This is a genomic window from Kribbella sp. NBC_01484 (assembly GCF_036227145.1).
In the GTDB taxonomy this organism is placed as follows: Bacteria; Actinomycetota; Actinomycetes; order Propionibacteriales; family Kribbellaceae; genus Kribbella.
This window is the reverse complement of the sequence record NZ_CP109437.1, coordinates 3,058,626-3,169,425: the sequence shown is the minus strand read 5'-3', so window position 1 is coordinate 3,169,425 and position 110,800 is coordinate 3,058,626. Positions and strand designations below refer to the sequence as shown.

117 protein-coding genes, 3 tRNA genes, 1 other RNA gene and 2 pseudogenes (2 of these 123 only partly in view) are annotated in these 110,800 nt (G+C 68.5%); 48 read left to right on the top strand and 75 right to left on the bottom strand.

The annotated features are described in order from the left end of the window. The 9 genes from OG555_RS15705 to OG555_RS15665 all read left to right on the top strand — a co-directional run. Window positions 1-238 carry the end of a metallophosphoesterase gene (locus OG555_RS15705; protein ID WP_442914531.1) on the top strand. The gene continues 716 nt to the left of window position 1, outside the view, so 238 of the gene's 954 nt are visible here — the last part of the coding sequence; the start codon falls outside the window, past its left edge; its stop codon occupies window positions 236-238. 9 nt (window positions 239-247) lie between these two features. Continuing rightward, window positions 248-324, top strand: a tRNA-Pro gene (locus OG555_RS15700). Between the two features lie 51 nt (window positions 325-375). Continuing rightward, a complete protein-coding gene (lipB, locus tag OG555_RS15695) occupies window positions 376-1,005 on the top strand; it encodes a lipoyl(octanoyl) transferase LipB (protein WP_329483625.1) in 630 nt (209 codons plus the stop codon). Window positions 1,006-1,023: 18 nt separating this feature from the next. Next, window positions 1,024-1,500: a hypothetical protein gene (locus tag OG555_RS15690; RefSeq protein ID WP_329483624.1), complete on the top strand. Its 477-nt coding sequence runs from the start codon at window positions 1,024-1,026 to the stop codon at window positions 1,498-1,500. Beyond that, window positions 1,493-2,194: a carbohydrate-binding family 9-like protein gene (locus OG555_RS15685; protein ID WP_329483623.1), complete on the top strand. Its 702-nt coding sequence runs from the start codon at window positions 1,493-1,495 to the stop codon at window positions 2,192-2,194. Before OG555_RS15690 ends, OG555_RS15685 begins: the two co-directional genes overlap by 8 nt. A 43-nt stretch (window positions 2,195-2,237) precedes the next feature. Beyond that, window positions 2,238-3,170, top strand: a complete 933-nt coding sequence (locus OG555_RS15680; RefSeq protein ID WP_329483622.1) for a tetratricopeptide repeat protein — start codon at window positions 2,238-2,240, stop codon at window positions 3,168-3,170. 121 nt (window positions 3,171-3,291) lie between these two features. Further along, the gene (locus OG555_RS15675; protein WP_329483621.1) at window positions 3,292-4,050 is read left to right on the top strand and encodes a CoA transferase subunit A; all 759 of its coding nucleotides are present in this window, start codon (window positions 3,292-3,294) and stop codon (window positions 4,048-4,050) included. A gap of 2 nt (window positions 4,051-4,052) precedes the next feature. Continuing rightward, window positions 4,053-4,682 (top strand): 3-oxoacid CoA-transferase subunit B, encoded by a 630-nt coding sequence (locus OG555_RS15670; RefSeq protein WP_329483619.1) that lies wholly within the window; start codon window positions 4,053-4,055, stop codon window positions 4,680-4,682. A 369-nt stretch (window positions 4,683-5,051) separates the two neighbouring features. Further along, complete coding sequence (locus OG555_RS15665; protein ID WP_329483618.1) at window positions 5,052-5,945, top strand: carbohydrate kinase family protein; 894 nt, start codon at window positions 5,052-5,054, stop codon at window positions 5,943-5,945. Window positions 5,946-6,102: 157 nt separating this feature from the next. Here the strand turns inward: OG555_RS15665 and OG555_RS15660 are convergent, their stop codons facing one another. Both OG555_RS15660 and OG555_RS15655 read right to left on the bottom strand, forming a co-directional pair. Further along, the gene (locus OG555_RS15660) at window positions 6,103-6,618 is read right to left on the bottom strand and encodes a hypothetical protein (RefSeq protein ID WP_329483616.1); all 516 of its coding nucleotides are present in this window, start codon (window positions 6,616-6,618) and stop codon (window positions 6,103-6,105) included. 68 nt (window positions 6,619-6,686) lie between these two features. Then, window positions 6,687-7,013, bottom strand: a complete 327-nt coding sequence (locus tag OG555_RS15655) for an NUDIX hydrolase (RefSeq protein ID WP_329483615.1) — start codon at window positions 7,011-7,013, stop codon at window positions 6,687-6,689. Between the two features lie 20 nt (window positions 7,014-7,033). Here OG555_RS15655 and OG555_RS15650 point away from each other — a divergent pair, with 20 nt between their 5' ends. Continuing rightward, the gene (locus tag OG555_RS15650) at window positions 7,034-7,543 is read left to right on the top strand and encodes a hypothetical protein (RefSeq protein WP_329483614.1); all 510 of its coding nucleotides are present in this window, start codon (window positions 7,034-7,036) and stop codon (window positions 7,541-7,543) included. 5 nt (window positions 7,544-7,548) lie between these two features. On the opposite strand, the gene OG555_RS15645 is transcribed toward OG555_RS15650, so the two are convergent. After that, a complete protein-coding gene (locus OG555_RS15645) occupies window positions 7,549-8,295 on the bottom strand; it encodes an SDR family oxidoreductase (RefSeq protein WP_329483613.1) in 747 nt (248 codons plus the stop codon). Window positions 8,296-8,396: 101 nt separating this feature from the next. On the opposite strand from OG555_RS15645, the gene OG555_RS15640 reads away from it, so the two are divergent. Beyond that, the gene (locus tag OG555_RS15640) at window positions 8,397-9,248 is read left to right on the top strand and encodes a helix-turn-helix transcriptional regulator (RefSeq protein WP_329483612.1); all 852 of its coding nucleotides are present in this window, start codon (window positions 8,397-8,399) and stop codon (window positions 9,246-9,248) included. On the opposite strand, the gene OG555_RS15635 is transcribed toward OG555_RS15640, so the two are convergent. The 17 genes from OG555_RS15635 to OG555_RS15555 all read right to left on the bottom strand — a co-directional run bounded on the left by OG555_RS15635 (window position 9,203) and on the right by OG555_RS15555 (window position 28,052). Then, a complete protein-coding gene (locus tag OG555_RS15635; RefSeq protein WP_329483611.1) occupies window positions 9,203-9,928 on the bottom strand; it encodes a hypothetical protein in 726 nt (241 codons plus the stop codon). The two genes, OG555_RS15640 and OG555_RS15635, sit on opposite strands and share 46 nt — an antisense overlap. 210 nt (window positions 9,929-10,138) lie before the next feature. After that, the gene (locus OG555_RS15630) at window positions 10,139-11,119 is read right to left on the bottom strand and encodes a hypothetical protein (protein ID WP_329483610.1); all 981 of its coding nucleotides are present in this window, start codon (window positions 11,117-11,119) and stop codon (window positions 10,139-10,141) included. Between the two features lie 565 nt (window positions 11,120-11,684). Beyond that, on the bottom strand, window positions 11,685-11,852 hold the full coding sequence (locus tag OG555_RS15625) for a hypothetical protein (RefSeq protein WP_329483609.1): 168 nt from the start codon (window positions 11,850-11,852) through the stop codon (window positions 11,685-11,687). 79 nt (window positions 11,853-11,931) lie between these two features. Beyond that, window positions 11,932-13,095, bottom strand: coding sequence for a glycosyltransferase (locus OG555_RS15620; RefSeq protein WP_329483608.1), 1,164 nt, complete (start codon window positions 13,093-13,095; stop codon window positions 11,932-11,934). 11 nt (window positions 13,096-13,106) lie between these two features. Then, complete coding sequence (locus tag OG555_RS15615) at window positions 13,107-15,725, bottom strand: glycosyltransferase family 4 protein (RefSeq protein WP_329483607.1); 2,619 nt, start codon at window positions 15,723-15,725, stop codon at window positions 13,107-13,109. After that, window positions 15,722-17,023 carry a nucleotide sugar dehydrogenase gene (locus OG555_RS15610; RefSeq protein WP_329483606.1) on the bottom strand — a complete coding sequence of 434 codons (1,302 nt, stop codon included), beginning with the start codon at window positions 17,021-17,023 and terminating at the stop codon, window positions 15,722-15,724. The genes OG555_RS15615 and OG555_RS15610 overlap by 4 nt, the downstream gene beginning before the upstream one ends. A gap of 25 nt (window positions 17,024-17,048) precedes the next feature. Beyond that, window positions 17,049-18,248 (bottom strand): acyltransferase family protein, encoded by a 1,200-nt coding sequence (locus OG555_RS15605; protein WP_329483605.1) that lies wholly within the window; start codon window positions 18,246-18,248, stop codon window positions 17,049-17,051. A gap of 4 nt (window positions 18,249-18,252) precedes the next feature. After that, the gene (gene wecB / locus OG555_RS15600) at window positions 18,253-19,305 is read right to left on the bottom strand and encodes a non-hydrolyzing UDP-N-acetylglucosamine 2-epimerase (protein WP_329483604.1); all 1,053 of its coding nucleotides are present in this window, start codon (window positions 19,303-19,305) and stop codon (window positions 18,253-18,255) included. Continuing rightward, window positions 19,302-20,309 (bottom strand): Gfo/Idh/MocA family protein, encoded by a 1,008-nt coding sequence (locus OG555_RS15595; RefSeq protein WP_329483603.1) that lies wholly within the window; start codon window positions 20,307-20,309, stop codon window positions 19,302-19,304. The genes wecB and OG555_RS15595 overlap by 4 nt, the downstream gene beginning before the upstream one ends. A gap of 1 nt (window position 20,310) precedes the next feature. Then, window positions 20,311-21,402, bottom strand: a complete 1,092-nt coding sequence (locus tag OG555_RS15590; protein WP_329484826.1) for a DegT/DnrJ/EryC1/StrS family aminotransferase — start codon at window positions 21,400-21,402, stop codon at window positions 20,311-20,313. After that, on the bottom strand, window positions 21,399-22,010 hold the full coding sequence (locus OG555_RS15585) for an acyltransferase (protein ID WP_405070585.1): 612 nt from the start codon (window positions 22,008-22,010) through the stop codon (window positions 21,399-21,401). The genes OG555_RS15590 and OG555_RS15585 overlap by 4 nt, the downstream gene beginning before the upstream one ends. Next, on the bottom strand, window positions 22,007-23,194 hold the full coding sequence (locus OG555_RS15580; RefSeq protein WP_329483602.1) for a hypothetical protein: 1,188 nt from the start codon (window positions 23,192-23,194) through the stop codon (window positions 22,007-22,009). Before OG555_RS15580 ends, OG555_RS15585 begins: the two co-directional genes overlap by 4 nt. Before the next feature lie 4 nt (window positions 23,195-23,198). After that, on the bottom strand, window positions 23,199-23,951 hold the full coding sequence (locus tag OG555_RS15575) for a hypothetical protein (RefSeq protein ID WP_329483601.1): 753 nt from the start codon (window positions 23,949-23,951) through the stop codon (window positions 23,199-23,201). After that, the gene (locus tag OG555_RS15570; RefSeq protein ID WP_329483600.1) at window positions 23,948-25,270 is read right to left on the bottom strand and encodes a glycosyltransferase; all 1,323 of its coding nucleotides are present in this window, start codon (window positions 25,268-25,270) and stop codon (window positions 23,948-23,950) included. The genes OG555_RS15575 and OG555_RS15570 overlap by 4 nt, the downstream gene beginning before the upstream one ends. A gap of 19 nt (window positions 25,271-25,289) precedes the next feature. Then, window positions 25,290-26,378, bottom strand: a complete 1,089-nt coding sequence (locus OG555_RS15565; protein ID WP_329483598.1) for a glycosyltransferase — start codon at window positions 26,376-26,378, stop codon at window positions 25,290-25,292. A gap of 2 nt (window positions 26,379-26,380) precedes the next feature. Continuing rightward, window positions 26,381-27,199: an ABC transporter ATP-binding protein gene (locus tag OG555_RS15560; RefSeq protein ID WP_329483597.1), complete on the bottom strand. Its 819-nt coding sequence runs from the start codon at window positions 27,197-27,199 to the stop codon at window positions 26,381-26,383. Beyond that, complete coding sequence (locus OG555_RS15555) at window positions 27,186-28,052, bottom strand: ABC transporter permease (RefSeq protein ID WP_329483596.1); 867 nt, start codon at window positions 28,050-28,052, stop codon at window positions 27,186-27,188. The genes OG555_RS15560 and OG555_RS15555 overlap by 14 nt, the downstream gene beginning before the upstream one ends. 1,338 nt (window positions 28,053-29,390) lie before the next feature. Here OG555_RS15555 and OG555_RS15550 point away from each other — a divergent pair. Then, window positions 29,391-30,380, top strand: coding sequence for a helix-turn-helix domain-containing protein (locus OG555_RS15550; protein WP_329483595.1), 990 nt, complete (start codon window positions 29,391-29,393; stop codon window positions 30,378-30,380). Between the two features lie 46 nt (window positions 30,381-30,426). Here the strand turns inward: OG555_RS15550 and OG555_RS15545 are convergent, their stop codons facing one another. Together OG555_RS15545 and OG555_RS15540 are read right to left on the bottom strand one after the other, a co-directional pair. Next, window positions 30,427-31,524, bottom strand: coding sequence for an aspartate-semialdehyde dehydrogenase (locus tag OG555_RS15545; protein ID WP_329483593.1), 1,098 nt, complete (start codon window positions 31,522-31,524; stop codon window positions 30,427-30,429). A 5-nt stretch (window positions 31,525-31,529) separates the two neighbouring features. After that, window positions 31,530-32,798 (bottom strand): aspartate kinase, encoded by a 1,269-nt coding sequence (locus tag OG555_RS15540; RefSeq protein ID WP_329483592.1) that lies wholly within the window; start codon window positions 32,796-32,798, stop codon window positions 31,530-31,532. A gap of 277 nt (window positions 32,799-33,075) precedes the next feature. Between OG555_RS15540 and OG555_RS15535 the strand changes: the two genes are divergently transcribed. From OG555_RS15535 to OG555_RS15525, 3 genes are all read left to right on the top strand, one after another. Next, window positions 33,076-33,408, top strand: a complete 333-nt coding sequence (locus OG555_RS15535; RefSeq protein ID WP_328525290.1) for an ArsR/SmtB family transcription factor — start codon at window positions 33,076-33,078, stop codon at window positions 33,406-33,408. Window positions 33,409-33,474: 66 nt separating this feature from the next. After that, window positions 33,475-34,014 carry a dihydrofolate reductase family protein gene (locus OG555_RS15530; RefSeq protein ID WP_329483591.1) on the top strand — a complete coding sequence of 180 codons (540 nt, stop codon included), beginning with the start codon at window positions 33,475-33,477 and terminating at the stop codon, window positions 34,012-34,014. A gap of 57 nt (window positions 34,015-34,071) precedes the next feature. Beyond that, window positions 34,072-34,665 carry a dihydrofolate reductase family protein gene (locus tag OG555_RS15525; protein WP_329483590.1) on the top strand — a complete coding sequence of 198 codons (594 nt, stop codon included), beginning with the start codon at window positions 34,072-34,074 and terminating at the stop codon, window positions 34,663-34,665. Here the strand turns inward: OG555_RS15525 and OG555_RS15520 are convergent. Continuing rightward, the gene (locus tag OG555_RS15520) at window positions 34,548-35,759 is read right to left on the bottom strand and encodes an MFS transporter (protein ID WP_329483589.1); all 1,212 of its coding nucleotides are present in this window, start codon (window positions 35,757-35,759) and stop codon (window positions 34,548-34,550) included. The two genes, OG555_RS15525 and OG555_RS15520, sit on opposite strands and share 118 nt — an antisense overlap. An 86-nt stretch (window positions 35,760-35,845) precedes the next feature. Here OG555_RS15520 and dinB point away from each other — a divergent pair, with 86 nt between their 5' ends. Further along, window positions 35,846-37,042: a DNA polymerase IV gene (gene dinB / locus OG555_RS15515; RefSeq protein ID WP_329483588.1), complete on the top strand. Its 1,197-nt coding sequence runs from the start codon at window positions 35,846-35,848 to the stop codon at window positions 37,040-37,042. A 47-nt stretch (window positions 37,043-37,089) separates the two neighbouring features. Here dinB and OG555_RS15510 read toward each other — a convergent pair whose 3' ends face one another. The 7 genes and pseudogenes from OG555_RS15510 to OG555_RS15480 all read right to left on the bottom strand — a co-directional run. Continuing rightward, entirely contained in the window at window positions 37,090-37,566 is a 477-nt protein-coding gene (locus tag OG555_RS15510; protein ID WP_329483587.1) for a GNAT family N-acetyltransferase, read from the bottom strand. A 224-nt stretch (window positions 37,567-37,790) separates the two neighbouring features. Next, window positions 37,791-39,194, bottom strand: a complete 1,404-nt coding sequence (locus OG555_RS15505; protein ID WP_329483586.1) for a serine/threonine-protein kinase — start codon at window positions 39,192-39,194, stop codon at window positions 37,791-37,793. 21 nt (window positions 39,195-39,215) lie between these two features. After that, entirely contained in the window at window positions 39,216-39,866 is a 651-nt protein-coding gene (locus tag OG555_RS15500) for a hypothetical protein (protein ID WP_329483585.1), read from the bottom strand. 230 nt (window positions 39,867-40,096) lie between these two features. Beyond that, complete coding sequence (locus tag OG555_RS15495; protein ID WP_328525282.1) at window positions 40,097-40,741, bottom strand: DUF5063 domain-containing protein; 645 nt, start codon at window positions 40,739-40,741, stop codon at window positions 40,097-40,099. Then, entirely contained in the window at window positions 40,734-41,333 is a 600-nt protein-coding gene (recR, locus tag OG555_RS15490) for a recombination mediator RecR (RefSeq protein ID WP_329483584.1), read from the bottom strand. The genes OG555_RS15495 and recR overlap by 8 nt, the downstream gene beginning before the upstream one ends. A 229-nt stretch (window positions 41,334-41,562) precedes the next feature. Continuing rightward, window positions 41,563-41,802, bottom strand: a pseudogene (locus OG555_RS42840) (YbaB/EbfC family nucleoid-associated protein); the annotation flags it as partial. Window positions 41,803-43,077: 1,275 nt separating this feature from the next. Continuing rightward, window positions 43,078-45,489, bottom strand: a pseudogene (locus OG555_RS15480) (DNA polymerase III subunit gamma and tau); the annotation flags it as partial. 76 nt (window positions 45,490-45,565) lie between these two features. On the opposite strand from OG555_RS15480, the gene OG555_RS15475 reads away from it, so the two are divergent. Beyond that, window positions 45,566-46,381: an aminoglycoside 6-adenylyltransferase gene (locus tag OG555_RS15475; protein WP_329483582.1), complete on the top strand. Its 816-nt coding sequence runs from the start codon at window positions 45,566-45,568 to the stop codon at window positions 46,379-46,381. 45 nt (window positions 46,382-46,426) lie between these two features. Here the strand turns inward: OG555_RS15475 and OG555_RS15470 are convergent, their stop codons facing one another. Further along, window positions 46,427-48,052, bottom strand: a complete 1,626-nt coding sequence (locus tag OG555_RS15470; protein WP_329483581.1) for a long-chain fatty acid--CoA ligase — start codon at window positions 48,050-48,052, stop codon at window positions 46,427-46,429. A 140-nt stretch (window positions 48,053-48,192) separates the two neighbouring features. Between OG555_RS15470 and OG555_RS15465 the strand changes: the two genes are divergently transcribed. Together OG555_RS15465 and OG555_RS15460 are read left to right on the top strand one after the other, a co-directional pair. Then, the gene (locus OG555_RS15465) at window positions 48,193-48,678 is read left to right on the top strand and encodes a MarR family winged helix-turn-helix transcriptional regulator (protein ID WP_329483580.1); all 486 of its coding nucleotides are present in this window, start codon (window positions 48,193-48,195) and stop codon (window positions 48,676-48,678) included. Window positions 48,679-48,680: 2 nt separating this feature from the next. Then, on the top strand, window positions 48,681-49,079 hold the full coding sequence (locus tag OG555_RS15460) for a hypothetical protein (RefSeq protein ID WP_329483578.1): 399 nt from the start codon (window positions 48,681-48,683) through the stop codon (window positions 49,077-49,079). A gap of 3 nt (window positions 49,080-49,082) precedes the next feature. Here OG555_RS15460 and nadE read toward each other — a convergent pair whose 3' ends face one another. Then, window positions 49,083-49,898 carry an ammonia-dependent NAD(+) synthetase gene (nadE, locus tag OG555_RS15455; RefSeq protein ID WP_329483577.1) on the bottom strand — a complete coding sequence of 272 codons (816 nt, stop codon included), beginning with the start codon at window positions 49,896-49,898 and terminating at the stop codon, window positions 49,083-49,085. Window positions 49,899-49,950: 52 nt separating this feature from the next. Continuing rightward, window positions 49,951-50,047: signal recognition particle sRNA small type (ffs, locus tag OG555_RS15450), an RNA gene on the bottom strand. A gap of 62 nt (window positions 50,048-50,109) precedes the next feature. Between ffs and OG555_RS15445 the strand changes: the two genes are divergently transcribed. Next, window positions 50,110-50,925: a TIGR03620 family F420-dependent LLM class oxidoreductase gene (locus OG555_RS15445; RefSeq protein WP_329483575.1), complete on the top strand. Its 816-nt coding sequence runs from the start codon at window positions 50,110-50,112 to the stop codon at window positions 50,923-50,925. Here the strand turns inward: OG555_RS15445 and OG555_RS15440 are convergent. Together OG555_RS15440 and OG555_RS15435 are read right to left on the bottom strand one after the other, a co-directional pair. Continuing rightward, complete coding sequence (locus tag OG555_RS15440; protein WP_329483574.1) at window positions 50,902-51,888, bottom strand: GNAT family N-acetyltransferase; 987 nt, start codon at window positions 51,886-51,888, stop codon at window positions 50,902-50,904. The genes OG555_RS15445 and OG555_RS15440 overlap by 24 nt on opposite strands. After that, a complete protein-coding gene (locus tag OG555_RS15435; protein ID WP_329483573.1) occupies window positions 51,885-52,511 on the bottom strand; it encodes a CatB-related O-acetyltransferase in 627 nt (208 codons plus the stop codon). The genes OG555_RS15440 and OG555_RS15435 overlap by 4 nt, the downstream gene beginning before the upstream one ends. A gap of 80 nt (window positions 52,512-52,591) precedes the next feature. Here OG555_RS15435 and OG555_RS15430 point away from each other — a divergent pair. The 4 genes from OG555_RS15430 (at window position 52,592) to OG555_RS15415 (ending at window position 55,097) form a co-directional block, all read left to right on the top strand. Continuing rightward, window positions 52,592-52,679: transfer RNA gene (locus OG555_RS15430), tRNA-Ser, on the top strand. Window positions 52,680-52,908: 229 nt separating this feature from the next. Continuing rightward, window positions 52,909-53,394, top strand: coding sequence for a hypothetical protein (locus tag OG555_RS15425; protein ID WP_329483572.1), 486 nt, complete (start codon window positions 52,909-52,911; stop codon window positions 53,392-53,394). A gap of 71 nt (window positions 53,395-53,465) precedes the next feature. Continuing rightward, a complete protein-coding gene (locus OG555_RS15420; protein ID WP_329483571.1) occupies window positions 53,466-54,752 on the top strand; it encodes a low temperature requirement protein A in 1,287 nt (428 codons plus the stop codon). A gap of 3 nt (window positions 54,753-54,755) precedes the next feature. Then, window positions 54,756-55,097 (top strand): hypothetical protein, encoded by a 342-nt coding sequence (locus OG555_RS15415; RefSeq protein WP_329483569.1) that lies wholly within the window; start codon window positions 54,756-54,758, stop codon window positions 55,095-55,097. 99 nt (window positions 55,098-55,196) lie between these two features. On the opposite strand, the gene OG555_RS15410 is transcribed toward OG555_RS15415, so the two are convergent. Both OG555_RS15410 and OG555_RS15405 read right to left on the bottom strand, forming a co-directional pair. Beyond that, on the bottom strand, window positions 55,197-56,285 hold the full coding sequence (locus OG555_RS15410) for a CU044_5270 family protein (RefSeq protein ID WP_329483568.1): 1,089 nt from the start codon (window positions 56,283-56,285) through the stop codon (window positions 55,197-55,199). After that, window positions 56,282-56,908, bottom strand: a complete 627-nt coding sequence (locus OG555_RS15405) for an RNA polymerase sigma factor (RefSeq protein ID WP_329483566.1) — start codon at window positions 56,906-56,908, stop codon at window positions 56,282-56,284. Before OG555_RS15405 ends, OG555_RS15410 begins: the two co-directional genes overlap by 4 nt. A 179-nt stretch (window positions 56,909-57,087) precedes the next feature. On the opposite strand from OG555_RS15405, the gene OG555_RS15400 reads away from it, so the two are divergent. Together OG555_RS15400 and OG555_RS15395 are read left to right on the top strand one after the other, a co-directional pair. After that, the gene (locus OG555_RS15400; RefSeq protein WP_329483565.1) at window positions 57,088-58,263 is read left to right on the top strand and encodes an NAD(P)/FAD-dependent oxidoreductase; all 1,176 of its coding nucleotides are present in this window, start codon (window positions 57,088-57,090) and stop codon (window positions 58,261-58,263) included. Continuing rightward, window positions 58,260-59,156 carry an RNA polymerase sigma-70 factor gene (locus OG555_RS15395; RefSeq protein ID WP_329483563.1) on the top strand — a complete coding sequence of 299 codons (897 nt, stop codon included), beginning with the start codon at window positions 58,260-58,262 and terminating at the stop codon, window positions 59,154-59,156. Before OG555_RS15400 ends, OG555_RS15395 begins: the two co-directional genes overlap by 4 nt. A 79-nt stretch (window positions 59,157-59,235) precedes the next feature. On the opposite strand, the gene OG555_RS15390 is transcribed toward OG555_RS15395, so the two are convergent. Continuing rightward, on the bottom strand, window positions 59,236-59,553 hold the full coding sequence (locus tag OG555_RS15390; RefSeq protein ID WP_329483561.1) for an antibiotic biosynthesis monooxygenase: 318 nt from the start codon (window positions 59,551-59,553) through the stop codon (window positions 59,236-59,238). 125 nt (window positions 59,554-59,678) lie between these two features. On the opposite strand from OG555_RS15390, the gene OG555_RS15385 reads away from it, so the two are divergent. Further along, complete coding sequence (locus tag OG555_RS15385; RefSeq protein WP_329483560.1) at window positions 59,679-59,975, top strand: helix-turn-helix transcriptional regulator; 297 nt, start codon at window positions 59,679-59,681, stop codon at window positions 59,973-59,975. Window positions 59,976-60,047: 72 nt separating this feature from the next. Here OG555_RS15385 and OG555_RS15380 read toward each other — a convergent pair whose 3' ends face one another. The 3 genes from OG555_RS15380 to OG555_RS15370 form a co-directional block, all read right to left on the bottom strand. Continuing rightward, window positions 60,048-60,917, bottom strand: coding sequence for a class I SAM-dependent methyltransferase (locus tag OG555_RS15380; RefSeq protein ID WP_329483559.1), 870 nt, complete (start codon window positions 60,915-60,917; stop codon window positions 60,048-60,050). 79 nt (window positions 60,918-60,996) lie between these two features. Continuing rightward, complete coding sequence (locus tag OG555_RS15375; RefSeq protein WP_329484824.1) at window positions 60,997-61,608, bottom strand: response regulator transcription factor; 612 nt, start codon at window positions 61,606-61,608, stop codon at window positions 60,997-60,999. 59 nt (window positions 61,609-61,667) lie between these two features. Next, complete coding sequence (locus OG555_RS15370) at window positions 61,668-62,465, bottom strand: sensor histidine kinase (protein ID WP_329483558.1); 798 nt, start codon at window positions 62,463-62,465, stop codon at window positions 61,668-61,670. A 138-nt stretch (window positions 62,466-62,603) separates the two neighbouring features. Between OG555_RS15370 and OG555_RS15365 the strand changes: the two genes are divergently transcribed. The 4 genes from OG555_RS15365 to OG555_RS15350 are packed head-to-tail and all read left to right on the top strand — an operon-like array spanning window position 62,604 to window position 67,240. After that, a complete protein-coding gene (locus tag OG555_RS15365; protein ID WP_329483557.1) occupies window positions 62,604-63,311 on the top strand; it encodes an ABC transporter ATP-binding protein in 708 nt (235 codons plus the stop codon). Next, window positions 63,308-65,641, top strand: coding sequence for an ABC transporter permease (locus tag OG555_RS15360; protein WP_329483556.1), 2,334 nt, complete (start codon window positions 63,308-63,310; stop codon window positions 65,639-65,641). Before OG555_RS15365 ends, OG555_RS15360 begins: the two co-directional genes overlap by 4 nt. 30 nt (window positions 65,642-65,671) lie before the next feature. Next, entirely contained in the window at window positions 65,672-66,421 is a 750-nt protein-coding gene (locus OG555_RS15355) for a RibD family protein (protein WP_329483555.1), read from the top strand. Window positions 66,422-66,475: 54 nt separating this feature from the next. Further along, complete coding sequence (locus OG555_RS15350) at window positions 66,476-67,240, top strand: class I SAM-dependent methyltransferase (protein ID WP_329483554.1); 765 nt, start codon at window positions 66,476-66,478, stop codon at window positions 67,238-67,240. Between the two features lie 182 nt (window positions 67,241-67,422). On the opposite strand, the gene OG555_RS15345 is transcribed toward OG555_RS15350, so the two are convergent. Both OG555_RS15345 and OG555_RS15340 read right to left on the bottom strand, forming a co-directional pair. Beyond that, window positions 67,423-68,211 (bottom strand): nitroreductase/quinone reductase family protein, encoded by a 789-nt coding sequence (locus OG555_RS15345; protein ID WP_329484823.1) that lies wholly within the window; start codon window positions 68,209-68,211, stop codon window positions 67,423-67,425. A 223-nt stretch (window positions 68,212-68,434) separates the two neighbouring features. Then, window positions 68,435-69,259: a DUF6544 family protein gene (locus OG555_RS15340; RefSeq protein ID WP_329483553.1), complete on the bottom strand. Its 825-nt coding sequence runs from the start codon at window positions 69,257-69,259 to the stop codon at window positions 68,435-68,437. A gap of 143 nt (window positions 69,260-69,402) precedes the next feature. Between OG555_RS15340 and OG555_RS15335 the strand changes: the two genes are divergently transcribed. Then, a complete protein-coding gene (locus tag OG555_RS15335; RefSeq protein WP_329483552.1) occupies window positions 69,403-69,951 on the top strand; it encodes a TetR/AcrR family transcriptional regulator in 549 nt (182 codons plus the stop codon). Between the two features lie 440 nt (window positions 69,952-70,391). On the opposite strand, the gene OG555_RS15330 is transcribed toward OG555_RS15335, so the two are convergent. The 6 genes from OG555_RS15330 to OG555_RS15305 form a co-directional block, all read right to left on the bottom strand. Beyond that, the gene (locus OG555_RS15330) at window positions 70,392-71,270 is read right to left on the bottom strand and encodes a carbohydrate ABC transporter permease (protein WP_329483551.1); all 879 of its coding nucleotides are present in this window, start codon (window positions 71,268-71,270) and stop codon (window positions 70,392-70,394) included. Between the two features lie 16 nt (window positions 71,271-71,286). Continuing rightward, complete coding sequence (locus OG555_RS15325; RefSeq protein ID WP_329483550.1) at window positions 71,287-72,225, bottom strand: carbohydrate ABC transporter permease; 939 nt, start codon at window positions 72,223-72,225, stop codon at window positions 71,287-71,289. Next, window positions 72,222-73,496: an extracellular solute-binding protein gene (locus OG555_RS15320; RefSeq protein WP_329483549.1), complete on the bottom strand. Its 1,275-nt coding sequence runs from the start codon at window positions 73,494-73,496 to the stop codon at window positions 72,222-72,224. The genes OG555_RS15325 and OG555_RS15320 overlap by 4 nt, the downstream gene beginning before the upstream one ends. A gap of 214 nt (window positions 73,497-73,710) precedes the next feature. Then, window positions 73,711-74,865, bottom strand: coding sequence for a hypothetical protein (locus OG555_RS15315; RefSeq protein WP_329483548.1), 1,155 nt, complete (start codon window positions 74,863-74,865; stop codon window positions 73,711-73,713). Continuing rightward, a complete protein-coding gene (locus OG555_RS15310) occupies window positions 74,862-75,278 on the bottom strand; it encodes a hypothetical protein (RefSeq protein WP_329483547.1) in 417 nt (138 codons plus the stop codon). The genes OG555_RS15315 and OG555_RS15310 overlap by 4 nt, the downstream gene beginning before the upstream one ends. Before the next feature lie 34 nt (window positions 75,279-75,312). After that, entirely contained in the window at window positions 75,313-76,392 is a 1,080-nt protein-coding gene (locus OG555_RS15305; protein WP_329483546.1) for a substrate-binding domain-containing protein, read from the bottom strand. 77 nt (window positions 76,393-76,469) lie between these two features. On the opposite strand from OG555_RS15305, the gene OG555_RS15300 reads away from it, so the two are divergent. Then, window positions 76,470-77,105: a DUF624 domain-containing protein gene (locus OG555_RS15300; protein ID WP_329483545.1), complete on the top strand. Its 636-nt coding sequence runs from the start codon at window positions 76,470-76,472 to the stop codon at window positions 77,103-77,105. A gap of 61 nt (window positions 77,106-77,166) precedes the next feature. Continuing rightward, entirely contained in the window at window positions 77,167-78,654 is a 1,488-nt protein-coding gene (locus OG555_RS15295) for a DHA2 family efflux MFS transporter permease subunit (RefSeq protein WP_329483544.1), read from the top strand. Window positions 78,655-78,657: 3 nt separating this feature from the next. Here the strand turns inward: OG555_RS15295 and OG555_RS15290 are convergent, their stop codons facing one another. Together OG555_RS15290 and OG555_RS15285 are read right to left on the bottom strand one after the other, a co-directional pair. Next, window positions 78,658-79,041 (bottom strand): hypothetical protein, encoded by a 384-nt coding sequence (locus OG555_RS15290; protein WP_329483543.1) that lies wholly within the window; start codon window positions 79,039-79,041, stop codon window positions 78,658-78,660. 83 nt (window positions 79,042-79,124) lie between these two features. Further along, on the bottom strand, window positions 79,125-79,523 hold the full coding sequence (locus OG555_RS15285) for a hypothetical protein (RefSeq protein WP_329483542.1): 399 nt from the start codon (window positions 79,521-79,523) through the stop codon (window positions 79,125-79,127). A gap of 667 nt (window positions 79,524-80,190) precedes the next feature. On the opposite strand from OG555_RS15285, the gene OG555_RS15280 reads away from it, so the two are divergent. From OG555_RS15280 to OG555_RS15270, 3 genes are all read left to right on the top strand, one after another. Next, window positions 80,191-81,363, top strand: coding sequence for an IS110 family transposase (locus OG555_RS15280; protein WP_329484779.1), 1,173 nt, complete (start codon window positions 80,191-80,193; stop codon window positions 81,361-81,363). Between the two features lie 222 nt (window positions 81,364-81,585). Beyond that, window positions 81,586-84,102, top strand: coding sequence for a Tex family protein (locus tag OG555_RS15275; protein WP_329483541.1), 2,517 nt, complete (start codon window positions 81,586-81,588; stop codon window positions 84,100-84,102). A gap of 64 nt (window positions 84,103-84,166) precedes the next feature. Then, on the top strand, window positions 84,167-84,751 hold the full coding sequence (locus OG555_RS15270; protein ID WP_329483540.1) for a dihydrofolate reductase family protein: 585 nt from the start codon (window positions 84,167-84,169) through the stop codon (window positions 84,749-84,751). 7 nt (window positions 84,752-84,758) lie between these two features. Here the strand turns inward: OG555_RS15270 and OG555_RS15265 are convergent, their stop codons facing one another. Next, window positions 84,759-84,962 (bottom strand): heavy-metal-associated domain-containing protein, encoded by a 204-nt coding sequence (locus tag OG555_RS15265; RefSeq protein ID WP_329483539.1) that lies wholly within the window; start codon window positions 84,960-84,962, stop codon window positions 84,759-84,761. After that, complete coding sequence (locus OG555_RS15260) at window positions 84,959-85,336, bottom strand: nuclear transport factor 2 family protein (protein ID WP_329483538.1); 378 nt, start codon at window positions 85,334-85,336, stop codon at window positions 84,959-84,961. Before OG555_RS15260 ends, OG555_RS15265 begins: the two co-directional genes overlap by 4 nt. Before the next feature lie 37 nt (window positions 85,337-85,373). Between OG555_RS15260 and OG555_RS15255 the strand changes: the two genes are divergently transcribed. Beyond that, window positions 85,374-85,949 carry a TetR/AcrR family transcriptional regulator gene (locus OG555_RS15255; protein WP_329483537.1) on the top strand — a complete coding sequence of 192 codons (576 nt, stop codon included), beginning with the start codon at window positions 85,374-85,376 and terminating at the stop codon, window positions 85,947-85,949. A 9-nt stretch (window positions 85,950-85,958) separates the two neighbouring features. Here the strand turns inward: OG555_RS15255 and OG555_RS15250 are convergent, their stop codons facing one another. The 3 genes from OG555_RS15250 to OG555_RS15240 are packed head-to-tail and all read right to left on the bottom strand — an operon-like array spanning window position 85,959 to window position 87,967. After that, entirely contained in the window at window positions 85,959-86,969 is a 1,011-nt protein-coding gene (locus OG555_RS15250; protein WP_329483536.1) for a hypothetical protein, read from the bottom strand. Between the two features lie 11 nt (window positions 86,970-86,980). Continuing rightward, the gene (locus tag OG555_RS15245; protein WP_329483535.1) at window positions 86,981-87,493 is read right to left on the bottom strand and encodes a SigE family RNA polymerase sigma factor; all 513 of its coding nucleotides are present in this window, start codon (window positions 87,491-87,493) and stop codon (window positions 86,981-86,983) included. Window positions 87,494-87,550: 57 nt separating this feature from the next. Next, window positions 87,551-87,967 (bottom strand): helix-turn-helix domain-containing protein, encoded by a 417-nt coding sequence (locus tag OG555_RS15240; protein ID WP_329483534.1) that lies wholly within the window; start codon window positions 87,965-87,967, stop codon window positions 87,551-87,553. A gap of 67 nt (window positions 87,968-88,034) precedes the next feature. Here OG555_RS15240 and OG555_RS15235 point away from each other — a divergent pair, with 67 nt between their 5' ends. The 3 genes from OG555_RS15235 to OG555_RS15225 all read left to right on the top strand — a co-directional run bounded on the left by OG555_RS15235 (window position 88,035) and on the right by OG555_RS15225 (window position 90,039). Next, complete coding sequence (locus OG555_RS15235; protein ID WP_329483532.1) at window positions 88,035-89,234, top strand: MFS transporter; 1,200 nt, start codon at window positions 88,035-88,037, stop codon at window positions 89,232-89,234. A 299-nt stretch (window positions 89,235-89,533) separates the two neighbouring features. Continuing rightward, window positions 89,534-89,728 (top strand): hypothetical protein, encoded by a 195-nt coding sequence (locus OG555_RS15230; protein ID WP_328525240.1) that lies wholly within the window; start codon window positions 89,534-89,536, stop codon window positions 89,726-89,728. After that, window positions 89,725-90,039 carry a hypothetical protein gene (locus OG555_RS15225; RefSeq protein WP_329483531.1) on the top strand — a complete coding sequence of 105 codons (315 nt, stop codon included), beginning with the start codon at window positions 89,725-89,727 and terminating at the stop codon, window positions 90,037-90,039. Before OG555_RS15230 ends, OG555_RS15225 begins: the two co-directional genes overlap by 4 nt. 155 nt (window positions 90,040-90,194) lie before the next feature. Here OG555_RS15225 and OG555_RS15220 read toward each other — a convergent pair whose 3' ends face one another. After that, window positions 90,195-90,947, bottom strand: coding sequence for a hypothetical protein (locus OG555_RS15220; protein ID WP_329483530.1), 753 nt, complete (start codon window positions 90,945-90,947; stop codon window positions 90,195-90,197). 429 nt (window positions 90,948-91,376) lie between these two features. After that, entirely contained in the window at window positions 91,377-92,171 is a 795-nt protein-coding gene (locus OG555_RS15215) for a methyltransferase domain-containing protein (protein ID WP_329483529.1), read from the bottom strand. Window positions 92,172-92,258: 87 nt separating this feature from the next. Here OG555_RS15215 and OG555_RS15210 point away from each other — a divergent pair, with 87 nt between their 5' ends. Then, window positions 92,259-93,116, top strand: a complete 858-nt coding sequence (locus OG555_RS15210; RefSeq protein WP_329483528.1) for an aminoglycoside phosphotransferase family protein — start codon at window positions 92,259-92,261, stop codon at window positions 93,114-93,116. A 4-nt stretch (window positions 93,117-93,120) separates the two neighbouring features. Here the strand turns inward: OG555_RS15210 and OG555_RS15205 are convergent, their stop codons facing one another. Both OG555_RS15205 and OG555_RS15200 read right to left on the bottom strand, forming a co-directional pair. Then, window positions 93,121-93,870 carry a phytanoyl-CoA dioxygenase family protein gene (locus OG555_RS15205; protein WP_329483527.1) on the bottom strand — a complete coding sequence of 250 codons (750 nt, stop codon included), beginning with the start codon at window positions 93,868-93,870 and terminating at the stop codon, window positions 93,121-93,123. A gap of 81 nt (window positions 93,871-93,951) precedes the next feature. Further along, on the bottom strand, window positions 93,952-94,314 hold the full coding sequence (locus OG555_RS15200; protein WP_329483526.1) for a nuclear transport factor 2 family protein: 363 nt from the start codon (window positions 94,312-94,314) through the stop codon (window positions 93,952-93,954). Between the two features lie 112 nt (window positions 94,315-94,426). On the opposite strand from OG555_RS15200, the gene OG555_RS15195 reads away from it, so the two are divergent. Then, entirely contained in the window at window positions 94,427-95,218 is a 792-nt protein-coding gene (locus OG555_RS15195; protein ID WP_329483525.1) for a helix-turn-helix domain-containing protein, read from the top strand. Between the two features lie 136 nt (window positions 95,219-95,354). Further along, complete coding sequence (locus OG555_RS15190; RefSeq protein WP_329484822.1) at window positions 95,355-95,459, top strand: mycothiol transferase; 105 nt, start codon at window positions 95,355-95,357, stop codon at window positions 95,457-95,459. 40 nt (window positions 95,460-95,499) lie between these two features. On the opposite strand, the gene OG555_RS15185 is transcribed toward OG555_RS15190, so the two are convergent. Together OG555_RS15185 and OG555_RS15180 are read right to left on the bottom strand one after the other, a co-directional pair. Further along, complete coding sequence (locus tag OG555_RS15185) at window positions 95,500-96,465, bottom strand: hypothetical protein (RefSeq protein ID WP_329483524.1); 966 nt, start codon at window positions 96,463-96,465, stop codon at window positions 95,500-95,502. After that, complete coding sequence (locus OG555_RS15180) at window positions 96,465-96,980, bottom strand: SigE family RNA polymerase sigma factor (RefSeq protein WP_329483523.1); 516 nt, start codon at window positions 96,978-96,980, stop codon at window positions 96,465-96,467. Before OG555_RS15180 ends, OG555_RS15185 begins: the two co-directional genes overlap by 1 nt. A gap of 166 nt (window positions 96,981-97,146) precedes the next feature. Here OG555_RS15180 and OG555_RS15175 point away from each other — a divergent pair, with 166 nt between their 5' ends. Next, on the top strand, window positions 97,147-98,367 hold the full coding sequence (locus OG555_RS15175; RefSeq protein WP_329483522.1) for a hypothetical protein: 1,221 nt from the start codon (window positions 97,147-97,149) through the stop codon (window positions 98,365-98,367). A 67-nt stretch (window positions 98,368-98,434) separates the two neighbouring features. On the opposite strand, the gene OG555_RS15170 is transcribed toward OG555_RS15175, so the two are convergent. From OG555_RS15170 to OG555_RS15145, 6 genes are all read right to left on the bottom strand, one after another. Then, on the bottom strand, window positions 98,435-99,292 hold the full coding sequence (locus OG555_RS15170) for a hypothetical protein (RefSeq protein ID WP_329483521.1): 858 nt from the start codon (window positions 99,290-99,292) through the stop codon (window positions 98,435-98,437). Between the two features lie 72 nt (window positions 99,293-99,364). Continuing rightward, the gene (locus OG555_RS15165; RefSeq protein ID WP_329483520.1) at window positions 99,365-100,219 is read right to left on the bottom strand and encodes a hypothetical protein; all 855 of its coding nucleotides are present in this window, start codon (window positions 100,217-100,219) and stop codon (window positions 99,365-99,367) included. After that, on the bottom strand, window positions 100,216-100,767 hold the full coding sequence (locus OG555_RS15160; RefSeq protein WP_329483519.1) for a SigE family RNA polymerase sigma factor: 552 nt from the start codon (window positions 100,765-100,767) through the stop codon (window positions 100,216-100,218). Before OG555_RS15160 ends, OG555_RS15165 begins: the two co-directional genes overlap by 4 nt. A gap of 96 nt (window positions 100,768-100,863) precedes the next feature. Continuing rightward, window positions 100,864-102,240, bottom strand: coding sequence for a GGDEF domain-containing protein (locus OG555_RS15155; protein WP_329483518.1), 1,377 nt, complete (start codon window positions 102,238-102,240; stop codon window positions 100,864-100,866). A gap of 144 nt (window positions 102,241-102,384) precedes the next feature. Next, window positions 102,385-103,917, bottom strand: coding sequence for a helicase HerA-like domain-containing protein (locus OG555_RS15150; protein WP_329483517.1), 1,533 nt, complete (start codon window positions 103,915-103,917; stop codon window positions 102,385-102,387). 102 nt (window positions 103,918-104,019) lie between these two features. Beyond that, entirely contained in the window at window positions 104,020-104,724 is a 705-nt protein-coding gene (locus tag OG555_RS15145) for a L,D-transpeptidase family protein (protein ID WP_329483516.1), read from the bottom strand. 158 nt (window positions 104,725-104,882) lie between these two features. Between OG555_RS15145 and OG555_RS15140 the strand changes: the two genes are divergently transcribed. Next, window positions 104,883-105,176, top strand: a complete 294-nt coding sequence (locus OG555_RS15140; protein WP_328525222.1) for a type II toxin-antitoxin system VapB family antitoxin — start codon at window positions 104,883-104,885, stop codon at window positions 105,174-105,176. Between the two features lie 28 nt (window positions 105,177-105,204). Next, window positions 105,205-105,768: a LytR C-terminal domain-containing protein gene (locus OG555_RS15135; RefSeq protein ID WP_329483515.1), complete on the top strand. Its 564-nt coding sequence runs from the start codon at window positions 105,205-105,207 to the stop codon at window positions 105,766-105,768. On the opposite strand, the gene OG555_RS15130 is transcribed toward OG555_RS15135, so the two are convergent. From OG555_RS15130 to OG555_RS15105, 6 genes are all read right to left on the bottom strand, one after another. Continuing rightward, entirely contained in the window at window positions 105,769-106,053 is a 285-nt protein-coding gene (locus OG555_RS15130; RefSeq protein WP_329483514.1) for a hypothetical protein, read from the bottom strand. Between the two features lie 56 nt (window positions 106,054-106,109). Beyond that, window positions 106,110-106,592 carry a hypothetical protein gene (locus tag OG555_RS15125; protein ID WP_329483513.1) on the bottom strand — a complete coding sequence of 161 codons (483 nt, stop codon included), beginning with the start codon at window positions 106,590-106,592 and terminating at the stop codon, window positions 106,110-106,112. A gap of 46 nt (window positions 106,593-106,638) precedes the next feature. Then, on the bottom strand, window positions 106,639-108,150 hold the full coding sequence (locus OG555_RS15120; RefSeq protein WP_329483512.1) for a potassium/proton antiporter: 1,512 nt from the start codon (window positions 108,148-108,150) through the stop codon (window positions 106,639-106,641). Window positions 108,151-108,248: 98 nt separating this feature from the next. Next, window positions 108,249-108,339, bottom strand: a tRNA-Ser gene (locus OG555_RS15115). 13 nt (window positions 108,340-108,352) lie between these two features. Continuing rightward, complete coding sequence (locus OG555_RS15110; protein WP_329483511.1) at window positions 108,353-108,781, bottom strand: nucleoside deaminase; 429 nt, start codon at window positions 108,779-108,781, stop codon at window positions 108,353-108,355. A gap of 31 nt (window positions 108,782-108,812) precedes the next feature. Next, entirely contained in the window at window positions 108,813-109,310 is a 498-nt protein-coding gene (locus OG555_RS15105; protein WP_328525217.1) for a tRNA adenosine deaminase-associated protein, read from the bottom strand. 244 nt (window positions 109,311-109,554) lie between these two features. Between OG555_RS15105 and upp the strand changes: the two genes are divergently transcribed. Continuing rightward, entirely contained in the window at window positions 109,555-110,196 is a 642-nt protein-coding gene (gene upp, locus OG555_RS15100; RefSeq protein ID WP_329483510.1) for a uracil phosphoribosyltransferase, read from the top strand. Between the two features lie 3 nt (window positions 110,197-110,199). On the opposite strand, the gene OG555_RS15095 is transcribed toward upp, so the two are convergent. After that, window positions 110,200-110,800: the 3' portion of a phage baseplate protein gene (locus OG555_RS15095; RefSeq protein WP_329483509.1), read on the bottom strand. It continues 365 nt past the right edge of the window; only the last 601 of its 966 coding nucleotides appear in the window; its start codon lies off the right edge, out of view; the stop codon is at window positions 110,200-110,202.

Sequence of the window (110,800 nt, the reverse complement as noted above, 5' to 3'; positions counted from 1 at the left end):
GCTCGCCGTGCCGCTGTACGGCGCCCTCGTGACGAACTGCGACCTGGACACGTCGCGGGTGAAGGGCCTGTCCACGTGGGGCCACAACGGCCGCCAAGCGGCTCTGCACGTGTCCGCGGGTCTCGGCACTTCGCCGTACGCGCCGGTCCGGTTCGCCTGCCGGCCGGAGGCGACATTGCTCACTCTGGTGCCGCGGATAAACCCGATTTCGTCCCCACGGTCGGCGCATGTAAGCTAACGGCGACTTCGGGCTGTGGCGCAGCTTGGTAGCGCGCTTCGTTCGGGACGAAGAGGTCGCAGGTTCAAATCCTGTCAGCCCGACCAACACAAGGCGGTGACTCCGGTCACCGCCTTTGTGCTGTCTACGCTGGCGTCATGCAGCGGGTTGATCTGGGTGAGCTGGAGTACGAGGTCGCGGCCAAGGAGATGCGTGGCTGGGTCGAGGAGCGGGTGGCGGGGGCGGCCGAGGACCGGCTCTTCCTGCTGAGTCATCCGCCGGTGATCACGTACGGGCCGCGGACCGGGCTCGACGATCTGCCCGCGGAGACGGCCGGCATCCCGGCCGTCGCGGTCGATCGCGGTGGGTTCGCGACGTACCACGGGCCGGGACAGCTGGTCGGGTATCTGGTCGTCGACCTGAAGTCGCGCGGACCGGTGGACATCGTGCGGTGGGTCGAGAACGGGCTGATCGACGCGCTCGGCTCTCTCGGCTTCCCGCTGGTACGACGGGACACACCGAAGGGGGCGAGCAGTCTGGTCGGGGTGTGGACCGAGGACGGCCGGAAGCTGTGTTCGATCGGGATGCGAATCCGGCGTGGCGTGACCAGTCACGGGTTCTCGGTGAACGTGGATCCGGACATGACGGTGTTTCACACGTTCACGAGTTGCGGGCTGCACGACGTCACGATGGTCTCGCTCGCCGACCTCGCGGCCGAGCGCGGCATCGCCACCCCTACGGACGCGGAGGTCCGCGACGCGATCGCGGACTCCCTGGGAGCCGCGTAATCCCGATAGCCTGCGGCAATGAGTCAGGACGACGACAGCCGGATGCCCGAGGATCTCGAGGCAATTCTGGAGGCCGCCGACGAGGACGAGGCCGAGGAGGGCCGGTTCGACGCGCCGCCGTTGCCGCCGCTGCTGATCCTGGCCGTCGTGGGGTTGTTGTGCGGGTTCGCGACCATCGCGCTGGTGTGGCTGAGTGAGCGCAGTTGTGAGCGGTTCCGCGACACCACGAACTGCGGTGCCCTCGGGTTGCCGCTGCTGGTCCTGATCGTGGTCGTGACCATCGTCCTCGGCGGGCTCGCGCTGAGCCGGCTGGCGGTGCCGCACCCCCGGCTGATCGCGTTCCTCGGGGTCGCGTTCATGCTGGTCCTCGTCCTCGCCTTCCTGACCGGGAACCTCGACTCGCCGTGGACCCTGGCCGTCGTCCCGGTCCTGACCGCGATCACCTTCCTGCTCGCCAATCTCGTCGCCCGACTGCTGGAGCGTGCCGATGCCTGACCTGCCCGTCTACGAGTGCCCGCGGACCCCGGCCGCGCCGAACCTCGACGGCACCCTGACCGACCCCGCCTGGGGCGTCGCCCCCTGGACCACCGACTTCGTCCCGATCGCCGGCGAGGGCCCGGCGCCGCGGTTCGGGACCCGGGCGAAGCTGATGTACGACGACGAGTATCTGTACGTCGGCGGCGTCCTCGAGGAGCCGCACCTCTGGTCGACGATGACCGAGAAGAACAGCAAGCTCTTCCACGAGAACAACTTCGAGCTGTTCCTCGACCCGGACGGCGACGGCCAGAACTACTACGAGTTCGAGATCAACCCGCTCGGCACGATCTGGGAGCTCACGCTGCCCAAGCCGTACGTCGACGGCGGCGTACCGATCGACCCGACCAACCTGCCCGGGCTGCGGACCGCGATCCACCTCGACGGAACGGTCAACGACCCGTCCGACACCGACACCGCGTGGTCCGTGGAGCTCGCCGTACCGTGGGCGGACCTGGCGTCGTACAACGCGGGCCGGGCGACCCCGCCGAACCCGGGTGACGAGTGGCGGATGAACCTGATGCGGTGCGAGTGGCCGGTCGAGGTGGTCGACGGCGCGTACGTGAAGGGCGACGGCATCGAGTTCTGGGTGTGGTCGCCGCAGTACATCGAGGACATGCACCGGCCGGACCGGTGGGGGGTCCTCCGTTTCTGACCCGGTGGCATGGCGTTCACAGGCCCGAGTAACAATGAGTTACGTGACTTCCGGGGGCTCCGGCGAGCTGAACCACCTCGAGGGCGACCAGGTCGTCAGCGCGATCGAACGCGCGTGCGAGAGCGACCTGCGGACCGCCCTCCGGTTGGTGGCGCGGTACTCGGCGTACTGGTGGTCGCGCGGCCTGCAGGACGAGGCCGCCGCGGCCGCCGAGCGGGTGCTCAGCATGCTGGGCCGGACCGTGCCGGTCGGGCTCGACGAGGAGTACCTGCTGGCGGTCATCCACGGAGCCGCGTCGGCCGAGCAGGAGCAGGTGGAGCTGGCCCAGCAGATCGTGCTGACGGCGACCGGACCGTTCCGGTACTCCGTGACCGTGCTGCTGTGGTCGCTGGTGTTCGGACCGTTCGAGCCTGCCGCCGTGGTCGAGGACGTCCTGGAGCGCAACGAGTCCGGCGACGCCTGGGCCCGCGCCGCCGTCGAGCTCTGCCGAGGCTACCCGGGTCTCACGCGCGCAGCGCCGAGTGATGCCGCCCAGGCATTACGTACAGCGCTCGGACGCTTCCGGATGCTCGAGGACCGCTGGGGCATGTTCCTCGCCCTGACCGCACTCCGGCAGGTGGTCGACGAGCCGCTGGACCTGACGACCGACGCTCTGCGGCTGGCAGAGGAGCTGTGCCTGGGTGAGGAGACCGCGCGGCTGCTGTGTGAGCGCGGCGACCTCTACCGGGCCCTGGGCAAGCTGGAGGACGCTCACGAGGACTACAGCCGTGCTCTGGCCATCGGCGAGCACGCCGACTTCGCGGAAACCGTGGCGGCCGCCCGGCTCGGTCTGGCCCGCACCGCCCGGCACTCCGGCAACCTCCCCGCGGCCCGCGCCCACCTCTCCTCGGTCCTGGCCTTCCCCGAGCTGGAAGACGCCCACTCCGAAGCCCTGCACGAACTCGCAGTGCTGAACGCGTCCGAAGCCTCCGCATAGCACCCGACCACATATCCCAGTGGTACGCCGCTACATCTGTGGCGGCGGCCACATCGCGGGAGGGCAGCGGGCTGGTTAGAGTCGGGAGCGACCCAGCATTGTGACTGCAACGGAGCAGCTGATGGATAAGACGTACGACTCGCCGCAGGCCGCGGTGGACGACATCGGGGACGGCGCGAGCCTTGCGGTCGGCGGCTTCGGGCTGTGTGGCAACCCGATGGAGCTGATCACCGCTCTGCACGACAAGGGGGTGACCGGGCTCAGCGTGGTGTCGAACAACTGCGGCGTCGACGACTGGGGTCTCGGCATCCTGCTCGCGGACAAGCGGATCGCCAAGATGACCTCGTCGTACGTCGGGGAGAACAAGGAGTTCGCCCGTCAGTTCCTGTCCGGTGAGCTGGAGGTCGAGCTGACCCCACAGGGCACGCTGGCCGAGAAGCTGCGCGCGGGTGGTTGCGGAATCGCCGCGTTCTTCACGCTGGCCGGCGTCGGCACCCAGGTCGCCGACGGCGGGCTGCCGCAGAAGTACAACCCCGACGGCTCGGTCGCGAAGGCCTCGGAGCCGAAGGAGACCCGGGAGATCAGCGGCACGACCTACGTGCTGGAGGAGTCGATCACCACGGACTTCGGCCTGGTGCACGCGCTCAAGGGCGACACCCAGGGCAACCTGGTCTTCGACCGCAGCGCGCGCAACTTCAACCCGCTGGCCGCGATGGCCGGGCGGGTCACCATCGCGCAGGTGGAGGAGCTGGTCCAGCCTGGTGAGCTGGACCCCGACGAGATCCACCTGCCGGGTGTCTACGTCCAGCGAGTAGTTGCCGTTGGCAAAAACATCGAAAAGCGGATCGAGAAGCTCACCGTCCAGAAGAAGGAGGCCTGAGCATGCCACTCACCCGTGAGCAGATGGCCGCCCGGGCCGCCGCCGAGCTGGCCGACGGCGAGTACGTCAACCTCGGCATCGGCCTGCCGACCCTGGTCCCGAACTACATCCCCGACGGCGTCACCGTCGTCCTGCAGAGCGAGAACGGCATCCTCGGCGTCGGCCCGTACCCGGTCGAGGGGGACGAGGACCCGGACCTGATCAACGCCGGCAAGGAGACCGTCACGACGCTGCCGGGGGCGTCGTTCTTCGACTCCGCGCTGTCGTTCGGGATGATCCGCGGCGGCGCGATCGACGCGGCCATCCTGGGCGCCATGCAGGTCTCGGCCAAGGGCGATCTGTCCAACTGGATGATCCCCGGCAAGATGGTCAAGGGCATGGGCGGCGCGATGGACCTGGTGCACGGCGCCAAGAAGGTGATCGTGCTGATGGAGCACGTCGCCAAGGACGGTTCGCACAAGATCCTGGAGGAGTGCGACCTGCCGTACACCGGCCGTGGCGTGGTCAACCGGATCATCACCGACCTGGCCGTGCTGGACATCACCGATGACGGGCTGCAACTGGTCGAGCTCGCCGACGGCGTCAGCTTCGACGAACTGCAGGAGAAGACCGGAGCCCCGATCAAGCAATAGGCTCCGCCGCGTACGGCCAGGTCAGCCCAGTGCTGGCCTGGCGGTACGACGAGCTCGCCCGGCTCCGGTCCGCGTACTGACCGGTGGGTGTCTGGAGACCGGCGGTGCGGTCGCGGAGGTGTTGGTCGAAACAACCACGCTCCGGGACCGTGTACCCCAACCAGGGGGCTGCGACAGGCAATAACCTGTTCAAGCCAACGACGACCTGTTCAAGCCCCCGGCGCGTAGTCCACCGCGCCCACCGGCGCTACTGGCAGGGGTGAACAGAAGCGTCAGGTGGGCATGGAGCGAGCCTGCCGTACGGACAGGTTGTGTTCAGCTACCGAAAGACACCTGTCATCCCTGTCGAAAGTCGGGTATACGGGACGGGTGGAGCTGGATGTGCTGGTGATCGGTGGAGTGGGGATCGACACGATCGTGCGTGTGCCGAGCCTGCCGTTGGCGACGGTGGAGACGATCGGGGTCGAGCCGATCGAGTCGTACCTGGGCCACACCGGCCACGGCGTCACCCTCGGCTGCCACCTGCTCGGCCTGCGCACCGCCCTGGTCGACGTGATCGGCGCCGACGCCGAGGGCGATCGCATCCGCCGGGCGTACGACGAACTGCGCCTCCCCCTGCACGTCGCGCTCCACCCCAGCGGCACCCGCAGATCGGTCAACCTGGTCGCACCCGACGGCCAGCGCCTCTCCCTGTACGACGCCCGGCACCCACCCGGATTGCAGGTCGACCCCGACCTGTGGCGGCTGAACGTCGTCCACTCCCAGCACGTCCACGTCTCGATCATGGACTTCGCGCGCTACGCCCTGGGCGACGCGATCGCCGTCGGCTGCACGATCTCGACCGACCTGCACGACTGGGACGGGCGCAACGACTACCACAAGGACTTCGCGACAGCGGCCGACATCGTTTTCGTCTCGACCAGCGCGCTACCGCCGGACGCGGTCGACTGGATCTTCGCCAACGGCCGCGCCGAGGTCGTCGTCGCGATGGCCGGCGCCGACGGCAGCTACCTGTACGTCCGGAACCAGCCCGCACAGCACCTGCCGGCCATCCAGCTCCCCGACCGGCCGGTGATCGACACCAACGGCGCCGGCGACGCCTACGTCGCCGCGTTCCTGGCGCGGTACCTCGACGGCGTCACCTGGTACGACGCTGCCGTCGCCGGCTCGATCGCGGGCGCCTGGGCCTGCGGCTCCCCCGGCACCCACACCGACCTGATCACCGCCGAGGAACTAGCTGTTCGAAGTAGAAAGCACGGATAAAGCCGCGTCAGGCTCCGAGTGCCGCACGACCCTGGCCTCGACGAACGTGGCATGGGAACGCCAAGGGTGTGTACAGTTGTGTACAGCTCGGGGCAGTAGCCCTTGGGAAGTGAACCCGGCAGTCATCCGGACGGTTGGCGAGCCGGGTTTCGCGTGTCTAGACCCGGACCAGGGTCGAGTACGGCGCGACCAGCTCGCGCCACTCGCCACCCTTTACCCAGGACCAGGCCACTGCGTCCGGAATCCACAACAACGGATCCGCGTGGGCCGCGAGCAACTCGTACTGCAGGCTGTCGGAGCACCCGTGCTCACGCGCTGCATGGAACAGCACCTGCTTGTCGAAAGTGGTCGTAGTCTCGTCGCGCTCTATCACGAGGCGCTCGGCCGAGTCGGCAATGTCCCGGACCACCGCGATCAGGCAGGCCTTGCGACCCGCGGCGTTGTTCTTCTCCGCCTGATACAGGCGTACGGCCAGATCGAACTCGGCGATGACCCCGAGGATCTTTCGCCTCCTTGCCGGGGCTTCCTTGGTGAAGTGGATCCTCCGCTCGCGAGGCAGCAGCAGGCTGGCCATCGTGCGACGGTGCGCGTTGACTTCTGCGGCGCCGCACGCCGTTGCCGCCATGAGCAGACCTCTGGTCTTGCTCTCGTCGACGAACACGTGTGCCGGCATGTGGAGCACTTTAGGGGCCTGTTCGGACAGCGCAAATCCGCCGTCCACACCGGATCCTGGACCACGATTCAACCCCGGGTCATCGGTGGGTGGAGCCTGGTGGCGGTACCGCGGTGGAAGAGTTGGGCCGGGCGGCCGCCGTCGCGGGTGGTGGCGCCGACCGGTTCGACGAAATCGGGGGTCTTGGTGACCGTGCGATGGAAGTTGCGCGGGTCCAGCGGCGTACCCCAGACCGCTTCGTACTCGCCACGCAGCTCGGAGATGGTGAACTCGGGCGGGCAGAAGGCCGCCGCGAGCGGTGAGTACTCGAGCTTGGCCCGGGCGCGCTCGACACCGTCGGCGAGGATCCGGTGGTGGTCGAACGCGAGCCGGCCCGGATCGTCCGGCGCTTCCACGACCCCGACCCAGCTCGCCGATGCCGCGTCCGGCCGCGATCACCGGGCTGCTGGTCGCGCAACACGTCGTCGAACGCACGATGGTTGCCGCGAGCACCGATGACGGGCAGCAGCTGATCGCACTCAACGAGGTCTACGTCGGCCATCACTCGCATCAGTCGGCGCGGTATCGGCTGAGCTCGCCGGACGGGCTGCCGGCGCGGCAGTCGTCGTCCGGGATCCTCGTCGGAACCGGCACCGGTTCCACGGGCTGGTGCCGGTCAGCGTGGCAGGAGCGCCACAGTCCGTTGGCCCTGCCGGCACCGACCGACCCGGCCCTGTGCTGGTTCGTCCGTGAAGCCTGGCCGTCGCCGGCGACCGGAACCGACAGTACGGAAGGTCTGCTCAAAGCGCCGGACACCTTGGCCATCACCGCGGAGTCCGACCTGGTGGTCTTCGGCGACGGCATGGAGTCCGACACCCTGGCGGTCGGCTGGGGGCAGCGCATCGAGATCGGCGTCGCACCGATCAAGCTGCATCTCGTTGCCTAGAGCCCTCAGACCTCCCGCGACGGCTGGATGAGCAGGTCCGGCAGGTTGACCTCGCGCGGCCGGCCGACGACGTACGCGATCAGGTCCGCGACCTCCGCCGCGGGGACTGCCGGCAGGCTGGTGCGGAGGTCGTCGACCATCGACCGCAGTTCGGCCGGGAAGTCGTCGGCCAGCTCGGTGCCGTCGACCATGCCGGGTTCGAGGTTGGTCACCCGGATGCCCTCCCCGGCGAGCTCGGTCCGTAGCGCCCGCGTGAGGTAGCTGACTCCTGCCTTCGAGGCGCCGTACGCCGCCATCCCCGGCAGGAAGCGCTGCGCGGCGGCCGACGAGACGTTGATCAGATCGGTGGTCCTCGTTGCCGCCGACCGCTTCAACGCCGGCAGGAACGCATGCGTGACGGTGACGACGCCGGACAGGTTGACGTCGACGGTACGCCGCCAGTCCGCGGCGGGCGCGTCGCCGAACGGGACCACCTTCATCAGGCCGGCGTTGTTCACCAGCAGATCCAGGTCCCCGAAGCGCTCCTGCACTACGGCGGCCGCCTCAGCCACGGAGTCCGGGTCGGTGACGTCAGCCGGTACGACGAGCGCCGTACCGCCGGACTCGGCGATCTGGGCGGCGACCTTCTCGAGCCGGTCACGACGGCGAGCCAACAGGGCGACCGAGGCGCCGTCGGCGGCGAGGCGGGTTGCGATGGCGGCGCCGATCCCGCTGGCGGCGCCGGTGACAAGGGCGATGCGTGAAATGGTCATGGCTCCACGCTCCGCCGGGCAGCGAGGTCGGAGAAGATCCGCTTTCACCGTAGGTCTGGCAGTACTACCCAGGTCACTCGGGCGCTGGGGATACTGGTCAGGTGAGTGCGCGATCAGAGCTCGGAGAGTTCCTGCAGACCCGTCGCGCCCGGGTGCGGCCGGAGGATGTCGGGTTACAGCCCGGTAGCGATCGGCGTGTGTCCGGTCTGCGGCGGGAAGAGGTCGCACTGCTGGCGAACGTCAGTGTCGACTACTACATCCGCCTCGAGCAGGGGCGGGCCGACAATCCGTCCGTCGCGGTTCTGACCTCGGTGGCGGATGCGTTGCGGATGGATCAGGCTGAGCGGGATCACCTGCGTTCGCTGGCGTGCACGACCCCGCCGGCTCTCCCGCCGCGGACCGTCGTACGGCCGCAGTTGGAGGCGATGATCCAGGCGATGCGCGACGTACCGGCGCTCGTGGTCGATCGGTTGAGCAATGTGCTGGCGTGGAATCGGGGGGCGATCGCGGTGATCGCGGACTTCGACGATCCGCGGACGCGGAATCTCGCCCGGCAGTACTTCCTGGAGCCGGCGTCCCGGGAGTTCTACGCGGACTGGGAGATGGTGGCGCGGGACGCGGTCGCGTTGCTGCGGCGGACCTCGGCGGAGTACGGCGAGGAGGACGCGGAGCTGGCGGCACTCGTCGACGAACTCCGTGCCGCCAGCCCCGACTTCGACCGGTTCTGGACCTCCCAGGACGTCCAGAACCGCTCCCACTGCCCGAAGACCCTGAACCACCCGATCGCAGGTCGCCTGAGCTTCTCCCTCGAGTCCCTCCAACTCCCCGCCGACCCCGGCCAGTTCGTCCTCACCTACACCCCCGCCGACCCCACCACCCAGGCCGCCCTGGAGACCCTGCTCGCGGCTCAGGCGCCGTTGAGTGGGTCGTATGAGGGGGCGAAGCGGAAGTAGTTCCAGTCGGTGAAGGTGAGGGGGACCTTGCCGAGGCCCTTGATGACCGTCTTGGTGCCGGCCGCGTGGCCGACGGCGTACAGGTAGCCGGTGCGGGTGTCCCGGTCGATGCCGAGCACGATCGATCCGGTCTTGCCGCACGGGGCCGCGATGAGCTGCTCGAAGATCTGCCAGCTCGAGGTGCGGACCGGCGTGATGATCGGCTTCAGCGGGGTGGTGGCCGGGATCTTGACCGTGTACAGCCGGCCGGCGCGGTTGTTGGCCAGGAACGTGTCATACGTCGGGGTCGTGGCGATCAGCGCGAACGACTTCATCGCGCTCATCCCGGTGACGTACCCGGTGTTGCGGATCCCCTGACCGGCATCGGTCCAGCGCCCGAACTTTCCGTACTGGTCCTGCTGGTACAGCATCGTCCGCGTCGGCTTGCTCGACGCCGAAGCCTTGTACTGCGACTGGATCAGGAACCGCCCGCCCCAGCCGTTGCCGATCCGGCGGAACACCGGGGTGCCGACCAGCTTGCCGCCCACGCCGATGGTGTACGAGCTCTCCATCAGGTAGCCGGAGCCCCACACGACCTTGCCGGTCCGGGTCGTCTTGCCCGCGCCCGCGGGAACAGCGGTGAACGTGGTCGGCTGGCCGACGTCGTACGGCGGTGTGTAGATGTTGGGCGTGGAGATCACCGGACTCACCGTCGGCGGCGCCGTGGCGGTGACGACCCGGCTGTTGTGACCCCAGTCCTGGGTGATCGAGCCGAGCCCGAGCGCACAGGCCGCCGCAACCGCCGTCGGTGCGGCCGGGGCGGCGGTCGCCGGCTGGAGCGTGGGCCCCAGGGTCAGTACCAGCCCGGCCGCGCCGGCGCCCCGATGGTCTTGCGAAGCATCGTGGTGTCCTTACTCGCCGTTGGCGGTGTCGTAGAGCGAAATCGGGACCCAGCGGAAGTCGACCGGGGCGTCGAACGTGCCCGGCGCCTCGCCGCGGGACTGGACCACCGTCGACAGGCCGTTCGCGTGCCCGACGGCGTACAGGTAACCCTTCTTGGTGTCCTTGTCGATGCCGAGCAGGAGCGTGCCGTACTGGCCGCAATCCATCGCCGACAGCGTCTCGAAGCCCTGCCAGGTGCGGGTCCGGACCTGCTTGATGATCGGCTTCATCGGCGAGGTCAACGGGATCCGGATCGTGTAGAGGGCGCCGCCGCGGGTATTCGCCAGGAACGTGTCGTACGTGCGGGTCTTCGCGATCAGCGTCATCGTCTTGACCGACGCGAATCCGGGGTACGAGCCGGTGGCCTTCCAGCCGCTACCGGTCACATTCCAGCGGTACAGCACGCCGTCGTTGCGCAGCGCGTAGGCGTTCGAGTGGTAGACCTTCGGCGTCTGGCCGTCCGGGCTCTCGTACTCCGAGTTCTCCAGGAAGGTGAACCTTCTCCAGCCTGCGCCGATCCGCTGCAGCGCAGGCGGGCCGGCCGGGTCGATCTCGCCGGTGCCGTCGACGGAGTAGAAACTCCAGTAGAGCGTGTCGCCGCTGACGACGTACCCGGACCGGTCGGTGCCGGCGATATTCGGTTCGATCGTCTGGCGGGCGCTGAGCCGGATCTGCCCGGGCTTGTACACCCCGTCGGTGGCCCACTTGTCCGGCACCGTCGGCGGCGTGGTCGCGGTCGGATCCGCGAAGCCGTGCTGCCCCGTCGCCGTCACCGAGCCCTGCCAGACGAAGCACGCACTGGCTGCCGCCGCGGTGATCTTCTTGCTCGTCCCCGGCACCGTCGCCTCCGCGCCCGTCGGGTCCGGTCCCTGTGCATGGGCCGCCGCAGGAGCCAGCGCTGCCACCGCCAGCACCGCACTCCCCGTCCAGACCAGCATCTGTCGCTTCATCTGTCCCCAGTTCCCCTCGAGTTGTGGATCGTCTCCACAGACCTTGATACGAGGCGAACACAGAAAGTTGCGGGCGAAGTCTTTCCCGTGATGTGCACAAGAAGTGACCGAGCGGATCGGATCTGTCCACAGAATAGGCCCTGGCCGGGATACACGCGCCTGGGATCCGGTCAGTTTCACCGGCACGGGCAAGGAGTCGGAGAACACGTCGCTACTAGATCCGACTACAGGCACGACCGGATCGGGCGGTTACCCCAGGTCGAGGCTTCCCGCTGACCGCGCCCGATCACTCGATGGGATAACCCATCGCGGTGGCGGTTCTCTCCTCGCGTTACGGGAGGAGAACCGACAACTCCATGGGATATCCGGCGCTCCGGTCGGTTCCGCGGGTGTTCGCCCGTGCCGTCGACCGGATCGCCAGGCCATCACAACGAGGCCAAGACGACGGCCTCCCACGGGCGGTCGCAGCGTCTGGGTGACTGTGATGGCCTGGAAGTCCGCCCACCTCCGCCCGGGCGGGGGTGGCGGGTGTGGGGTGCCGCGCCGCTGACCGGACCTGCACCACTCACAGCGGCGCGATGTCAGCGATGCCCCGCTCGGCCGCGAGTACTCGGTGGCTGAGGGACCGGGTTGGTGAGTGCGCCACGTCCGCCCAGGCCGAGACCCGCGGGCCGGCCGCCCGGCCCAGGCTGGGGACGATCTTCCACCCGATCCGGGACGAGATCCTCCCCATCCCAGCGGCAACCGCTAGAACACGGCCGACTGCCCGGACGCGCTGGAGGCGAACGATCCACCCACGGATACGTCAGAAGTCAGCGCTGGGGCTGGTTGTTGTAGGTGAGGTCGGCGTAAGCGGTGACGAGGGCCGCCGAATCCTTTTCCCAGTTGAGTTCTGCGGCGGCGGAGCGGACTCCGTCGGCGTAGGTGGTGTAGTTCTCGATCAGGGCCCGGACGGACGCGGTCAACGACGGCGCGTTGCCGGGCTCGTACAAGGTGCCGAGCTTGTACTGGGTCACCACGGCGCGCATCTCGGGGAGGTCGGCGGCGACGACCGGGACGCCGGCGCGGACGGCGTGGAAGAGTTTGTTGGGGAGCGCAAGCCGGTGGTTCTCGCAGGTGTTGGTGAGCGTGACCAGCGAGATGCCGTACGAGCGGAGGGTGTCGTCGACCTCGTCGATCGAGCGTTCCGCCACCGTCTCCACCGGGCCCAGATCCAAGCGGTAGTTGGGATCCACCGACCCCATCAGGACCGTGCGGAACGGCGCGAGCTCACGCGCGGCCGCGACCACGGTCGGCAGATCCCGGCCGGCACCGACGCGACCGGCGTACAAGAGACCCTCCGGCCGATCCAGCGGCGGTGGCACCTCGTCCGGCTTCGGGAACGTGTTGCGTACGACGCGGACGTCCGGCAATCCCCGGGAACGCAGCCGAGCCGCGATCCCATCGGACACAGTGATGACGAGCCGAGCCTTCGAGGCCAGCGAAACCTCGAAGCGACGCCCACGCGCACGCCAGAGCGGCGTCGGCCGTCCCGGCAGCGCGCGGTCGAACCACAGCTCGTGGGTGTCGTAGACCAACTTCGCCGACCACTTCTCGGCGTACTCCGCCGCGAGCTCGAGCGTGTTGAAGTCATGCGCGTGCACGACGTCGAACGGTCCCGCGGCGGCCACTCGAGGAGCGGCCGCGACGCGCCACTGCTTCTCGGTCCGGTTCCGGTGCTCGGGCAGCAGCAGCCACCGGCCGAACCGCTGCACCAGCACCTTCGGCCCGCTCCGGCCGTGGCCGACCGCAAGACCGCCGTTGCCGGTCCGCAGCCCGGCCGAGCGGGACACGGACTCGACCGTGATGCCCGGACCGACCTCGAAGCCTTCCGGGACATCCCGGCCGATCACGTGCAGCACGTGACCGGCCGCGGCCAGCGCCGTCGCCTCCCGCAGGATGCGCGAGTCCCCGGCGATCGGGGACTGCGCGATCATCAGAATCCGCACTACTTGCCGCCGGCCTCGAGGTCGTTGTTGACGAACGGCAGCAGAACCTCCACCGACCGGTGCCCGTCATGCAGCTCACGGACGTATTCCGGCCCGGCGTCGGCGATCTTGCGGGCCGTGTCGCGCTCGGCGACCAGCCGCTCGATCACCTCCGACAGGTCGTCCGGAGTCGCCTCCGCGATCGGCAGGCCGGTCGGCAGCAGGTCGCGGACCGGGTCCGCGATGTGCCCGACGGTGACCCGCCCGGCCGCCATTGCCTCGCACGCGAAGACGCCGTACGAGCCGAGCAGCAGCTGGTCGACCACGATGTCGGCGCTCTTCACCATCTCGGCCAACTCGGAGTGCGGGACACCCTGCACACGCTGGTACTCGATCAGCCCCCGCGCATCCAGGTCCGTCAGCACGGGGTCGACGTACGCCGAGCCCTTCAGAGCCGACGCCGACGGCGCGTGCAGCACCACCGGCACCTCACGCTCGAGCACCGGCTGGGTCGACGCGAACTCCCCGACGTCCACGGTCAGCGGCAGCCAGATGCCGTCCTCGACGAACTCCAGCAGGTCCGGCGTGGTGACGAAGATCGGGCCTTCGTACCCGTCCAGGTGCTTGCGCATCAGGTCGTTCGCCGACTGCAGTCGAGAGGTCAGCTCGTCATCCGGGTTGCGGAACGGCGACCACCGGTACCGCGCCCGGTGCTGCGCTGGATCGCGGATCTCCGACCCGTGGAAGACGAGGCCGTGCTTGATCCCCGCCTGGTCCAGCATCGGTACGTCGTTCGTCCACATCTGCCCGCGCTGCTGGCCGAACATCGGCCGGCCGGCCTCGAACAGCACGTGGGTGACCTCGCGCAACGCGTACGCCGTCAGCTCCAGCTGCCAGCGCAGGTCGGACCGGTACTGCCGGTAGGTCCCGGTGCGGTGCACGCGGAAGTCGAACGCGCCGCTGCCCGTGGTCAGCGACTCGGCCTTGAGATCCGGCACCTCACGTTCGAGCGCGGTCGCCCACAGCCACGCCTGACCGGCACTGTTGACCGGGCCGAGCAACAGCCGCCGCTGCTTCTTGATCACGCGGCCGCCCGGCTGGACGACCTCCAGCGACCGGCCGACCAACTCGCCGTACACGCCGCGCAGCTTGGCCGCCTGCCCGGCCCAGGACACTTCCTGCTGGTAGCCGGGGTCGGCCACCCGCTCGCGGTAGGTGTCGATGTCGCCGAGGACCGTGCGGACCTTCGACGCGAGATCGTGCGCGTCCGCCGCGACGAACACCTCGCCGATCCGGACCCGGTCGACGAACTCCTTCATGCTCGGCATGTCGCTGACCACCACCGGGAGCCCGGCGAAGGCGTACTCGAACAGCTTGTTCGGCAGCGACATCTCGTGGCTCGGGTAGCGCAGAATCGGGATCAGCCCGACGTCCGCGGTCCGCAGGAACGCGACCACCTCGTCCGGCTTCACCGGGTCGATGCAATGCAACCGGTCCTGAACCTCGAGCGCCACGGCCTGTGCCTGCAGGTCGCGTACGGCGTCGGTCGCGACACCGGGCACGCACACGACGGCCAGGTGCACGTTCGGCAGGTCGACCAACGCCTGTACGGCGGTCTGGATGCCCCGCGCCTTCGTGACGCCACCGCTGTAGACCAGCAGCGGTACTTCGGAGGCCAGACCGAGCCGGGTGCGGATGTCCGGTACCTCGACCGACACGTCCGCCGGATTCGGCGTGTTCATGATCACGGTGGGCTCGTGGTCGAGCTTGTGCTCGCGCTGCAACCGCTGCGCGATCGCCGGGCTGACGGTGATCACCCGGTCCGCGTTGTTGATGTACTCACGCTCGTGGTTGGCCCAGGCCGCGATCGAGCGCCGGGTGCGAGCGCCGTACCGGGACAGGCCGGCGACGTACTCGTGCGCGTCGTACACGACCTTGAGGTCCTTGCCGCGCAGCTTCGCGCGGCCGGCGGCGCGGGTGGCGACACCGATCACGTGCATGTCGTGCGCGTGCACCACATCGGGCTCGAGGCGGTCGATCAGATCGCCGAACGCGATCTCCAGGTCCAGCGCCTCGGGGTGCAGCTTGCGCCACGGCGCCGGCCAGCCCAGCCGGTGGATCACCCCGTCATACGCGCGCCATCCGAACTTGAACGGGCCGTCGGCTGTGTTGCCGACGCCCTTGCGCACCCAGGTCGCCTTCTTCGCGCCCTGCCAGCGCGATCGTCGCAGCAGCCGGGTGGCCACGCCGAGCTTGAACTTGACCGGATTGCCCTTGCCCGCCTTGGCGCGCGCGATCGCGTGCCCGGAGTCGGCCTTCAGCTCTTTCAGCTCGGCCTGGATCCGCTGGCTGCGGGCGACGTACGTCGATCGGTACCTGTACCCCACCAACGGCGGCCGCCAGTCCCGGCGCGCGGTGCGGCTGCGTTTCCGCTCCTCCCGCAGGGAGAACGGCACCGCCACCCGGACGATCAGCGCACCGTCGAGCAGCTCCCTCGACGGCAGGCCACTGTCCGAGACCCCGAGCACAGTCACCTCTGCTCCGGTCTCGGCCAGTGCTGCGGCCTCTTTGCGGACCCTACTGTCGTTGGTGACGTCGTTGGCGACCATCATCACGACCCGCAGGTCGGCAGTTGTCACTGGCTGACCGACCTTCCGATCACAATCCGGCGGACGCCCGCCCAGCGGGCCGGGTCGGTCCGGTCACGGCCGTCGACGAGCACCTGCACGCCCGGCAGCTCGGCCGGGGTCAGCTGCGCGTACTCGGCGTGGTCCGCCTGCAGCACCGCAGCGTCCACCGGCGTCCCCAGCGCGTACGGCGTGAAGCCGAGCTGCTGGAGTTCCTCGTCGGCGTACAGCGGGTCGTGCACGGACACCTCCGCGCCTCGGGCCTTCAGCGCCTCCACAGCCGGGAAGACCCCGGAGAACGCGGTCTCCTTGACACCACCACGGTACGCCGCACCGAGCACGACCACCTTGGCTCCGGTCAGATCGCCGTACGCGCCCTCGAGCAGGCCGACGGTGTACTCCGGCATGCCGAGGTTCGCCTCGCGGGCGGCGCGGACAACGGTTGCCTCCGGGTCGGTCCACAGGTACAGCCGCGGGTAGACCGGGATGCAGTGGCCGCCGACCGCGATACCGGGCCGGTGGATGTGGCTGTAGGGCTGCGAGTTCGACGCCTCGATCACCTGGTGCACGTCGATGCCGTTCTGGCCGGCGAACCGGGCGAACTGGTTCGCCAAGCCGATGTTGACGTCGCGATAGGTGGTCTCGGCCAGCTTCGCCAGCTCGGCCGCCTCGGCCGAACCCAGGTCCCAGACGCCGTTGGCGCGCTCCAGGTCCGGACGCTCGTCGAAGTCCAGCACGGCCTCGTAGAACGCGGTGGCGCGCTTGGCGCCCTCCTCGGACAGACCGCCGACCAGCTTCGGGTACTTGCGCAGGTCCGCGAAGACGCGGCCGGTCAGTACGCGCTCCGGCGAGAACACCAGGTGGAAGTCCTGGCCCTCGGTCAGGCCGGAGACCTCCTCCAGCAGCGGCTTCCACCGGTTCCGGGTGGTGCCGACCGGCAGGGTGGTCTCGTAGCTGACCAGGGTGCCCGGGCTGAGGTGCTCGGCCAGCGAGCGGGTCGCGCTCTCCATCCAGCCGAACTCCGGCTCACCGGTGTTCTCGTCGACGAACAGCGGCACGACCAGCACCACCGCGTCACTGCCGGGGATGGCGTCCGCGTAGTCCGTGGTCGCCCGCAGGCGGCCGTCGGCCACGGTCTCGGCGAGCAACTCGGCCAGGTGGGCCTCACCCGGGAAGGGCTCCTGCCCGGCGTTCACCTGCTCGACCGTCTTCGGGTTGATGTCGACACCGACGACCTGATGACCCTTGGCCGCGAACTGGACCGCCAGCGGCAGTCCGATCTTGCCTAAGGCAACAACACTGACACGCACAGGAACTCCACTAGGTAGTGATTCTTCATCGGGGGCCTCGCAACTTCCGTTCCATCGGGCGCTCGACGAACTTGTAGAGCAGCCACGAGGCGAAGATCGAGATGATCAGGACACCGGCGTACCAGGTCAGGTTGGACCAGCCGATCGGCCCGGCCACACCGTGGTACTCCTTGATCGCGTAGAGGATGGTCGCGTGGATGAGGTAGAACGCGTACGACCACTGGCCGAGTGCGACCAGCGGCCTGCTGCGCAGCAGGGATCGGCCACCGCGCATGTCCCGGGACGCGACGGCCAGGATCAGGAATCCGTACAGCAGCGTGAGAATTTCCTTCTGGCACAGGCCCATGGTGATCGCGAACGGCACCTTGGCCGGGTGCGAGCCGGAGTACCACAGCAGGAGCAGCCCGCCGATGGTCACCCCGAACGCGAACCAGACCGGGATCCGCGGCTTCCAGCCGGACCGCAGCGCGATCGCCAGGCCGATACCGAACAGGAACGCGACCGAGTGCAGGACTGGTTGCGGTAGCACCGGGACGACGTCCTTGTAATGGAACAAGGCCAGTCGATAGGCCCCGCCGAGCCCGATCACCGCGACACACAGGATCAGGCCACCGGAGGTCTTCAGCCTCCGCGTCGCCCGCCAGACGAACGGGAAGTACGCGTAGAAGAACGCCTCCACCGACAACGTCCACCCGGCCGGGTTGCCGCCGTACAGAATGGCCGGGTTGTTCGACCAGCCGTGCAGCAGGAACGCCGACAGCACCAGCACGGTCATCGAGATCGGCTTGATCCAGGACATCCCCGCCGGCGGGTCGACCCGGTAGAAGACGAAGAACGCCAGGAGCAAGGTGAACAGGTACAGCGGGACGATCCGGGCGAACCGGCGCCGGTAGAACGTCCGGATCTTCGTCCCCGGCTGCGCCGACCAGGTCAGCACGAAACCCGACAGCACGAAGAAGAACGTCACCCCGGAGGTGCCGTACTTCAGGAAGTCGAAGATCGGCAGCGGCGCCAGGTTGGTCATGTGGTGGCAGAACACGAAGAACGCCGCCCACCAACGCAAACCGGTGAGCGACTCCACCCGCGGCAACCGTCCCCTGGGGGAGGTCGGCGGCGGGCCGGACTCCCCCGGGAAGGCACTGACAGGCGCGCCGGGTGGCGGGGTCGCCACGTCGGCCGCCAGTGTCGGCGGCTGCTGCTGGTCTTCTTCGGCGGCCTTCGTCATGTGGTTACTCCGCTAGGGCGGCGACAACCCGGCCGGCGGCCTGGCCATCGCCATAGGGCATTGGGCGATCCCCCGCGGGAGCCGGCCGGGCGGCCAGCTCGGGCAACTTGCTCACATCTGACGTGAGGACGTTCCAGCCGTCCTCCACCGTCTCCACCCACTCGGTCTCGGTGCGCAGCGTCGTGCACACCCGGCCGAGCAGGAAGGCTTCCTTCTGCAGACCCCCGGAGTCGGTCACCACACCGGCCGAGCCGAGCACGGCCGCGACCATCTCCGGGTAGGCCAGCGGCTCCCGGACGTGCAGCGAACCGTCCGGACGCTCCAGCTTGATCCCGTACTGCGCGCACTTGGCCACCAGCCGCGGGTGCGCGAGCAGCAGCACCGGTACGCCGGCCGCGGCGAGACCGTCGACGATCGCGGCCAGCCGGGCCGGGTCGTCGGTGTTCTCGGCCCGGTGGATCGTCGAGACGACGTACTCGCCACGCTTGAACGGCAGGTCCAGCGGCTTGTCCTGCACCGCGTCGCGGACCCGGAAGCACACATCCGTCATCACGTCGCCGACCAGCCGGGCCCTGTCCTTCAGGCCCTCGTTGGCCAGGTGGTCCATCGCCACCTGGGTCGGGGCGAGCAGCATGTCGGCGGCGTGATCGGTCAGGACCCGGTTGTGCTCCTCCGGCATCCGCCGGTTGAACGACCGCAGCCCGGCCTCCAGGTGCGCCACCGGCAGGTGCATCTTCACCGCCGACAGTGTCCCGGCCAGCGTCGAGTTGGTGTCGCCGTACACGAGCACCCAGTCCGGCTGGTGCTCGTCCAGTACGGCGTCCATCGCGGCCAGCATGGCACCGGTCTGGACCCCGTGGCTGCCGGACCCGACGCCCAGGTGGACGTCGGGGGCCGGGATGCGCAAGTCGGCGAAGAACACGTCGGACATGTTCTTGTCGTAGTGCTGCCCGGTGTGCACGATCACGTGCTGGTGGTCGGTGGCGGCGAACGCCTCCGCCACCGGGGCCAGCTTCACGAACTGTGGGCGAGCCCCGACGACACTCAGGACCTTCATGACTGGGCGGACTCCCCGGCGACCTGGATCGTGCGGTCCTCGGCGGCGGACTGGATCACGGCCTCGGCCACCTTGACGGTGGTCAGACCCTGCTGCAGCGTGACGATGTCGGCTTCCTTGCCGAGCACGGCGTCACGGAACGCCTCGTGCTCGGTGCGGAGCGGCTCCGGCTTGCTGATCGCGTACCGGATCATGTCACCCTCGCTGACACCGCGGAAGTGCGCGACGTCGTCCCAGGCGGTGGCGACGGTGCCGTTGGCGTGGAAGGACAGGTCGGCCGTCAGCGTGTCAGCGATGAACGCGCCCTTCTCACCGGTGACGACGGTGAGCCGCTCCTTCATCGGCGACAGCCAGTTGACCAGGTGGCTGGTCACGGTGCCGTCGGCCAGCTTGCCGGTGACCGCGATCAGATCCTCGTACTGCCGGCCGGACTTGTGCGCGCTCTGCGCGGACACGGTGACGAACGGCGACTGGGTCACCCACGCGGTCAGGTCGATGTCGTGGGTGGCCAGGTCGAGCACCACGCCGACGTCGGCGATCCGGGACGGGAACGGGCCCTGGCGACGGGTGGTGATCTGGTAGATGTCACCCAGCTCACCGTTCTCCAGCCGCACCCGCAGCGCCTGCAGCGCCGGGTTGTACCGCTCGATGTGACCGACCGCGCCGACCACGCCGGCGGCCTCGAACGCCTTGGCGATCTCGGTCGCCTCGGACGAGGAACCGGCCAGCGGCTTCTCGATCATCGCGTGCACGCCGGCCTCGGCCAGCGCCTTCGCGATCTCGGCGTGGTACTGGGTCGGCACCGCGACCATGCAGTAGTCGATGCCCTCGGCAATCAACTGCTCGATGGTCTCGTGCACCGGACGGCCGCCGGCCACGCCAAACTTGTCACCACCCGGGTCGGCGACGGCGACCAGGTCGACGCCGTCGAGGGAGGCCAGCACGCGGGCGTGGTGACGGCCCATCATGCCCAGGCCGATCAGGCCGGCTCGCAGGTTCGCCATCTCACGCACCAGCCTTCGCCACGGTGTTCACCGCGGCCACGATCCGGTTCAGGTCGTCCTCGGACAGCGAGGGGTGGACCGGCAGCGAGAGCACCTCGGCCGCGGCCTTCTCGGTCTCCGGCAGGTCCAGCTCACGCTTGAACGACGGCAGCCGGTGGTTCGGGATCGGGTAGTAGACGCCGCAGCCGACGCCGTACTCGGTGCGCAGCGCGTTCGCGAAGCCGTCGCGGTCCTCGGTCACCCGGATCGTGTACTGGTGGTACACGTGGGTCGCCTCGGCGGCGACCGCCGGGATGCCGACACCCTGCAGGTTCGCGTCCAGGAAGGCCGCGTTCTCCTGCCGCTGCTTGGTCCAGCCGGCCAGCTTGCCCAGCTGCACCCGGCCGATCGCGGCGTGCAGGTCGGTCATCCGGTTGTTCAGGCCGACGACCTCGTTCTCGTACTGCTTGAGCATGCCCTGGTTGCGGAAGAGCCGCATCCGGCGCTCGAGGTCGGCGTTCGCGACCGAGTTCATACCGCCCTCACCGGACGTCATGTTCTTGGTCGGGTAGAGGCTGAACATCGCGAACTCGCCGAAGGTGCCGACCTGCGCGCCGTTCCAGGTCGCTCCGTGAGCCTGCGCGGCGTCCTCGTAGATCTGGATGCCGTGCTTGTCGGCGATCGCCTGCAGGGCGGTCATGTTCGCCGGGTGACCGAACAGGTGCACCGGCATGACGGCCTTGGTCTTCTCGGTGATCGCGGCCTCGACCGCGGCCGGGTCCAGGCAGAAGTACGTCGGCTCGACGTCGGCGAACACCGGGGTGGCGCCGGTCAGCGCGACGCTGTTCGCGGTCGCGGCGAAGGTGAAGGACGGAACGATGACCTCGTCACCCGGTCCGACGCCCGCGGCCAGCAGGCCGAGGTGCAGGCCTGACGTGCCCGAGTTCGTCGCGACGCACGCACGGCCGGAGACCAGCGCTGCGCCGAACTCCTGCTCGAACGCCGCCACCTCGGGGCCCTGGGCCAGCATGCCGGACTGCATGACACGGTCCACGGCCTCGCGCTCCTCCTTCCCGATGATCGGCTTCGCGGCCGGAATCGGCTGCACCATCAGTTCTCCTCCATGTCTTCACCGGCCGGCCGCAGCCGTCCGTCGGTTTCGATGTATGTCTCGCCCGTGTTCGGGCACTTCCACTCGCCGTTCCCGACGTCGAGCAGCGGAACTCCGGCCTTGCCGACCCACTTGAGCCGGCGGGCCGGAACGCCTGCGACCAGCGCGAAGTCTGGCACGTCCTTGGTGACCACCGCACCCGCGGCGACGGTGGCCCAGCGACCGATGGTGACCGGCGCCACGCAGACGCTGCGCGCCCCCAGCGAGCAGCCTTCCTTCATGGTCACGCCGACCGGTTCCCAGTCGTGCCCGCTCTTCGGTGAACCGTCCGGGTTCACCGCGCGCGGGAAGTAGTCGTTGGTGAGCACCACGGCCGGTCCGATGAACACGCCGTCCTCGAGCGAGGCGGGCTCGTAGACCAGGGCGTAGTTCTGGATCTTGCAGTTGTCGCCCATCCGGACCCCGGTCCCGACATAGGCGCCGCGGCCGACGATGCAGTTCTTCCCCAGGACCGCGTTCTCGCGGATCTGGGCCAGGTGCCAGACCGACGAACCGTCGCCGATCTGGGCGCTGTCGTCGACGTCGGCCGAGGGCGCGATGCGGGACGTCACAAGATCTCCTTCGCAATGAGCCAGCTGGTGAGTGCCTGGGCCGAGCGGCGTCCGTCGTGCAGCTCCGCCACGAAGCCGGGGCCGGCGGCCGCCCGCTCGGCGGCGGCGTCACGATCGGCGATCAGGCCGGTCACGACGTCACCCAGGGTGTCGGGATCCGCCTCCACGATCGGCACCTCTCGCCCCGTCAGACTACGCACCCGGTGGCGCACCGCGTCACCGACGTACGAAACCACGATCCGCCCGGCGGCCAGGGCTTCGGCGGCCGCCACGCCGTACAGGCCGATCCGGAGTTGGTCGACAACGATGTCGGCGTCGCCGATGACGCTCGGCATCCGATCGTGGGCGACTCCGGTGATGCGCCGGTACTCGATCTGACCGCTCTGGTGCAGACCGGTTAGGACGGCGTCGATCTCCTCGGTGCCCTTGAGCTTCGCGTTCGACGGAACGTGCGCGATCACGGGCTTCTCGCCGGAGAACAGCGGGCGAGCGGCCTGCTGCCACGGCGCCGGGTCGATCGCGACCGGGAGCCACTGCGCGTCCGGTACGTCGTCCAGCAGGTCGACCGTGGACACGAAGACCGGCAAGCCGAGGCTGTCGATCAGCTCGGCATGCCGGCGGGCCTGCTTCTCCAGGCGCTCGGTCAGTTCGTCGCCCGGGGTGAACGGAGACCACTGCTCACGCTTCGCGTGCCGACTGGGCAGGCGGATGTCGGAGCCATGGAACAGCAGGGACACGTTGATGCCCTGGTCAAGCATCGTGGCGATGTCGGCCGCCGCGTCCGGGTAGCCGCGCGAGCCCAGGATCGGCCGCAGCGACTCGACCATCACGTGCGAGTACGACGCCAGGACGTGCTGCTGCTGTGCGCGCTGCCAACGAGGCTGGCCGAACCACGCGAGCGGTACGCCGTAGTCGTTCTGGAACTGGAACTGGCCCTTGCGGTGCAAGGAGAACGAGACGGCGTCGACGTCCGGCAGGGTCTTGGCGGCCTGTGCCCAGGCGTGCCCCTGCCCGGCGGAGTTGGTCGGTCCGACCAGCATCCGCACTCGCGTCGTCGCCACCGGCGGGAACGCCGGCAGTTGCGCGTACGAGTACCGCAAGCCCCGCAGGCGCCGCCGGACCGCTCCCGCGGTCCGGGCAAGTGGCGCCGGCAGGTGCTCGCGAATCGAACGCGTCACCGTCATCGTGTCACCCATTACCTGCCGGAGCCTTCAGCTTTTCCGGCGGAGCCTTCAGCTTTTCGGGCGCAGCGTTCAACTGATCCAGCTCCCGCCGGGCCGCCGGAATCCCCAGCACGACCGGCGCACTCGCCCGGCGCTGGCCCAGATTCCACCCGGCCCAGATCGCGCCCGCATCCAGCGCGACCACCACATCAGCCTTCTCGATCGTCGCCATCACGTCCCGGCGACTCAGCACCCGGCCCCAGTACGTCTTCCCCAGATCCTTGCTGGCCCGATTCCCCCGCAGGAACTTCACCGGCGCCGACGTCTTAATTGCCTTAGGCAACATCCGCCCAGCCACCTTCCGAGCCTTCCGCGCCCGCCAGGCCACAGCCTTCCGCACTCGCTTGATCCCAGTCGGTTTGGGTTTCGGGGCGGGTGCGGGCTGGGGTTCTGGTGCGGCTGCGGCTACTTCGGCGGCGGCAGGTGCGACCTCGGCCTCGTCGGAAACCACAGCTTCCGGCTCGGCGACCGCCTCCGGTGCGATGACCGCGTCGGGTGCGTCGTCGGTGGGGTCAGCGACAGGCTCCGGGGTGGGAGCAACTGGCATCCGGCCCGGCCCGATGAGAGTGAAGGTGTGGACCTTGTCGGCGACGGGGCCGGCAGGGGCTACCCAGCCGACGACGTCGAGGGTGATCTCGGCATTGCCGAGGTCCTCGCGGACGGTGTCGAAGTACGTGGGTGGCAACCGGCGCGTGCTGAGCAGGACGACGTTCTTCATGCCGCCACTCCCTTCACGGCCGCGGCCAGCGCTTCGATCCGCGGATCCAGCTGCAGATCACGCCGGTACGACGCACCGAACTCGCGCGCCTTCGCCCGGATCCCCTCGTCGGCCGTCCGGGCAGCGTGCGCGGCCTCGGTCAGCGCCGCCGCGATCGCCTCGGGCGTCACCTCCGACACCGGGAACCACAGTGGATGACCCCGCAGTACGTCGGACGCCGCGTTCTCCGGGTCGTGCACCGACACGACCGGCAACCCGGTCGCCAGGTACTCGAACACCTTGCCGCTCGTCACGTAGCGCCCCTTGCCGAGCATCAGCAGCTGGACGTCGAACTCGTCGTACGCCTTGGCGATCTCCGCCTTGCCGACCGGGCCCTCGTAGCTGACCCCGTCGTCGGACGCGCTGTTGATCGTGCCGAGCATGTCCGCGCGCGGCTGCGCGTAGTACCCGAGGTAGCCGTGGATCTTGGCCTTCGCGCCGGCCAGCTCCTCCGACGACGAGCGGGCGAGTTGCCAGCCCTCGACGAACTCGGCCAGCGGCACCTTCGGCGACACGGTCCCGACGTACCCGAAGACCAGCGGCCGGTCGGTCACCGGGCCACGGTCGTGGGTGTCCGGCACCAGGTCGGGGTCGAAGCCGTTGGCGACGGTGTGCATCTTCGCGGCCTGCGCCGGGTAGAGCTTCTCGTGCCACTCCTTGATCGGGTCGTTCACGAACCAGACCTCGCGCGCGGACTCGACCAGCTTCTTCTCCCACTTGGCGGCCCGGCTGTTCGGCTCGTGCAGCCGGTCACCGGTGAACACGTCCAACAGCCACGCGTCCCGGTAGTCCATCACGTACTGGACGCCGTGCTTCTTGTGCAGGTGGTACGCGGCGGTGAACGCGACGTGCGGGTTCGCGGTGGCGACCGTCAGGTCGACCTTGTGCGCCTGGTGGATGCGCTCCGCGGCCTTCTCGATGATCGAGCGCCACGGCCCGTACCCGGTCTCCGGGAACGGGATCTGGTCCTGCTTCGTGCGCCACTTGCTCCACAGCTTCGGGTTGGAGGCCCGGCGCTTGGACCACTTGCGCAGGTCGGCTTCCAGGATCGGCCACTCGAACGGGACCCGGACGACCTCGATGGACGGGTCGATCCGCTCCTCGAGGGTCAGGTCGGCGCCGGTGAACCGATGGAAGGTTTCGCGGTCGGCCGTCAGCACGGTCACCTTCCAGCCGAGCGCGGCGAACCGGTTGGCCGTGGCCAGGGCCCGGTAGACACCGCCACCTCGGCAGGGCGGATAGCCCCAGGCGACGTACAGCATGTGTGGGCGGTCGGTCATGCCCTTCCTCTCAGCAGGTTCAGGCTCTTAGCAGGTTGAGAATCGCGTCGGCCAGTTCGTCGTACGGCGTGGTCGCGGGCAGATGGTCAGCCGCCCACTGCAGCGCGTGGTCACGCAGCTTCTCCAGCTCGCCGGGATCCGCGGACCAGCGCCGCAGGGTCTCGGACGCCTCCGCCACCGACTCCACCAGGACTCCGCCACCGGACTCCTCGATCACCCTGGTCTGCCGGGGCAGGCGGGTGGACAGCACGGGAAGACCGCTGGCGAGGTACTCGTAGATCTTGGACGGCATCGCCTCCACGAACGCCGGCGTCGGCTGCAGCATCGCCAGGCTCGCCCAGGCTCCCTGGGTGAGCCGCCACGACTCGGCCGGTGGCTGGCGTCCGTGCAGCCGGACCCGGCCGGCCAGGTCGGACTGCCCGATCCGGGCTTCGAGCCGGTCCCGGTCCGACGGTGCGACCGGGCCGATCAGGTCGAGAGACCAGTCCGGGGCCGCGGCGACGGTCTCGACCATGTCGAACAATCCACGGCTGGCCCGCAGGTCCCCGACGTACACCGCGCGCGGCGAGCCGGACGGCGGCGTCGGGGCCAGGAACGGGATGTACGGCAGGTTCTGCACGACCAGCCGCTGCTTCGCCTCGTGCGGGGCGAGGTGCGAGTCGGCGACGACGGTGAGGTCGGCGCCGGCGGCCAGCTTGGAGCTGGCCCGGACGATCAGCCGGGCGGGCAGACCGGCCGGGCCCTTGGCCCAGGCGCGATCGGCGAGCAGCCGGGTGTAGTCCTCGTGCACGTCGGCGACCATCTTGCGCCGCCGGACGGTGGTGACGAACCGGGTGATCGGGATCATGTCCGGATCGACCGTCATCACCACCTTGGCGTTGGTCCGCCACGGCAGTACGGCGGTCCGCGCCAGCCGCTGGACCAGGTTGCCCCGCGGTCCGGCGTGGATCGTGGCGCCCGCGGGCCCACCGGCCGGCTCACCGAGACCCCAGAGCTCGACGCTGAGGTCCCGGTGCTGCAGCGCCGCGGTGATCTTGTGCAGGCGCGCGTCAGCGACGTCATGACCGGTCGTGATGATCCCCACGTCCGGCGCCGTGCTGCGTGACATCGTCAGAGGTCCTCGAGAGAAACGGCTTCTGCTTCGCCGACCTGCAGGAACTTCGTGTAGGCCTGGATCACCTCGTCCGGCTCGCCCCGCATCATCAGCTTGCCCTTGTGCAACCAGATGCAGTCGTTGCACATCTCGCGGACACTGCTCATCGCGTGGCTGACCAGGAACATGGTCCGGCTGTTCGTGACCAGTTCCGACATCTTGGCCGCGGCCTTGGTCTTGAACGACGCGTCACCGGCGGACAGCGCCTCGTCGATCAGCAGGATGTCCGGATCCATGTGGACGGCGACGGAGAACGCCAGCCGGCTGAACATGCCGGACGAGTACGTCCGCATCGGCATCTCCATGAAGTCGCCGAGCTCGGCGAACTCGGCGATCTCCTCGTACCGCGCCTCGATCTCCTTGCGGCTCAGACCGGCCGCGAGTCCACCCAGTACGACGTTCTCCTTGCCGGACAGCGCCGCGTTGAAGCCGACGCCCAGTGACAGCAGGGTGGAGACCCGGCCGTGCACCTCGATCCGGCCCGAGGTCGGCGGCAGGATGCCGGCGACCGCGCGCATCAGCGTCGACTTGCCGGCGCCGTTCGCGCCGATGATGCCGATGGTGGTGCCGTGGTTGACGTCGAAGGAGACGTTCTGGACGGCCTTGACCTCGCGGACCGCGCGCTCGCCGCGACCGAACCGGACGATCGCGCTCTTGAAGGTGGGTACCCGCTCGAACGTGGTCCGGTAGGTGATGGACACGTCCTGCACCTTGACCGCCGGCATACCCGACGTGCTCTTCTGCATCGGCTTCTTCTCGGTCTCAGAGACGGACAACGAACTCACGCTCCCTCGACATGAAGAACAACGAGCCCACCACGAAGGCAAGGATGGCCCAGAACCCGGCACCGGCCCACATCTGCCACTTCGGGATGTCACCGCGCACCAGGAGGTCGGTCCAGCCGCCGAGCAGCGGATACAGCGGGTTGTACTGAATGAAGCCCTTGAACTTGGGCGGGGCCTGCTCGGCGAACCAGAGCACCGGCGACATGTAGAGCCAGATCCGCACGAAGTACGGCAGGAAGCTCGTGGTGTCGCGGAAGTACACCTGCAGGGCGGCGAAGATCATGCCCATGCCGGCGGCGAAGATCGTCAGCATGATCAGGAAGGCCGGGGCCAGCAGCATCGGCCAGCGCAGCGGCTGACGCATCGCCAGGTGGATACCGAAGTACACGACCAGGGTCGGCAGGAACCGGTGGAATGCCGTCCGCACCGCGGACAGCGGCAGCAGCATCCGCGGGAACGACTGGTTCATCAGTAGCTTGCCGCCACCGACCACGCTGGCCGCACCGGCGGTCATCGCACCGGAGAAGTAGTAGAAGGCGAACAGGCCGCCACACATGTGGGCGAACCGCTCCGCGGCACCGACCTTGGAGGCACCGCCGGCGATGATGTCGGTCAGCAGGTAGTACACCAAGGCGAGCAGCAGCGGGTTCAGGACCAGCCACACCTGTCCGAAGAAGGTGTTGGTGTTGGCCGCCCGGATGTTCGTCCGGGACATCTCGGCCGCGAACTCCCGGCGCTGCCACAGTGCCTTGAAGTAAGGACGCAGCGCCGGTAGGCCGACCTTGTGCGGTTCGTACACGTGCACCGACGGGTTGAACTCCTCGTCGACGCTAGTCGCGTTCATTCAGGCGACGCCTCTCTCTGCCGGAAGTCGAGTCTCTGTGGCCGATCACCTGGGTTTCGGCGGTTGCCGCCCGGTACGACGGCGGGCCACGCAGACCGGGAAGCAGAGTAGCGGATCTGCTCACACGCCGACGACACAGTGGTCCTCCATAGTGAGCAACGACGTACAGACGGCTACCAAACGTCGCACGCCACTATGCCCACAACGCCAGAGTCGTCCTGCGCCGATCGTTACCCGGAATATACATTTGACAGCCATCGACGGCCAAAACGCCTTCCAGCGCAACGGAAACGGCGCAGCGACCATGCTCACCGTCCGCCGGGGCGAACGACAGTGCACAAGGTCAAATCGCGGTCAATTCACCAGTACGACGCTACCCGCGCCCGGGAAGTTGTCGTGACATGTCCCACCCAGCCCCACGACCCGGTCATGGGGCCGCCCGACCTGGACTGAGGAGCGTAGGGAGCGAAGCGACTGGAGCGACGAGGGAAGGGCGGGCGTAAAGCCCCATGACCGCGCCGAGCCGGAGGCGAGGCCAAAATGGCACTGTGGGACCCCAGGAGGTGCTTCCTGGCCGGGGCGAGCCGGGCGGCGGACCTGATGTCCCCGCTCCCCATGGACAGCCTCACCATCCACGGAGCTCCGCTCGGCACCTCCCGGGGCCTCACACGCGATCCAGGGACCCGTCCGCGGTGGGCGGAGGCGGAGCGGGCACGCGCCGGATCGACCGGCACGATGACCAGGGCGGCGGTCATCGCACCTTGGGCTCGTCCCCAGACGTGCTGCGATCGCCGACAGGTGCGCGCAGCAGATGTGGGGACGGGCCCGAGGCCGGCGGAAGGCAGCGCGCCCCGGCATCCCTGCAAAATTGCCAGGGCGGGTGCGCTGGGGACGGCAGCACCGATGCGAACCGCGGTACGGGGCGGAACCGGTCGCATCGGGCTCTCCTCCTCATCGGCCTCACGATGGAGATGCACAGTTTGTACACCCTCCGGCACAGCCGGTGATGGCACGGGAGTGCGAGGGCACCGATGCGCCGGGATCGAGACCCAACCGAAACGGGCTCCGCTGACGTAGCAGCGAACTCAGGCCAGAATTGGAACAGCAGCCCGGCGGCGCTCAGGTGGTCCGTCGCCGGGCTGCTGGACCTCAATTCTCGCTCACAACTGCGCGGAAATGGTGGCCAGATGGTGACACGGCACAAGAATGCTGACAGGACAACAAATATCGCTAGGCGCATTCACGACGACACGGACAGTGCGATCGGCGCTGGATCGGCCGTCTTATTCTGGAGGGACGGTTGCCGACGGTGACAGCATTCGGAAGGGAGGGGAAGTTGTGAGCACAACGGACACGGAGCGTGCCGACCATCTCAAGGTGCTCGGACTCACTGACGACGAGATCAAGGTCTACCAGCACCTGCTGCGGACCGGACCGTCGTCGATCACCGAACTGGACGAGGCGGTCCCCGATCGGTCGGCGAGCATCGATTCGACGCTCGGCGGGCTGGTCCAGGCGGGCCTGGCCCGACGGTCCGGATCGGACCGTTCCCGCTTCCTGCCGGTGCCCCCGGACGCCGGTCTGGAGGCGATGACGCTGCGGCGCGAGTCGGAGCTGAAGCAGGCCCGGATCGAGGTCCTGAACGCGTACGACGAGTTCCGCCGGACCGTGCACAACGAGTCGACCACGCACCTGATCGAAGTGGTCACCGGCAGCGCGATCATCGAGCGGATCCACCAGATCAAGGGCGGTGCGCAGCGGGAGATCCTGGCCATCGACTCCCCGCCGTACTACATCGGCGGCCCGAACCAGGAGGAGATCGAGCACCTCAAGCGCGGCATCTCGTACCGGGTCGTGTACTCGCCCGAATCGGTCGAGGTGCCCGGGTATCTGACCGAGAACATCCTCCCGTGTGTGGAGGCCGGTGAGCAGGCCCGGGTGCTGCCCGACGTACCGGCGAAGCTGACCATCATCGACGCGTCGATCGCGTTCGTGTCGATGTCGGTGCGCGACACCGATGTGAACCGGTCGCTGCTGATCATCCGGCCGAGCAGCCTGCTGACCGCGTTGATCGGCATGTTCGAGCTCTGCTGGCGCAACGCGCTGCCGCTGCATGCCTCGGTCGGCACCGAGGACGACCGGCTCGAACCGATCGAGCGCCGGCTGCTGGCCCTGCTCGCGACCGGCGCCGCGGACGACACCATCGCCCGCACGCTGGGCATCAGCCGGCGGACGTTCTTCCGCTATCTCGAGCGCCTGATGAACCGCACCGGCGCCAGCACCCGCTTCCAGCTGGCCCTGCACGCCGCCCGCGAGAACTGGTTGTAGACAAACAAAGGGCTCCCACCTGGGAGCCCTTTGTTTGTTGGGAGATTCAGGCCTTGGCGGCGGTGAACTCCTTGGCGACGACCTCGGCGATCTGGGCCGTGTTCAGGGCCGCACCCTTGCGCAGGTTGTCGCCACAGACGAACAGCTCGAGCGCGTTCGGGTCGTCCAGCGACTTGCGGATCCGGCCGACCCAGGTCGGGTCGGTGCCGACCACGTCGGCCGGGGTCGGGAACTCACCTTCGGCCGGGTTGTCGAACAGCAGCACGCCCGGGGCGTCCCGCAGTACCTCCCGGGCGCCGTCGGCGTCCACCTCCTGGACGAACCGCGCGTGCACCGACAGCGAGTGCGTGGTGATGACCGGGACGCGGACACAGGTCGCGGAGACCTTCAGATCCGGCAGCCCGAGGATCTTGCGCGACTCGTTGCGGACCTTCAGCTCCTCCGACGACCAGCCGCCGTCCTTCAGCGAGCCGGCCCACGGTACGACGTTCAGCGCCAGCGGGGCCGGGAACGGGCCGAGATCGTTGCCGATCACCCGGCGGACGTCGCCCGGCGTGGTGCCGAGGTCGCGATTGCCGGCCACCTTCGTCAGCTGGTCGTAGAGCGCGTCGATGCCGTCCTGGCCCGCCCCGGAGGCGGCCTGGTACGACGCGACCACGAGCTGCTCGAGCTCGTAGCGGTGGTGCAGCGCACCCATCGCGACGATCATCGACAGCGTCGTGCAGTTGGGGTTGGAGATGATCCCCTTCGGCCGGTTCCGGGCCGCTTCGGCGTTCACCTCGGGCACCACCAGCGGGACGTCCGGGTCCATCCGGAACGCGCCGGAGTTGTCCACCACGACGGCGCCCTTGGCGGCCGCGATCGGCGCCCAGTGCGCGGACACGTCGTCCGGTACGTCGAACATCGCCACGTCGACGCCGTCGAAGGCGTCCTCGCTGATCGCGACGACTTCGACCTCCTCGCCGCGGACCTTCAGCCGTTTGCCCGCGGAGCGCTCGGACGCGATCAGCCGGATCTCTCCCCAGACGTTCTCCCGGGTCGAGAGCAGGGCCAGCATCACCGACCCGACGGCGCCGGTCGCCCCGACCACCGCCAGCGAGGGCAGGCCCGCCCGGTCTTCGGTCTCGTGATCCAAAGCGCTCACAGGTGTCACCGTCCAGTTCCTCCGTACACGACAGCTTGGGTGTGCTCGTCGTCCAGGTCGAATGCAGTGTGCGCCGCTGTGACGGCTGCGTCTACAAGGTTCTCGTCGATCACCACCGAGATCCTGATCTCCGACGTCGAGATCATCTCGATGTTCACGCCTGCGTCGGCGAGCGCGGAGAAGAATTTCGCCGACACGCCCGGGTGCGAGCGCATGCCGACGCCGATCACCGACACCTTGCCGATCTGGTCGTCGTACAGCAACTGCTCGTAGCCCACTTCGTCCTTCATCCGGGCCAGCGCGGACATCGCCCGGGCGCCGTCGGCGCGGGGCAGCGTGAACGAGATGTCGGTGCGGTTGGTGGCCACGGCCGACACGTTCTGCACGATCATGTCGATGTTGGTCTCGGCGCCGGCGACCGTCTCGAAGATCCGGGCGGCCTCACCCGGCTTGTCGGGCACGCCGACCACGGTGATCTTGGCCTCGCCGCGGTCGTGGGCAACGCCGGAGATGATCGCCTGTTCCATCTGATCCAGTTCCTTCGCATCGACGACCCAGGTGCCTTCCTTCTGCGAGAAGGAGGAGCGCACATGGACAGGGACGTTGTAGCGCCGCGCGTACTCGACGCAACGCAGGTGCAGCACCTTGGCGCCGCAGGCAGCCATCTCGAGCATCTCTTCGTAGGAGATCTTCGGGATCTGCCTCGCGGCCGGCACGATCCGCGGGTCCGCGGTGAAGATGCCGTCCACGTCGGTGTAGATCTCGCAGTAGTCGGCCTCCAGCGCGGCGGCCAGCGCGACCGCGGTGGTGTCGGAGGCGCCGCGGCCCATCGTGGTGATGTCCTTGGTGTCCTGGGCGACGCCCTGGAAACCGGCCACGATCGCGATGTGGCCCTCGCCCAGCGCCCCCTCGATCCGGCCCGGCGTGATGTCGATGATGCGCGCGTTGCCGTGCGCGGACGTGGTGATCACGCCGGCCTGCGAGCCGGTGAAGCTTCGCGCCTCGTAGCCCAGGTTCGCGATCGCCATCGCCAGCAGCGCGGCGGAGATCCGCTCACCCGAGGTGAGCAGCATGTCCAGCTCGCGCGGCGGGGGCAGCGGAGAGACCTGCTGGGCCAGGTCCATCAATTCGTCGGTGGTGTCGCCCATGGCGGAGATGACCACCACCACGTCGTTCCCGGCCTTCTTCGTCGCGACGATCCGTTGGGCCACGCGCTTGATGCCATCGGCGTCGGCGACCGAAGAACCGCCGTACTTGTGTACGACGCGTCCCACAGCTGACTCTCCTCAAACCACTGGTTGCGGTACGCCGTGCGGCGTTGCACCAGGCGTAGTCGTTTCCGGGTCATTCTAGCCGTGACCTGCTCGTTGCCTACCGGCTGACCAGCACCTGGGCGCACAGCACTTGCTACCTTCCCCAACCCACCGCCCCGGTCGTCCGGCCGATCCGGACGCCGCCGGAAGGTTCCACGGCGACGCTCCGTACGGGCCGGAAACCGTCCGGCCGGACAAGGCTCTTGTTCATATAAGTCATCACTGAAATACTGTGGCCGTGCACGCGTTCGACATTCTCGGCGACCCGGTCCGGCGCCGGATCCTGGAGTTGCTGGCCGACGGCGAGTTGCCGGCCGGCAGTATCGCGGCGGCGATCGGCGACGAGTTCGGCATCAGCCAGCCGGCCGTCTCCCAGCATCTGCGGGTGCTGCGCGACAACGGGTTCGCGACCGTCACCGTGGACGGCACCCGGCGGCTGTACGCCGTCGACCCCGGCCCCCTGCGCGAGATCGACACCTGGCTGGACCGGTATCGCAAGTTCTGGATCAACCGCCTGGACGCCCTGGAGACCGAGATCCATCGCGGCCGCCGGAAGAATTCCGTCGACTGACGTGTCGATCCGGCCACCGGCCGGTCGACGCCTCGGTGAAAGGCAACCCATCACCGAGGAGTCACCATGCGCAACATCATCGCCGGACTGTTCATCTCGCTCGACGGAGTCGCCGAGGCGCCGGGCACCTGGCATTTCCCGTACTTCAACGACGAGATGGGCGGCGCGGTCGAGGCGATCTGGTCGCGGTCCGACACCATGCTGCTGGGACGCAAGTCGTGGCAGGAGTTCGCGTCGTACTGGCCTGAGCACCCGGAGGCCGACGGCGCCGACGTGATGAACGGCACACCGAAGCTGGTCGTCTCGAACACACTTGACCAGGTCGACGCCTGGCAGAACTCGTCACTCCTGAAGGGCGACCCGATCGAGGCCCTGACCGAGCTGAAGCAGGGACCGGGCCGCGACATCAGCATCAGCGGCAGCCTGACGCTGACCCGCTCGCTGCTGCGCGCCAAGCTGATCGACGAACTGCACCTGCTGATCCATCCGATCGCGCTCGGTTCCGGCGCCCGCCTGTTCGACGGCGGCGACCACATCCCGCTCGAACTGGTTTCCTGTACGCCGTTTTCCACCGGCGTGCTGCACACCGTGTACCGATCGGCCTAAACATTCGGCGCCGCCGCTGCATCTGAGTTGGTAAGGAGACTCAGAGGAGCGGTAGAGATGCGCAACATCGTGGCCCGACTGTGCATGTCGGAGGACGGCATCGTCGACCGGCCGGAGCAATGGCTCCCCGACGCCGGCCAGGCGCTCGACCAATTGGTGACCGGTGCGGAAACGGTCCTGCTCGGCCGGAAGACGTTCGAGCAGTACGCCGGTTCCGTCACCGGGCTGGATCTCGCGCGCAAGCTCGTCATCGCGTCCCGGCCGGTGCTTGCGCGGCGGGACACCGAAGTACTGCAAGGTGATCCGCGCCGGGTGCTGACGGCACTGAAGGGGGTGCCCGGCGACGACCTTCATGTCGTCGGCAGTCTGGCGCTGGTCCGTTCGCTGCTGCGATGGAGGTTGATCGACGAGGTGTCGCTCCTGATCCACCCGGTGGCCGCGGGCCGCGGCACGTTGCTGGATCGCCGTACCCTGCGGCTGATCTCGATGTGCGCGCGCGATGGCGGCGTACTGGAGGCCAGCTACCGCGTGCTCTACGCGGCGACCGCGGCGCCTTCGAGGTCGGCGGACTCGGCCGGGCGATGGGGCGGCACGCGCAGCACGGACAGCGTCGCGACGAGCGCGATGCCGGCCATCAGGACCCACGCGTAGCGAACCCCGAACGACTCGACCAACGCGCCGGCGATCGCGGAGCCGGCCGCCGAGCCGATCATCCCGCCACTCAGCATCCAGCCGAAGATCTCCGTCCGGGCGGAGGCCGGCGTCAACCCGCCGAGCCGCTCGTAGATCGCGCCGACCGTCGGCGCGATCAGAGCGCCGGCCGCGAACATCATCACCGACAGCGCCACGACGGACGAGGTGGCGAAGACGCAGCCGACGACCAGGACCGTCATCGCGAGCATCCGTCGCCAGACGTGCGACTCGCGCCGCCCGGGCAGCGCGCCGCCGACGAGACCGCCGGTCAGACTGCCGAGCGCGGCCACCATCTCGAGTACGCCGGCGATCAGCCGGTTGCCGTGCTCGTCGGCGAACGCGACGATGCCGAGCGACATCGCCGCGAAACCCGTGACCATGCAGGCGAAAGCGAACAGAAGCGCGAACCGATGCCGATGGATGAGCAACTCGCGCACGGTCGGCCGGACACTGCCGTCCTCCTCGTGGATCGCCCGCGGCTGCTGCTTGAGACCGAACCACCAGATCGCCCCGGCCGCGGTCGCGGCACAGCCGAGCAGACCTGCCCGCGGGCTGGCGAAGCTGACCACCAGCGCGCCGAGCATCGGACCGATGACGAAGAGGAGTTCTTGGGCGGTCGCGTCCAGCGCATAGATCGCCCGCAACCGCGCACCGTGTACAAGACGCGGCCAGCTCGCCCGCAGCGCCGACGTCACCGGCGCGACGAACATTCCGGCCAGCGCGGCCGCCAGGGGCAGCACCCGATACCAGCTGTCCGGCAGCATGGCGACGACCGCCATCAACACGCCCCACGTCATCCCGGTGGCGATCAGGACCCTACGTGCGCCTCGACGATCCGCGCGCCGCGACCACACCACGCTTGCGACCGCCATACCGACCGAATAGCCACCGGCCACCACACCGGCCCAGCCGAAGTTGCCGGCCGCATCCTTCGCCAGGAACGACAGCGGCACCATCGTCGCCATCACCGGCAGCCGCGCGATCAGAGCCGAAGCCAACAGCGCCATCACACCGTGGGTCTTCCAGAGATCGCGGTACGACGTCAGGTCCATGGGCTGCATTCTGTCCTGACAGCGCCGGCCGCTGCCTCGGGATTTCTCCCTATCTTGTTGTCGGCGACGTATGCGAACATGTGTTCGTGTCCGAATCCCGCGGGGCGACCATCCTGCATGCCGACCTGGACGCGTTCTACGCCTCGGTCGAGCAGCGGGACGACCCACGCCTGCGCGGCCGCCCGGTCATCGTCGGCGCCGGCGTCGTCCTCGCCTGCAGCTACGAGGCCAAGGCGTACGGCGTCCGCACCGCGATGAACGGTGGACAGGCATTGCGCCGCTGCCCCGGCGCGATCGTGGTGGACCCGCGGATGTCGGCGTACTCGGAGGCCAGCAAAGCCGTGTTCAAGGTCTTCGAGGAGACCACGCCGCTGGTCGAGGGATTGTCGATCGACGAGGCGTTCCTCGACGTCGGCGGGTTGCGGAAGATCTCCGGGACGCCATTGGAGATCGCCCAGCGGTTGCGCACCGACGTGCTGTCGAAGGTCGGGCTGCCGATCACGGTCGGGGTGGCGCGGACGAAGTTCCTGGCCAAGGTCGCCAGCGGGGTCGCGAAGCCGGACGGGTTGCTCGAGGTGCAGCCCGAGCGGGAGCTGGAGTTCCTGCATCCGCTGAATGTCGAGCGTCTGTGGGGCGTGGGCGAGGTGACCGCGGAGAAGCTGCGCAGCCGGGGGCTCACCAAGGTCGGTGATGTCGCGATGCTGCCCGAGGCCGCGCTGGTCGCGATGCTCGGGCGGGCTTCCGGGCGGCACCTGCACGCGCTGGCACACAACCGGGATCCCCGGCCGATCGAGGTCGGCCGTCGTCGGCGGTCGATCGGTTCGCAACGAGCCCTCGGCCGTTCACCCAAGTCGCCGGCCACCCTCGACGCCGTACTGGCCGGCCTGGTCGATCGGGTGACGCGCCGGATGCGCACGGCGGGGCGGTCCGGTCGGACCGTCACGTTGCGGCTGCGCTTCGACGACTTCAGCCGGGCGACCCGGTCCCATACGTTGCCGCAGGCAACAGATCAGACGCGGGCGATCCTGATCACCGCGCGGGCGCTGCTGACCACCGCCGGGCCACTCATCGCGGCACAGGGGATCACGATGATCGGCATCTCCGTCGGCAACCTGGAGAACGAGGCGGCACAGCAGCTCGCGCTGCCCTTCGACAAGGCGGCGAACGACGAGCTGGACACGGCCATGGATCGGGTGAAGGACAAGTTCGGCACGAATGCGATCACCCGTGGGATCCTGCTCGGCCGCGACCAGGGACTGATGGTGCCGATGCTGCCCGACTAGGTTCCTCGTCCGAGTAGGTTCTTTGTGCGGCTAGGTTGCTTGCCCGGCTAGTCGAGCCGCAGCTCCAGGGTCAGCTCGTCGCGCAACGGGATGTCGTACGCACCCGTCAGCGGGATGGACGGTTTGAGCTTGCGCGATGCGTCCATCGCGTCCGGAGTGACGCCGACGATCCGCAGCCCACGTCGCTGGTAGAACCGCAGCGCGTCGAGGTTGTCGTTCGTGGTGATCAGCCACAGCCGGCGGGCGCCCGCTTCCCGGGCAACTTCCGTCGCGGCCGCCAGCAAGGCGCTGCCCGCACCCAGGTGTCGCACTGGGGCGTCGATGGTGACGACCTCCAGCTCGCCGTCCGCCAGCGTGTAGGTGAGCAGACCCACGATCCGGTCGTCCTGCTCGGCCACCAACGCCGGCAGCGTCGCGGCGTCATACGCGACTCCGTGGGCGACAGCGATCGTGCCGCCCCACGCGGCGGTCAGGATGTCGACGATGGCCGCGCGATCCGCGCCCGTGGCAGCTCGTACCTTCATGTCGGTCAACGCTAGCGCCTCGCCAAGAAACGTCGAGGTCGTCACCGCACGCGCCTTCCGCCCCGGGCAATGTCAGGGGAGAACCTCGCAGCTGCACCCTTCTACGTGCCGCATTCGCGGGGTGAAGGGACCAGATCAGGGGTGAACCCCGCACCTGGCCGCCGGGGCGGGCTTCGGGGTGATGGTCGCTCCGAATTACCTCGCCAACCTTGCTTGACGCGGCATTAGTACGAGTTGTCGTGCAGGCGGCCGGCGTACCAGTTGAGGGCGGCGCGGAGTTCGTCGACCTGGCGGATGCGGCGGTTGACGGTGGCGCCGTGGGCGATCGGGTAGATCCTGATGCCGCCGTGGTGCCGTCGCTTCGGCGCCGGCAGCGTGGATTGGTACGGCGCTTCGAGCCACGCGATCAGCCAGGGATGTCGGACGTCACCGCCGACGCGGAGCCGGGTGACGCCGTCCCAGGGGATCATCCCTTGCTTGTAGCCGCGTTCGACCCTCAATCCCTGTGGGGACAGGCGAAGGACGACGCGACGGCGCAGGACGAGGCGCCAACTGCGGATGGCGAAGTACAGGAAGATCAGGTCGACGATTCCGAAGAATGCGGTGGTTGCCGGGTGCTGGGCTTGCATCTGCGGGTCGCGCTGGATGAAGGCGAGGAAGAGGACGGTGGTGATGCCTGCGATGATCGCCGGCCGCGTCCGGCTGGTAGTGAAGGCAGCGCCCGTCGGTGGTGCCGGCCGCGGTTGCAGGGGTTGCGGTTGTGCGAGGAGGAGTTTGGTCGGCGGCAGCGGGTAGGGGATCGTCTCGGCGGGTGGGCTGAGGAGAGCTGTGCTCGCGGATGATCCGAGCACCTGGAGTAGTTCTTCTGGCGTCGGCCGATGCGAGGGATCGCGTGCGAGACATCGGCGTACGACGTCCTGCAGTGGATTGGGGAGCGGCGGGATGTGTGGTTGCTCGTGGACGACTCGATGCAGCAGGGATGCGGGATTCCCGTGCGCGAATGGACCACGTCCGCTGGCGGCGAACACCAGCACAGCCCCGAGCGCGAACACGTCGCTTGGCGGGCCGATCGCCGTACCGGTGATCTGCTCCGGCGACAGGTAGCCTGGCGTACCGACCACCACGCCGGTCGCGGTCAGGCTCGCTTCCTCCAGTGCGCGGGCGATGCCGAAGTCGATCACCCGCGGACCGTTGTCGGTCAGGACGATGTTCGACGGCTTGAGATCGCGGTGGATGAGGCCGCTGGCATGGATCGCCATCAGCGCCTCGGCGAGGCCGCCCGCAAGCGATTGCACCCCACCGGGCGTCAACGGGCCGGACGTGTCGATCGCCTTCTGCAGCGTCGGTCCGGGCAGGTACTCCGTGGCCAGCCAGGGATGCTCCGCGTCCGGATCGGCGTCGACGACCGCGGCCGTGAATGCACCACCGACCTTCCGCGGCGCCTCGATCTCGCGGGCGAACCGGGCCCGGAAGGCCGCGTCACCGGCCAGTTCGTCACGGACCACCTTCACCGCGACCAGCCGCCCACCGGGCGAGCGCGCGAGGTAGACCGCACCCATCGCACCACGACCGAGCCGGCCCTGGATCGTGAACGACCCGATCACCGCCGGATCCTCTACGTGCGTCATCGGGCGACACGCTAACGCGCTTCAGGACCGCGGGTAACCGATCTCGGCGATCCCCTCGGTGAGATCGGCCAACCGGCGCCTCGGGTTGAGCGAGGTCACGACGAACTCGGTCAGCGGCATCAAGGCGTACGCGTGCCGGATCGACTCGAGGTCGAGGGCAACCTCGTAGTAGTCCTCCGCGAACGTCAGGTACGCCTCCGGCCGGCCGTCGGCGATCACCTCGAACAGCCAGTCGGCACCGTCCTTGTCGGCGTTCTCTACCGGACCGCAGCGCCACGCGGAGTCGTCCGTCGTACGCCAGAAACACACCGTCGCCCTCGGCACATCGTCACGGAACGCGGGCTCGTCGCGCGCTGCCTGAAAGACCTCCGGGACGCCGTCGAGCAGTCCGGGCCAGGTCCGCATGCCGTTCACCCACGGCGACATCGGCGACTCGTGGTCGAACCCGTACGCGAACACGCCGGCGGGCGAGAACACGATCGAGTACTCGTTGCCGGACCCGTCCCGCATCAGCGCGGCTTCCTCGGTCTCCGACCAGCGCGCGTCGAACGAGAAGAAGTTCAGCAGGTCGTCGTCGTCATTGAGGATCAGATCCAGAACCGCGAGCGCACGACTGATCCGCCGTACCGTCGGCGGATCGGGCAGCCGCCGGATCAGGTCATGGACAGCCATCGCCCTCCTCCGAGCGTTAGAACCCACTCGTACGGCACTGCCAGGACGAGCAGAACCAGCGTCGCGGTCACCGCGACCACGATCGGTCGGGTTGGCGTGGTTGTGAAGGTAGCGCCGACTTCTAGGTCCAACGGTTGCTGCACCCCAGACCTCCTGACCGGATCGGATCCTCACCGTAGTGGCTGAGGCACCCCTCGCGGGGTCCGGTCGGAGGCGGCCTGTGGATAACTTCAGCGGCGCTGGACGGCTTCCTCCGCGACCTCGACCAGCTCGCGATCGGTGGCCTCGGTCTCGGCGTCGTGGGCCGGCTCCAGCCGGTCGTGCGCGATCAGCGACTGGATCGCCCGCAGTACGGCGCTCGCCGCGGCACCCCACGTGGACACGTACGAGAACTGCCACCACCACAGCGCCTCGACGATCCGGCCTTCCTCGTAGTGCGCGAGGCCATGCACGAGGTCGGTCGCGATCGCGGTGAGGTCGTCGGACAGCCGGTTGACGGTGATCTCGGGCGGCGCAGCGTACGGGTCGAAGACCTCGGCGTACTCGTCCAGGCCCTCGAACAGCACCGCGAGCCGGTCCCGCATCGCGTCCAGATCCGGATCCGGTCCTGCGTCGCTCTCGAACCGCTCCTCCGGGACGAAGTCCTCGAACGCGCCGAGCCGGCCACCCGCGAGCAGCAGCTGGCTCACCTCGAGCAGCAGGTACGGCAGCGAGGCGAGGCCCTCGTCCACGCCGTCCTCGTCCGGCTGCGCGGCGATGTCGCGCACCGAGATCAGGAAGCTCTGCACCTGGTCGGCGATCTGTTCGGCGAACTCGGTGAGGTCCTCGGAGTCCGTGCGCAGTGCGCGCTCTGCAATATCGGTTGAATCAGTCATCTATCGATCGTCGCCCTTCAAACGCCCGTCCGAGTGTGACCTCATCCGCGTACTCGAGGTCACCGCCTACTGGAAGTCCACTAGCCAAACGGGTGACGCGCAACCCCATGGGCCGCAGCAGACGGCTCAGGTAGGTGGCCGTCGCCTCACCCTCGAGGTTCGGGTCGGTGGCCAGGATGATCTCGGTGACCTCACCGCTGGCCAGCCGCACCATCAGTTCCTTGATCCGCAGCTCGTCCGGTCCGATCCCCTCGATCGGCGAGATCGCCCCGCCGAGCACGTGGTACCGGCCGCGGAATTCGCGGGTCCGCTCGATCGCGACCACGTCCTTGGCCTCTTCGACCACGCAGATCAGGCTCAGGTCGCGGCGCGGGTCACGGCAGATCCGGCACTGCACTTCCTCCGCGACGTTGCCGCAGATCTCGCAGAACTTGACCCGCTCCTTGACCTGCACGAGCACATGCGCGAGCCGGCGTACGTCGGTCTCGTCGGCGGCGAGCAGGTGGAACGCGATCCGCTGGGCGGACTTCGGACCGACTCCGGGCAATCGGCCGAGCTCGTCGATCAGATCCTGAACGGCCCCCTCGTACACGTCAGCCCGGGTTCTGACCGGACGGGCCGGTCCCACTGCCCGGGTTCGTGAACCCGACGCTGCCGCTGGTGCCCTGGTTGCCGGGCTTGTCGTCACCCTGCTCCACCGCGGGAGCCGACGTACCGGGCAGGCTGAAACCGGCCGGACCACCGGCGCCGGGAACATCCGCTCCGCCGCCGAACCCGGGCAGCCCACCGGCCAGCGGGCCCATCGCCCGCGCCGCGGCTTCCTTCGCGTTCTCCGAGGCGTCGCGCACCGCGGCGACGATCAGATCGGCCAGCGTCTCGGTGTCGTCGGGGTCGACGGCCTCGGGCTTGATGTTCAGGCTGAGCAGCTCACCCGTACCCGACACCAGCGCGGTCACCAGCCCACCGCCGGCGGAGCCCTCGATCTCCTGGCTCTCCAGGTCGGCCTGAGCCTCCATCAACTGGTTCTGCATCGCCTGCGCTTGCGCGAGCAGGTTGGACATGTCGAAGCCCCCAGCACCGCCACCGTCGAACACCGCGATCTCCTCGTCCCAACCGCTCCGTGTCTAGCCCGAGCCTCAACACTAGCCGGTCGCCCCGACAACCCCACGATCCCCCAGAAACCGACCAGTCTCCCCAACTTTTCCACACCCCTGTGGACACCCCCAATCCACACCCCGTGATTCCTGTGCACACCCACCGCAACCACCCACACCCCCAGCCCCACCCCTGTGGAAAACCTCCGCCCAGCGACCCACCTCTCTCCGGCGCCCCCACAGCGGGCTTGGCACAGCACGACGCCGGGCGGTTGGTGCTGCGCGCGCGACCCTAGCGTCAAACCAGCGAGGTCGACGCCCGAGAACCTAACCGTCCTCCACCGGCCACGACGACGTACCGAGCCCCGACACCGGCCGGTGGGTGCCCGGTGGCCAGCGGGCTTTGCGATCGGCCGGTGGGCGTTTGCGGTTAGCCAGTTGGCGGGTGATTGTGGCTGATGGTCAGTTGGGCTCTTCGGTGATGATTTGGGCGCCTAGGGTCTCGCGCAGGAGGTCTGTGTGCGTGCGGGAGTCTTCTTCCAGCACCACGTCGTCCTCGCCGATCGCGTCCGCTTCCTCCTCCGGAGTCAGCGGCACCACCGGAGCGGCCGGCGCAGCAGCCGCCCGCCGCGCCTGCTCAGCCGCAACCGCCGCCTCTGCAGCGCGCCGCTTACTCGCCGCCTGCTCACGCCGATCGCCCCCAGACCCGCCAGCCGACCCACCGGACTGCCTGGTGGTCGCGGCCGACTGCCCAGCTCCCGGAGCCCGCGTCCCGGGCCCGTCTGCGCGAGCGGCTCGCGGACCCTGCCGCGACACCGGTACGTCGTCCCACGGATCAGGCTCCGGCGGTACGTCGTCATACTCCGGATCCGGCGGCTCCTGGAGGGCAACCGCCGCACCTGCGCTATCACCCCACTGCCCAGCCCCTGCGGCCCCGCCCGCGCCAGCCTGCCCGGCGTTGCGTCCCGGGTTCACCGACGACTGACCACCGCCCGGCTGGTCCCCAGCCCCGCCTACAGCGCCCCCACCCGCACCAGGCGTCGCCGCCACACCAGTACCCCACGCACCGGTCCGAGCCTCCGGGCCAGCGGAACCCACACCACCCGACGCCGATCCCGCGGCCGCAACCCCGCCAGCCGCGGTACCACCACCGCCACCCGGACCCGCACCTGCTCCACTCGCCCCGAGCCCGCCCGCACCGGATCCACTCGCGCCCGCACCGCTCGAGGCCGCAGCACCCCTGGATCCGCCCGCACCACCGGCGCCGAGACCACCCGCGCCGGATCCACTGGCGCCCATGCCACCCATGCCGGGAGCACTCGCGCCGGGACCACTGGCCGGACCACCGACTCCAGAACCATCCACAGCCTGTACGCCGACCCCCGGACCACCGGCCGCAGAACCACCCGCGACCGAGCCACCGGCACCGGAACCTGCAGCCGACCCATCGGCTCCGCCACCCGTGCTCGTTCCACCCGCGGCCGAGCCGGCTCCGGAACCTCCGGCCGCCCCACCGGCCCCGGCACCCGTGCTCGGGCCGCCGGCGCCCGTGCCTGGACCGCCTGCGCCTGGGCTACCTGCCTGCGGGCCGCCTGGTCGGGGGCCGGCTGGTTGGTGTGCGCCGCCTGCGCCGGGATCGGTCGAGGGGTCGACGACGGCTTCGATCCGGCGGTTCAAGCCGATGGTGTCGATCATCGCCTGCCGGAGGATCTCGTCACTGCCGGAACGGGCGAAGCTCTCCCGCGCCCCCGCGTTCACCAATCCCAGCGTCAGTGTCTGATCGTCGACGGCGATGACCTGCGCGTTCTGGCTCAGCATGATCCAGGCGAACCGCCGCTTGCTCTTCACCGCCTCGAGCACCTCAGGCCACAACCGCCGAATATCCGCCAGCCCCACAGAACCACCAGACGTCGCCCCCGAGCCCCCACCCACCGGAGCACCAGCCGTCCCCGAAGCACCACCGACCGCCTGCCCAGCACCAACCACGGCCGCCGGAGCCGCAGACTCATCGCCCCACGCTCCGGTACGCCCTGCACCAGCTGCCACCGAACCGGATCCGGAAGCGCCGCCATCAACAGCACCCCCGCGCCCTGCGTCTCCCGTCCCAGCGCCGCGCCGCGACGTACCGGCACCCCCGCTGCCAGCGGTACCAACTGCACCACCCGTCGCCGTGCCACCACCGGCACCCGCGCCAGCTGCATCGCCTCCGGCCGCCGCGCTCGAGGAGCCAGCTCCGGATGCGGCGGCGCCTGGGCTGGCGTCAGCTGCCGGTGCAGGGGCCGCAGCGGCTCCGGCGTCCGCGGCGGGCTCGGCCGGCGTCGTACTGTCGGGTGCCGCGCCTACCGCACCAGCGGCGGCCCGGACTGGGGCTCGGCTGGGGGCAGCGTCCTGGACAGCTCCGCCGCCGAGACCCGTTGGGCCCGCAGGGGCGGCGTCTGGTGTAGTGGTGGGGACCCCGATGGTTAGGCGTCGTTCCATCCGGTCGAGGCGGGCCTGGATGCCGTTGGTGGAGTCGTCGGCACCGGGGAGGAGGACCTTGGCGCAGATGAGTTCGAGCTGAAGGCGGGGAGCCGTCGCGCCACGCATCTCCAGCAGACCGGCCGCGACGATGTCGGCCGCCCGGGTGAGCTCCGCCGAGCCGATCCCGGCGGCCTGGGTCTGCAAGCGCTCGCCCTGGTCCTCAGCGGCTTCGATCAGACCAGAGGCAACAGCATTCGGTACGGCGGACAGCACCACGAGATCCCGCAGTCGCCGCAGCAAGTCCTCCGCGAACCGCTTCGGGTCCTGCCCGGTCTCGATGACCTTCTCGATCGTTTCGAACACAGCCGCACTGTCATGCGCGGCGAACCCATCAACGCATGCGTCGAGCAACGAGTCCGGCGTGAACCCGAGCAGCGCGACGGCCAGCTCGTACGTCACTCCCTCCGGACCCGCGCCACCGATCAACTGGTCGAGCACACTCAGCGAGTCACGCACCGACCCTGCGCCCGCGCGCACGACCAGCGGCAGCGCGGCCGACTCGATCGCGACACCCTCGGACTGACACAGCGAGGCCATGTAGTCGCCGAGCACCTTCGGCGGCACCAGGCGGAACGGGTAGTGGTGGGTCCGGGACCGGATCGTCCCGATCACCTTGTCGGGCTCGGTGGTGGCGAAGATGAACTTGAGGTGCGGCGGCGGCTCCTCGACCAGCTTCAGCAGGGCGTTGAAGCCCTGCGTGGTCACCATGTGCGCCTCGTCGATGATGTAGATCTTGTAGCGGCTCTCGACCGGCGCGAAGAACGCCCGCTCACGCAGGTCCCGCGCGTCGTCCACACCACCGTGCGACGCGGCGTCGATCTCGATCACGTCGATGCTGCCGGGACCACCGCGCGCCAGGTCGGTGCATGATTTGCACACCCCGCACGGCTCCGCGATCGGGCCCTTCTCACAGTTGATCGCCCGCGCCAGGATCCGCGCGCTGGTGGTCTTCCCGCACCCGCGGGGCCCGGAGAACAGATAGGCGTGGTTCACCCGGTTGTTGCTCAGCGCGTTCCGCAGCGGCGCCGTGACATGGTCCTGCCCGATCACCTCGGCGAACGTCTCCGGGCGATACCGGCGGTACAACGCAAGGGGTGCTTCCACGCCCGCCACCCTAGCGCCGCGCCCCGACAAAACCAGCCTCGTCCCCGCGGTGCGCGAGTGGGGTGCGAGGGATGGGTGGAACCAGGACCGCCCTAAGGTGAGGCAGGTGGACACTGGGGACGAGTTGCAGCAGGCGGCGATCGGGCGAGCCCGAGAGGTGCTGCCCGAGGACGTGCGCATACTCGCGGTCTACCTGATCGGAAGTTACGGGACCGGCGAGGCGGACAGGTTCAGCGACGTCGACGTGCATCTGGTCGTGACGGACGAGAGCCTGGAGTGGTTCGTGGAGAACTGGGCCGACGTACTGCAGAAGGTCGCCGGGCCGACCGTCTTGGCGGATCGGGTGCCCGGGTTGATCGGTGGGCTCGGGATCACCGCCGACTGGCTCCATGTCGACCTGATCGTGCATCCGCTCAAGTCCTTCGATCGGTTCGGGTACGACGGTGTGCGGGTGCTGTTCGACCGGGACGGGACGTTGTTCCCGGAGGGCGACCTCCCGCGGAAGGGCGGTCGGCCCGGAGACCCGTACTGGCCGGCGGTCGCGGTCAACCTCTTCTTCTACTTCCTCGGGAACCTGGTCACGGTCCTCGGCCGCGACGAACGGATCGTCGCCAACCAGGGCATCGGGGCGGTCCGCGACCAACTCATCACCCTGATGCTCGCCGAGCGCGGCGTACGTCGTACCGGTGGGGCCAAGCGCCTCAACGCCTACCTCTCCGACGAACAACGCGCCGTCCTGGAAGCAATCCCCGCGGCCGGCACCGACCCCGCGGACATCGTCGCGGCCAACCAATACATCTGCCGGGAGTTCATCCGCCGCGGCACCGCCCTCGCCCACCAAACCGGCGAGCCGTGGCCGACCGAGTTCGTCGACGCGACCCTCGCCCACCTCCGCCGTCAGTTCGACGTGGACTTCAGCTGACGCCCCCGAGGAGCCGATGAGCGCCAACTGACGCGTCCACCCGAGCTACTCGAGGTGGTAGTTGGCGAAGCGGGTGCGGAGGTCCTTCTTGGAGAACTTCCCCACCGAGGTCTTCGGCACCTCCTCGATGAACTCGACGGCGTCGGGAAGCCACCACTTCGCGACCTGGGGGCGGAGGAAGTCCAGGATCTCCTCGCCGGTCACGGTTTCGCCTTCCTGGCAGACGATGCAGGCGAGGGGGCGTTCGTCCCACTTCGGGTGCGGGACGCCGATGACGGCGGCCTCCTTGACGGCCGGGTGGGCCATCAGGAGGTTCTCGAGCTCGACCGAGCTGATCCACTCGCCGCCTGACTTGACCAGGTCCTTGGTGCGGTCGACCAGGCGAACCGAGCCGAACTGGTCGATCGCGGCGACGTCGCCGGTCTTCATCCAGCCGTCCTCGGTGTTGAGCTGGGCGCCATCGTCCGGGCGGTAGTACTCGGCGGCGATCCACGGGCCGCGGACCTGCAGCTCCCCGGTGGCCTTGTCGTCCCAGGGCAGCGGAGTGATCGACCCGGGCTCGACGATCCGCACCTCGACCCCCGGCAGCGGCAGCCCCTGGCGGGCACGGAGCCGGGCCTTCTCGTCCTCAGCAAGCGCGTCGTACCGGGCCGGCACGTGCGACGCGGTCGCCACCGGGCTGGTCTCAGTCATGCCCCACGCCTGCAGGATCGGCCGACCGAGCCTCTCCCGGAAAGCCTCCGACAAAGCCGGCGGTACGGCGGATCCGCCACAAGGGATCCGCCGGAGCTTGGGCAACTCGACCCCGTCCAGCAACGGCAGCAGACCCTGCCAGATCGTCGGCACACCCGCCGACAACGTGACCTCTTGTTCTTGCAGCAACTTGAGGATCCCCTGCGGACTCATGTCCGGTCCCGGGAACACCAAGGACGCGCCGGCCATCGGCGCCGCGTGCGCGAGGCCCCAGGCGTTCGCATGGAACATCGGCACGACCGGCATCACGGTGTCGGTCTCGGTCAGGCCGAGACCGGCGTTCGTCAGGACGCCCATCGAATGCAGCCAGGTCGATCGATGTGAATACACGACGCCCTTGGGATGGCCCGTCGTACCGCTCGTGTAGCACATCGCGGCGGCCTGGTTCTCGTCATCGACGTGGAACTCGACCGGCTCGGCCGCGGCCAGCAGCTCCTCGTAGTCGTGGAACCGGGGATCATCCGGCACCTCCGCACCGGGTGCTCCCGGTGGGAGGTCGTCCATCACGACGACATGGCGGATCAGCGGCAGCCGCTCGAGCAGCGGCAGGAACAGCCCGAGCAGCGATTTGTCGACAAAAACGACCTCGTCCTCGGCATGGTTCGCGATGTAGACGACCTGGTCAGGGAACAGCCTGATGTTGAGCGTGTGCAGGACCCGGCCGGTGCACGGCGCGGCGAAGTACAGCTCGAGGTGGCGCCCAGAGTTCCACGCGAAGGTGGCGACTCGGCCGTCCGGACTAGTCCCGAGCGTGTCCAGGACACCGCCCAGGCGTCTGGTCCGCGCGGCCCAGTCGCCGTACGTCAGCTTCGTCGGCGCCGGCCCGCCGGTGTAAACGGTCTTGTCCGGGTAGAACTGCTCGGCCCGGAGAAAGATGGTGTCCAGGGACAGCTGGTAGCTCTGCATCAGACCCTTCATGCCAACACTGTGCCAGTCGCGATGCCACCTTGACCATGAAGCTAGCCGGACTTTCTCCGGCACTCTTCCGGCACTCGGAGCAACGAACGATCGCGGCACGGATAGATGACACAACATACGTGTCGTGTAATATATCGGCCATGAAGGTTGTCGAGGAGCTGCGTTATCTCGTGCTGGCGATCCAGCGCGAGGGCACCCGGCTGCTCGCCGCCGAGCTGCGACCGCTCGGAATCACACCGTCCCAGGCCGAGGTCCTGCGGGTCCTGCGCGATCACGGGCCGCTGACGCTCAACGCCCTCGGCGACCTGCTGGTCTGCGAGACCGGCAACAGCCCGAGCCGCCTCGTCGATCGGCTGGTCGGGCAAGGGCTGGTGAAACGTGGCATCGACAAGGTTGACCGGCGCTACCTCGCGCTCAGCCTGACCCCGCAGGGCCGGGCGCTGCACCGGCGCATCGTCACCGCGGAGAACCGCCTGCACCGGACCATGCACGACCTCGTCGCAGGTCAGGCGCTCGACGAGACCATCACCACGCTGCGCGCCGTCGCCGACGCGTTCCCCGCCGGGGCCGCGCTGGCCCGCCGGCGAGACCCCGAGTACGACCATCACCTCGCCGAGGAGAGATAGTCATGGAGCAAGCCACCGAGGCCATCCCCGCCGACCCGACGGCGATCCGGCACGTCCTGCTGGACGTGCTCGCGCTGCCGGAGTGGAACGAGGCGTTCCTGACCATCGACGGACCGGAGCAGGCGGAGCTAGGTGCGAGATACGCGCTGCAGGTGCGCCCGGGCCTGGCCGGCGAGTTGCAGTACACGGCGGTCGAGGCGGATCGGATCGAGATCACCTGGCAGGTCCCAGGGTTCCGCGAGGTCGGCATCTGGACCATCGGCCCGGACCGCCAGATCACTCACACGTTCGAGCAGTCCGGGCCGTTGGCAACGGTTCTGCGCCCGGCCTACCGCAACGTCGCCACCATCCGCCTGGCCCGCCTCGCCAACCGCGTCCGCCAACTCGCGCACACCGCCTGAGCGCTAGACGACCAGCGGCAGAGCGCGCTTGTGGGCGGTTCGCCGGTGGGTGCCGATGATCGTCGCGGCCGCCTTCTCGTCGATCTCGCGGCCTTCGAGGAAGTCGTCGATCTCGTCGTACGTGACGCCCAGGACGACCTCGTCGGGCACGCCCGGGTTGCTGGTCTCGAGGTCGGCCGTCGGCACCTTGCCGGTGATCTCGTCAGACGCGCCCAGGCGTGAGCCCACCTCACGGACCCGGCGCTTGGTCAGGCCGGACAACGGCGTGAGGTCGCAGGCGCCGTCGCCGTACTTGGTGAAGAACCCCATCACCGCCTCCGCCGCGTGATCCGTGCCGACGACGAGACCGCCGCGTGCCCCGGCGACGACGTACTGCGCGATCATCCGCTGCCGTGCCTTGATGTTGCCGACGTGGAAGTCCTCCCGGGCGCCGAGCCCCGCGTGCCGGACCGACTCGACCATGGCGTCCGTGGCCGGCTTCACGTCGACCACGAGCGTCTCGTCCGGCTTGATGAACTCCAGCGAGCGCTGCGCGTCCACCTCGTCCGCCTGGACGCCGTACGGCAGCCGCATCGCGATGAACGTCGCCTGACCGCCCTCCGACCGCACCCGCTCCACCGCCAGCTGGCAGAGACGGCCCGCAGTCGCAGAGTCGACCCCGCCGCTGATGCCGAGCACGTACGACGTCACGCCGTTCCGCCGGACCTGGTCGGCCAGGAACTCCACCCGGCGCTCGATCTCGGTGTCCGGATCGAACGACGCGGTGACGCCGAGCTCGGCGATGATCAGTTCCTGCAGGTAACGGCGCTCGGCGCTCATCGGGCTCCCTCGCTGTGGTCGGTCGAAGCGCCACCAGCCTAGACAGCCCGGACATGAGGATTCCCCGCGCACCCGGAAGAGCTCACTTACCCTTGCTGCCTTCCGGCCCTGGGGGAGTTGGGCGAGATACCGCCACGCGGGGAACCGGAGACGAGTGTACGGGATCTCCTCCGCAGGCCCGAAATCCCGCCCCCCGGACTACTCTGGTTGCGTGACGGATCATCAATTCGGCCCGTTCGGGATCTCGACGGGTCTGGACAGCAGCGAGCAGTCGATCGAGGCCGCGCGGGCGGCCGAGGCGCTCGGGTATCCCGCGATCTGGCTGTCCGGCGGCCCGCTGCCGGGACTCCAGACCATCGTCGATCTGGTCGGCGCGACCACCTCGATCAAATTCGTCAGCGGCATCCTCGCGGTCGTGAGATACAGCGCGGCCGACGTCAGTACGACGTACGCCGCGCTGGAAGCGTCCGCACCGGGCCGGTTCACGGTCGGACTGGGCGGAGCGCACGGCCCCAAGCCGCTCGCCACCCTCAATGCCTACCTGGACGAGATTGACGTACCAATGGAGCGGCGTGTGCTCGCAGCGCTCGGCCCGCGGATGCTGGAGCTGGCGCGGGACCGGTCCGCCGGTGCGTACCCGTTCCTGATCAGTGCTGCGTACGCCGCTGAGGCACGCAAGGTACTCGGCCCGGACAAGCTGCTGTCGGTCAGCCACCTCGTCGTACTGGAGTCAGACGCGGACCGGGCCCGGGCGATCGCACGGGACACCATCGGCTTCTTCCCACGGATCCCCGGGTACGCCGCCTCCCTCGAGCGGCAGGGATTCAGTGCGAAGGACCAGGCTGAGCTCCCGGATCAGATGGTCGACGCACTGGCCGCATGGGGTACGCCGGCCGACATCAAGGCGAAGCTGACCGAGCATCTGGACGCCGGAGTCGACCACGTCGCGGTCAACGTGATCACAGGTGTCACCGGTCCTCAGCCGGTCGAGCAGTGGAGAGCGTTAGCCCCCACGCTGCTTGCGTAGCAGCGCCGGGATCCAGTGGTCGCCGTACCGGCTCTGGAGCTCCGGCTGCTTCCAGTCCTCACCCGTGATGACGCCTCGGCATAGCGGTGAGCCACAGGTGCAGTGCAGCTCGTAGTCCACACCGGTAGAGGTCCCGTAGTCGCTCGTCACCTCGTCGCCCACCCCGATGTCCCGGCGGGCCTCGAGCGTGACGGCGTCGATCCACCACATGTTCGGGTCACAACTGTGGTTGCCATAAGCAATCACAGGGCGGGGGTCGTTGCTCAGCACAAGGTGTTCGTCCTCGCCGATCGTGATCGTGTCGACGGGCGGACGCTTCAGGAGTTCACGGAGCTCCGCCGTGTTGACCCGGCGGCCGTACAGTTGGCCGACGACTTCGCCCTTGGCGATCGGCTGCGTCGCGAACAGGCCCTTGCCAGCGACGGAGCACTCCCGCACCTCCAGCGCGGGATGCGCCCAGGTCAGCTGCTTCTCGTAGAGGCGTGCGGTCGACTCCAGTTTGTCGTAGCGATACGGCCGCTCCTCACCGGTGGCCGTAAACCCCTGCCGCAGCCAGAAGCCCGTCGCGATCCGCGCGTTCGTGTCCACGATCGCGAGCCGGATCGTCCGCACTTCGGGCCACGAGGTCTCGACGTGCCGCTGGACTTCTTCGTACGTCGCTCTGCCGAGACCGCTGCCCTGGTGGTTCCAGTGAACTTCGAGCAGGCCGATGAAGGCGGTGTGGTCGTTCGGATAGCCCCTGAGCAGGTCGACGACGGCAACCAACCGGTTAGCGACAAACGCGCCGAGGACGACCTTCCCCTCCTCGGGCAGGCCCTCCGGTCGCATCATCAACAGGCTCTGCGCGTCCGCGGGTCCCGGCGGGTAGCCGGTGATCCGCTCGGTGTAGCCCGGGTCGGACTCGATCAACTCTTGCAAGGCATCCACGTCGCCCGGTGCGATCGGGCGCAGTACAAGGCTCATTTCTCCAGGTCCTCGATAGTGCCGGCCATGATCGCCCGGACGTTGGCTGTGACGCGGTCCGCCGGCCAGTCCCACCAGGCGATCCGGAGCAGCCGGGCAACGTCGTCGTCGGAGAACCGCCGGCGGATCAGCTTGGCCGGATTCCCACCGACGATCCCGTACGGCGGTACGTCGTCGACCACCACCGCACCAGACGCGACGATCGCACCGTCGCCGATCGTCACGCCGGGCATCACCAGGCTGCGGTATCCGAACCACACGTCGTTCCCGACCACGGTGTCGCCGCGGCCCGGCAGTCCGGTGATCAGGTCGAAGTGCTCCGACCACGCACCACCCATGATCGGGAACGGGAACGTCGACGCCCCGTCCATCCGGTGGTTCGCACCGTTCATGACGAACGTCGTGCCCTCGCCGAGTGCGCAGTACTTGCCGATGCGCAGCCGCTCCGGACCGTAGTGGTAGAGCACGTTGTTCGTCTCGAAGGCGGTGGGGTCACGCGGGTCGTCGTAGTACGAGTAGTCGCCCACCTCGATCAGCGGCGACGTCACCACCGCTTTCAGCAGCACCACGCGGTCTGTGGCGGGCATCGGGTGTACGACGTTCGGATCCGGTGCACCGTGCATACCGCGACCCTAGATGAGGAGGCTGACCACCAGCAGCCCGATTTCACCTTCCTGTGCACCCTCGCGTATTCTCTGCGCTTGGAGGATTCGCCTAGAGGCCTAGGGCGCACGCTTGGAAAGCGTGTTGGGGGCAACCCCTCACGAGTTCGAATCTCGTATCCTCCGCCACTCCCCCGGAGTCAAGAAGCCGCAGGTCAGAGCGTGGTTTCGAGCTCTACAGGGATGAGCAAGGAAGAAGGCCGGTCGCATCCGCGATCGGCCTTCTCTCGTTCAGGGTCTCAACCAGGGTCCGGGACGGGCTCACCAACGGCGGCCGGTGGATGTCCTGTCAACCTGGAGCGATAGCTGCGAGCCTGGGACCGCTACAGCTGATCAACCGGGAGCGCCAGGAGGAGCGATGTCCGAGGAAAAGATAGAGCACGCGGTTCAGCAGGCGCTGACTCGTGAGGGGATCGCCGATGAGGTGATCGCTGCGGGCCAGTTCAGCCCCCGCGGCCAGACCGGCTCGCTCTTCGCCGGCGGTTTGGCGGGCGGCAGCTTGGGCGAAGTCGGTGGCTCGGTAGGTGGAGCCGTCGGTGAGGCCGCGGGCGTGATCGGTGGCATGCGCGCGAACGCGGCCGCTCACGGGATGCCCGAGTTCATGTTGGTCGGAGTGACCGCCGACGGGGTTTACGGCTTCGAGGGCCGGTCGCGCAGCAAGGAGCCCGGCGCGATGGTCTTCAAGGTCGCGAGGGCAGGGCTGGAGGTGAGCGTCCACCAGCGAGTGAACGTCAGGGTGCTCGAGCTGATCCATCCCGAGAGCGACTCGCGGATCGAGCTCGAGGGCAGCAGGATCCCGCTGACCCATTCCAAGGACGTGATCGAAGCGCTCTCCGAGGGCTAGTCACAGCGATACGCCCGGGGGGCGTTCAGCTTGAGCTTCTGCTCCGCGCCGGGCGTACTTAGAGTGTTCTCGTGAGTCTGTTGTCGAACGGGCGGTACAGGCACGGCCTCAGGTCGATGGTGGGGCGCGATGCCACCGAAAGTGGACGGGCGGCGACTCCACTCGAGTTGCTCTACGACCTCACATTCGTCGCAGCGTTCGGTGTCGCTGCCGGCGAGCTTGCCCACGGTGTCAGCGGAGGCCACCCCGCCGCTGCGACCGTGAGCTTCATCATTGCGATGACGACCACAGTGTGGGCGTGGACGAACTTCACCTGGTTTGCATCCGCCTTCGACAACGACGACTGGCTTTTTCGAGTTCTCACCATGATCCAGATGGCCGGAGTCCTGGTCTTGGCCATCGGATTGCCGCCGCTCTTCGCGTCGATCGAGAGCTCCGGAGATGTCGACATCGGACTCGTGGTCGCCGGGTACGTCGTTATTCGGGTGGCCGTCGCGCTCCAGTGGGTACGCGCCGCGCACGATGACCCACAATACCGGCGACCGGCCTTCATCTATGGTGTGGTTGTAGGCCTCGCGCAGCTCGGGTGGATACTTCTCGCGCTGAGTCATTTCACGGTGGTTCCTTCACTCGTGGTTATCGGTGTCCTCTTCACCATCGAATCGCTGGGTCCGGTCGTCGCCGAGGCAAGGGGCAGGTCGAACGGGGGTGTGACGCCGTGGAATCCCCATCACTTGGCTGAGCGATATGCGCTCCTCACGATCATCGCCCTCGGTGAGACGGTCCTGGGGACTCTGTCCGCCGCGACGCAGATCTCGGCGCTCCACGGATGGACGGTCGATGCTGTGGTCGTCATTGCTGCCGGCGTCGCGATGTCCTTCGCACTGTGGTGGGTCTACTTCCTGGTGCCGCACGGACTCGCCCTCCGCGCTCGCCGCAAGAAGGTGGTGCCCTGGGCGTACGGACACATTGCCCTGTTCATTGCCGTCGCGGCGACAGGCGCAGGCCTCCATGTCGTCGGCGGCGTCTATGATCCTGATCATCCCGTCCAAGTGCGGACGGCAGTAGTCGCTGTCGCCGGCCCCGTGCTGCTCTTCATGCTCACCCGCTACCTCTTGTTTGCGTGGCTCATCTCCTCACTTCCACGTAGCGTCCTACTTCACTTGGCCGTATTGATTCTCCCGATCATCGCGATCGTCCTTGCGTCTGTCGGGTCGCCGCTGTGGGTGTGCCTTCTTCTCACCCTGGCCTGTCCCGTCACAGTGATCGTGACCTACGAATTGGGCGGATGGCGCGCCCACGAGATGCAGCTCGCCGGACTCCTGGCACCTCCAGCATCGTCCGAACGAAAGGCTTGAGCAGTGGCAGACGCAGAAGCAGCTCATGGCGACCTCACCGACAAACTGGCGGCAGGAGTCAGCGATCGCGGCATCACACTTGCCTACGGCGACAAGCAGACGATTGATGGGGTCGATATCATCCCCGTCGCGTTCGTCAGCTACGGATTCGGTGGTACCCAGGGCTCGCCGAAACTCGGCGACGGCGGAGGGGGCGGTGGCGTCGCGATTCCGCTGGGCGCGTACGTCGGCGGCGCGGACGGCGTTCGCTTCCGGCCGAACACGATCGCCGCGCTTGCTGTCGCCATTCCCGTCATCAGCACTCTGGGATGGGCTATCTCCAGGGTGGTAAAGGCGGCGAAATGAGTATCGTCCCCGCGCGAGCGTGGCTTTGGTCTCTGGGAGGATGACACAAAGCCGGGGCGGCTCTCTGGTTTGGGAGCCGCCCCGGAGTCGGCTCGTTGGTCAGTGAACCGTGGGCCGGGTCGGGGTGATTCGGGTGCTGACGGAGGTCCAGGTGACGATGTCGCCGCGTTTCAGGGGCATCGGGTCACCGTCGCCGTTGAGTGGTGCCGTGATGGTGGCGACTTCGCGAAGCCCGAGGAACTGGCCGGTTCGGGAGTTGATGATCAGTTCCTTGCGGATGCCGAACTGCTCCACGAGGCTGATGGCGCGGCCGCTCTTACCATCGAGGTTCACCGCATCGGCCTGGAGTTGAATGCCGGGAATCTGACGGGCTGCCTCGTACAGGGCAGCGCGAAGATCGGCCGGCGCGATCCCCGAGGCCAGGATGGTGACCATGCTGTCGAACACCCTGGCGTTTGCCACCTTGGGATCCATGTGCGGGTAACGAAGCATGTGATTCTGCTCGCGCAGCGCCGCCAGGAGCGCGGACGGATCCCGTGGCAGCCGGGCGAGATAGTCGCCGGACGGGTGGAACAGGCTGGGTCTGCAGACGTTCCCCCTCCCTCGGGGGGCGATGGATCCGCCCTCCATTCCCACCCCGCAGGCATCGCGGGACCTGAGGGTCTCGGGCTTGATGTTCAAGGGGTCGGTCTTGTTCCAGAGCGTTCTGGCCGCCTCACTGGAGAACGTCTTCTTGGCGTTGAGCACCATAATGACGGTGTACGGCGGGTTCTGGTCAGGGGTGACCCACCAGTCGGTCACGTTGAGGCTGGTGCCATGGAACTTGTTGCCTGGCCCGAAGTTCCACGTGCGCTGGGTTCGTTGGGTGATCTGGCGATAGTGACCGGGTGGGATCGGCGCGTCGGGGTTGGCGCTGGTGTGTGCGGCGGCGGTGGCCAGGAAGGTGCTGGCGTCAGCGATGGCGCCAGGTGTCGCCGTACCCCCGTCCCGGGTGACCACATCGTTGACCAGGAAGCCGGCGGCCAGCGTCGCGGCCAACGCACCGGCAACCAGCACCCGGCGTCGGGCCGTGGAGCGGCGGCGGACAGGAGGCTGGGGCACCAGACGCTGGCGGGCGCGGGCCAGTGCGACCGGATTGGGAGGGGGAACGTCGTCGCGCACCCGCTTGAGCAGGTCGATCTCGTTCATGATGGGTTCTCCAGGAAGTCGGGGCCGAGAGCCGCACGCAGGGCTCGACGGGCTCGGTGCAGGCGGGACGCGACAGTCCCGACGGGGATGTCCAGGGCGTCGGCGATCTCGGGGTAGCTGAGGTCTTCCCAGGCGTAGAGCAGCAAGACGTCCCGCTCACTCTGCCGCAGGCCGGCCAGTACTCCGGCCAGCGCACGAGAGGCGGATTCTGCGTCGACCCGGGAGGCAACCTCCGCCGCGAGGATGTCCGCGCCGTCGAGGGATACACCCGGATCGGAGCGCGAGTACGCACGGTACTGGCGGACCTCGTCTCGCCGTCGGCGGCGGACCAGATTGGTGGCGATCCCGTAGAGCCAGGGCAGGGCACCTGCCGAGGACTCGTGGTAACGGTGTCTGCGTTCGAAGGCGATCAGGAACGTCTGACCGACCAGGTCGTCAGCCTCGCTGCTGCCGAGTCGACGGGCGACGTAGCGGTGGATCGCGACGGCATGCCGATCGAACAGCAGGGCGAAGTCCTGCGGTGCATCCTGACTGGACGAGATGAGTTGGGCATCCGGGTCCGTCGTCGGGCTCGGCGCCGGGGTCAGGGCAGGCCTCGGCGGCGGATGGTGTTCGGGTGGCATGCGTTCAAGGGCGAACGATGCCGCTTGGGGTCGGTTCACAATGGCTTCTGCCCGATCGGCCGACAGCACTTCTCGCCCACCCAGAAACCATGCCAGGACCGCGACCCACTCCCTCTCGTCCAAGGGGTGACGTGCGTCACGTCGTGTCAGGGGTTGGGGGTCGGCGGTGTCTTGAGGGCATGAGTGAACACGAGACACAGCACAAGGTCGTCGTCATCGGTGGTGGGTATGCCGGGACGCTCGCGGCCAACCATCTGCGGATGCGCGACGGCGTCGACATCACCCTGGTCAACCCGCGACCGGATTTCGTCGAACGGGTGCGGCTGCACCAGTTCGTGGCCGGCACCGACGACGCCACGATCGACTACGGGACATTGCTCGGCGAGGGCATCCATCTGGTCGTCGACAGCGCCCTGCGGATCGACACCGCCGCCCGCGCGGTGCAACTGGTGTCGGGCCGCACGCTGCAATACGACTACGTCATCTATGCGGTCGGCAGCACCGCGGCGATCCCGTCATCAGTGCCTGGCGCGGCCGAATTCGCTTACCCGATCGCCGAGTTCGAGGTTGCGCGGCGGCTGCGCGCCAGGCTGGACGAATTGCCCGTCGACTCTCCGATCACCGTGGTCGGCGGTGGACTGACCGGCATCGAGACGGCCGCCGAGCTGGCCGAGCAAGGACGCGAGGTCACCCTGGTGTGTGGTGGAACCCTGGTGCCGTCCTGGAGTTCTCCGGGTCGCCGGTACGCCGCCAAGTGGCTGTCCCGGCACGGTGTCACCGTGCGCGAAACTGACGCTGTGACCGAGGTCCGGCGGGATGCGATCGTCGTTGCCGACGGTACGACGCATTCGAGCGCACTGACCATCTGGGCGACCGGTTTCGGCGTACCGGAGTTGGCGGCCGCGAGCGGGCTGCGTACTGACTCGCTCGGCCGGCTGCTCACCGACGAGACGTTGACCAGCGTCGACGACGACCGGGTGATCGCCGCCGGAGATGCCGCGGCACCGTCGGGTCAACCGCTGCGAATGAGCTGCCAGGCCGCCGGACCGCTGGGGGCGCAGGCCGCCAACACTGTGCTGAGCCACATCGCGGGGACCGAACCGGCGGTGATCAACCAGGCCCTCACCGGGTCGTGCGTCAGCCTCGGCCGGCACGCCGCCATGCGGCAGCTCGCCCGCAAGGACGACACCGTGGTGAACATCTACATCGGTGGTCGACTGGGTGCCGCGATCAAGGAGAAGACCTGCAAGCTCGCGGTGTCGAGGATCCGTCGCGAGGCCCGCGAGCCGGGTTCCTGGGCCTGGATCAAGGGCGGTCGGCAGCTGGAGCGTCCGCAGGTGGTCACGTCCCCATGACCACCGACGAGCATGCCGAGCGGTTCACTCTGTTGCGGCCGCTGCTGTTCACGATCGTCTACGAGATCCTCGGCTCCGCCACCGAATCCGACGACGTACTGCAGGACAGCTATCTGCGGTGGGCTGAGGTGGACCTCGCGACGGTGCGGGACACCAGGTCGTACCTGGCGCGGCTGGTGACCCGTCAGACGCTCAACACGTTGCGGGCGAGCACACGCCGGCGCGAGGACTACGTCGGCCCCTGGCTGCCCGAACCGCTGCTGCTCGACGAGAACGACCCGTCGGCCGACGTGGTGCTCGCCGAGTCGGTGTCGATGGCCATGCTCGTACTGCTCGAAACACTTACCCCCGACGAGCGTGCGGTGTTCGTGCTGCGCGAGGTGTTCGGCTTCGGGTACGACGAAGTCGCGGCCGCTGTGGGCAAATCCGTCGCGGCGGTCCACCAGGTCGCGCACCGCGCGCGCGAACACGTGCAGGCGCGACGCAGGCGATTCCAGCCCGTCGACACCGCGAAGACCGCGCGGATCACCGAGCAGTTCATGACCGCGACGGCGACCGGTGACCTGGCGGGGCTGCTCGACCTGCTCGCGCCGGACGTCGTCTGGACCGCCGACAGCGGCGGCAAGGTCACCGCGTCGCGCCGGCCGGTGGTGGGCGCGCGGAAGGTGGCTGCCGTCCTGATGGATCTCTTCCGCACCGGTCGGGAGAGGCCCGGCCTGCGGCTCCAGATGGCCAACTACAACAACGCGCCCGCGATGGTCGCCAACCTCGGCGACCACCCCGAAGGCGTTCTGCTGATCGAGATCACCGGCGAGAAGATCACCAACCTGTACGTCATCCGCAACCCGGACAAGCTCGTCGCGATGACGGTCCCGCGTCAGATCAGCCGCTGAGGTGATCCGGCAGAACGAAGAGAACCGGTCCGGCCGCATCAGCGGCCGGACCGGTCTCGTGAGTCGTCGAACCGACGAGCTAGTGCGCGATCGGCGCCGGCTCGCGATGACCGGTGTCGATGGCCAGATCGCCGACGTAGTTGATGCGCAGCGTGAAGCGGTCCGCGCTGTTGGCCTTGACCCAGTCCGCGGCCTTGGTTGCGGCGGTGTCGGCCTGCGCCCTGGTCTCCCAGGTGCTGATCGAGACGAAGGCGTTCTTGTCGACCTGAGCCACCCCGTAGGACACGAAGCCGTCGCTGCCCTTGAACAAGGGAACCATCTCGGCCTTCGCCTGGGTGACTACCTCGTCGAACGTGCCGGTCTTGATGTCGTAGAGAGCTACGCGCGTACAGCGCATGGTGTGCCTTCCTATCGTGGAGCGGCTTGCGTAGACCCACAAACCAGTTCCACCACCGAACCTACGCTGGTATTTCAATACTAGCAATAGAATTCCTGGATTAAGATTCCGGTATACTCTGTGTCATGGCTTGGGGCTTCCTGACGAACCACGCGCAGGCACTGCTGTGCATTGCCGACGACCCGGGCGTGCGGCTGCGGGAGATCGCCACCACGCTCGGCATCACGGAGCGCGCGGCCTTCGGCATCGTCACCGATCTGGTGGAGGCCGGTTACGTGGTCAAGGACAAGAACGGCCGCCGCAATCGCTACGCAGTCCAGGTCGACAAACCCCTGCCGGGGGCTCTGCTGCGACAGCGAACGGTCGGCCAACTAGTGACCCTCCTCGCCCGCACGGACCTCGAAACTCGCGACCACGCCTGAGCACGGCTCGGCGCTTCAGCGGCTGGCGCGGGTCCAGGCGGTGGCGACGCGGGAGATCAGGGCCGGGTCACATCACTCGCCGTTGTAGGCGGCCAGGACACGCATGGAGCCACTGGTGACGCGGATCTTGCGGTCGCGAAGGAAACGGAGGCGTTCCACTGGCGGGACGAGCCGCGAGACCGGGTGGAGAAGCTCCCGGACGCGGCGGCTGACGAACGGCAAGGCGTAGTACTGATAGGCGCTGTCGACGGCGCGGACCGTGTAGCCGCTGCGGTTCAGCAGTGTGGTGATAGTTGCCGGGTCGTAGTAGCTGACGTGCTCGGGGATCTTGAACGACACCCAGCGTGATCCGGAGACGCGGGCCAGCAGGCTCTTGATGTTCGGGGTGACCATGACCACCAGGCCGCCGGGCCGGAGCAGGCGGCTCGCCTCGCGGAGGAACTCGGACGGCTCGGTCAGGTGCTCGATGAGGTGCGACCCGAAGATCACGTCGTACTTCTGGTCCTGGATCTCGGGTACCTCCTCGAGCAGACCGCAGAACACGCGGCCGGGGTGGCGCGTCGCGGCCCACTTGACGGCCGCCGGGGAGAGATCGATGCCGTAGGCGTCGAACCCGGCATCGAGCGCACACTGCAGGAAGTAGCCGTACCCGCAGCCGACCTCGAGGATCCGGCCACTGGGGACGAACTCACGGATCCGGCGCACGTCCTCGCGGAACGTCGCCAGGTACTCCTGCTCCTGGTCCTCGTACTCCGAGTACCCGGTCCCGGCGCCGCCCTCGAAGTACGAGTCCCCCTCGTACAGAGCGCGCAGCACGTCCGCGGTCGGCGTCGGCACCAGCTGCACGAGGCCGCACGACGGGCACTCCTCGATGCCGTAGCCGTCCTTCTCGCCGCGCGGGCGGAAAGCGCCGGTCTCGGCACACAGAATGCAAGTCGCCATGAACAGGCTCCCCCTAGGTCCGCCCCGGGCGGGCGAGGTTTGACGAATCTAGTTGATTCGGCAGTCAATCAGCAACGGATCACGGCTGAGTGGGGTCGCCGGGGCGGACGAGGCCGGTTTCGTAGGCGAGGACCACGGCCTGGGCGCGGTCGCGGAGGCCGAGCTTCGCGAAGATCCGGGCGACGTGGGTCTTCACGGTCGCCTCGCTCAGCGTCAGTTCGGTGGCGAGCTCGGAGTTGGACAATCCGTGGCCCATCAACGTGAGGACCTCGACCTCCCGCGGCGTCAGCGCGGCGAGGTCGCGGTGGATCGCGGGCTGGGCCGGGGCCGGGATCGCGAACCGCTCCACCAGCCGCCGCGTGATCGACGGAGCCAGCAGCGCGTCGCCGGTGGTGACCAGCCGGACGGCTGCGGCGAGGTGCTCAGGGGTGACGTCCTTCAGCAGGAACCCGCTGGCTCCGGCGGCCAAAGCGGCGTACACATAGCGATCCAGGTCGAACGTGGTGAGGATCAGGACGCGGCAGTCGGTGGGCTCGGCCAGGATGCGGCGGGTCGCTTCGAGACCGTCCATCGTCGGCATCCGGATGTCCATCAGTACGACGTCCGGCCGCAGCCGGCGGACCGCATCGACGGCCTCGGCACCGTCGCCGGCCTCACCGACGACCTCGATGCCACGCGCGTTCAGGATCATTCGGAACCCGGTCCGCACCAGGGCCTGGTCATCGGCGATCACCACTCGAAGGGCGCTCGTCACAGGCGCTCCAGCGGGATCTTCGCGCGGACGCGGAACCCGCCACCCAATCGACGCCGCGCATCGAGATCGCCGCCGTAGACGGCCACCCGCTGCCGCAACCCCAGCAGTCCGTGCCCCTCGCCACCACCTGACGGTGCGCGGCCTCCGGTCAGCACGCTCGGCCCGGTGTTGAGGATCTCGACCCGCAACGCGTGGTCGGCGTACCGCACCGTCACCTCGGCCTTCACCCCGTCGCCATGCTTGAGCGCATTGGTCAGCGCCTCCTGGATGATCCGGTACGCCGTGACGTCTACCCCGGCCGGAAGTGGTCGAGGGTCCCCCGAGATGCGCACCTCCAACGGCAACCCGGCGAACGCGATCCGGTCGATCAACGGACTGAGCCGGCTCAGACTCGGCTGTGGGGCCAGTCGCTCGTCCTCTTCACCACTGGCCGACGGTGCGAGCAGGCCGAGCAGATGCCGCAGTTCGGCCATGGTGTCGCGGCCGGCCGCTTCGACCGCGAGTAATGCCGCCTCGGCTTGATCGGGCTGGGTCTCCAGCACATGCCGCGCCGCGCCGGCCTGGATCACCATCACGCTGACGTTGTGGCTGACGATGTCGTGCAGGTCGTGAGCGATCCGGGCCCGCTCCGCGTCGACCGCGGTCTGCGCTGCACTCTCCCGTTCGCGCTCGAGCAACCACCCGCGTTCCTCCAAGGCGCGGGTGTGCGCCCGCCGGGCCCGGAGAAGGGCCACAGCGAGCGCCGCTGCGGCCAGGCAGGCCACCGCGGCGACGAGCAGCCAGATCGTGGTCACGAGAACCACTGTCCCAGGGGCGTTCCGGATTCCGCATCATCCGCTGGTGGCACGCCGTACATCTCCAGGATGAGCAGGCGCGGACAGTACGCCGGCAGGCTGACGTCAGACGGGTGCGGGCGGTCCTAGCGTGAACGTATGACGGATGACGAAGGCAACGGACAGGTGGTCGTGCGGCTCACCGGCGTACGCAAGGAGTACGGCGACTCCGTCGCACTGGACGGGGTGTCGCTGGAGATCCGGGCCGGCGAGGCGGTCGCCGTGATGGGACCGTCCGGCAGCGGCAAGTCCACGCTGCTCAGCATGGTGGCCGGGCTGGACCGGCCGACCTCGGGCTCCGTCGTGGTGCACGGCGACGACCTCGGCACGCTGGACGAGAAGGGCCTGGCGCTGTACCGACGCCGGCGGATCGGCATGATCTTCCAGTTCTTCAACCTGCTCGACGACCTGTCCGCCCTCGACAACGTCGCACTGGCCGCGCAGCTGACCGGTACGTCGGCCCCGTCCGCCCGGAAGCGCGCCCTCGAACTCTTCGACGAACTCGGCATCGCGGACCGCCGGAACATCTACCCCGCCCAGCTGAGCGGCGGAGAACGGCAACGCGTCGCGGTCGCCCGAGCGCTGATGAACCGCCCCGCCGTACTGCTGGCCGACGAGCCGACCGGTGCCCTGGACACCCGTGCGGGCGAACAGGTCATGGACCTGCTGCTGGACCTCAACCAGATCGGCCAGACCCTGCTCCTGGTGACGCACGACCAGCAACTCGCGACGCGCTGCGCCAGCCGGGTGATCGAGTTCGTCGACGGGCAGATCGCGGGCGAGCGCAGCCTGGAGCGTACGTCGTGAGCGCCGTGTGGCCGGTGTCGCGAGCAGCGGTACGGCGACGCCGGATGCAGACCATGGTGATCGGTGTGGTCGTTTTGCTGTCGACCACGATGATCGTGGTGGCGCTGGGATTGCTGGCCGCGTCGAGCGGGCCTTTCGACCAGGCGTACACGAAGCAAAGTGGTGCACACCTGGTGGCGTCGTACGACCGGAGCAAGGTCAGCGACGCCCAGCTCACCAGCGCCGCGCAGAGTGCCGCGGCTGCGGCCGGACCGTTCGGGCAGGCCACGCTCGACCTGAGTTCGACGCGGATCATGGGGATCCCGCTCTCCCTGGTGGCGGTGGGACGGGCGGATCCCGGCGGCCCGGTCGACCGTCTGAACGTGTGGAAGGGGCGCTGGGCGGACAAGCCGGGCGAGATCGTGCTGAACCGGAACCCGACCGACTCCACTGGCCGTGGTGCGCCGACGGTGGGTTCCACAGTGACCGTGGCCGGCGGTCAGCGGCTGACCATCGTCGGATTCGCCTACAGCGTCAGCGGATCGGCCGATGCGTGGGTCACGCCGGCCCAGATGACTTCGTTGAAGCCGACATCTACGCAGATGCTCTACCGCTTCGCCCAGGCCGCGACCAACGCACAGGTGTCTGCTGGTCAGTCCGCAGTGACCGCCGGTCTGCCTTCCGGTGCGCTGGTGGGCACTCAGTCGTACCTTGCGCTGCGAGCTCTCGCCACCGGCGAACCGAATACGTTTGTGCCGTTCTTGATGGTGTTCGGCTGGCTCGGGCTGGCGGTCGCCGTACTGATCGTGGCCAACGTGGTCAGTGGTGCTGTGGTCGCCGGCTTCAAGCACATCGGCGTACTCAAGGCACTGGGGTTCACGCCTACGCAGGTGATGACGGTCTATCTGGCCATGGTGTCCATTCCGGCGATCGTCGGCTGCGCCATCGGCACTGTGCTGGGCAATGTGCTCGCGGAGTCCTTGCTGACAAGGGCTTTCGAGAACTATGGCGCGGGCGGTATCGGCGTACCGGTCTGGGTGGACGTGGCTGCGATGCTCGGCGTACCTGCGCTGGTCGCGCTGTCCGCTCTGGTGCCTGCGTTGCGAGCGCGGAGTCTGTCGGCGGCCGAGGCGATCAGTGCGGGGAGTGCACCACGGGCCGGGCGTGGGTTGCGGGCGCAGCGGTGGCTGAGTGGTACTCGGTTGCCGCGGGCGGTGAGCCTGGGTCTCGGGCTTCCGTTCGCCAGGCCAGCGCGTACGGCGCTGACGCTCGCGGCCGTCGTTCTGGGTGTCACGAGCGTGACGCTGGCGGTCGGGCTGGGGAAGTCTTTGACGACGTACCAGACCGCCGCGAGTCGGGTCGGTGCGGTTGACCTGGCGATGTTCGGAGGTGTCCCGGACGGCGGGGCACCACCTCCAGGTGAGGAGGCGCCACCGGGCGCCAAGCTGAGTGACGCGGCTGACGAGGCGTTGCTGCGATCCACTCCGGGTGTGTCGTCGGTGACGGCGAGCCGGGAGCTGGATATGCGGCTGGCCGGGACGAACACGGATCTGCGGGTGTCGTTCTACCGTGGGGACTTCGAAACGCTCGGTTATCGGATCCTCGACGGGCGGTGGTTCGACGGTCCGGGCCAGGTGGTGGTGTCGGAGCGGTTCCTTCGCCAGCGTGGGTTAGCGGTTGGGGACACGGTCACGTTGCAGGCGCAGGGGAAGAGCGTCCAGGTGCGGATCGTCGGTAAGGCGCTCTACAACTCGGGTGACGAGGTGTTGTCGAACTGGCAGACCTTGGCGCTAGTGGCCCCGACCATGCGCGCCTCGCTCTACGAGATCAACCTCAAGCAGGGCACGGATCTGGACGCCTACGTCAAGGCCGTGCAGGCAGGCGACTCGGGACTGCAGGAGACCTCCGGTCAGGACGCCGGCAGCTTCGTCGCGATCGTGCTGGCTACCGTCGTACTGCTGACTCTGATGCTGGGGACCGTGGCTGCGCTCGGCGTCTTCAACACCGTCGTCCTCAACACCCGCGAACGCCGCCGCGATCTCGGGATGCTCAAGTCGATCGGCATGACGCCCAGCCAGGTCACGCTGATGGTTGTCACGTCGATGACTGCTCTGGGCGCGATCGGCGGCCTGCTGGGCATCCCCTTGGGGATCCTCGCCCACCGCTTGGTCGTCCCCGCCATGGCGAACGGCGCCCAGGTGGCAATGCCCGCCTTCATGCTCGACGTCTACCCGCTGTCGCTCCTGGCCCTGCTGGTCCTCGCCGGCATCCTCATCTCCGCCGCCGGTGCCTACATCCCGGCCCGCTCCGCCGCTCACACCACCATCGCCGAGGTTCTCCACAACGAGTGACTGTCGGTTCCCGCTGATAGGAAGACCGGCATGACTGATCGGGCGCGAGTGGTGGTGTCGGTGACGGCGTCGGTGGATGGCCGGGTGACGCTCGGGCGGGATCGGCTGCTGCTGTCCGAGGAGGCCGGGTCGATCTGGCGATCGATCTGGCCCACGGGCGCGGATGCTGCCTCGGCCGCGCGTACGGCGCTCTTGGAGGAGCTGTACGCGCCGACGGCGATCCTCGAGGGCAGCGGCACCTTCGTCACCCCGGACGCCGGCCCGCTCGACCTTCCGCCGGCGGATCACGTCGAGTTGTACGAGGACTACCTGCCCGCAGTGCCGCCGAACCACAGGAAGTGGTTCACAATCGTCGACAGCCGAGGCCGTGTGCACTGGGACATGAAGGGCGGCGACGGGACCGATCTCCTTCTGCTCGTCGCCCGCACGACACCCGCGTCGCACCTTTCCTATCTACGCCGGGAGACCATCCCGTACCTGGTCGCCGGCGAAGACCGGGTCGACCTTTCCCTTGCACTTCAGCGGATGCGGGACGTCCTCGGCGTCACCTGCGTCATCTCCGAAGCCGGCGGTGGCCTGAACGGCGCCCTCCTCCGAGCCGACCTGATCGACGAACTCCACCTCGTCCTCCTCCCCACCGCCATCGGCGGCGCGTCGGTCCCATCCATCTTCGACGGCCCCGAACTCCTCCCCGACACCCTCCCCACCGCCCTGCACCTCCTCTCCACCAACACCACCCCCGACGGCGTCCTGTCCCTCCGCTACGAGGTCATCCGGTGATGCCCGCGGAGTTATTCGACCTCAGCTGCATGCGGCGTACGAAAAACTGCCCGGATGGATGAGGTGGTGCGGAGTAATCAGGTGGTGTGGGAGCGGGCCTCGGAGAAGCACGTTCGGGAGTACGACGAGTTGCTGGCGGAGGCACGGGGGGATGGGCTGCTGGAGCGGCGGGAGGTGGAGTTGCTTGCGCCGGTGCTCGCGACAGGGCCGGTCGTGGTGCATTTTCAGAGTGGGCATGGACTGGATGACGTTGGGCTGGTGAAGGCGGGGGCCCGGCTCGTGGTGGGGGTGGACTACAGCTCCGTGGCTGTCCGTGCGGCTCAACGGCGGGCTGTCGAGCTGGGGGTGAGTTGCCGGTACGCCGTCGCCGAGGTGCCCGGCGTACCTGTGCGAGACGGGTGCGCGGATCTCGTGTACACGGGCAAAGGCGCGTTGATCTGGATGCGTGACATCGCCGCGTGGGCTCGGGATGTGGCACGGGTACTGCGGCCAGGTGGACACCTGTTCGTGTACGAGGCTCACCCCGCCGTCCCGCTGTGGACGTGGGACGAGGACGAGCCGCGGATCCGGCCGGACCGCAGCTACTTCGCCGAGTCACACGTCAACGACACCTTCCCCGGCAACGGCGCCCGCGAATGGCAGTGGAACCTCGGTCAGATCGTCACCGCGATCACCACCGCCGGCCTGCACCTGCAAGTCCTCGAGGAGTACGCCGAACCGTTCTGGCGACCCCAGGACGGCACCACCGCGGCCGCGTGGTCCGGCCGGCTCCCCAACTCCTTCGCCCTACTGGCCCGCCGCCCGGCCGCGGATCACTAAGTATTCGGCGGGTACGACGACCTGGCTGGAGCTTGACGTGTGGTGCGGGTGAAGAGGTTGATCAGGTCGGCACGGAGGGCGGGCCAGCGCCGACCGACCAGGCGAGCGCAACCCGGCCGGCCGCGACGGCCTCGTCGTACATGAGGACCTCCCACCTTGCCGGCCGACGCCGGCACAAGAGCTCAGAGGAAGGGCAGGAGCGCGGCCTCCTCACGATCCAGGCGGCCGTTGAGGAGGGCGACGATGCGGTCGACCTCGGGCAGGAGATCCGGCTCGGGTCCGGTGACCAGCTTCTCCAGTTCGGCCAGGTGTATGGCGATTTGGTCGTGTTCGGACTGGAGTACGGCGATCTCGTCCGATAGCTCGGGGTGTTGTTCGACCACGGCCGGGAAGAGGCCGCCGGATTCGCCGGTGTGGTGATACTGCAGGCCTTGGCACACCGTGAGGCAGTTGACGCGGAGCTGCGCGCCCAGGCCCGCGGTGCCGGATGTCGCGACTTCCTTGCGGATCAAGGTGAGTTCCCGGCGGAACGCGGTGTGGATGAGCTTGAGGGCGTCGGCGAACGAGCCACGATCGCCGGTGGGCGGGCCTGGCTGCGGAACGAGGGCGACGACCGGGATGGTCCGGGTGGTGCGGGTCTGGTAGTCACCCCAACCCGAGTCCGCCTCGACGAGTCGCGCGAAGACCTCGTCGCGCTCGGCGTCCCGCAGTACGACCGCGGTGGCTGGGTAGGTGAAGAGGCCGGTCTCCACGGTGACCGCCGGATCGGCGATCAGGTTGTGGTACCAGTCGGGGTGCTTGGGGCCACCGCCGGCCGAGCCGACGACGAGGACCCGCTCACCGTCCGGGTAGTACCCGAGGACCGTGGTGTGCGGCCGGCCTGAGCGTGCGCCGGTGGTTGTCAACAGCAACAATCTGGCGTCGGTGAACGGGCCGCCGACCTGGCCGTCGTTCGCCCGGAACTCCTTGATGATCTGTTCGGTGAAATCGTTCAGTGGTCGCTTCTCTCGTGAGCTGGGGGTGGAAACCTTGCCGACAGAGAAACGAAGGCGGGCCCCGAACGGCCCTCCCGGCGCTCAGAACGCGCCCGGGCACCCAACTCGTGCATGGCCCATGGCCGACCCGGCAGTCACGCGGAGCATCCTAACCACCCACCAGGCCAAACCCGAGGAGAGCCCGTGATCCGGGCACCCATCAGTCTGGTGTGGGCTGCACATTGTGGGTCAGATGAGTCACTCGGCCGGTGAGGTAGCGCAGCGGTCCTTGCGGCAACTGCCAGACGGCGCTGACTCGGCCTGGCACCGGCCGTCCGTCGATGACGGTCCAATCCTGCACAGGAGTGCGCCACTCTGCGCGGACCAGTCCTCCGGGCAGGTCGGCGTACCGGTCGGTGGTACTGAAGTCGCAGGGCGCGCCCCGTTCATCGAGGAAGACCCTGGCGCGGACGGTACGCCCGGCATCGGTGAGGGCCACGTCGAAACTGTGCCCATCGACCGGCTGCCAGGACGTCGCCGGGCCAAGCAGCAGCGAGGGCGCGAGCAAGATCGCATCGTTGAGGTAGGTCGTCAGCTCACCGATGTCGAACTCATCTCCCTGGCCGTCTGCGACAACGATCCTGTCGAGCAGTTTGCCGAGCATGCGACCGTGCCCGTGCAGATAGGTGTCAGCGCCGACCATCGGCACGACGCGGGCGAAACGCAGCCGCATCACGAAGATGCGGGCGACCTCGATGCCGGAGTTGTACTGCCAGGCTTCGGCGGGCATCCAGCCAAGCCGTGGCCGCAGCCGGAACTTCCCGACGAACCGGGCGCGGAAAGACCACTCCCGTGGCCGGCCGACCACGCCCATGAAGCGCAGGTAGCGCTGAACGACCTCCGGCAGCCCGGCCAGGTCGGCGTCGGTTACCAGTGCCTCGTTACCGGTGCCGGCGGGCAGCCCGGCGGCTTGGACCGCCTCGACGAGTCGACGGCTCAGGCGGTCCCGGCCCCAGCCCGCGGGCGTGTCATGTGTTGTTGTCATCACGGTTCCTGCGGCGAGGCGAGAGCGGCATGGCTGGTCCTGTGCGTGCTGAAATCAGGTGGTCTTCTCCACCCTTCACCAGCGGAAGTCGCGGCAGTAGGGACGAACGTCCTCAGTTGCGCCACTTCGTAGACAATGTCCAGGTGACCAGCCCCCCGCTACGTGATCGCCTTGTTCAGGCCGGGATCGAACTACTCGAGGAAGAGGGGCTCGCGAACCTCACTCTGCGCGCCATCACCCGGCGCGCGGGTGTCTCCCACGGCGCTCCCCGCCGGTACTTCCCCACCCACAACTCCCTGCTCGCCGCGATCGCCGCCACCGGCCTCGCCGACCTCGCCTCCCGGCTCGTGCCACAGGACGGCGACAGGGAGGCTGACGAGCTATTGATCGAGGCAGCGCTGCGTTATCTGGACTTCGCCGCCGAACGCCCAGGCATGTTCGAGCTGTTGTTCCGGCACGACCTCCTGGCAGGTGCCGGCGGCAACCTCCGGGCGACGTCACTGCCGCTCTTCCAGACCTTCGTCGACCTGGTCGCCCAGGTCCGGCCGACCGACGCGCAAGCACGCGCGACCGCCCTCTGGACCAACGTCCACGGACTCGCCACCCTCCGCGCGACGAGCGCCCTCGAACTCCTCGGTACGACGGACCTGACGCCGATGGTGAAGCACGTTGTACGCGTCCACCTCAGCTAGCGCGCAGAGCGCCGTACAGATCCCGCACGAAGCAGGTATCTCCGGGATCAGATCATCCAGATGAGTCCGATGCCTTCACCGCCGACCGCCCACGCGTCGTGATAGCGCGCGCTCAGCCCGGTCCCCTCGACCAACTCGGCCCGCTGGTCGCGGCGGGTCGGGTGGCAGACCGGCAGTGATCCGCCTACCGAGGGTTGTTTACCAGGTGCTTGATGTAGCTGGGGTGGGGGAATTTGGCAAGGTGTTGGAGAAATCATTTCGGGAAGGCGCGAAAAAACCTCACGAATGCTGTAACGGCGGCCACACAGGGACGATAAACGGGTGAGCGACCCGGCAGGGGGGCCTAGCGGGACGCTCCGGTGTTTCTTCGGGACCACCGCATGTGGAGGGGGGGCCTCGCAGGTGCTCGCCCGGGGCGGGGTGAGCACCTGTTCGAGGCTTCAGCCCTTGATGCCCACGTTCGCCATTCCCTCGACGAACCGCTTCTGGGCGAACACGAACAACACGATCATCGGCAGCGTCGCGAGCGCCGTACCCGCCATCAGATACGGCCACTGGATCTCGGCCGGGTTCTGCGAGAAGATCGCCAGCCCCAGTTGCAGCGGGCGCATCGTGTCCGACGTGGTGATCATCAGCGGCCAGAGGAAGCCGTTCCAGGCCGCCTCGATCTGGAACACGCAGATGGTGATCAGCGCCGGCTTGATCAGCGGGGTCATGATCCGCCAGAAGATGCCGAACTCACTGAGCCCGTCCACCCGGGCCGCCTGGGCCAGCTCGTCCGGCAGGGAGACGTAGAACTGCCGGGCCAGGAAGGTGAACAGCGGCGCCGCCCCGAGCGGGATGATCAGACCCCACCACGAGTTCAGCCAGCCGATACCGCCGTGGCCGAGGATGTTGTTGCCGCCGAACAGCGGGATCGACTTCACGATCATGAACAGCGGCACCAGGATGATCTGGAACGGCACCAGCAACAGCAGGATGAAGTAGTTCAGCAACATCTTGCCCCCGCGCAACGGCAGCTTCGCCAGCGCGTAGCCGGCCGTCGTACAGACCGCGAGGGTGAAGGCGGTCTCGCCGACCGCGATGAACAGGCTGTTGCGGAAGTACCGCAGGAACGGCGCGGTCTGCATCGCCTCGGTGAAGTTGCGCCAGCGCAGCTCTTTGGGCAGCCAGCTGAACGTGGCGATCTCCAGATTGTTCTTGAACGCGGTCAGCAGCATCCAGACGAATGGCGTGATCATCAGGATCGCGCCGACCAGCAGCACGACGTACAGCAGGATCCGGCCGGGCCGGAACGCCGACGGCTTGCGGGAATCCACCGCCGGCAACGTAACGCTAGTCATTGGCATCCGCCCTCTGGATCAGGCGCCCGACGCTGATGAAGGCCGCGATCACGAGCATCATGATCACGGTCTCGGCGGACGCGTAGCCGAGTTTCAGGTCCTGGAACGCGTTCTGATAGATGTCCATCACCAACACCCGGGTCTCCGAACCCGGACCGCCCTGCGTCATCACGTAGACCAGGTCGAACACCTGGAACGTGCCGACGATCGAGGTGATCAGCACGAAGAACTGCACCGGACCGATCGCCGGCCAGGTCACGTTGGCGAACTTCTGCCAGCGGTTGGCGCCGTCCAGCTCGGCCGACTCGAGCAGGTCGCGGGAGACGCCCTGCAGCGCGGCCAGGTAGATGATCACCTTGGTCCCGAGGCCCTGCCAGATGCCGACCACCATCAGTGACGGCAGCGCGGTCGCCGGGTCGGCCAGCCAGCGGTTCGGCGCGAACCCGAACAAACTGAGGAACCCGTTCGCCAGCCCGGAGCCGGGGTTGTAGATCCACAGCCAGATCGTGGCCACCGCGACCGTCGCGGTCACGGTCGGGATGTAGAACGCGGTCCGGAAGAACCCGAGTCCCTTGATCTTCTGGTTCAGCCCGATCGCCACCGCGAGCGAGATCGCCATCGAGATCGGGATCACCACGATCGCGTACAGGACTGTGTGCCACAGCGACGCCTGGAAGTCGACGTCGCGGAACAGCTCGGAGTAGTTGCCGAAACCGACCCAGGACCAGGTGTCACCGAAGCTGTAGTCGGTCAGACTCAGCACCAGTACGGCGACGACCGGGATGACGATGAAGATGCCGGAGTGGAGCAGGGCCGGGGTCAGCAGTGCCCAGCCGGTCCGGACCTGACTGCGGAGCAGCGTGCCGCTGTCCTTGGCCGGAGCTACCTTGCGCGGGGTGTCCAGTGCTGGACGTTCAAGTGTTGTGCTCATCGGGACTGTCCTGCCAGGTCGGCCAGCGCCTTGGCGGGATCCTTCTGTCCGAGGACCGCCTGGGTGAGCTGGATGTCGAAGTTGCCGCGCATCTCGAGCCAGTTGGACGGCACCTCGTTCTCGTTGACGGCGTACTGCAGGCCGTCGGCGACGAACTGGCTCAACGGGTTCGATTTCGCCTGCGGCGAGTTGCTCGCGTCCGGGTAGGCCGGGATCTTCTTGTTCAGCTTGGCGATCGCGTCCAGCGTGTCCTTCTTGGTCAGGGTCTGGATGAAGGTCCAGGCCGCGTCCTTGTGCCGCGCGCGTGACCCGATCGACGCCAGGTCGCCACCGACGTACTCGATCTCCTTGCCGCTGTTGAAGCGGAAGAACTTCAGGTCGTCGCAGTTCTTCTGGCCGATGCCCTTGTCCGAGCAGTCGACGCCGCCGTTGACGATCCCCATCGCGGCCTCACCGGTGAGCACGAGGGGTTGCTGGGCGGCGTTCGCCTGGCCGTACGGCTGGACGTTGTTGATCATCGACTTGATCCACAACAAGGTGTCCAGGCCCGCCTTGTTGTTGAAGTTCGGTTCGCCGCCCACGTAGAGCGGCGTACCGGTCGAGGCCAGGAAGGTGGTGAACGACTGCCGGAAGCCGGTGGCCGACGCGAGGTCGAAGCCGCTGCGGGTGATGTTCCCGTTCTTGTCCCGCTTGGTCAGCTTCTCGGCCGCGGTCTTGATGTCGGCCAGCGAGGTCGGCGGCTTGTCCGGGTCCAGGCCGGCTTCACGGAACGCACTCTTGCGCAACGCGACCGCGCGGGTGTCGGCGATCAACGGAAAGGCGTACAGCTTGTTGTCGTACGTCGCCGCCGGGATCAGCGCCCCGAGGCTCTTCTGCTTGATCACGTCCGGGGTCACGCCGTACTTGCCGAGATCCTCGAAGATCCGCTTCGACGCGAACGGCTGGACCCAGCCGACGCCGGTGACCATCACGTCGTACGGGATGCCGGCCGCGATCGAGGTGGACAGCTTCTCGTTCAGATTCTTGTACGTCGCGAAGTCCGGCTCGACCTTCATCTTCGGATAGGTCCGGTGGAAATCGTCGACGACCTTCTGGAACTCGTCCCGGCCCTTGGTACTGGGCGGGAAGGACGGGAGCAGCACGCGCAGCGTCCCGGTGGCCTCGGCCGGCGGAACCCCGTCCGTACTCTTGTCGATCACCCCGTTGCCACAACTGCTGACCACAACGCTGAGCGCTGCGGTCAGCAAGGTCAGTCCCACACCACGTCTCACAGGGGAACTCCTTCGCTGCCGAACCTGTTTCGGCCGGGTCCGGCGGACCGGACCACCACCCAAGTGCAGCGAAAGTATGGGAAAGGGCTTTCCTCGTCAAGGCCTCAGAGCTCGAATGATCAAATCCGATCACTCCCGGAACTAGATCGATCAAAGTTCCGTCCAGAGGGCGCGTCAGCGGTCTGCTGGGAGTGCGCTCACTAGCAGGAACAGATCAGGCCTCGTGACTCGGACCCTGGCGCTCGTGCCCCGGGGTCGTGGTCGCACGCCGCGCCCCCTGCTGGTCCGCGGCCAACCGGGTCGCCGACCGCAACGGCTGCGACCCGCCCAACCCAGCCCGAGCCGCAGCCGCCACATCAGGCGGCAACGCCGGCCCCTGGGGCCCGCCGGTTCGCATCGGCTCCTGAGGTCCACTGGCCGGCCGTGGACCCTGAGCACCTCGGCCCTGAGCACCTCGGCCCTGAGCCTGCCCTTGAGCAGGCCCCTGCTGACTCCCGCGATTCTGCTCCACCCCGGCCGCCCGCTGCACCTGCTGCTCAGGCGCCGGCATGTTCCACTGCTGCTTCAGGGTCCGGATCTCGTCCTGGCCTGCGCGGGCGGCGGCCGCGCCCGCCTTGGCGGACTGCCGGCGAAGCTGGTCGCCGTCCAGCTTGCTGAGATCGTCGACCCCGGCGAAGGCCGGCTTCATCGCCGCCTCGATCCGCCGGACGGACGCGTCCCGCTCCTGGTCTGGAACCATTCCCGGGAGCTCGCTGTTGTCGTACAGAAGTTCGGCTGCGACCCGGAACTTCTGCTCGGCGTTGACGACGGCAAGCCTGCGGACCGCCTCCTCGGAGCCCAGACCGGTGTCGCGTCCGATCGCCTCGGTGAATCTCCGCGCGGCCGGGGTGAACTGACGGTACGACGGGTCCGCGTCCGCCGAGCTGATCCCGGGCGCGACCTCCTCGAGCCCGAGGTCGTCGATGTAGCGGTTCAGGTTGTCGTAGCTGTGGACCTCGGTGACGCCCTCCTCCAGCGCACGCACGCTGGGGTCCTTGAACGCCTGCATGGCGTCCTTGTGGTCGCTCCCCTCGGCCGCGAGGAGGTGGGTGTTCTCGTGGAACACCGTCTTGACCGCCTCGCGGTACCACTGCAGCGTCTCGGCGTCCTGGTTGTAGACGCGAGCGTTGGCGAACATCTCCTTGATCGGAGCGTTCACCTTCTCGTCGTTGTACTCGATCGTGTTGTCCCACGTCACCGCTCCGCGAACCTTACGTTCGGGTGCGGCGGCGACCTGCCGACCGTTCCAGGACGAGTGGTGCGCACCAGAAACCCGGACGGCGGACCTGGCCTGCTCCGCCATCAGCTCCTGGTAGCTGGTGACTTTCACCTGCTGTCGGGTTCCAGGGCCAGGATCAGCATGTACAAGGATTCGTTCAGCTCGAGGATCGGCGCCTGCTCGGTGCGCGGGACGCTCTCGGCGATGCGGTTGATCTCGGCCATGCCGGCCTCGGCGCGGGCGATGCGCTCGGCTGGAGTGCCGTCGCCGACGCCGGCAGCGGAGTGGATCCGGATAGCTTCCAGCATGGCCGGGGAGATCGGAGGGCCGTCGGCGGCTTCGGACAGGATGCCCTCGATGTCGGCGATGTCGTTCTCCGCGGAGCGGCGGTCGGCGGGGTCTTCGATGGTGACGGCGAGGTCTTTCAGGCGGGTGACCGCGGCCGGTAGCCAGTCCGGGAGTGTTTCGGCGTCGAGGACGTCGAAGACCGGGTCGTACTCGGTCCGGAACTGGTCGTAGTCCATGTCCTGCCCTTCGTCCTGGTAGCGACCTTCGAATTTACCTGGCCGAGCGGCCAACGGCGGCTGGTTCGAGCGCGCCGCAGGAGGTTCGGATGTTGAGGTGGGGCAGGAGGCTGAGGTGCTGGACGGGTCCGGGCTTGGACTGGAGTTTGCGCAGCAGGAGCTCGCAGGCCGTCTCGCCGAGGGCGTACTTGGGCGGGCAGACCGCCGTCAGCGGTACGACGGCCAGGGCGGCGGTCACGTCGTTGTAGGCGATCACGGCGAGGTCGTCCGGAACGCGCAGACCGCGCTCCATCGCGCGCTCGACCAGGCGGGCGCCGTGCTCGTCGGAGTGCACGAGCACCGCGCGGCTCCCGAACGCCTCACACTCGGCCAGGAACGCGTCCAGCTGCGCGAGCGCCGCCGGATCGTCACCGGCAGCCGGCAGATCCACCGGCGACAGGAACACCTCGACCCCGAGCGCCGCCGCGGCCGTCTCGATCCCGCGCCGCAGCCAGTACGCCGTCACCGTCGCCTGCAGGTTGATCGCGATCCGGCGGTGCCCGAGCGCCGCGAAGTGCCGCAGCGCCAGCATCGCGCCGTACGCGTGATCGGTGCGGACGTGGTCGTACTCGCGCGCCACCTGCGGGAACCCGAACGCCCGCTCCATCAGCACCACCGGTACGTCGATCTCGTCCAGCCGGGCGTCGAGCTTGTCCGCGTCCCCGTCGCCGAGCGCGGTGCTGATCAGCAGCCCGGCCACGCCGATGCCGAGCACCTTGTCGATCCGCTCCCGCTCCATCACCACGTCGTACCCGGACACCCCGAGCACCAGGCGGGCGCCGTACCGGCCGGCCGTCGCCTCGGCGCCGCGGATCACGTCGGAGTAGTACGTCGCCGCACTCGGTACGACGATCCCGATCGTGAGCCGGCTGCCCTGCGCCTGCTGGTCGGCGGGGCTGGCGCCGATCGCGCCGCCGTGCACCCGGCGGAGCAGGCCGCTCGCGTCCAGTTCGGCCAGGTCCCGGCGTACTGTGATCGCGGAGACGCCGAGCTCGGCGACCAGTTCGGCCACCCGGAGCCGGCCGTGCCGGCGCAGGCTCCGCAGGATCAGCTCGTGGCGCTCCGGTGCAAGCATGCGGTCCCCTGTGATCTCGGGTGATTGTTTGTGATCATACGATCAACCAGCGCCCACGCGGAACGAGGAGGCAATCGGTGGCTGTTCCCCCACGTGATGGCAGCGTCGGCCGAACGAACACCGTGATGGCGAAGCTGTCGACGATCGGCGACCTGCTGATGCTGCAGCTCGTCTTCCTGGTGCTCGGCTTCGGGATCATCACGCTGTTCCCGGCGGCGTTCGCGCTGCAGCGGGTGCTGCCGGACGCGATCAGCCAGGACAGGCCGCAGTTGATGCGGCGGTACTTCAAGGAGTTCGGCTGGGCGATGCGCCGGTTCTGGCTGACCGGTTTCGGGCTGTACGCCGGCGGCGTGATGCTCGCGTTCGGGATCTCGTTCTGGGCGTACTCCGGTGGTGCGGCGCGGGTCTTCGCGCTCGCGATCCTCATCCCGCTGACCGGGATGATCCTCGGCCTCTACCTGAGCGGCCTCGCCGTCCTCCCGGACGCGCCGGAGACCGCGACCATGAAGACGGTCTTCCGGTCCGCGAACCTGTTCCTGCTCCGCCGCCCGATCCCGGTGGCCGGCGGGGTCGTCATACTGCTCACCTGGTTCGCGCTCGCGTCCCAGGTCCCGACGCTGCTGGTGGTCGGATCCGGGCTGGTGCCGGCATTGACGGCGTACTGGCTGTCGCGGGTGCGTCGGGAAAAAAGTTCTGAGGACGTGTCAATCTGAGGGCTCCGAGTTCGACGTAAGGGTGTAAGACCCAAACGACGGACTTCAAGGAGACATAGACATGTACGCGACGACCGACTCCCTGGCGACTCCGCCGGCCGCGCAGGGCGGCCGCTCGCGCTGGCTGGCCCTTTACACACTGTGCGCGGGCATGTTGATGATCGTGCTCGACGTCACCGTGGTGAACGTGGCCCTGCCGGCCATCCAGGACGATCTCGGCTTCACCAGCTCCTCGCTGGCCTGGGTGGTGAACGCCTACCTGATCGCGTTCGGCGGCCTGCTCCTGCTGGCCGGTCGCCTCGGCGACCTGCTCGGCCGGCGGAACATCTTCGTTGCCGGACTGATCGTCTTCACCGCCGCCTCGGTGCTGTGCGGGCTGGCCGGGTCCCAGGAGGTGCTCGTGATCGCCCGGTTCATCCAGGGCGTCGGCGGTGCGCTGACCTCCGCGGTGATCCTGGGCATGATCGTGACGCTGTTCCCCGAGCCGCGGGAGCAGGCCAAGGCGATCGGCATGTACGCCTTCGTGGCGTCGGCCGGCGGCTCGATCGGTCTGCTCGCCGGTGGTGTTCTGACCCAGGCGATCAGCTGGCACTGGATCTTCTTCGTCAACCTGCCGATCGGCGTGCTGACGACCGTACTGGCCGTCAAGCTGATCGAGAAGGACAAGGGTCTCGGAATGGGCCGCGGCACCGACGTCCCGGGTGCGGTGCTGATCACCGCGGCGCTGATGGTCGGTGTGTTCACCATCGTCAAGCCGGCTGCCGAGCTGGGCTGGACCGCTCCGCGGACTGTGGTGTTCGGTGTCGTGACGCTGGTTCTCCTGGCGAGCTTCATCGTCCGTGAGGCGACCGCCGCCAACCCGCTGGTCCCGCTGCGGATCTTCCGTTCCCGGACGCTGACCGGTGCGAACCTGATCCAGGCGCTGTCCGCGTCCGGCATGTTCGGCATCTTCTTCCTCGGTTCGCTGTACCTGCAGCGAGTGCTCGGGTACGACGCTCTCGAGATCGGACTGGCGTTCCTGCCGACCACTGTGGTGATGGGACTGCTGTCGGTGAGGTACTCCGAGAAGCTGGTGATGCGGTTCGGCCCGCGCCGCCCGCTGATCGCCGGACTGTCGCTGATCGTGGTCGGATTGGCGCTGTTCACGCAGGCTCCGGTTGGTGGCAACTACTTCGTCCACGTGCTCCCGGTGCTGGTCCTGCTGGGTCTCGGCGGCGGCATCTGCTTCCCGGCGCTGATGGGCCTGTCGATGGCCGACGTCAAGCCCGAGGACGCGGGCCTGGCCTCCGGCCTGATCGGCACCATGGGCGAGGTCGGCGCCGCCCTCGGCCTGGCCATCCTGGCAACGCTGTCCGCCACCCGCACCGCTGCGGTCGCCGACACCAAGCCGGCCCTGGAGGCCTTGACCGACGGCTACCACCTCTCCTTCGCCGTAGCCGCCCTCATCGTCACCGCCGCGGTAGCCATCGCCATCACGGTGATGCGCCCCACCAAGCAGCAGGCGACCGAGGCTGACACGGAAGAGAACCTCGCCCTCGACGCAGCCTGACACCTAACGAGACGAGGGTTCGCCGTCCACGTCGGACGCCGAACCCTCGTCGACGTTTCGATGCCGCCGACGACCGCTCAGCCGGCTCGATACACCCAGCACAAGACCTAGCGGTGCGGCTATGAGCAGGCTCGTGCGTACTGCGAAGAGATCGGACAGGAACAGAAGACCCAGGAAGACGACGAAGCCCGCAGTCAGAACTGATGCCAACCCTTCGTGCTCACGGGTCCACCGCTCGAACCGCCCGTCGTAGAAGCCTCTGGGCGCGATGGCAACAAAGCCCGTGAGCAGCAACGACCACGTCGCCCAGAGGTAGTCGTGCCAACCCGCTGCCTCCGGTAACGCGTAGAGGCAGACGAGCAGAATCGACAGCGCGAACAGCCGCACCGTCCGACCGGGTCTTCTCAGACTCCATCTCGCGAACGTCTCGTGCCGGTGTTTGAGCACCGAAGCCACCCGCGCCAAGACGGTCATGTCTGATCCGACGATGGTCGTGGCGTGCTCCGTCTCCAGACGACACCAACCACAGCCAGCCCGGCCGCGACCGGAAGAGCAACCGCCGCACTGAGCCTGCGGTCCAGGAAGTACCTCAGGAGAAGGAAGCCACTGCTCCCGATCACCGCGAGCGCGACGAAACAATCCAGCACCGGATGGGCCCGCTCCCAACGGCCGATGCGGTCGACCACAGCGGGCGCGATCGCCGCCGGAAGTAGCACCACGGTGAAGAGGACGGCCGCCAGCACATTCTCGAACCGATGGTGGAGCACCGCGCGGACGACGAGCGCCGCCACCATCACCAAGCTCCACCCCCGCATCAGGCCGCGCGGCGGTACGAGTGTGCGCTCGACGAACCGGTCGATCTGCCCCATGTGATCCCCTCCCCGAGGAGATGGTCGCATGTGGCGGGCTCCGGCGTGCGAGTCCGCCATACCGCATCCCAAGGACCAGATGATCATTTCCATGGGTGCGCGGCCCGGTCCGGAGGCGTGCCCCGCACCGCCCTCGGTCGGCGTCGGTAGGCTTGGGGAGTTCCACCTCTCGTTTCAGGCGCGCAGCGCTTCCCCAAGCCAGCCAGTCCTCCCTGTGCCACGGGTCACCGCTGGCGGCGGGATCGGCGCGCACCGAAATGAAGCGCAGCTCGACAGGACGTATACGCCCACTGCCGTCCACCGCCCACCTGAGGACACCGCGAATCCGGCTCGATTGCCGGATACCTCCTAATGAGAGTTACCGGGTCGCCGTCGGGCAGACTCGGGGCTGGTAAGCCGCCGGTGGGTGAGCACTTGTACCTCCTGGACCGTTTGAGTCCTGTCGACAGATCGTGCCCCTGCCGGTGACCGGGAGATTTGATCGCTGATGGGATGTCGTGCCCGGCCCTTGGTGTGGTTGGGGGGCGTGAGCACTGCTTCATTAGGTCGCTGATGGTTCTCCCGACCGGCTTGCTGGTGGTGTGGATGGCGTCGAGAGTGTGGGAGATCGGTGTTGAAGTTCTTTGTGGGAGATGACTGGGCCGAGGCGCATCACGATGTGGAGGTGATGGACCCGGCGGGGCGGGTGCTGGCCAAGGCGCGGTTGCCCGAGGGGGTGGCGGGGATGGCGCGGTTGCATGCGCTGGTGGCCGAGCAGTTCGGTGCGGCTGATCCTGACGAGGTCGAGGTGGTGGTCGGGATCGAGACCGATCGGGGCCCGTGGGTGGCCGCGCTGGTGGCCGCGGGGTACCTGGTGTTCGCGGTGAACCCGTTGCAGGCCTCGCAGTACCGCAAACGGCACGCGGTGTCGGGTGCCAAGAGCGACGCGGCCGACGCGCATGTGCTGGCCGACATGGTCCGCACCGACTCCCACCAGCTGCGCCCGGTGGCCGGTGACAGCGCCGAGGCCGAGGCGATCAAGGTCGTCACCCGGATGCACAAGACCCTGATCTGGGAACGGACCCGGACCACGCAGCGGTTGCGGCACGCGCTGCGCGAGTACTTCCCGGCCGCGCTGGAAGCCTTCGAGGACCTGGACGCCGCCGACACCCTCGAGCTGCTGACCAAGGCCCCCGACCCGGCCGCGGCGGCCCGGCTGACCACCGCCCAGATCACCGCGGCGCTGAAACGGGCCCGTCGCCGCAGCATCGCCGACAAGGCCGCGGCGATCCAGGCGGCGCTGCGCGCCGAGCACCTCGGCCAGCCCGCGGTGGTCACCGCCGCCTACGCCGCCTCGACCCGCGCACTGGTCGCGGTCCTGGCCGTCCTCAACGAGCAGGTCACCGGCCTGCAAGGGCAGGTGGAGGCCCATTTTGGCCGGCACCCGGCCGCTGAGATCATCTTGTCCCAGCCCGGGCTGGGACCGATCCTCGGCGCCCGGGTGCTCGCAGAATTCGGCGACGACCCCGACCGCTACGCATCGGCCAAAGCCCGCAAGAACTACGCCGCGACCAGCCCGATCACCCGCGCCTCGGGCAAGAAGAAAGTCGCCCTGGCCCGCTACGTCCACAACGACCGGCTCATCGACGCCCTCATGAGCCAAGCCTTCGCCGCACTCAACGCCTCGCCCGGAGCCCGCGCCTACTACGACAAACAACGAGCCCGCGGAGCCGACCACAACCCCGCCCTACGCCAACTCGCCAACCGACTCGTCGGCATCCTCCACGGCTGCCTCAAAACCAACACCCACTACAACGAAACAACCGCCTGGACCCACCCCACCCAAACCCTCGCAGCTTGACACCCAAACTCCTGGGATGTCTGTCGAGCTGCCCACGTCACTGATCGGCGTTGCGTGTGCTCCGACTGTCCGGTCCCGTGCCCTCGGGTTGTGAGGCGTGAGGGCGGGGTTGTCCACAGGTGGAGGGGATGGGGTTTCGGGGTGGGGGGTGGGATGGGGAAGGATATGGCTCACGCGGGTGCTGGTGCCGTGGGTTTGTTGTCGGTAGAGGGGAATCGGACAGTGGTGGTGCAGTCGGTCGAGCAGCGGATCGCCGAGGAGCTGGAGGTCGGTGAGAATCAGGTGCGGGCAGCGGTCGCGCTGCTGGACGAGGGATCGACGGTCCCGTTCATCGCGCGGTACCGCAAAGAGGTCACCGGGATGCTCGACGACGCGCAACTGCGCACGCTCGAGGAACGCCTGCGCTACCTGCGCGAGCTGGAGGAGCGCCGCCAGACGGTGCTCGAGTCGATCGAGAGTCAGGGCAAGCTCGACGACGCGCTGAAGGCCTCGATCCTCGCCGCGGACACCAAGTCGCGGCTGGAGGACATCTACCTTCCGTTCAAGCCCAAACGCCGGACCAAGGCGATGATCGCCCGGGAGAACGGCCTGGAGCCACTCGCCGACGGGTTGATGGCCGACCCGGACGTGGAGCCGATCGCGGCCGCCGCGGTGTTCGTCAACGCGGAGGTCCCGGACCCACAGGCCGCGCTGGACGGCGCGCGGGCGATCCTGGTCGAGCGGTTCGCCGAGGACGCCGACCTGATCGGTGAGTTGCGCGAGCGGCTGTGGACGCAGGGCCGGCTGGCGTCGGCGGTGCGGGAGGGGAAGGAGACCGACGGAGCGAAGTTCTCGGACTACTTCGACTTCGACGAGCCGTTCACCAAGATGCCGTCGCACCGGATTCTCGCGATGTTCCGCGGCGAGAAGGAGGACGTACTGACGCTGATCGTCGAGCCGCTCCCGGCCGGGGTCGAGGCCGACGGACCGACGGAGTACGAGTCGACCATCGCCCGCAAGGTCGGCGTGGAGAACCAGGGCCGTCCCGCCGACAAATGGCTGGTCGAGACGGTTCGCTGGGCCTGGCGGACGAAGATCCTGGTGCACCTCGGCATCGACCTGCGGATGCGGTTGCGGCAGGTCGCCGAGGACGAGGCGATCCGGGTGTTCGCGGCCAACCTGCGCGACCTGCTGCTGGCCGCCCCGGCCGGCACCCGCGCGACCATGGGCCTCGACCCGGGCTTCCGGACCGGTGTGAAGGTCGCCGTGGTCGACGCGACCGGCAAGGTGGTCAACACCGGCGTCATCTACCCACACGTCCCGCAGAACCAGTGGGACAAGTCGATCGCCACCCTGGCCGCGCTGGCCGCCGCGCACAACGTCGAGCTGATTGCCATCGGCAACGGTACGGCGTCGCGCGAGACCGACAAGCTGGCCGCGGAGCTGATCGCCAAGCACCCGGAGCTGAAGCTCACCAAGGCGGTCGTGTCGGAGGCCGGCGCGTCGGTGTACTCGGCGTCCGCGTTCGCCTCCCAGGAGCTGCCCGGGATGGACGTGTCGCTGCGCGGCGCGGTCTCGATCGCGCGCCGGCTACAGGACCCGCTGGCCGAACTGGTGAAGATCGACCCGAAGTCGATCGGCGTCGGGCAGTACCAGCACGACCTCCCGGAGAACTCACTGTCCCGCTCCCTCGACGCGGTGGTCGAGGACTGTGTGAACGCGGTCGGCGTCGACCTCAACACCGCGTCCGCGCCGCTGCTCACCCGGGTCTCCGGGATCACTCCGGGCCTGGCCGACAACATCGTCCTGCACCGCGATCAGAACGGTCCGTTCACGTCCCGCACTTCGTTGAAGGACGTCGCGCGGCTGGGCCCGAAGGCGTTCGAGCAGGCGGCCGGATTCCTCCGGATCCCCGAGGGCGACGACCCGCTCGACGCGTCCAGCGTGCACCCCGAGGCCTACCCCGTCGTACGGCGGATCCTCGACGCGACCGGTCAGGACGTGAAGGCGCTGATCGGGTCGGCCGAGCTGAAGCGGCTGAAGGCGGCGGACTTCGTCGACGACATGTTCGGTCTGCCGACGGTGACGGACATCCTGGCCGAGCTCGAGAAGCCCGGGCGGGACCCGCGGCCGGCGTTCAAGACGGCGGTGTTCGCCGAGGGCGTCGACAAGATCGCCGACCTGAAGCCGGGGATGCGGCTGGAGGGTCAGGTCACCAACGTGGCCGCGTTCGGCGCGTTCATCGACATCGGCGTCCACCAGGACGGGCTCGCGCACGTGTCCGCGCTGTCGAAGAACTTCGTCAAGGACCCGCGCGAGGTGGTCAAGCCCGGCGACATCGTCACCGTGAAGGTGCTCGAGGTCGACATCCCGCGCAAGCGCATCTCCCTCACCCTGCGCCTCGACGACGAGGTCGGCGGCGGCGCCCGTACGGCGGGCGGCCAGGGCAACCGTGGTGCCGGCGGCCAGGGCGGTCGCGGTGCGGGTGGCCAAGGCCGTGGTCCCGGCGGTCAGGGCCGTGGTCCCGGCGGTCAAGGTCGTGGGCCGGGCGGTCAAGGCCGCGGTCCAGGCGGCGGCCAAGGTGGTCAGGGCGCCCAAGGTGGTCAGGGCGGCCAAGGTGGTCAGGGCGGTCAGGGCGGCCGCCGTGGGAACCGTGGACCTGGCGGCGGCCAAGGTCGTGGTGGCTCCCAGACCGAAACCCCGATGGACGAAACGTCTCTCGCCGACGCCTTCCGCAAGGCCGGCTTCACCGTCCGCTGATCCGGCTACGCCACAAGCCCGCCCCAAGCACCTCGGGGCGGGCTTGTGCGCTTCCGATGTCGAGATGACGCCGACGACTCCGACGTACCCCGGTGAAGCCACCGAGGAGGACAACCTGATGCGCGATCTGATCGTCACCCAGAACATCACTGTCGACGGCGTGATCGAGGCGGGTGACTGGTTCGGCCCGGCCGACGGCGGGCCGGATGTGCTCGAGGCGGTGCGCGAGCAGTCAGCCCGGGCGGACGCGTTCCTGACCGGACGCCACACGTTCGAGGACATGCGCGATTTCTGGCCGAAGCAGACGGACGACACCACCGGCATCACCGCGTACCTCAACCAGGTCCACAAGTACGTCGTGAGCACGACGCTGCAGGAGCCGGGCTGGGAGCCGACCACAGTGCTCCGCGGACTGGACGACGTACGCAAACTGAAGGAGTCTGACGGCCGCGACATCGTGTGCACCGGAAGCATCCAACTGACTCACCAACTGATCGCGGCCGACCTGGTGGATGAGTACCGGCTGTTCGTCTATCCGACGGTGGTCGGCAGCGGGCGGCGGTTATTCGTCGACGGCACACCCCACAAGCTGCGACTCACCACTAGCCGCGCGTTCGCCGGCGGCGTCGTGCTGCTGACCTACCGGTGACAGCTGATCAATCGGCGACCTCGTAGCCGGCCGCTTCGATCGCCGTACGGATCGCGGCCGGCTCGAGCTCGCGGTCGCTCACCACTGTGACCATCGACGTGGCCAGATCCACGGCCACGGACTCGACCCCCGGCACGGCCTCGAGCTCATCGGCCACGAACCGCACGCAATGCCCACAGCTCATCCCCGCCACCCGGACAGTCGTCGTCACACGCTCACATCCCGCGTCGCCTGCGTGGTACGACGGATCCGGCCGTCGGGCGCGAGTTCGCCGAACAGGTACACCTCGGTCGAGATCGTCCGGCCCCGGCGCATCTCCGCGTGGACGGTGAACCGCGCCGCCAGCCGATCGCCGGTGCGCATCGCCTCGTGGACGTCGTACGAGCAGGCCACCAGGTTCTTCCGGATCGGCCGCAGATGGTCGATCAGCCGCCGCCGATCCAGCGTGACGCCATCGGCGATCTGCTCGACGTCGGGCGTGTAGTACCGGTCCACGACCTCCGCCGCATCGCCACCGGCCACGACCTCCCGGGTGAACGACTCGAAGAAGTCCGCGACGAACTCCCGTGCATTTAACTCTGACATACCGTCAAAGATAGGTGGATCGGCTAATCTTGACAAGGTGTCAAAGAATGAGCCGGTACGACGGAGACGTCGGGCGGACGCGGATCGGAGCCGGGTCGCGATCCTGACCGCGGCGATCACACTGCTGGACGAGCGGATCGACGCGAGCGTGGAGCGGATCGCCGAGACAGCGGGGGTCACGCGACAGACGGTGTACGCGCACTTCCCGTCCCGCGACGTGCTGATGAACGCCGTCGTCGACGAACTCACCCGCGAGACCATGCAGGCGATCGACATCCTCGACCTCGATCACGGCCCCGCACTCGACACACTCTTGCAGTTGATCGACCTGGGCTGGCGAAGCTTCGAGCAGCACCCCCTGCTCCTGCATCTGCCGCAAACCGCCGGACCGGACGAGCGGCACGACCCGGTGGTCGAGCGGTTCGAACGGCTGATCCGCCGAGGTCAGCGCGCCGGCGAGATCACCCGCGACCTCCCGGTCGCCTGGCTGGTCGACGCGCTGATCGCGCTGGGCCACGCGGCCGGCGAGGCGGTCGCTTCCGATCGCCTGCCGGCCAAGAAGGCCGCCACCGCACTCCGCACGAGCGTCCTGCGACTGCTCACTCCGGGATAGGCGCACCACTCAGCTGTGGACGACCTTCAGGACGTTGCCGTTCTTGTCGTAGGCGGTCAGTTTGACCTTGCCGGTGCCGTGCGGGTCGGGGTCGAACCAGGACAACGCGAACCAGCCGTCGTGGAGCGTGATGTCGTGCACGTTGCGGCTGCCGACCGGCGCGATCCGGATCCGCGCGATGTTCGAGTCGGTCCGCCCGGTCCCGTCGTAGTACTTCGTCCCACACCCGGTGCAGCCCTGGCTGTACCCGACGTACCACTGCGCGAAATTGTCGTCGAACTTCAGCCGGCCACCGGCGTCAACGGCGTAGATGCCTGGCCCGGATCCGGCCGGAGTCGCGGTGCCGTCCGGCTTCGGGACCAGCGCGCAGTCGACGTACTTGCGGCCCGACGGAGACACCGCGATCAGGTGGGTCACTCGCCCGGGTGCTGTGTCCGACGCCATCACCCGCCAGTTCCTCAGGTCGGTCCAGAACAGCACCGAGCAGTTCCTCAGCTGGGCTGACGCCTCGGCCGGCATCGGGTCGCGCTGAGCGGCTGCGGCGAGGGCGCTCGACGGCTGATCTCCGCCAGGGATGGTGCACAGCGCGAACCGGTCGCCCTGCTGCTGCGCGTACGGCACTGTATGGGTCGTCGACCAGAAGAAGTTGGGTGTGAGCGGGCGCTTGTTCTGTGGGTACCGCAGCGTGCACAGCCGCGTCGCCTCGGCGAGGGTGAGCTTCACCGCGGCCCCCGCCTCGCCGCGCGGAATGCCCCGGACCGGGGTGAAGTCGGGCTGCACCGCCTTGGTCGCGAGTGCGTTCGTACCGGTCACAGCAGGTTGCCTGTCGGCGGTGTTCAGGTTCGGAAGCAGGCTCGCGGCGATCGCGACCACGGCGACGCCGGCGACGCCTCCGGCGGCCGACAGCAGCCTGCGCCGGCGGCGGCCGCGGTGAGCGCGGGCGAGGAGTGCGGGCGCGTTGATCGGGTCCAGCGGATCCGCGCCTGCGAGGCGGCGGAGTTCGGCGCCGATGTCATCCATGTCGTTCTCCTTCACAGGGCCCGCTCCGTCTGCCGGGCCCGGTCGATGGCGATCCGGAGAGTTGCGAGTCCACGCGCCACCTGGCTCTTCACCGTGCCCTCCGAGCAGCCCAGAATCTGGGCGGTCTGCTCGACGGACAGGTCCTCGTAGTACCGCAGGACCACACAGGCGCGCTGCCGCGGCGCGAGCGCGCCGAGCGCGGTCAGGACCTCGTCCCGCTCGGCGTGCTCGTCGGCGTGATCGCCCGGCAGAACCCGGTCGGAGGGCAGGTCAACGGTCGGCACTTCCCGGCGCCAGGAGCGCCGACCGCTGTCCAGGGCCGCGTTGACGACGACGCGGCGGGCGTACGCGAGCGGGTTCCCGCCGCGATCCACCTTCGACCAGGACCGGTACAACTTGTACAGCGCGTCCTGAACGACGTCGTCGGCGCGATGCCAGTCCCCGCAGACCAGGAACGCGGTCCGCCGCAACGACCCACTGGCCGCGGCGACGAACTCGACGTACTCCCGATCCCGATCCACCATCGCCCCTCACTCTCCCTTGTCCCCCTCATTACGGGCAGCGGGTCGTCCGGGGTTGCATCAGGCCAGCAGTAGGAGGTCGAGCAGCCGGTTCAGGTCCGCATCCGACAAGGGACGATCGAGTACGGCGGTGAGCCCGTCGACGGCTCGAATCACATCGGCCCGGACCGCGGATCGGGAACGCGACTGAGCTACGGCCAAAACCCTGATGACCTGGCCGGATCGATCGGAGCCGCTCACCAAGTCGGCCGAGGCCTGTGACGCCTGGGTCGCGTCAGGTGGCTCGTCGGCGATGCCGACCTCGAGCCGGGTCCCCAGGGCCGTGGCGAGCCGGTCGAGCGCGGCCACGGTCGGATTGCCGCGCCCGTTCTCCAGGTTGGCGATATAGGGCACGGACAGTCCCGCGTCGACGGCGACCGACGCGATGGTCCGCCCCGCTGCCTTGCGCCGCTCACGGAGGCGCTCACCCAGTTGCACGACCGTCAGCCTATTCTCACAGAACACTCTTGCCAAGATCTATCTCGTCAAGATAGTTTCTCAGGCCGTGAGGACACTCCGGAACCGCGACTTCCGCCGCCTGTGGATCAGCGGCGGGATCTCCGGCATCGGCTCGTGGCTGCTGGTGGTCGCGATCCCGTTCTACGTGTTCGCGCTGACCGGATCCACGGTCGCGACCGGCCTCACGCTCGCCCTTGAGGCGCTGCCGGCACTGCTGCTCGGACCGTGGGCCGGCGTACTGCTGGATCGCTGGGACCTGAGTCGGGCGATGTGGATCGCTGATCTGGTCAGCGCCGCCGCGGTGGCGCTGATCCTGTTCGCCGACGCGGACCGGATCTGGTTGATCTACCTGGCGATCCTCGCCGAGAACATCGCCACCATGGTGTTCCGGCCGGCCTCCCGCGCCCTACTCCCCGCCGTCGTCGGCACCGGCAACGAGCTCGCGGCCGCGAACGCCCTGAACGCCTTGACCAGCAGCACGATCCGGCTCGCCGCACCACCGCTCGGCGCACTGCTGCTGGCCGGTCCGGGTATCGAGTTCGTGCTGGCCGTCGACATCGCCAGCTATTTGTTGTCAGCGGCAATCATCGCGACCGTCCGGACCCACAGACACCCGTCCGGCCGAGAGACATCACGACCCCTCGAAGGATTCCGGTACGTCGTCCGGCACCGCGCACTCCGCGGAGTCCTCGTCGGCCAGACGATCTTCCTCACCGCGAACGCCGGCCTCACCGCACTCCTCGTCCCCTTCGCCGTCGACCGGCTGCACGCACCCGGCTACGTCGTCGGCTACCTGATCTCCGGCCTCGGCGCCGGCTACCTGATCGGCGCCGCCCTGAGCACGAGGGCCGCGACCTGGCTGGGGACTCGCGAACTGCTCGCCGTTACCCAGTTCGCGACGGCCGCGGCCTTCTTCGCCCTCTTCAACGCCCCGAGCATCCCGTGGGCAGTCGTGGCCGCCGGCCTGATCGGCCTTCCCGGCAGCATCCTCCTGATCACCGCGGAGACCACGATCCAACGGACCGCACCGACCGCCATGCTCGGACGCGTCGGCGCACTCTTCTTCGCCGCCGACTCCCTCGCCCTCCTGATCGGCGCCCTCGTCGCCCCGGCCGTGACGCTCGTGCTGGACCTGCCCTTGACCCTCAACCTGCTGGCGGCCTTCGCCGTACTCGCGGCACCTTTGACGCTGGCCGTCGTACCGGGTCATCCGGCGGCTTTCACCAGAATTTCTACCGGTGCGTGAGCAACCGGGTGCAAACGGTTAGCAGGACGTCATATATTCTGCGGCGGTCGAAAAGACACGGTCGCCGAATCGTTATTGGTAAATTACTGCAAACCTTCTTGACAGCGGTTTTCCGCGGTCTACTGGGCCTCTCCGAGAGGGCCCTGACCAGCGGATTCGAATGATTCCCTACTCTGCGTTAGGGCTCTGTAAAGGTCCCTTCGGAAGTGTTCCGGAGGGACGTCCCGGTGAGGTGTTCTTTATCTCAGCACCGGACAAAGCCGTCCGGGGCGCCGACCGACACTGCTGAAGGACCGCTGATGACCGAGACGCTCGAAATCCCTGCCGCGCACCGTCGGGTGCGGGTCTGGTTCGGCGCTCACCCGATCGCGGACCACACCGCCACGGCGGACCAGGCAGCGCAGTACGAGGAAGCCATGCGGCGGCGGTTCGCCTCCCTCCGGGTGACGAGCGAGCCGGTGCTGGCGGAGAGCACCGCGGAGCCGGGACGATGACCACCCGGCCGACGCTGCTCGGGTATGTACGGGCCGACGCGCTGAGCTGCGCGGAGGAGCTGGCCGCGGCGACGGATTCGCTCGCCGCGTTCGCCAGCGCGGAGGGTTTCACCCTCGGCACCGTGTACACCGAGCGCGACGCGGCCGAGTCCGCCGCCTTCCACGCACTGCTCGAGGAAGTGAAGCGGTCCGACGTCCGTGCGGTCGTCGTACCGACGATGAACCACCTCGGCACGGTCGGCACCCCGGCAGCGATGCAGCAACACCTCGAGTTCCACCAGGCGCAGGTCTGGGCGGTCGACTCGAGATAACTCCACACAGGCAAGCGGAGCTGACGTCTTGACCCCTGCATCGGCGTCGGTTCCGCTCTCCACCTCCACAGCTGCACCGGGGATGCCCGGGCGGTAGTGGACTATCAAGGCCCCACCGGCTGCTACCGGTGGGGCCTTGTCGTCGGTACGGCGGTTCAGGCGACGATCGTGTAGCCGTAGCGCTTCATCACCGTGGCGACTGCGGCGTCGAAGCTGCCGGTGTCCTCGAGCTTGAAGTGCACCTGCACCTTGCGGATCACCCGCTGGAAGTGCAGGTGCCACGGCACACCGGCCGGCGGGACGGTCTCGGCCTTGGTGATCGCCCCGACCCTCGGATGCGCCGCCCAGGCGATCACCCGGGCCCGGTCCGCGCCCCACACCCCGGTCATCGCGTCGTGCGTCCGCGCGTACGCCATCGCGGCCAGCGAGATGGTCGAGTCCGGCACCGGCTGCTTGGGCGTGTGCGCCTTGAGGTACAGCTCCCAGGTCATCCCGTAGAACCCGGGCGGCCCGTCGTCCTTGCCCCGGTTGGCCAGGCCGTTGCGTTTGCGGTGGTACTCCGCGACCTGGGTCGCCGCGCCCCGGGACAGATCCTTGTCCCCGACCGCGATCGCGTGCACGTGATACGGCCAGTTGCCCTGCGCCGGCGTACGCAGCCAGGCCGCGAACCCGACCGCGCGCATCGCCTTCACGACGGCGACCCGCTGCGCGACACTCTTCGTCCGTACGTCGATGTCGATCGCTCCGCCACCGTCGTGGGTGCCGGCCGACGCCTCTACACCACTCTTGTTGTACGACCCCTGCAGGATCGCGAACTTCGACTTGTACAACTTCTCCGCGGCCTCGACCATCGCCGCGGTCCGCTTGTTCAGCGCCCAGCCCCGCCAGACGATCCTTGCCTCAGGCATCTGCTTCACCGCCGACCGGGCCGAGGATCAGGTCCGCGTCCTCCGCGGCCCCGAGCGCCTCCAGTTCGTCCAGGTCGGCCTCGGACAGCTCGTCGTCGAACACATCCGGCATCGTGTTTCCTCCCCCTGACGTCCGCGTACCTCCCCCGGCACGCGAAATCGCCGTCCAGCGTAGGCGGGACCCGGGTCACAGGTCGAGACACCTCCGGGCCGAAGGTTTGAGAAACGTGAAGATTTCCGCTCGGTCCGCGTGCCGGGACGTGTGAGCCGCGCGCGGTTGGGTACGTCTAGGTGGTCCCGCGGTTCGGTCAGTGCCATTCGGGCATGGGTGGTGTTCACCGAGCCGCGAGTTCTCCCACTGAGGGGCGGGAGAACGACCGGCGCCCGGCGGGCGCATCTATCCCAGGATGCGCTCGCCGAGCTCGGCGCTCACAACGCCGACGCGACGACCAGATACCGGTTGAGGCTGAAGAAGTAGCCGGCCCCGAGGCTGCGCAGGTCCGCGGCCCACGCGCGCGCCTCGTCCGCGGTGACGCCGCCATGGCCGGGCACGAACCCGGAGACGATGTCGATCAGGCCGGCGCTGTACGTCCGATTGTCGTACCCGGTGTTGAGGAGCGGCACCACCTGCTGGTGGGTGAGCATGAAACCGGACTTGGCCAGTCCGTCGGCCAGTGTCCGGGGCAGATGCGGATCGGCGAGATGGTCCTCGAACGCGGTCAGCACCCGCGCCATCCGCGCGTCGTCACTCGACCGCCACACCACCGAAGCCCAGTCGGTGTCCAGCAATACGACGCGACCCGCCGGCCGCAGCACCCGGTGGACCTCGTCCAAGGCGCCGGCCACGTCGTCGACGTACTCGAAGACCTGGGTGGACACGACCACGTCGAAGCTCTCGGCCGGATGCGGGATGCGCATCACCGACGCCGCCTCCAACTCGATCCCGGGTCCCGCGCCGGCGCGGGTCCTCGCGATCGCCAGCATGCTGTCGCTGATGTCGATCCCGCAGATCCGCCCGGTCGGCCCCACCTCTTCAGCCATCTCCGCCGCGAGCAACCCCGGCCCGACGCCGACATCCAGCACCCGATCCCCCGGCCGCAACGCCAGCGCCACCCGCACGATCCGCCGCTGCTCGACCATGTCTGACGTCGTGTACATCGCCTCGGTCTTCCGAGACACTTCCGGATCGAACTGCAACCCGCCCATCCCAGCCTCTCCGCCCATGCCCACATCATGGTCCGCCACCCCGCCGTCTGGGAGGCCTCGGTAATTCGGGCGCGTCGCCAGTACTGTCGCGGCTAGCTTGTTCGGGTGATCGAACTGCCTGAGGAGTTCCTGCAGATGCCGCGCTGGTGGACGGAGGGCGCGGACTGGCTGGGTGGGCTGACCCGGGCTGTCGAGGAGCAGTGTGCACGGTGGGGGTTGGAGATCGCCGGGCCGGTCGCGCACGGATCGAACGCGATCGTGGTGCCGGTCATGCGGGGTGGTGACGACTTGGTACTACGCATGTCGCCGCCCGGCCGCGAGGTCGAGGAGCAGGCCCGAGCGCTGCGGTGGTGGGACGGGCGCGGCATGGTCCGGCTGTACGACGCCGACGTCGAAGCCGGTGCGATGTTGCTGGAGCGGCTGACGACGCCGCTGACGAGTCGGCCGGTCGACGAGGCGGTCGCCGTACTGGGGCACCTGATGCGGCGGTTCGCGGTACCGGCTCCGGATGATGTGCCGTCGACCGCTGCGATCGTGGCCCAGCGGTCGGCCGCGTTGGAGCGGCAGTGGGAGCAGTTGGGTCGGCCGTTCGACGTCAGTGTGCTGCGCGAGGCGTTGCGTGTCGCCCCGGACCTGGCCGAGACCACGTCAGATCTCGCGGTGAACGGCGACTTCCACTCCGATCAGGTACTCGCGGGCTCCCGGGAGCCGTGGTTGACGGTCGATCCGGTGTTGTTCCGCGGCGACATCGCGTACGACCTCGGCCGCGTGCTGTGGACGCGCCTCGACGAGATGGCCGACATCGTGCCGCACTTCGACACGGCCGTGGGCGCCGCCGGTCTGGATCGGGATCGCGCGCGGGACTGGGTCGTCTGGCGGACGGTCGACTACTGGCTCTGGGGCTTGTCGGTCGGCCTCACCGAGGACCCGGTGCGGTGCGCCCGGCTGGTCGCCGCCTTCTGACCGCTCAGGCCGACTTCCAGATGAAGCGGCTCCGCATCATCCGTGGGGTGTCGCTCGCGTTGGGCGCGATGGAGTGCAGGATCCACGGATGGGTCACGTAGACGTCACCCGCGCGACCGGTGAGCTCGACCACGCGGACCGGTAGTCCGTCGAGATCGGCCTCGACCATCGGATCGACCGGCCGCTCGCCGGCCGAGGTCAGGTTGCGGAACCACGGATCGGACCCCAGCACCTGGTCGCGGATCGCGGTGAACTCGCGCTCGTCCGTCGTACTCAGGTAGCGAGCGATCACCCGCGGCGATCCGGCCACCTGCGGAGTCCCGCCGCCGCCGGGCTCGAGGTCATCCAGCAGAGCCCAGATCTTCACCGCCGCGAACTCGTCCGCGGGCTGGTCGAACCCGACATCGGTGTGCCACTGGCGATGCGGCACCGCCCAGCCGTCGCCCGTCGGCATGGTGACCAGCACCTGACCCTGATGCGGCGGCTGCTTCCACTGGCCAAGGAGGTCGTCGAGCACCGACCGCAGGCGAGGGCCGAGGATTGCGTTCGCGACCGAGTGTCGCTTGGTGGTCTTCAGTCCGGTCGGCCGCAACGTCGTCCAGGTCGAGCGGTCGTCCCGATCCATCCCGTGCCGGTTCTTCAGTTCGGACCACAGCACGTCCCGCATCCGCGCGGCTTCGTCGGCCGAGAACGCCGCCGGGACCTTGACGATCCCGTCGCGCTCGAAGGTTTCCAGATCCTGGGCGCTGAGCATCCACCCATGCTGCGCCGGGCCGCCAGGACCTGCCACCCAATTGACAGGCCCTGGCGATCGATGCCCCGGTCAACGAGGGGACTAGTGCGCGGGGGCGAAGTCGTGGAAGCCGATCAGCTTCTGGATCTTGCCGTCCTCGGTGAGCACGACGATGTCCGTGCCACCTGCCACCGGTTCCTGGCCGTCGGCCTGCAGGTACCAGGTCCAGCGCAGGTAGGTGTGGTGCTCGTCGATGTCGCCGATGCGGACGAAGGACAGCCCCGGGAACATCTGCTGCGCGGCGCCGACCAGCTTGTTCAGCTCCTCGCGGCCGTTCGTCTCGAAGCTCGGGTCGACGAAGGTCGCGTCCTCGGTCCAGGTCCCCGCGATCAGCTCGGCCCGGCGGTCGGCGTCGGCGGCGTTCCACATCGCGAAGTACTGGTCGGCGAGAGCGTTGGCGTTCATGGTGTTTCCTCCTCGGAAGTTCGGATGACCAGAACCCTGCCGCCGGTCCGTAGGTCCGGTCGATGACGTCCGAGGTAATGGCGTTGTCTATGCAAGCGGTTACGGTCGGACCATGGCAGCGACGATCGAGGAGACGTTCCAGCGCCCGGTGGGTGAGCTTCTGCGTGGCTGGCGGGAGCGCCGCCGGCTCAGTCAGCTGGAGCTGGCGAACCGGGTCGAGGTGTCCACCCGGCACGTGAGTTTCGTGGAGACCGGCCGGTCCAGGCCGAGTCGCGAGATGGTGCTGCGGCTGGCCGAGCATCTCGACGTACCGCTGCGGGATCGCAACCAGCTCCTGCTGGCCGGTGGTTTCGCGCCCATCTACAGCGAGGCGTCGCTGCACTCACCGGCGATGCTCGCGATCCGGACGACGCTGCGCCGGTTGCTGAAGGCCCACGAGCCGTACCCGGCCCTCGTCGTCGACCGCTGGTGGAACATCGTCGAGACGAACGCCGGCATCCAGCTGTTCACCGCCGGTGTCGACGAAAAGTTGCTCCAGGCACCGATCAACGCGCTCCGGCTGACCTTGCATCCGGACGGCCTGGCCCGCCGGATCGGCAACATCGCCGACGTCCGCGCCGCCGCCCTCGCCAGCCTGCAACGCCAGGCCGCGAGCACCGCCGACCCCGAGCTCCAGGATCTGTACGACGAACTCCGCCAGTACGCCGTGGACGACCAGCCGGCGCATCCGGGGCCGGCCGAGGTCGTCGTACCGTTCAAACTGATGCACAACGGCCACGAACTGTCGCTGCTGACCATGATCGCCACCTTCGGCACGCCGCTCGACGTCACGGTGTCGGAGCTGATGATCGAGTCCTTCTACCCGGCCGACGCCGAGACGGCCGAGTACCTCAGGGCGCTTTGATGACCACTCCGCCTCGCGATCTGGCCGACACGGTCGAGCTCCACCTGTGGTACCTCGACCAATACCGCGGCGTCATCGAGACGAAGCTGACGGGCCTGTGTGAGGAGGACCTGCGCGGCAGTCGCCTGCCGTCGGGCTGGTCGCCTCAGGCACTCTCTTCCACGTCCTGCAGGAGTACGCGCGGCACACCGGCCAGCTGGACGTCGCGCGGGAACTGATCGATGGGGTCACCGGCGAGTAGGACTGCGAGGTGCCTACTCGCCGGTGACCACCGGGATGCCCTACCGGCTTGAGGAGGGGTGACCGGTGGGGAGTGCGGTCGGGAGGCTCGGCGTCGGGATGCTCGGCTTCGTGGTCGGGAGCGTCGGCAGCGACGGCTTCGTGCCGGGGTGCGACACCTTGCCCGGGTCGACCGTGACCGTGACCTTCACCGTCGGAACGGCGGCCTTCGGCACGGACGGCTTGGTGGTCGGCAGCGACGGCTTGCCCGGCAGGCTCGGCTTCGACTGCGGCAAGGACGGCTTCTCGGTCGGTACGCCGTGCACGCAGTCAGCCACCGACGGAACCGGCACCGGCTTGCCAGGCACCGACGGCGCGGTCGTCGGCAGCGACGGCGCGGCGGTCGGAACCGGCAGCTTGCTCGGAAGAGTCGGCTTGCCCGGCAGCGTCGGCTTGGCGATCGGCAGCGTGGGCTTTGCCGGAAGGGTCGGCTTCGTCGTCGGCAGCGTCGGCTTCCCCGGCAGACTCGGCTTGACAGTCGGCAGTGTCGGCTTGCTCTGGGGGAGCGACGGCAGCGTCGGCTTCGTCGTCGGGAGCGACGGCTTAGCCGGCAGCGACGGCAGGGTGGTCGGCACCGACGGCAGGGTCGGCTTGCCGGGCAGGCTCGGCTTGGTCGTCGGCACGCTGTTCGGGTCGATGGTCTTGTCGATCGAGACCTCCACCTTCGGCAGCGCCGGCTTGCTCGGCAGGCAGGTCGGGTCGACCGACGGCGGCTGCGGAGTCGCCGCCGGCACCACCACCGGCACCGGTGGCTTGTCGCCACCGGCCAGCAGGTTCTTCACGTCGGTCGGTCCCCCGACCGCGGCGGACACCGTCGCAACGGTTCCGGCGAGTGCGGTGACGCCCGCCGCGGCCAGTCCACGGCGCAGCCAGGCCAGCCGCTTGCCGCGCCGCATCAGGTCGGCGGGGTCCGGCTGCCACGGCTCCAGGTCATAGTCGAGAGCGTTGCGAATCCGCTCGTCACTCATCAGTTTCCTCCAACTCCGGTATCGATCAGGTCGGGTGCCAGACGCAGCTTGGCCAGCGCCCGGGAAGCCGTGCTCTTCACGGTCCCGGCCGCCACACCGAGCAGCTCGGCGGTCTCGGCCTCGGAGAGATCCTGCGAGTAGCGCAGCGCGACGACGGCTCTCTCCCGGACGGTCAGGCCGGCGAGAGCCGAGAGCACGGCCTCCCTGGTCTGCACGTCCTGGGCGAAGTCCGCTACCGCTCGCTGGTCCCAATCGTTCTGCACCGGGTCACTGGGTACCTCGTTGTTCCAGCGCCGGCGGGCCTGCGTGAGGAATCGGTTGACCAGCACCCGCCGTACGTACCGCAACGGGTCGCCGCTCAGCCGGTGCCATTTCGGATAGGAGCGCATCAACGCCTGCTGCACCAGGTCCTCGGCGGTGTGCCGATCGCCGCACAGCATCTCCGCGAAGCGGAGCAAGGGGGTCGACTGCGCCAACACGAAGCGCTCGAAGTCGGCGTCCGCGGTCCGGGTCATCGATTCTCCTCTGCCTCTGTCACACCGGTACAAACCCACTGGGTGATCGATCGGGTTCTGTTCGGTCACCAACTCCTTCGAAGAAATTTATTCACGGGCTATGCAGATGTACGGTTCATTTGTCACATTGGGTGCACCCACCTTCACCGCCCCGGAGGTTCCGCCCATGCGTGTCACCCGAAGTATCAAAGCCCGTCGGCAGGCCATCGCCTGCCTGGCCGCCGCCCTCGCGATCGCGCCGCTCGCCGCCATCGCCCTCCCGAGCTCCGCCGCAGAGACCGACCCCGCCGTCGTCACTGCGCAACCTGTCCAGGGATCCAGCAACGTCAAGGTCGACGGCAACCGGATCGTCCTCGGCGACGCCCCGGCCGCGATCGGCTCGACCGAGATCAAGCAGCGCTCCGGTCTGGCCGAGCTCACCCCGGTCCGCTTCGGCGCCGCCACCTCGGCCGTCGTCGTCGGCTACACCACCGGCACGCCGGACGGTTCGTCGGCGGAGGTCGACGTACGGGCCTGGGTCAACGGCAGGTGGTCCGAATGGACGGCCGCCAAGGCCGGTACGCCGACCGCCCTGCCCGGCGCGAGTGACCAGGTCCAGCTGCGGATCATCGTCAGCGCACCACCGACCGGCGCGAGCCCGTGGGTCGGTGACGTGACCGTTCAGCCCACCGACAAGGCGGCCCCGAGCGGGATGACCATCCAGGCCGCGCCGCTGCAGTCCCGGGTCTTCGCCACCCGCGAAGGCCTGGTCGGCGGTACGACGGCCAACGGCCACGTGATCGTGAGTCGCGACCACTTCGTCGCGCTGCCGTCACGACGAGGACTGGCCGGCAACGGCTCCGGCACGTACTCGGTCAAGGTCTGCACCGCCTCGCGCTGCGCCTTCGAGCCGGTGTGGGACGTCGGCCCGTGGAACACCAAGGACGACTACTGGAACCCGAGCGCGACCCGCGAGATGTGGAAGGACCTGCCGCAGGGCAAGCCCGAGGCGCAGGCGGCGTACCAGAACGGCTACAACGGCGGGAAGGACCAGTTCGGCCGGACCGTCGCGAACCCGGCCGGGATCGACCTCGCGGACGGCGTGTTCTGGGACGCGCTGGCACTGCCGGACAACGGGTTCGTGGATGTGACCTACCTGTGGACCGGCGACGGCGGCCGTGGCACGGTCTCGATCTCGTCCGGCTACCTGAACATCCGGAACTCGGCGAGCTCGTCCGGCGCGGTCGTCGGCATGGCGGGCAAGTCGGCGCAGGTGACGGTCGAGTGCCAGACCACCGGACAGAGCGTCACCGGCTCACAGGGCACCAGCAGCATCTGGCTGCGGGTCAACGCCGGCATGTATGTCGCGAAGGCCTGGGTGTCGGCCGGATCCTTCGGCGCCTGCTGAACCACCAACCCCTCCCCACGGCGGCCGCACGCTCAATGAGCGTGCGGCCGCCGCTTTGGTTCCGGGGTCAGCAGCCGTGGCTGATCTGGGCGCAGGTGTCCTCGCCCCAGACCAGGAGGAAGTCGCGCAGGGCGTGGCCGTTGGCGCCGTACAGGGTGACCTTGATCAGCGTGGTCGGCGCTGTGCCTTCCTTCCATGGCGTTGCGGTCTGGTGTTGCATCACCCAGTACTTGCCCTGGACGACGGCGTTCGTGGTGCGGCCGTCGGGAAAGGCATACGAGATCTTGGTGACACCGGACGGCAGTTGGCCGGCGGCCCAGTAGTACTCGTACTGCTTGCCGTTGATCGGGATCAGGTTGTTCGCGACGGTGAAGGCCTCCGCGTCGCCAGGCGCCGGGTTGGCGAGCTTGGTCGGCTGCCGGATCGAGCCCTGGCCGCCGCCGGTCCGAGCGTAGGCAGTGTCGCACCCGGCCCAGTAGTTGCTGTCGGCAAGGATCAGCACGGTGCCCGGCGTACCGTCCAGGCGGGCGACGGCCTTCGCCCGGCTGCCGGGCTTGCCCTCGCCGGTGTCCTTCAGCCACTGCTTGCAAGCAGCGACCGGATCCGCCGGCGGCTGCTGCTCTTGCGGCTTCTGCGGCTTCGGCCTCGGTACGACGACCTTGCTGCTCGGCACCGGGGTCTGCGCAATCCTCGGTGTGGCAGCGGGCGTGACTTTCCGCGTCGCAGATACAGGGGTTTGCGCGGCGCTCGGTGTCGCGGGCGTTTGCAGGACCGGCGTTGCCGGGCCACCACCCCCGACCGCCACGTCCGGCCTTCCGCTGCGCGCCATCGCCGTCCCCGCGATCGCGACGCCGGCCACCGCCGCGACCGCGAGTCCGCTCACCAGGATCCCGGTCATCCGCCGTTTCCGGCCCGGTTCGATCATCGTTGCCCTCCACAACTTTCTTCGACTCTGTCGGACTGAAGGACGCGCCTCGGGTCCGGAAGGTTCTGGTGCTCAGCAGCCGTGGCTGATCTGGGCGCACGTCTGTAGTCCCCAGGTCAGCCGGAAGTCGTTCACGACGGCACCCGACGCGGACAGCAGGCGGACCCGGATCGTGGTCGTCGGCGGGCCGCTCGGCGGCACCCGGTCGGAGACATGCCGCATCAGCCAGAAGCCGCCGTGGACCACGGCGTCCTCGGTCGCGCCGTCGGGGAAGGTGTACCGGATTCTCGCCACGCCGTCGGGCAGCATCCCACCGGCCCAGGAGAACTCGCGCTCGCCGTCCGGGCGAGTGATCAGGTCGCCGGCGACCGCGAAGGCGTCGGTGTCCTGTGGGCTCGGCTTCTGCAGCCGCGCCGGCCGCCGCGCCGACACCTGCCGGCCGAACGTGTTGTCGCACGCCACCCAGTAGCGGCTGTCCGCAATCACGATCGCGGTGCCGGTCTCGTCGCTCAGCAGGCTCCGCTGGGTGGCCTTGGGGCCGGGGCCTGGCTCGCTTGCCGCCGCCGCCGCGCGACAGGCCGCCGCTGTGATCGGGATCGCGCCAGGCGTGCTGGCCGGCGGCCTCGGGGTGGTGGCCGATGGCGTCGGGCTGTTCGGGGACATCAGCGCCGTCGGTCCGGGATTCGCCGGTTCGGGAGCCTGCCCGAGCAACCTGCCGCCGGCCAGGAAGCCGCTGGTCGCGACTCCGGCGACCGCTATCGCGGCGACCGCTATCGCGGCGACCGCGGTCGTGGCGAGGCCGCGCACCTCACGCCGGCGGCGAGCTCCCGAGATCACGCGAGCAGGATCGAGGGGCGCGATGCTGCCGTCCGGCGCCAGGGCGGCCCGTAGGTCGTCCTCGGGCAGGGTAGTGCCCTTGTCGTTCATGCTCGCTCTCCTACATAACTACCGCTCAGCTCGGGCGCGGCCCGCAGCTTCGCCAGCGCCCGCGCGTTCGCGCTCTTCACCGTGCCGACCGCGACCCCCAGCAGCGCCGCCGTCTGCTGCTCGGTGAGGTCCTCGACATACCGCAGTACGACGACCGCACGCTCGCGCCGGGTCAGCGTCGACAGCGCAGCGCCGACGGCGAGCTTGCGCTCGACCGCACCCGACGGGTCGGCGACCGTTGCACCGAACCCAGCGGTGTCGCCCGCGTACAGTTCCAGCTCGCTCGCGTCGCCGCTAGGCCGCTCGCGCCACGGCCGGCGTCGTACCCAGGACAGGTGCTGATTGACCACGGCCCGCCGGACGTAGCCGAAGGGGTCGGCCAGCTCGATCCGATCCCAGCGCAGGTACGCCTTCTCCAGCGCGGTCTGCACGAGGTCCTCCGCCAGGCCCGCGTCACCACAGAGCATCCGCGCGAAGTGCACCAACCGCGCGGACCTGGCCAGCACGAAGGCCGTGAAGTCGTCGTCGCGACTCCCCGAACCGGCCATGTGTTCTCCGTCCTGCCACCCTCACCCCAGGAGACGCCGTACCGAGGTGAATGGTTCTGCGCCGGCGGCGGAAGATTGCCGGCGGGTGCAGGTCGGTCAGCGGCGGTCGGTGGGCGCCGTCGCGCCGGTGGTGACTGCGTGGTCGGCGCCGCGATCGGCCGGGGAGCTGTCGTGCGACGGGACCGGGGTGATCGGGGTCAGCCGTGGGAGAGGCAGCGTGTCGGCGGCCAGGCGAACGCGGTTGCGGCCGGCGGACTTGGCGGCGTACATGGCCCGGTCGGCGCGGAGCAACAGGTCGTCGACAGTGCTGCCGTCGGCCGGGTGAACGGCCACGCCGATCGAGACGGTGAGCCGGAACGTGTCGGGGTCGAGATCCGGCTCGTCCAGTACGCCGGCGCACATTGCGGCGAGCGGGCTGGCGGCGACCGCGTTGCGGAGCCGGTCGGCGGTGACCGTCGCCTCGTCGAGGCCGGTGTCCGGCAGCGCGATCACGAACTCCTCGCCACCGAACCGGCCGATCACGTCCTTCGCCCGGATCGCACTGCGCAGGATCGTCGCGACCGCGCGGAGCGCCTCGTCGCCGACCAGGTGCCCGTGCCGGTCGTTGACCTGCTTGAAGTGGTCGATGTCAATCAGCAGCACCGCCATCGGCTCCCGCTGGGTCCGCGCGGTCCGCAGCATCTCCTCAGTACGGCGCCGCCACCAGTCGACCCGGGTCAGGCTGGTCTTCGGATCCGTCTGCGCCTCGGACTCCAACTGGCCGAGCAGCAGGGCTCGCTGCGCGGTCAGCGTGATCGGGATCGCCACGAACGCGAACCACGGGCTGATCAGGCAGGCCGCGGCCAGCAGGCAGCCGAGGGTCGCGGCAGTCACATCGGTGCAGAGATCATCCAGCCCACCGACAGCCTCGCGCCAACTGCTGCCGGGGATGATCAGCGAGATCGCCAGGCCACACAGCACGCTGTCGGTCACGACGTACGCCATCGCGCCGGACACCATCGAGACGACCAGCCCGAGACCGCTGTCGCCGGTCAGGTCGCGAGCCCAGACGAAGACCGCGTGGGCCGCTCCGACCGCGAGCACATACACCGCGGTCGAGAACGCCCAGCGATACGGGATGCACTTGCCGGCCCGGATCCGCCACCAGATCCGGAGCAGGACGGCGACCAGGATCGCCAGCGCCGGGTGCAGGATGACGGCGGCCGCGATCATCCAAGCCGGCGCCAGGTCCTTGTGCAGCGCTCCGCCGCGACGCCGCCGGTTCTCGACCCGGCGGGCACCCTCGACCGAGATCAGCGCGGACACGGTCAGTGCGAACACCACGTCCAGGCCGCGCCAGTCCGGCCGGTCGGTGAACGCCTGCACGCCGTACCCGATCGCGGCGAGGTCGACGAGCACCACAACAGCGAACGCCGGGACCGTCAGGGTCCACAGCGCCCAGGACCGTATCGCTCGCCTACTCTGCGCAACCATCCCTCCCACCGTACGACGAGTAGGCGTCTCGTCCCAATCCGCGACGGCGCGCTGTGGATGACGAGTTGGAAACGATGGTCAATGGTTGATGATTCAGTCGTTTGATCAACGATCAAACGACTGAATTCCCTGCCTGGGCAGGGTTTACTTGTGGCGGCGGGCCGCGCCGAAGAGCCCGCGGACGATCTCGCGGCCGGCAGAGCGGGCGAACTGCTTGAAGACCGTCGAGCCGATGACCGCCTCGACCACGGACTTCTCCTGCTTCTCACGCGGCCTCGGGGCCTCCGGCTGCTTGGCCTGCTCCTCCGCCTGGGCCTGCTCGGCACCGGCCTGCACCTTGGCGGCGAGCATCTCGTACGCCGACTCCCGGTCGATCACCGCGGTGTACTTCGCGTTGTTCGGCGAAGCCTGCACCGAGGCGGTCAGCTGCTCCGCGGAGGCCGGCGCCATCAGCGACTGCGGCGCCCGCAACCGGGTCCACGCGACCGGCGTCGGCGCGCCCTTCTCGTTCATCACCGTCACGATCGCCTCGCCGATCCCGAGCTGGGTCAGCACCTCGCCCAGGTCGTACGACGACGTCGGGAACGTCGACACGGTCGCCTTCAACGCCTTCGCGTCGTTCGGCGTGTGCGCCCGCAACTGGTGCTGCACCCGCGAGCCGAGCTGCGCGAGCACGTCGTCCGGCACGTCCTTCGGCGTCTGGGTGACGAAGAAGACGCCGACACCCTTCGACCGGATCAGCCGGACGGTCTGCGCGATCGCCGACAGGAACGCCTTCGACGCGTCCGCGAACAGCAGATGCGCCTCGTCGAAGAAGAACACCAGCTTCGGCTTGTCCGCATCGCCGATCTCGGGCAGGTCGTGGAACAGGTCGGCCAGCAGCCACATCAGGAACGTCGAGAACAGGGCCGGCCGGTCCTGCAGGTTCGGCAGCTCGAGCAGCGAGATGACGCCCTTGCCGTCGCGCTGCTGCATCAGATCCGCGGTGTCGAACTCCGGCTCGCCGAAGAACGCCTCGGCGCCCTGGTCGGCGAACCCGATCAGCGACCGCAGGATCACCCCGGCGGTCGCCGGCGACAGCCCGCCGAGCTCCTTCAGGTCGTCCTTGCCCTCGTCTGACGTGAGGTGCTGGATGACCGCGCGCAGGTCCTTGATGTCGAGCAGCGTCAGTCCGGCCTTGTCGGCGTAGTGGAAGATCAGCCCGAGCGAGGACTCCTGGACGTCGTTCAGCCCCAGCACCTTGGACAGCAGCACCGGCCCGAACGACGTGATGGTGGCCCGGATCGGGATCCCGGTGCCCTGCCCGCCCAGCGCGTAGAACTCGGTCGGGAACCCGGACGCGGTCCAGTCCTGGCCGATCGACTTGGTCCGGGCGAGCAGCTTGTCGTTGCCCTCGCCCGGCTGCGAGATGCCGGACAGGTCGCCCTTGATGTCGGCGGCGAACACCGCGACACCGGCCGCGGACAGCTGCTCGGCCATCAGCTGCAGCGTCTTCGTCTTACCGGTACCGGTGGCGCCCGCGACCAGGCCGTGCCGGTTCACCATCGAGAGCGGGATCCGGACCGCCGCCTCCGGTTTCGGCTCGTCGTCGACCAGCAGCGCGCCCAGCTCGATCGCCGCCCCCTCGAACGCGTAGCCCTGCTTGACGGTCTCCACGACGTCGGCTGTCTCGGCCATGTCAGCGTGCCTTTCCCCGGTTGACAGAACTACCCGCTGCGCATGCTAGTGCCCCGGAGCGTGGATCGGACCGTTATCCACACCCCGGGGCACTCGGGGACCTCAGCGCATCACGACCACGTGGGTCGCGCCGGCGGCGAAGGACCAGATGGTGGCCGACATCGACGCCGACACCCGGATACAGCCGTGGGAGGCCTTGTAGTTGGTGCCGAGCAGCCAGTCGGCGTGGATCTGCTTCCCGGTGGACTTGTACGTCGGGATCTGGTGGAACCCGATCCCGCAGGGCGCGAACCGGACGAAGTTGTTCAGGTACAGGCTCGCACCGTCGGTGTTCTTCCGGACCCGGGCGGCCCGCCCGCACTTCGCGCCACTCGTGTAGTTACCGGCCTTCAGGTACGTCGGATTGTCGATGATCCCGCCCTGCCGGACGACCTTGCCGCGGGCATCGATGAGCCAGACCCAGTTCTGCGTCTGGCTGATCACGATCCGGCGGCCCGTGCCCGACCGGCGCGGCACCGCCCGGACGTCACACCGCTTCGCGGTCGAGGCCATCAACCGCGAGTACGTCGTACTGCTGAGCGAACCGGTCTGACTCAGGACGTTGGCGGCCTGGAACCGCACGATCGCCGCCTGGGTCATGGCGCCGGCCTTGCCGTCGACCGGTCCCGCCGTGCAGCCGAGCCGGTTCAGCCGGGTCTGGGCCACCTTCACCTGGGACACCGTGATCGCGTCCGCCGGCAACATCATACCGAGGGCGACGACCGTGATCGTGGCCGTCGCGAGGCCGAGTTTGGAAAGAATTCGCATGCGGTTAACCCCCTTGGTCGTGAGCGCTATATCTGGCTCACTGCTCCCGATCCCGGTGGGACGTCTGACGGCACCGAAAGGTTGAGTCACCTCTCCGGGCTGTTCCGGTGACCTTCACGACCTCTCACAAGACCTTTTACCCCGCTAGACTTCGGGAGGTGATCTTCAAGCGTGTCGGGGAGGAACGCCCGTACCCGGACCATGGGCTCAAGCCGAAGGACTGGTCGTCGCTGCCGCCACGGCAGGTGCGGCTGGACGAGCTCGTGACGACCAAGGGCACTCTCGACCTGAACGCACTGCTCGACGAGGATTCGACGTTCTACGGCGATCTGTTCGCACACGTCGTGGAGTGGAAGGGCGACATGTACCTCGAGGACGGCCTGCACCGCGCCCTGCGCGCCGCGCTGCAGCAGCGTCTGGTCCTGCACGCCCGGGTTCTGGTCGTGGACTGACCATGTCTGCTCACGGGGGGTTGAGCCGATGACAGCGATCCATCCGCAACCGAGGCCACACTCGCGGATCCACTGGCGGACGCCGATCACGATGGTGATCCTGCTCGGCATCCTGGCCGGCGGCGGCTGGTGGGGCTGGAAGTCCCTGATCAACAGCAGCGCCGAGCCGACCTGCGTCGAGCAGAAGCTGCCGAACAACCGGCTGGTGCCCAAGCAGGTCGTGCTGAACGTCTACAACGGCGGTGCGAAGGCGGGCTCGGCGCAGCGAGTCGCGGATGCGTTGCAGAAGCGCGGCTTCAACATCAGCAAGATCGCGAACGAGCCCAAGGGCGACAAGATCGACGTGGTCTCGATCCGCGGCGCCAGCGAGACCGCGCCCGAGATGCTGCTGATCGCCGGCCAGCTGAATCAGAAGGCCCTCCTCATCGGCGACGGCCGCACCGACCACACCGTCGACCTGGTCATCGGCGCCGGCTTCGGCTCGGTGAAGCTCAAGGGCCTCCCCTCCGTCACCGTCCCCCCGAACGCCAATGTCTGCCTCCCCGTCATCCACACCCCCCAACCAGTCCCCTCCGGCCAGAACCCGAACTGATCAGTCGGTCGCCTTCGGGTGCCCGGTCCCGGCGTACGTGATCCACACCGTCTGCTGATCCGAGTCGACGAGGTACCAGATCCGGCCCCCGCCGGTCACCTCGTACTGCCACTGCTCGAGTCCGTTCTCAGTGGACAGCCGCCCTTTCAGCCGGTGGTGTCGAGCAGATCCTGGGAACGGCCGAGGCTCTTTCCGGATCTCTGCCCAAGCCTTCTCGGTGTTGCCGGGAGCCTGCCGGCAGAGCTCCTCCCATCCCTTGGCAGCAGGAGTGTTGAAGAACTTCATCTCCCAGTGATCGGGCCCAGCGGGAGGAGCGACCCGATCACCACGCTTCGCCGGGCTCACTCGACGGTCGGCCTGGGCACCGGACCGAGATCACCCTCGCGCGGTGATCGAAGGATGGCGAGCAACTCGGGATCCGCCCAGACATCGGCAGTGTTGCGCCACTGCGCGATCAGCGTGAGCACCGGCGCCGAAACACCGAGCTCCGAGCTCGCGTCCATCACATCGACGAGTTCCTGCGCGAAGCCGATCCGATCCTCCGGAGGCAGGAACATGCTCCAGGGGAAGATCCGCGGCAGGATGTCGAGGAGGGTCTGCGAGCGGAGCACCGGATCGCTCATCACCGCGCGCAGCAGGCGTACGGCGAGGTCGACCACCTCATGCTCTTCCGTCGCTTGCTGGACAGTGGTCAGGACCAGGTCGTCCTCGGAGCCGCGCCGGTGGACGCGGAGGGCGCGGTGCCGGCTCGCCTTCAGCTTTTCCACTGTTTCGTTGGGGCGCTGAAGCAGGTCCGAGAAGTTCACTTCCTGCAGGTCTGACATAGTTCAAAGGTAGTTCAGAACTAGCCCCGGGGCAACCGAGTCGAGGTCAGAGTTGTTCGCGGCCGCGTTCGCCGAACCAGCCGGCCAGGCGGCCGGCTCGGGAGACGGCGCGGAGCCTGCGGACGGTCTGGTCGCGGAGCGGGCTGGGGGCAACGACGAGGAGGGAGTCGGCGGCGCGGAGGACGGTGCGGCGGTCCGGGACGAAGGCGCGGTCGCCGCGGATGATCAGGGAGACCGAGACGCCGCTCGGGAGACGGAGTTCGCCGATCTCGACGCCGGCCAGGCGGGACTCGCTCGGTACGTGCACCTGGATCATGTCGGCGCCGAGCGACTCCAGCGGCGCCACGTCGATGTCCACCTCGTACGCCGCGTTCTCGTCGAGCACCCCGAGCCGGCGTGCCAGCCAGGGCAGTGACGGCCCCTGGAGCAGCGTGAACAGCAGCACCAGCACGAACACCACGTCGAAGATCCGGTCCGCCTGCGGTACGCCCTCAGCCAGCGGGATCGTCGCGAGCACGATCGGGACCGCGCCGCGCAGCCCTGCCCACGCGATGAACGTCTGCTCGGCCCACGGCAACCGGAACGGCGCCGCCGACACCGCCACCGATGCGAACCGCCCGACCACCGTCACCGCGATGCCGATCACCAACGCGAGGAGTACGTCGTTCAGCCGGAAGCGACCCGGTGACGCGAGCAGCCCGAGCATCACGAACAGCCCGATCTGGGCCAGCCACGCGATCCCGTCGACGAACGACCGAGTGGCCATCCGGTGCGGCAACTCGGCCCGTCCGAGCACCAGCGAGGTCACGTAGACGGCCGCGAACCCCGACACGTGCAGCAGCACCGCGCCACCGGCGTACGAGATGATCGCCAGCGACAGGACCGCCAGCGGATACAGACCGGCCGAGCCGAGCGCCATCCGGCGGATCAGGCCGACACTCAGCCACCCGATCACGAACCCGAACAGCGCACCGACCACCAGCTCGTAGAGCACCAGGCCGCTGAAGTACAGCAGCCCCTTCTCACCGACCTCGCCCGTGCTGACCAGAGTGACGAGCAAAACGGTTGGCGCGTCGTTCAGACCGGATTCGGCCTCCAGCGCACCCCGCAACCGCGGTCTGACCGGGACCCGCCGCAGTACCGAAAACACCGCGGCCGCATCCGTCGGTGACGTCACGGCCCCGAGCAGTACGGCGATCTGCCAGTCCAGCCCGAGCACGAAGTGCGCCACGCAGGCGACCACGCCCACGCTGATCGCGACGCCGACAGTCGCCAGTACGACGCCCAGCGGCATCACCGGGCGCACTTCGTTCCACCGGGTGGTCAGACCACCCTCGGTCAGGATCACCACCAGCGCGGCGAACCCGAGCGCATGCGCGAGCTGGGCGTTCTCGAAATGAATGTGCCCCGGCCCCGACTCGCCGAGGACGAGCCCCATCCCGAGGTAGATCAGCAGCGACGGGAGCCCGAGCCGGCCCGACAGCCGGACGGCCACCACCGCGACCAGCAGTACCGCGGCCCCGGCCAGCAGGATCCGATCGAGCTCCTCAACGTCCATGTGGGGCCCCTCGTCGAGTCAGGTCCCGAGAGACGAAAACCCTGACGCATCACACAGCATCAGGGTCTCCGGCCTAACTTCCACCCGCGAAGGGTGGTTGGCGGTGGCGGAGGGATTTGAACCCTCGGACGGGGGTTGCCCGTCACGCGCTTTCGAGGCGCGCTCCTTCGGCCGCTCGGACACGCCACCGCCGGAGAGGCTATCAAGGTCTGTGCCCGATAAAGAAATCGCGGAGCCGGGCACCCGCCTCGTCGGCCATCACGCCGCCCACGACCTCGGGCCGATGGTTGAGCCGCCGATCCCGGACGACGTCCCAGAGTGAACCCACGGCCCCCGCCTTCTCGTCGTACGCCGCGAAGATCAGCCGGTCCAGCCGGGACAGCACGATCGCGCCGGCGCACATCGTGCACGGCTCCAGCGTGACGACCAACGTGCACCCGGTCAGCCGCCACTCGCCGACGTGGCGAGCGGCGGCGCGGATCGCGAGTACCTCGGCATGCGCGGTCGGGTCGCCCGTGGCCTCCCGCTCGTTGTGGCCGCGGCCGATCACCGAACCGTCGGCGTCCACGACGATCGCCCCGATCGGTACGTCGGGCCGCGCCTTCTCCCCCTCCGCCAGCGCGAGTGTCATCAACCGCCCCCACTCGCGCCGCAGCGCCGGACTAGCCAACGGCTTCGATCGCCTCGTGGAACTGGTTGCCGAACCCGAGTGCCTCGGCGATCTCCTCCAGCATCTCCTCCGGATAGAGGTCGACGTCGTCGCACAGCGCGCCCAGATCCATCGCGCTCATGCCGAGGTCGGCGATGATCGCCAGGTCGCCGGCCGGGACCTGCTCGTCGTCGTCATCGGCGAGCGGGATGTCGAGCTCGTCCACCACCTGCCGGGCCAGCGGCCACTCGGTCGCGGCGGTGACATCGGAGATCAGCAACCGGGCCCGGCCGCCGATCACCCGCAACAGGATGAAGAAGTCCTCGTCGACCGAGAGCATGCCTAGGACACCGGCCTCGCCCGGGTAGCGCCGGAGCGCGGACACCACCGTGGACAGGTCCGGCTCACCGCGCAGCACCAGCGGTGTGACGGTCCAGACCCCGTCCTCGGTGTAAGCGGCGACCGCGAAATCGAGATCGGTGGTCATCGGCCCAGCCGTGGCATCAGACACCGGATCATCGTCGCAGACAAGCGCTCCGCACGGGAGGCATTCGCGATCTCGACGCGATATCAGATCCACGAACACCGGTCAACGGTCAGTGACCGTACGTCGCTCTCCGCAGGGCCACGCGGAGCCGCCGGAGCCGGACGCGCCGGCAGGGGGCAGATTCCGGTGCCCGGAAAGCAGAGCACAGTCGATTCTGACAGCGAGCGCGCTTTCCCGCCGCGAATCGCCGACGGTACCGTTCCGGCTTATGCAGATCCTCGTCGTGGACCACCCGCTCGTCGCCCACAAGCTCACCGCGCTGCGGGATGAGCACACGGACTCACCCACCTTCCGGCGACTGACCGAGGAACTCGTCACCCTGCTCGCCTACGAGGCGACCCGGGACGTCCGCACCGGTCCGGTCACCGTCCAGACGCCGGTCGCGGAGGCCCAGGGCGTCAAGCTGACCGCGCCGAAGCCGCTGGTGGTCCCGATCCTGCGGGCCGGCCTCGGCATGCTCGAGGGTATGTCCCGGCTGCTGCCGACCGCGGAGGTCGGCTTCCTCGGCATGATCCGGAACGAGGAGACCCTGACAGCCTCGACGTACGCCGAACGGCTGCCGGAGGACCTGTCCGGTCGGCAGTGCTACGTGCTCGACCCGATGCTGGCCACCGGTGGCACGCTGGCCGCGGCGATCCAGTTCCTGGTCGACCGGGGCGCCGACCACATCACCGCGATCTGCCTGCTCGCGGCGCCCGAAGGCGTGCAGCGGATCGAGCAGGAGCTGGCCGATCTCCACATCCCGTGCAACCTCGTCATCGCGGGGATGGACTCGCATCTGAACGAGAAGGGCTACATCGTGCCCGGCCTGGGCGACGCCGGGGACCGGCTGTACGGCGTCGCCCAGTAGCACTCAGACGAGCTTGGTCCGGTAGAAGAGGTTGGCCCGGCGGTCACCAGTGACGCCGGAGGCGAACCCGAAGCAGAGCCGCGGGGCTCCAAGGTGGTCGACGTACACACCGACGCCTTCGGCCTCGCGGTAGACCAGGTCGGCACCGTCCAGGATCTTCACCGACTGGACGACCTCGCCGGAGTTGATGTCGTAGCACCAGAGCTTCGACGTCGCCTTCTCCGGATCGGGTTCGCCGGCGTGCGCCTCGCCTTCCCAGAGGTAGACGTACGAGCCGTACAGTGCCCAGCCCTGGAAGTCGATGTCGGCGGTCATCGGCGGTTGCTTGAACGAGGCAACAGGATTCGAGAAGTTGCCCGCCCGCGCGGCCGCCAGCGAGTACACGTTGATGTGAAAGCCGTCCGCCAGCGTGTGGCGGATCCCGATCCGGCCGTGCCGCTGGTCCACCGAGGGTGTGAACACGGCGCCGTCCGCGACCGGCTTCCACTTCCGCAGGCCTGGGGAGTCCTTGGTCAGCGTCGCGCCGTCCTGCCAACGGAAGCGGGCGATCTGCCGGCCACGCCCGTTGGCCGTGTCCACGTCGGTTTCGGTCCACAGGTACGTC

What these genes read in the sequence shown, in the direction of transcription:
- OG555_RS15285 (WP_329483542.1), bottom strand. Translation starts at nt 79,523, where the DNA reads ATGGGGCAGATCGACCGGTTCGTCGAGCGCACACTCGTACCGCCGCGC.
- OG555_RS15465 (WP_329483580.1), top strand. Translation starts at nt 48,193, where the DNA reads ATGAAGGTTGTCGAGGAGCTGCGTTATCTCGTGCTGGCGATCCAGCGC.
- OG555_RS15385 (WP_329483560.1), top strand. Translation starts at nt 59,679, where the DNA reads ATGGCTTGGGGCTTCCTGACGAACCACGCGCAGGCACTGCTGTGCATT.
- OG555_RS15645 (WP_329483613.1), bottom strand. Translation starts at nt 8,295, where the DNA reads ATGACCATTTCACGCATCGCCCTTGTCACCGGCGCCGCCAGCGGGATC.
- OG555_RS15340 (WP_329483553.1), bottom strand. Translation starts at nt 69,259, where the DNA reads ATGACAACAACACATGACACGCCCGCGGGCTGGGGCCGGGACCGCCTG.
- OG555_RS15230 (WP_328525240.1), top strand. Translation starts at nt 89,534, where the DNA reads ATGACCGAGACGCTCGAAATCCCTGCCGCGCACCGTCGGGTGCGGGTC.
- OG555_RS15530 (WP_329483591.1), top strand. Translation starts at nt 33,475, where the DNA reads ATGCGCAACATCATCGCCGGACTGTTCATCTCGCTCGACGGAGTCGCC.
- OG555_RS15470 (WP_329483581.1), bottom strand. Translation starts at nt 48,052, where the DNA reads ATGAAGGGTCTGATGCAGAGCTACCAGCTGTCCCTGGACACCATCTTT.
- OG555_RS15130 (WP_329483514.1), bottom strand. Translation starts at nt 106,053, where the DNA reads ATGAAGTTCTTCAACACTCCTGCTGCCAAGGGATGGGAGGAGCTCTGC.
- OG555_RS15245 (WP_329483535.1), bottom strand. Translation starts at nt 87,493, where the DNA reads ATGGTGGATCGGGATCGGGAGTACGTCGAGTTCGTCGCCGCGGCCAGT.
- OG555_RS15185 (WP_329483524.1), bottom strand. Translation starts at nt 96,465, where the DNA reads ATGAGTGACGAGCGGATTCGCAACGCTCTCGACTATGACCTGGAGCCG.
- OG555_RS15570 (WP_329483600.1), bottom strand. Translation starts at nt 25,270, where the DNA reads ATGACCGACCGCCCACACATGCTGTACGTCGCCTGGGGCTATCCGCCC.
- OG555_RS15405 (WP_329483566.1), bottom strand. Translation starts at nt 56,908, where the DNA reads ATGCCACCCGAACACCATCCGCCGCCGAGGCCTGCCCTGACCCCGGCG.
- OG555_RS15670 (WP_329483619.1), top strand. Translation starts at nt 4,053, where the DNA reads ATGCCACTCACCCGTGAGCAGATGGCCGCCCGGGCCGCCGCCGAGCTG.
- OG555_RS15375 (WP_329484824.1), bottom strand. Translation starts at nt 61,608, where the DNA reads ATGATCCTGAACGCGCGTGGCATCGAGGTCGTCGGTGAGGCCGGCGAC.
- OG555_RS15350 (WP_329483554.1), top strand. Translation starts at nt 66,476, where the DNA reads ATGGATGAGGTGGTGCGGAGTAATCAGGTGGTGTGGGAGCGGGCCTCG.
- OG555_RS15685 (WP_329483623.1), top strand. Translation starts at nt 1,493, where the DNA reads ATGCCTGACCTGCCCGTCTACGAGTGCCCGCGGACCCCGGCCGCGCCG.
- OG555_RS15440 (WP_329483574.1), bottom strand. Translation starts at nt 51,888, where the DNA reads ATGAGCCTTGTACTGCGCCCGATCGCACCGGGCGACGTGGATGCCTTG.
- OG555_RS15625 (WP_329483609.1), bottom strand. Translation starts at nt 11,852, where the DNA reads ATGGGGAGGATCTCGTCCCGGATCGGGTGGAAGATCGTCCCCAGCCTG.
- OG555_RS15145 (WP_329483516.1), bottom strand. Translation starts at nt 104,724, where the DNA reads ATGCGAATTCTTTCCAAACTCGGCCTCGCGACGGCCACGATCACGGTC.
- OG555_RS15310 (WP_329483547.1), bottom strand. Translation starts at nt 75,278, where the DNA reads ATGGACTACGACCAGTTCCGGACCGAGTACGACCCGGTCTTCGACGTC.
- OG555_RS15630 (WP_329483610.1), bottom strand. Translation starts at nt 11,119, where the DNA reads ATGAAGCGACAGATGCTGGTCTGGACGGGGAGTGCGGTGCTGGCGGTG.
- OG555_RS15380 (WP_329483559.1), bottom strand. Translation starts at nt 60,917, where the DNA reads ATGGCGACTTGCATTCTGTGTGCCGAGACCGGCGCTTTCCGCCCGCGC.
- OG555_RS15120 (WP_329483512.1), bottom strand. Translation starts at nt 108,150, where the DNA reads ATGGACGTTGAGGAGCTCGATCGGATCCTGCTGGCCGGGGCCGCGGTA.
- OG555_RS15690 (WP_329483624.1), top strand. Translation starts at nt 1,024, where the DNA reads ATGAGTCAGGACGACGACAGCCGGATGCCCGAGGATCTCGAGGCAATT.
- OG555_RS15425 (WP_329483572.1), top strand. Translation starts at nt 52,909, where the DNA reads ATGTCCGAGGAAAAGATAGAGCACGCGGTTCAGCAGGCGCTGACTCGT.
- OG555_RS15125 (WP_329483513.1), bottom strand. Translation starts at nt 106,592, where the DNA reads ATGTCAGACCTGCAGGAAGTGAACTTCTCGGACCTGCTTCAGCGCCCC.
- OG555_RS15575 (WP_329483601.1), bottom strand. Translation starts at nt 23,951, where the DNA reads ATGAAGAACGTCGTCCTGCTCAGCACGCGCCGGTTGCCACCCACGTAC.
- OG555_RS15170 (WP_329483521.1), bottom strand. Translation starts at nt 99,292, where the DNA reads ATGATCGAACCGGGCCGGAAACGGCGGATGACCGGGATCCTGGTGAGC.
- OG555_RS15225 (WP_329483531.1), top strand. Translation starts at nt 89,725, where the DNA reads ATGACCACCCGGCCGACGCTGCTCGGGTATGTACGGGCCGACGCGCTG.
- OG555_RS15150 (WP_329483517.1), bottom strand. Translation starts at nt 103,917, where the DNA reads ATGGCCGAGACAGCCGACGTCGTGGAGACCGTCAAGCAGGGCTACGCG.
- OG555_RS15620 (WP_329483608.1), bottom strand. Translation starts at nt 13,095, where the DNA reads ATGATCGCGCAGTCCCCGATCGCCGGGGACTCGCGCATCCTGCGGGAG.
- OG555_RS15410 (WP_329483568.1), bottom strand. Translation starts at nt 56,285, where the DNA reads ATGAACGAGATCGACCTGCTCAAGCGGGTGCGCGACGACGTTCCCCCT.
- OG555_RS15175 (WP_329483522.1), top strand. Translation starts at nt 97,147, where the DNA reads ATGCGTGTCACCCGAAGTATCAAAGCCCGTCGGCAGGCCATCGCCTGC.
- OG555_RS15555 (WP_329483596.1), bottom strand. Translation starts at nt 28,052, where the DNA reads ATGAACGCGACTAGCGTCGACGAGGAGTTCAACCCGTCGGTGCACGTG.
- wecB (WP_329483604.1), bottom strand. Translation starts at nt 19,305, where the DNA reads ATGAAGGTCCTGAGTGTCGTCGGGGCTCGCCCACAGTTCGTGAAGCTG.
- OG555_RS15595 (WP_329483603.1), bottom strand. Translation starts at nt 20,309, where the DNA reads ATGGCGAACCTGCGAGCCGGCCTGATCGGCCTGGGCATGATGGGCCGT.
- upp (WP_329483510.1), top strand. Translation starts at nt 109,555, where the DNA reads ATGCAGATCCTCGTCGTGGACCACCCGCTCGTCGCCCACAAGCTCACC.
- nadE (WP_329483577.1), bottom strand. Translation starts at nt 49,898, where the DNA reads ATGAGCGCCGAGCGCCGTTACCTGCAGGAACTGATCATCGCCGAGCTC.
- OG555_RS15295 (WP_329483544.1), top strand. Translation starts at nt 77,167, where the DNA reads ATGTACGCGACGACCGACTCCCTGGCGACTCCGCCGGCCGCGCAGGGC.
- OG555_RS15250 (WP_329483536.1), bottom strand. Translation starts at nt 86,969, where the DNA reads ATGGATGACATCGGCGCCGAACTCCGCCGCCTCGCAGGCGCGGATCCG.
- OG555_RS15650 (WP_329483614.1), top strand. Translation starts at nt 7,034, where the DNA reads ATGCCGCGTCCGGCCGCGATCACCGGGCTGCTGGTCGCGCAACACGTC.
- OG555_RS15520 (WP_329483589.1), bottom strand. Translation starts at nt 35,759, where the DNA reads ATGGACCTGACGTCGTACCGCGATCTCTGGAAGACCCACGGTGTGATG.
- OG555_RS15580 (WP_329483602.1), bottom strand. Translation starts at nt 23,194, where the DNA reads ATGACGGTGACGCGTTCGATTCGCGAGCACCTGCCGGCGCCACTTGCC.
- OG555_RS15675 (WP_329483621.1), top strand. Translation starts at nt 3,292, where the DNA reads ATGGATAAGACGTACGACTCGCCGCAGGCCGCGGTGGACGACATCGGG.
- OG555_RS15135 (WP_329483515.1), top strand. Translation starts at nt 105,205, where the DNA reads ATGACAGCGATCCATCCGCAACCGAGGCCACACTCGCGGATCCACTGG.
- OG555_RS15505 (WP_329483586.1), bottom strand. Translation starts at nt 39,194, where the DNA reads ATGACGCACGTAGAGGATCCGGCGGTGATCGGGTCGTTCACGATCCAG.
- lipB (WP_329483625.1), top strand. Translation starts at nt 376, where the DNA reads ATGCAGCGGGTTGATCTGGGTGAGCTGGAGTACGAGGTCGCGGCCAAG.
- OG555_RS15565 (WP_329483598.1), bottom strand. Translation starts at nt 26,378, where the DNA reads ATGTCACGCAGCACGGCGCCGGACGTGGGGATCATCACGACCGGTCAT.
- OG555_RS15510 (WP_329483587.1), bottom strand. Translation starts at nt 37,566, where the DNA reads ATGAAGGTACGAGCTGCCACGGGCGCGGATCGCGCGGCCATCGTCGAC.
- OG555_RS15260 (WP_329483538.1), bottom strand. Translation starts at nt 85,336, where the DNA reads ATGTCAGAGTTAAATGCACGGGAGTTCGTCGCGGACTTCTTCGAGTCG.
- OG555_RS15395 (WP_329483563.1), top strand. Translation starts at nt 58,260, where the DNA reads ATGACCACCGACGAGCATGCCGAGCGGTTCACTCTGTTGCGGCCGCTG.
- OG555_RS15460 (WP_329483578.1), top strand. Translation starts at nt 48,681, where the DNA reads ATGGAGCAAGCCACCGAGGCCATCCCCGCCGACCCGACGGCGATCCGG.
- OG555_RS15435 (WP_329483573.1), bottom strand. Translation starts at nt 52,511, where the DNA reads ATGCACGGTGCACCGGATCCGAACGTCGTACACCCGATGCCCGCCACA.
- OG555_RS15280 (WP_329484779.1), top strand. Translation starts at nt 80,191, where the DNA reads ATGGACCCGGCGGGGCGGGTGCTGGCCAAGGCGCGGTTGCCCGAGGGG.
- OG555_RS15160 (WP_329483519.1), bottom strand. Translation starts at nt 100,767, where the DNA reads ATGGCCGGTTCGGGGAGTCGCGACGACGACTTCACGGCCTTCGTGCTG.
- OG555_RS15155 (WP_329483518.1), bottom strand. Translation starts at nt 102,240, where the DNA reads ATGGTTGCGCAGAGTAGGCGAGCGATACGGTCCTGGGCGCTGTGGACC.
- OG555_RS15525 (WP_329483590.1), top strand. Translation starts at nt 34,072, where the DNA reads ATGCGCAACATCGTGGCCCGACTGTGCATGTCGGAGGACGGCATCGTC.
- OG555_RS15220 (WP_329483530.1), bottom strand. Translation starts at nt 90,947, where the DNA reads ATGCCTGAGGCAAGGATCGTCTGGCGGGGCTGGGCGCTGAACAAGCGG.
- OG555_RS15495 (WP_328525282.1), bottom strand. Translation starts at nt 40,741, where the DNA reads ATGACTGATTCAACCGATATTGCAGAGCGCGCACTGCGCACGGACTCC.
- OG555_RS15215 (WP_329483529.1), bottom strand. Translation starts at nt 92,171, where the DNA reads ATGGGCGGAGAGGCTGGGATGGGCGGGTTGCAGTTCGATCCGGAAGTG.
- OG555_RS15205 (WP_329483527.1), bottom strand. Translation starts at nt 93,870, where the DNA reads ATGCTCAGCGCCCAGGATCTGGAAACCTTCGAGCGCGACGGGATCGTC.
- OG555_RS15325 (WP_329483550.1), bottom strand. Translation starts at nt 72,225, where the DNA reads ATGAGCACAACACTTGAACGTCCAGCACTGGACACCCCGCGCAAGGTA.
- OG555_RS15660 (WP_329483616.1), bottom strand. Translation starts at nt 6,618, where the DNA reads ATGCCGGCACACGTGTTCGTCGACGAGAGCAAGACCAGAGGTCTGCTC.
- OG555_RS15200 (WP_329483526.1), bottom strand. Translation starts at nt 94,314, where the DNA reads ATGAACGCCAACGCTCTCGCCGACCAGTACTTCGCGATGTGGAACGCC.
- OG555_RS15500 (WP_329483585.1), bottom strand. Translation starts at nt 39,866, where the DNA reads ATGGCTGTCCATGACCTGATCCGGCGGCTGCCCGATCCGCCGACGGTA.
- OG555_RS15355 (WP_329483555.1), top strand. Translation starts at nt 65,672, where the DNA reads ATGACTGATCGGGCGCGAGTGGTGGTGTCGGTGACGGCGTCGGTGGAT.
- OG555_RS15195 (WP_329483525.1), top strand. Translation starts at nt 94,427, where the DNA reads ATGGCAGCGACGATCGAGGAGACGTTCCAGCGCCCGGTGGGTGAGCTT.
- OG555_RS15180 (WP_329483523.1), bottom strand. Translation starts at nt 96,980, where the DNA reads ATGACCCGGACCGCGGACGCCGACTTCGAGCGCTTCGTGTTGGCGCAG.
- OG555_RS15270 (WP_329483540.1), top strand. Translation starts at nt 84,167, where the DNA reads ATGACGCCGACGACTCCGACGTACCCCGGTGAAGCCACCGAGGAGGAC.
- OG555_RS15605 (WP_329483605.1), bottom strand. Translation starts at nt 18,248, where the DNA reads ATGACGAAGGCCGCCGAAGAAGACCAGCAGCAGCCGCCGACACTGGCG.
- OG555_RS15365 (WP_329483557.1), top strand. Translation starts at nt 62,604, where the DNA reads ATGACGGATGACGAAGGCAACGGACAGGTGGTCGTGCGGCTCACCGGC.
- OG555_RS15400 (WP_329483565.1), top strand. Translation starts at nt 57,088, where the DNA reads ATGAGTGAACACGAGACACAGCACAAGGTCGTCGTCATCGGTGGTGGG.
- OG555_RS15110 (WP_329483511.1), bottom strand. Translation starts at nt 108,781, where the DNA reads ATGACACTCGCGCTGGCGGAGGGGGAGAAGGCGCGGCCCGACGTACCG.
- OG555_RS15305 (WP_329483546.1), bottom strand. Translation starts at nt 76,392, where the DNA reads ATGCTTGCACCGGAGCGCCACGAGCTGATCCTGCGGAGCCTGCGCCGG.
- OG555_RS15390 (WP_329483561.1), bottom strand. Translation starts at nt 59,553, where the DNA reads ATGCGCTGTACGCGCGTAGCTCTCTACGACATCAAGACCGGCACGTTC.
- OG555_RS15165 (WP_329483520.1), bottom strand. Translation starts at nt 100,219, where the DNA reads ATGAACGACAAGGGCACTACCCTGCCCGAGGACGACCTACGGGCCGCC.